This is a genomic window from Mesorhizobium sp. M0618 (assembly GCF_040320765.1).
Lineage (GTDB): Bacteria > Pseudomonadota > Alphaproteobacteria > Rhizobiales > Rhizobiaceae > Mesorhizobium.
In genome coordinates this window covers 1-112563 of the sequence record NZ_JAMYQH010000018.1, presented here as the reverse complement: position 1 = coordinate 112563, position 112563 = coordinate 1, and the positions used below count along the sequence as shown (strand labels likewise).

Sequence of the window (112563 nt, the reverse complement as noted above, 5' to 3'; positions counted from 1 at the left end):
CACTTACTTTCTGCTTTTTTTCATGTTCAGGAATCGGACGGCAGCGGTTTTCGGCGCCATGGTATTCGCATTTTGCGGTTTCAACATCGCCTGGGCACATTGGCCGCATCTGACAACAAGCGCTCTTATTCCATGGGTTCTCGCCACTCAACTTCGATATTGGCAAACAGGCCGTTTGGGTTGGGCTCTGGGATTCTCGCTTAGCGTAGCCCTGATGGCATTGGCCGGCTTTCCGTTTGTGGCACTGCTTGGAACCATCTCGTCACTGATACTGGGGGTCGTAGTTCTCTTTGCCGACTTCAGGAGCATCGGCATCAGTCAGCTCCCGGTCAGGCGAATTATCGGACTAGGTTGCGCAGGCACGGCAGGTGCGTTCCTCGCCCTTCCCGGCCTTTTGCAAACTAAAGACATTCTCGATTCAACTGATTTGTCGAGCCGAACGGGCGGAACGGGATTCTCCCCCTACGACATCATCTATATGTTTGGCTCAGACTTCGTGGATCATCTAGGCGTTGAGCGCACTTTTTCGGCCGGAATACCGGCCGCCCTTCTTACCATTTTTGCAATATATATCATTTTTAAGGCACGCAATCGATTTGCCGTCTTCGGACTAATCATTGCGATATTCACAATGGCAACTGCATTTGGCGCAGCCCCTGCCGCACTCGTTAAACTAATACCTGGATTTGACCTAAACATTTGGAGTAGGGCATCTATATTATTTGGATTATCATTAGCCATACTCTCTTCCTATTCGATCCATTACATATCTCCCACATCATCAAAATACGAGCCCTACTACAAATCACATATCGTTCTGTTCATATGCCTACTTCAGGCAATTAATCTCGGCTACTGGTTCAGGCAAACCAATGCGAGACCCGACATCGAGACATTCTTCCCAGAAACTCCGTCAATATCGTATGTCTTGTCTAAAATTCTTCCTGGTCAAAGCATTGTTTCCGATGACAGCTTTCTTGGGTCTGGTTCTTTGTCGAACTATCGGTTGCCAGAGTTATTTGCTCATGGCTTTCGCACCGACGCTCAAAAGAAGATAGCTCAGGACATCGCGCCTTCTTATCAGACAACATATACCGCCTCCGTCATTCAATGCTCCGACATTAATTTCTCCAGCCGAGGAATTACCTATGCTGCTGTCCGCTTCTTCCTCGTCAGAAGTGGATGCGCCACCGAATTGGCATATGAAACGTCTGGCATTGGCCAGAGACCCACTCTCCCCCTTAACAACGGTGCCCTCAAAGGTAACTTGGTAATTGACAAGCCCATGAGTGCGACGAGCGTGCAGGTGTTATTGGCAACATATAATGAGGGCTACGCCCCCTCTGCATTGATATTTGACCTTTACAAAGATGAACTTCTCGTGGCTCACGCTGAATTACCGCCGGAGGCGATACGTGACAACCAATTCGCCACCTTCGGTTTCAACAAGGACGTTCCTCTTTTGGCCGGAACGTATCGGTATGTCATTTCAATGACCAAACCCGACAGCCAAAAGATGCTCAGTGCATGGGCCTTCGAAACCGCCGGCGGGGCAACCTATCAGGTTGGATCGAGTGTATTTCCCGGCATCCCAAAAATTAAAGTTATTGAAAAAACCCACCTTCCCCAAAATTTTTCGATCACGCCGGTAGAGATGGGCATTGACGTCGTCGAGAACCACGCGGTTCTAGGCTCCGGCTACTATGTGCGCGAACTAGACGGGCAACCGGAAGCAGATTTTGGCTCCGTGCGCCTTGCAACGTATCGACCGGATGACGTGACAGTGGAATATTCAGGCGCAACACATGGATGGGTCGTTTTCCCCATCCGTACCAATAAATATTGGCGAGCCACATTGGATGGGAAGCCCGTAGAGCTAAAAAAGTTTTTAGATTTTTTTCCTGCCGTCGAGGTGAGCGGGCGGAGCAAAATTCAATTCTATTACGATAGCAGTCACCTGCTGAAAACCCTGGAGCTTTGCATTGCGGGCTTTGCAGCCTCGGTCCTTCTCCTAATCACGTTGAATGGCAGGACCTCCAGGTCCCAACCAGGCACATGAATGTGCTTATCCCTTACCTCCGTTTTGCCGCCTCCCACTATGGTCGCAACTGCGCATCGTTGAAATGGACGCGTAACAAGTGTCGGAGCGCAGATTCTGGATTGCATTGGATGAAACAACACAACTTCAGAAGAACCTCGTATCATAGCTCCCGGGACATCAGCTTAGCGAGAAATCTTCGCGCCCTCTGGTCAAGTTCGGCGAATAGAAGGGATCACGCTCGATGATCTCTTTCCATCGTCTTTGCATATACGCAATTTCTCTGCTGAAACGTTCCATTTTCTCCGGGGCGGCATCAATGCCGCGCGAGACGCTTTCGAGATGGTAAAGCTCGGCATAGGGCGTCCAGACGTTTGAATAGCCGGCTTCCCCGACTTTCAGACAAAGGTCTACATCGTTGAAGGCTACCGTCAGGTCCACCTCGTTGAGACCACCAACTTCTTCAAACACGCTTTTGCGGATCAGGAGACAAGCTGCCGTAACAGCGGAGAGATTCTGCAGAGCCTTCAACCTGTAAAAATATCCCGGATGATCGCGCGGGAAATCCTTGTGCGAATGGCAAGCGACGCCGCCCAATCCGACAATCACACCGCCATGCTGAATCGTATCATTGGCATAGTAGAGCTTGGCGCCGACGCAACCCACATCCGGCTGAACGGCCCAGGAGACCATTTCCGTCAACCAGTCCGGTGAGATTACCTCGATGTCGTTGTTGACGAGGCCGATGATCGAGCCCTTCGCTTTTCCCACGGCGAAATTGTTGATCGCGGAATAATTGAACGGCTTGTCGTAACGGAGCACACGAACATTCTTCGCATTCTTCAGCTCGCTGAAATAAGCAAGCGTTTCCTCCTCCACCGAGCCATTGTCGACCACCAGAATCTCGTAATTCCCGTAGGTGGTCTTTTCGCGGATGGACTCCACACAGTTGCGAAGAAGCTCGACCTTGTCGCGCGTTGGCACGATCAGACTTACAAACGGCTGCGGTTCGGGGACGAAAAAATGAAGGCGGTAACAGGGTGTGCCAGGACCTTCCTCAGCTTTCGCCGGAATATCCATGCGTTCGACATGTTCTTCCAGCGCACGCAACCCAGCCACATAGGCGTAGCTCTTTTGCGAGCCATCGAGCGCCGTCGAGCCTTCCACCGCACGCCAGTGGTAGAGCACTTTCGGAATGTGCCGAATTCTCTCAGGGGCTATGCGCTCGAAGACGCGCAGATTTAGGTCATAGTCCTGGCTGCCCTCGAAGCCGGGGCGCCAGCCGCCGACGGCGCGGATATTTTCCGCCCGGTGCACGGTGAGGTGATTCAGATAGTTCTGTGAGCGGAAAAGCTCCCGCGAGAAATCCGGCTTGAAACAGGGGTCATAGCGCCTGCCTTCCGCATCGATCTTGTCTTCGTCGCTGTAGAGCAGTTCTGCATCAGGATGATGATCGACTTCCAGCACGATTTCGGCCAGCGCATGCGGACGCAGAAGATCGTCATGGTCGAGCAATGCGACCCACTCACCGGTGACCAGTTCCAACGCAGAATTGGATGCATGCGAGATATGGCCATTCGTGTCGCGAAAAACGATTTTGATGCGCGGATCGTGGTTCGCATATTCGTTCAAAACGCGCCGCATATACGGTTTCGTCGAGCAATCGTCCGCTATGCACAACTCCCAGTTCTCATAGACCTGGGCGCGGACGCTGTCGATCGCTTCCCGCAAGAGCTTCTCCGGGGTGTTGTAGACCGGCATCAGCACTGAAATAAGCGGCTTGTTTTCCAACTGGGCCAATCGTTGCCTCAAATCCGCAACGTCGTGTTCCGTTGGCGTATCGTTGAGCGCGATCCACTTCTCGTACGTAACGCTGCCCGGTGGACCTAGCGCTTCCTTCGACCGGAGCATGGCCGCAAATCCCCGAAGGCCGCTTTGCCTCCAGATCTTTATGCCACGAGCCGCAGACCGCACGAGCGTGCCAGGGTTTTTCACCTGGCGGGCGACGACTCTCCCAATGAGGGACGCATAATATTCAATCCGGCCGAGCCGACGCAGCCGCACACGGCCAATAGCAATCTTGACAGAGCCTTCACCCGGATCGACACGCAGTTTTTGAGCACCGGCCTCAAGCGAAAACACGGCCACGGCCGGGCTCTTCCCGTTCGAACGAAAACTCAGATCGATCCGCTCAATCTCGTTGTAGCCCTTGCCACTGTCGACATAAAGGTACGCGTCAGTCAACGCGTTCGAGCCGGCCGGAACACGTGCGCTGATTTGGTAGTGCCCAGGAACCAGGGGGCCAAAGCCCGGCCACAGGAGCTCAAACTGCGGATCCTCACCCGCTATTGTCCACTCCGTGGCACCCTTGCCCGATGGCACAGCCTCCAAATGGTGAACTGGATGCAACACGACAGTCCGTCCGGCATAGAAAATTGCCTTGTTCGGAAGTGACAGAAGTCTCCGCAGGATCGATCGGTAACGCCAGGTTCGGCTGCTGTGAATCAGCTCGATTTCGTGCTTCAACACGGCCATCTGCTGATTGCTTTCCCCCACCCTATGCTCAAGCACCGCGATATCCTCGTCCTTTGCCGCGAGATTCGTGTTGGCCAGTTCCAGAGCTTGCGTGACCGCACGGAGTTGCTCGCGGTCGATCGTCAGCGCGGCGATCTCGTTTTCGCGCTGTTCGACCTGTCGCCGCCACTGCGCTTCCGCCTGTCCCACCGCATCGGCCGTATTGCCGCGCTGGGCAACCGCCTGGCCAAGATGGGCGAAGGCGGTTCGTACAGCCTCCCGGCAATGATCTTGTTCACCGGCGGCGAAAAGTCCCTCGACCGCTTTCGGGTAGCTGTCGCCAATCCCCAAGACGCCCAGGCCATGCCCATGCAGGAACTCGAAATGCGGCCGACCCGCCGAGACCTCACCCCAAAGTCGATAGACTCCGAAGTCGCGTTCATGCACGTTCGTGTCGTGAAAGAGCACTATGGCATTCCGCGTAAGTTTCGGCCGCCAGTTTTCGAAGTCATGGCGAACGGCGTCGTAGGTGTGCAGTCCGTCAATGTGCAACAGGTCGATGCTTTCATCCTCGAAATGGTCAACAGCCGCGTCGAAAGTCGACCGCACGAGACTCGAGAAGGCCGCATACTTTGGAGCGTGGTAGGTGGCCAGATCGGTATAGACCCGCTCATCGTAAAAGCCGGCATGCTCGTCACCCTTCCAGGTGTCGATCGCATAGCAACTGCAGGGGAGACGCAGCAGCTCGATGGCTTGGCAGGCGGCACAATAGGAGACACCGGTGTGCGTGCCAAGCTCGACGAACCGATGCGGCCGGAACGCATCGACAAGCCAGAACATGAATGGAACGTGCTCGATCCATGCGGACGGAGCATCGAGGTCAGGGAATCGGAATGCCGTCGAAGTGAAAGGAATCATCGCGGTCTTTCAAGTCCAGGCAAGCGCGTTGTTCCCGAAGGGCAAGGGCATCGTCAAGCACACCGAAGAAGCCGGCGCACCACCGCTTCCGTCGATTGCCGCCAGTCCGGTGCATTCCAGCCGAACGCCGCCGCGAATTTCGCGCTCGACAGCCGGGAATTGGCGGGGCGGCGCGCCTTGGTTGGGTAGTCCATCGTAGCAATGTCCCGTACCCGCGCCCAGGGACCACCCAACACGCGGCTTGTGTCGAGGATATGGCGGGCAAAGCCGCTCCAGTTGGCCTCGCCGGTTCCGGCCAGATGATAGATGCCGGATGTGGCGGCGCCCTCGTGCAACTGTGCCGCCGCATGCAGGATTGCGTCGGCGATATCAAGTGCCGATGTTGGATTTCCCCATTGATCGGCCACCACCGCGATCTCGTCACGGTCGGCGGCCAGCCGCAGCATGGTTTTCACGAAATTCTTGCCGAACGGGCTGTAGACCCATGCCGTGCGCAGGATCAGATGGCGCGGATTGGCTGCTGCAACCGCCTGCTCGCCGGCAAGCTTGGAGGCGCCATAGACGCCGGCTGATGCGGTCGCGTCGGTCTCGACATAGGCCGCGTCCTTGGTGCCGTCGAAGACATAGTCGGTCGAAAGATGGATGACGGGAACGCCCAGGCGGGCCGCGGCTTGCGCCACCTTGCCGGCGCCGACGGCGTTCACCGCGAATGCCAGATCGGGCTCGTCCTCGGCCTGATCCACCGCCGTGTAGGCGGCAGCCGATACGACGATATCAGGCTTCGCGGCCGCGATGGCTTCGATCACCGTGTCGGGTCTTGCAAGGTCGAGTTGCGGACGGCCAATGGCGATGACCTCAACGCCGGCACGCCCCTGGCCGGCCTCCAGAAGGCTTGCCGCGACCTGGCCGTCGCGTCCGGTGACAACGAGCCTCACGCCGCCCCCTTGCGTGCTTCGCCCAGCCGTTCACCGGCATAGCGCTGCTCGCGGATCGGTCCCCACCACCATGTGTTGTCGAGAAACCAGTCGACGGTCTTGGCGAGGCCGCTGTCGAAATTCTCATTGGGCGCCCAGCCCAGGTCCCGGCCTATCTTCGAGGCGTCGATGGCATAGCGGCGATCGTGACCGGGGCGGTCGGTGACAAAGGAAATCAGGTCGCGATAGCTCTTGCCCCCTGCCCGCGGCCGCCTGCTGTCGAGCAGATCGCAAATCGTCTCGACGACGCCAAGGTTCGTCCGCTCGGAATTGCCGCCGACATTGTAGCTTTCGCCCGGCAGTCCCCTGGTCGCGACAAGTTCCAGCGCGCGCGCGTGATCCTCGACGAACAGCCAGTCGCGCACATTGGTGCCGGCGCCATAGACCGGCAGCGGCTTTTCATCGAGCGCATTGAGGATGACCAGCGGGATCAGCTTTTCGGGAAAGTGATAGGGCCCGTAATTGTTCGAGCAATTGGAAAGCACGACCGGCAGGCCATAGGTTTCGTGCCAGGCCCGTACCAGATGGTCCGAGGCCGCTTTCGAGGCGGAATAGGGCGAGGATGGCGCGTAGGGCGTTTCCTCGACGAACATGCCGCCGTCGAAGGGAAGATCGCCGAACACCTCATCGGTCGAGACATGATGGAAGCGGAAATGGCTCTTCCTGTCTTCGGGCAGGCCGCGCCAGTATTCCAGCGCGGCATTGAGCATCTTGTAGGTGCCGACGATGTTGGTCTCGATAAAGGTGCCCGGCCCATCGATCGAGCGGTCGACATGGCTCTCGGCGGCAAGGTTCATGACGATGTCGATATCGTCGCGCCGGAGGATGTCGAGCACGGCCCTTTCGTCGCAGATGTCGGCCTGCGCGAAGCGATAATTGTGTGCATTCTCGATCGGCCGCAGCGAGGCCAGGTTTCCCGCATAGGTAAGCTTGTCGAGATTGGTCACCCGATAGGCCGGGTTGGCGCATAGATGCCGGCACACCGCGGAACCGATAAAGCCCGCACCGCCCGTCACCAGAAAATTCATGCCGCTGTCCTCACGTAATCCATCAGGCGAACACCTCGGCGGCAGCCAGTAGCGGCGCCTTGAGGTCCTTGTCCGAGAGTTGGAACCCGCCGGTCAATGACGGCCATTCGATGCCGATGTCGGGATCGTCGAAACGGATCGACCGGTCATGCGCCTGCGAATAGGTGTCGGTCACCTTATACAGGACCTCGGTGTCGGGCACGAGCGTCACGAAGCCATGCGCGAAGCCTTTCGGCACCAGAATCTGGTTGCCCTTTTCGGCCGACACTTCGAGAGCGACCCATTTTCCGAATGTTTTCGAACCGCGGCGAATGTCGACGGCCACATCGAGAATGCTGCCCCGGATGACGCGCAGCAGCTTGTCCTGCGCGCGCGGCGCAAGCTGATAATGAAGCCCTCGCAAGACGCCCGCCGCGGCGGAATAGGAATGATTGTCCTGCACGAAAGCCAGGTCTATGCCGGCCTGCGAAAAGCGCTCGGCATTGTAGGTTTCCACGAAGAAGCCGCGCGCGTCGCCATGTCGCTTCGGAACGATTTCCAGCACGCCATCGATGCCAAGGGGCCTGACCTCCAACGCCTAGCCCTCCGACAGGTCGACGACACGCCGGCGCAGATAGGCGGCATATTCATTCTTGCCCAGGTGGTCGGCGCGACGCAGAACCTGGTCCACTGTCAGCCAACCCTGTTCAAAGGCGATCTCTTCGGGACAGGCGACCTTGATGCCCTGGCGGTGCTCGATGGTGCGCACGAATGACGAGGCCTCATGCAGGCTGTCATGCGTGCCGGTGTCGAGCCAGGCAAAGCCGCGCCCCAACCGATGCACATGCAACTGGCCGCGCTCGAGGTAGACGTTGTTGACTGCCGTGATCTCGAGCTCGCCGCGCGCCGAGGGACGGATGGCAGGGGCGATGTCGACGACGTCGTTGTCATAGAAGTAGAGACCGGTGACCGCCCAGTTGGATTTCGGCACCTGCGGCTTTTCCTCGATCGTCAGCGCCGTTCCCGTGGCCTTGTCGAAGGAAACCACGCCATAACGCTGGGGATCCTCGACATGATAGGCGAACACCGAAGCGCCCTTTTCGCGCGAGGCAGCGTCGCGGCAAAGCTGCGACAGCCCATCGCCGAAATAGATGTTGTCGCCGAGGATCATCGACACGTTGTCCTTGCCGATGAAATTGCGGCCGATGATGAAGGCCTCCGCCAGCCCGTTGGGCTGCGGTTGCTCGGCATAGGACAGGTCGAGGCCGAACTCCGATCCATCGCCAAGCAGATCGCGAAAAACCGGCAGGTCACGCGGCGTCGAAATGATCAGAATTTCCCGGATACCCGCGAGCATCAGAACGCTCAGCGGATAATAGATCATCGGCTTGTCGTATATCGGCAGAATTTGCTTAGAGACTGCTAATGTTAGTGGATAAAGACGCGTTCCACTGCCTCCAGCAAGGATAATTCCTTTCAAGAAGCTCTCCTTGACATGCCTGAACCCCCCGGCCCCAGCCGCCCGTGCTTAGGTTCCATGCAATGGCTTGTCAATCTCGGCGTTCGGCAAACGACCGGGTCACGGTCCAGCGCCAATCCATGGCCAATTCCAGGCGACGCATTGCTATCGTCTTGCCAAGGCCGGCCTGACGGGAACAAGCAGATTGTCATCATGGGCCTCGGTCGACTCGCCTCTCTGGCTTAACCGCCCAGCGAATCCCTTGTGAAAGATGATGCCATTCATATAGGCGAAAGTCATCGCAAGCGCCGCCGTTCGCATGGGATAATCGACCAGGGAATGAACGAGCAGAAACGATACTGAGAGAAATGCCATTTTCTGCAGCGGATCTCGCCGTGCCGCAAGGGAAAACGCAAAAAGCAATACCGAGTAGGCCGCGACCAGAAAGACAACAGGCGCGCCACCTTCAAGTGCCAATTCCAGATAATCATTGTGGGCGTGATTGACGTAGGGCTTGAAGATCATCTCTCCCTTTTCGTAAATCTGGTAGACCTTCGGAAAACTGCCAAAGCCGACGCCCGTCGCCCAGTTCTCTTCAATTCCCGCGATCGTCGTGCGGGCAAATTCGGCCCGTCCAAAGGCCGGGTCAACCACTTCCGCATCGATCTTCGTCCACGCCCCGATGGTGTAAAGCGAAAGCCCGATGAAGACAGCGGGTATTCCATACCCGCCCAGCCTCGAGCGCGCGGACAGAAAGACGACAGATACTATGGTGATCGCCAGCCCTATCAGAATACCGGCGCGCGAACCGGCGGCCAGAAGCAGCAGCAGCAGCGTTATCAAGCCGAGCGACCCGGACAGAAGGTGCCCGCGAAACAGGCCATAGTAGACAACGAAGGGGATGGAGACGAAGAGCAAAGCTGAAAAATGGTTCTGGTTGGCAAACAGTCCCGCATTGATCGTGAACGGCAGCAAACCCTGTATGGCAACCGTGTCGGAGAGCGAATACTGGATCGCCGCAGCCAATCCGTTACAGATGACACCCATCAAAAAGAAGGGCAGAAGACCGTAGACCTGATCTGGGCGCAGGCGGGTGACGCTCAGAAAGAATGCAGCCATCGCCACGAAGTACAACAGACACTCGATCGTACGTCCCACGCCGACACTGACGAAACGCAGCCCCGTTTCACCGCTCAGCCATGGATTTGTGCCGCAGACTTAGAGCCTTTACCGCTTATTTCGGCCGTACCAAGTTCCCTTGCCGGTTCCATGTTGAGCCAGATGGTTCGCTTCCACCAGAGCGGCTAGGTGTTTTTTGACGGTGTTTCGGTTTGCGCCTGTCAGGTTGACGATCTCGCTGATGGTTATGCGCCCGCGGTCCTTGATGGCTTCAACAATCTGAAAAGAGAGTTCGGGCAAAGTGCCGAGCACAAGGCGTTCCCGCTCGAATTTTTTCTCAAGCCGCCGCTTTTGCTGTTGAAGAGCGCGCAGGAAATACACAGCCCATGGCTGCCAATTGGGGTTCGGGCTGCGGATCGTCCTCTGAGTCTGGCGTAGCGCCAGATAGTAGCCTCCCTTGCTGTTCTCAATCACGCTTTCGAGGGAAGAGTAAGGCACATACGCATATCCGTTGCGCATCAGCAGGAGCGTCGTCAGAACGCGCGACAGCCGTCCGTTCCCGTCCTGGAATGGGTGTATCTCCAGAAACACCACCGTGAAGATTGCAACGACGAGCAGAGGGTGCAGGCTTTGCTCGCTGAGTGTGTTGCGAGTCCACTCGACAAGCTCCTTCATCCGCTTGGGTGTATCGAAGCGCGTCGCCGTTTCGAAGATGACGCCAATCTCTTTCCCCTCGGCATCGAACGCACTGACATTGTTGGCGAGTGTCTTATATGCGCCGCGATGGCGCTCGTCCTTGTTGCTGAACGCCAGCAGGTCACGGTGTAGTTGTGTCAGGTGGTTTTCGGTCAGATCAATCGCATCGAAATGCGCGAAGATCATTTCTATGACCTGTGCATATCCGGCGACTTCCTGCTCGTCTCGGGATTCAAAGAATTTGATGTCGAGGTTGGCGAGCAGCCGCTCTACTTCGCCGTCAGTGAGCCTGCTTCCTTCGATACGGGTAGAAGAGCCAATGCTCTCGATGGTCGCAACGCGGCGCAGAGCCGATAGGCGCTGTGGCGCGAGCGCTCCCAGCGCTCGCCAAGCCCCTTTGAATTCTTCGATCTCCGAGACCAAGGCAAGGATTTCGGGGGTAATTTGCAAGGAACCTACCTTCAGAGCCATACCCAAAAAGATACCCAAAAATACCCAAAACTCAATCGCCCCCAGGCCCGCCGCTCCCGAAAGGTGGCGGGGTTTCTTGTTGTCCCGGAACCGAAAACGATGGGGCTAGTTAGAATGCGGCCCATATCGCGTCACGCTGAATTCGGCCCGGCAAACTGGTGCAGCATGCCGTCGACCTCGATACGCAAGTTCGACTATGAGCCGAACACCAGGATTCTCTCGGTCTGGTTTGTAGCCAGCGGGAAGCACTATGAGTTTTTGGACGTACCGGTTGAGACCTTCACCGCGTTCAAAGCTGCCTTTGCCAAGGGCCGATATTTCAACGACCACGTCCGCAATCGCTACCCATTCCGGCTCGTGACATAGAGCTCCAGTTCCAACGGCTCATGTTGGGGCTGATCGTGCCAAGCGACCTGGCGGAAGTCACGCATGTCGAGCCGCTGGCCGCATACCGGGCAAATCATGAAATTCTCTTGATCGTCGGCAGGCTCGCCGTCGTGCTGCTTGCCGGGAATCGGCGGGCCAAGGTCGGATAGTTTCGTCACAGCTATCAAACATTCAATTCGTCTAAAATGTTCCGGAACCATTTTAGCGCGCGCTAATTGAATCGCACTATGCGAGTCAGCGCATGCCTCTGAAGTTCATCAAGCCAATGGAGCCCGAGCTGGTCGACAGGCCACCGCAAGGCGACGAATGGCTTCATGAGATCAAATTCGACGGGTATCGGACCCAGATTATCAAGGATGAAAACGGGATCCGGCTGTTCACCAAGAACGGATACGATTGGACCGGCCGCTATATCGAACTTGCCGGAGAGGCGGAGGCGATCGAGGCGGAAAGTTTCATCATCGACGGCGAGGCAATCACCGTCAACGAGGCCGGCCTGTCCGACTTCCACGCCCTGCAATCAGCCGTCACCCGCCGTAAGCCGTCGCGCGACTTGTATTTGGTGGCGTTCGATCTCCTGCACCTGAACGGACATGATTTGCGCAACATGCCGGTGGAAGACCGCCGCGAAATCCTGCAGGCACTGATTCCAGCCGTCGGCCGCATTCAGGTCAGCAAAGCCATGCCCGGCACCGGCGACGCGGTTTATCACCTGGTCGACAAGGCGGGGCTCGAGGGCATGGTCTCGAAGCGCAAGGACAGCATCTACCGTAGCGGGCCGACGATGAACTGGCGCAAGATCAAGTGCTATGCCGAAAAGGAAATGGACATCATTGGCGTGCAGCGCGAGGCCGGAAAGCCCGCAATGGTGCTCATGGCCGACAAGGGCCAATATGCCGGCGGCGCGTTCGTTGCCTTTAAAGCCGACAAGCGTCGGCAACTATGGGATCGTGTTCAAGGGAAGGTCGGGGGACCAGTTCCGATGGGTCTAAAGAAGGAAAAGGCCGAATGGCTGAAGCCTGGTCTCGTCGGCCGCGTCAGGTTCCTGAAGGGCGAGGAAAGGCTACGCCATGCGAAGCTGCTCGATTACCGAGAGGAGGAATGACTAACGCTGGCGACGAGGGCTCCCCCTGCGGAACAGAACCGTGTGCCTGGCGTTGTGCGGAACATCGGCACGTCTAGGAGAAACGGCATGGTGGCGCCACGCGCGGTCTGGAAGGGCTTTCTGAGGGTCGGTTCCGTGTCATGCGGGGTGAAGATAGTGGGTGCCACAAGCGAGGCATCCAAGATCCACTTCAAGATTTTGAACCGCAAGGACGGTTTACCCGTCAAAAGCGCCTATGTCGATGAAGAGACTGGCGACGTTGTCGAAGCCGAGGATCAGATCAAAGGGTATGAGGCGGACAAGGATGATTTCATCCACGTCGAGCCGGACGAGTTAAAGAAACTGAAGCTTACGTCGCAGCATACACTTGACGTCGATTCCTTCGTTCCGGTTGCCGAGATCGACACACGTTATCTGGAAAAACCATACTACTTGATCCCGGCAGATGGCGCCTCCCTGGAGGCCTTTGCCGTCCTGCGCGATGCGATGGCGAAGAAGCGCGTCGCGGCACGCTCCTGCGTCGTACTCTATCAGCGCGGGCGGGAAGTGTTGATACAGCCGTTTGAAAAAGGGATGCTGCTGACCGAGTTGCGCACCCACAATGAGATGACGTCGGAAGACACCGTCTTCGACGATGTGAAGAGCCCGAAATACGATGCGGATTTGCTCGAAATCGCGGGGCTCCTTATCGACAAGAAGGTGACGAAGTTCGATCCTTCGAAATTCGAGGACACCTACGAGGATGCGTTGATTGCCATGATCGACGCCAAGCGCAAGGGCAAAAAGCCCCCTAAACCGGCGCCGAAACCTAAGGAGAACGTGGTCGATCTGGCCTCGGTTCTTCGAAAGAGCCTCGCCAACGAAGGCATCAACCAAGACCGGCCAAAGGCGAAGGGCCGCAAATCAGCATAGTTAGAGAGGATTGATAGGCCCGACCAAGGAGGGATGGTCATTGGGCTGCTTGTTGATTAGCGTCGAGTTGACGTCGCGACCGACGCGATTGAACTGCAGTTGACCGTCGATGTCGTGGCTGAGAATGTCTTTCAAGTCGTCCTTGGGCGTCGCCGGATCCAGCCACGCGTCATAGTAGGCTTGGTCGAGGATGACCGGCTGCCGATCGTGCAAGTTCTTCATCGGCTCGCCGGCCGGCTCGGTGATGATGGTGCAACTGGTGATTTCGAGGTTGGAATTGTAGGCCCACAGGCCGGCAAACGAGAACGGCGCGTGATCGGGCAAGTAGATGTGCCAAGGGTCTTTTTTGCCATCTGCTGGAGAGATGGTCCATTCGTAGAAGCCGTCGGCGGGGATCAGACAGCGCTTCGACTTGAAGGCATCGCGGAAGGCCGGCGCAGTGTCTATGCCTTCGATCCTGGCGTTGAACATCGCCGCCTTGGGCATCTCCTTCGCCCAGAAAGGAACTAGCCACCAGCGACCCTCGCGGAGCTTGTGGTTGCCGTTCTCGCCGGCGGTGACGAATGGGACTTCCTCAGTCGGGGCGATGTTGTAGCGAGGGGCATCATTGCGACCGGTTTCTGCGGGCGCCGTCAGTCGATATAGCCGGTGGATTTCCGACCAGGTCAGATATCTCGTGTAGCGTCCGCACATGCTCACTCTACCAATTCAAGGAAGAGAAAGTTCTCAGGCACCGCATCGGCAGGCCAATTGGCGCAGCACGCCGCGACGGCAGCCTTGTTGGCATCCATCCAGATTGATGCTGCTGCATCCTCGTCTTCCGTCGGTGCTTCATCGTCCTGAAAGTTGGCATCGTCCCAGCCCTCTAGCGCGAACATTCCATCGGCTGCCTGCTCGGCTGATATTCCCGCAGCGGCAAAGACCGCCCGCGCAGCTTCAATGCCGCGTTGCTGCTCATCGGGCGAAGCGCCCGTTATCTCCAAGCGAAGCTTCATAGCCCGCCTCCTGTGACTTTCCTGCCTGTCAGTGAACAAAATAGGAACAAGAGAGTCAAGAGCCCCTTGACCAAAGAGGAATATGTTCCTCTTTTAGGGCTATGGCGCATGATCCGATCGACACGCTGGGCAAAGCGACCCGGCACAATATGCTTGTGAAAGCAGAGTGCAGTTGCGGCAATGTTCGCTACTGCCGATCGGTCGATTTGATGATGGTCTACGGGGGCGGCGTCGATCCGCTCTCGCTGAAATTCGATTGCAGCCGATGCAAGCCACAGATCAAGATCACTCTTCTAGAGGTGCATCCTGAGCATTTGCCAAAGCGCCTAGTGGTTCACAAGCCGATAAAGGTCGGGGGGAAGATCACCTGGTACACAGAGCGGTTTAGGGGGTAGCAATGGCTAGGTCAAAGCCGTCAAAGCAATTATCGAAGGCTGAAATCGAGCGCTTTCTGATGGCAGCAGAAGCGCTGCACCTAAGCATCGTCAAGCCGTTCATATCTCCGCATTGCGATCACTACAGGCAGACGCGCGTCTTGCATGAGGTACTGTTAAAGGCGGTGCGGGAAGTCACCGGGAAGGAAGTCGAGTTCATCCGGTGGAACACTACTGGGCCAGTGCTGCCGCCTACGGCTGGGTAGGTTGGCGACGGCTTTGCCCCATAGCGGGTCAAAAAAGTTGGCATCTAAATTGCATTGACTGGTATGGGGTGGGCGAGAGCCCGTCGCTTCGAAAATGGAGCGGCGGGTTTACTCTACCAGCTTGGGAGGAGTGGCCGGCGCCTCAGCTTGATGTCGAAGCTTTATCCCCGCCCGAAATACGCCTGGTACCACTCGACGAACCGCCCCACCCCTTCGGTCACTGTCGTCGTCGGGCGGTAGCCGACCGCCTGCTCCAGCGCCGAGGTGTCGGCGAAGGTATCGGGCACGTCGCCGGGCTGCAGCGGCAAGAGTTCGACGATGGCTTTGCGGCCCAGCGCGTTTTCCAGCGCCTCGACATAGGCGGTCAGCTTCACCGGGTTGTTGTTGCCGATGTTGAAGATGCGCCAGGGGGCGCTGCTTGTGGCCGGATCGGGACGGCTGGAGTCCCAGGCGGCATTGCCCGTGGCCGGGCTGTCGCTGGCGCGGATCACGCCTTCGGCGATGTCATCGACATAGGTGAAGTCGCGCGTGTGATTGCCGTTGTTGAACAGCTTGATCGGCGCACCGGCCAGGATGTTCCTGGTGAACAGGAACAGCGCCATGTCCGGGCGCCCCCAAGGGCCATACACGGTGAAGAAGCGAAGCCCGGTTGTCGGCAGCCCGAACAAATGGCTGTAGCTGTGCGCCATCAGCTCGTTGGCGCGCTTGGTCGCGGCGTAGAACTGCAGCGGGTGGTCGGCTGGCCGGTGCTCGGAAAACGGCATGTCGGTGTTGGCGCCATAGACGCTCGAGGTGCTGGCATAGGTCAGGTGCGCAACGGAGTTGTTGCGGCAGGCCTCCAGCATGTTGGTGTAGGCGATGATGTTGCTTTCGACATAGGCGTGCGGGTTTTCCAGGCTGTAGCGAACCCCGGCCTGGGCGGCGAGATGGATCACCCGGTCGAATGCGTGGTCGGCAAAGCAGGCATCGACCACGCTTCTGTCGGCGAGATTGCCGCGGATGAACTGATAGCCCGCATTGGTCTTGCGGCTCGCCTCGTCCAGCAGCCGCAGCCTCGCCTCCTTGATCTGCGGATCGTAGTAGTCGTTGACGTTGTCGATGCCGACGACCTCGTCGCCGCGCTCCAGCAGCCGCTTCGACACGTGATAGCCTATGAAGCCGGCGGCGCCGGTGACCAGAACCCTCATCAGAAGCGCCCATCCGTAACATGCCTGGGGAACAGACCCTTGATGTCGTAGATGACGCTCGGGGTCTTGCAAAGCGCCTGCAGGCCGTCGACGCCCAGCGCGCGGAACTGCCTGTGGCCGACGGCCACGATAACGCCGTCATAGCGCTGATCGGGAATGTCCTTCATGCTGGCTATGCCGAAGGCACGCGCGCATTCCTGCGCGTTGACCCAGGGGTCCCATATGTCGATGCCGGCATTGTATTCCTTCAGTTGGGCAACGATATCGGCGACCTTGGAATTCCTCAGGTCCGGACAATTTTCCTTGAAGGCCGCGCCCATCACCAGAATCCGGCTGCCAACGACAGGTATTCCCTTGCGCATCATCAGGCGGGCCGTCTGATCCGCCGCGTGCTGACCCATGCCGTCATTGATACGGCGGCCGGCAAGAATCACCTCCGGATGATAGCCGAGTTCCTGGGCCTTGTGGGTGAGATAGTAGGGATCGACGCCGATGCAGTGGCCGCCGACGAGACCAGGCGTGAAGCGCAGGAAATTCCATTTGGTGCCGGCGGCTTCCAGCACTTCGGACGTGTCGATGCCGAGCTTGCCGAAGATAAGCGACAGCTCGTTCATCAGCGCGATGTTGAGGTCGCGCTGAGTGTTCTCGATGACCTTGGCCGCTTCGGCGACCGCAATGCTCGAGGTACGGTGTGTGCCTGCCGGCACGATCGAGGCATAGAGCGCATCGATACCTTCGGCCGCTTCCGGCGTCGAGCCGCTGGTGACCTTGACGATCGTTTGCAACCGATGCTCGCGGTCGCCCGGATTGATGCGCTCGGGACTGTAGCCGAGGAAGAACCCCTCATTGTAGCGCAGCCCCGAATGTTTCTCGATCAGCGGAGCGCACACCTCTTCCGTGCAGCCGGGGTAGACCGTCGATTCGAAGATCACCACCGCGCCTGGCGATATGACCTCACCGACCAAAGTCGATGCCATGATCAACGGTTTCAGATCCGGACGATTGGCCCTGTCGATCGGCGTCGGAACCGTGACGATGAAAATCCCGCAATCGCGCAGATCGGCCTTGTCGGTGGTGAATGTCAGCCGCGACGCAGCACTGATCTCCTCGCTGCTGGCTTCCAGCGTATGGTCGTCGCCACGCCTCAGCGCGTCCACCCTCGACTGGTCGATGTCGAAACCGACGACATCCCTGCCGGCACCGAAGGCGACCGCCAGCGGCAGGCCGACATAGCCAAGCCCGATGATCGCTATTTTCCTGGAGGCGAGATCCATCTGCTTCCTGCGCTTGCTATTCCAGAGCCATGCTTCGCATTGGTTATCTCGCACCAAAGCCGGTAAGCATCGTTTTCATTGCCTTGAGGGTTATCAAAACGTCCAACCAAGGCGAAAAGTTTTTTATGTAATAGAAATCATAGTGCAATTTTTCCATAACGTCATCGACGGCAGCCACATGCCCCTGATTTACTTGTGCCCACCCACTTATGCCTGGCCTGACGATATGCCTGTAGCGATAGAATGGCAGCTCAGCCTCGTACCACTGTGACAGCACGACAGCTTCCGGTCGCGGTCCGATCCAACTCATTTCGCCACGCAGGATGTTGATGACCTGCGGCAGTTCGTCGATCCTGGATTTTCGCAGGAAACGCCCGACTCGGGTGATGCGATCATCGTCGTGCCTGGTGATCGCCCTCTCCTTGTCGCTGCCGGCGCCAGCATGCTGCCTCATCGAGCGAAACTTGTAGACCGTGCAGATCTTGCCCCGGTAGCCCATGCGCTGCTGGCGAAACAGCGCAGGACCATCGGAATCCAGCCGGATCAGCAGTGCTATCAACGCCAGAACCGGGGAAAAAACGATAATCAAGACAAGTGCCGAGACCCAGTCGACCGCCTGCTTGATCTTGAGATAGGCTTGGTTCGGATTGAGCGAACCAAGCGTGTTTTCCGACAGGTGCTCGATCTCGACCCGACCGGTCAGCGACTCGCTGACCTGCTTGACGTGGTATACGGGCGTTCCCGAAAGGGCCCGATCCGCGATGTATCGTTCCCATTCCGCGCCAAGATCGGCACGCAGATCAACAACCACGCCGCTGGCTCTTTCGATTATCGTACTGGTCGACTTGATCCAAAACCATTGCACACCCGGTAACGTCTTGAGGCGCTCGACATCTCCGCCGGGGATCACCACGAGCCGGTACGGATCGAGACGCCGCGTCAACAGGCTCAGGCCGAAGTACCAGAGCGTGGACTGCGTGAAACTGGCGGCGGCCTGAAACCGGCTGTACTCGAACCGAAAAAAGAAGATGGTCAGGAAAACAGCCCCGTAGGACAGGGCAAATGTCGGCAAGATGTAACTTGCCGCGGCCACGCCCGGGAAATTTCCGATGCGGCGATAGGACAAAAAGCCCACAAGGTGCGCGATGACCGCAGCGGCCACCGTGACCTGAAGATTGGCCGAATAGATAAATTCAGGATTGAAGACAATCCGGATGATCGCCGGCGCAAAAATCGCGAATGTCAGTCCGCCAAGCAGTTGAAACCGAATCCTGAACAGGAAGTGCCGGCTTCCGACAATAGTCGACGCTGCGACATTCAACGTCTTCCCCCCTTCCCCGAAGCTGCCGTGTCGGCGACAGACCAGCGCGATAGTGCATCTGACCTGATCGCTCACAACAACGAATCGGACGTCTCGCCCCCCGGCGATTCGATACAGTCGAAGACCAAGAGCTACGACAGCGCGGCTGCGCCAGCAAGCATCTATTTCTTAGGTCAACAGTTCGGGAATTGAAAAGCCTGGGCTAATAAAGCGGCTTGATGATCATTACTGAAGATGTCGCAGCGTCTAGGGCGATATAACCGACAATCTATCGAGGTTGGCGGACACCAGACCGGAATCGGCCAGTCACGCCGCTCCGGCCAGTGGCTTGATTGCCCCTGGCCGTTTCTTCGATCGCGCGCTTCAGCCGCGCTTGAGCAGCGTCCAGACGGCCGGCACCAGGCTTGCCGCCAGAGCCACCTTGATCAGGTCGCCGACGATGAACGGCACGACGCCGAACTGCCACGACTTTTCCGGACCGATGAGCAGCGCCAGCCAGGCAAAGCCCATTGCCATCATGACGAATTCGGCAACCAGCATGGCGTTGAAAAGCTTGATCGGATGGCGGTCCCAACCGCGATCCGCCGCCCAGCCGACAATGGCCGCCATGACCACGAAGCCGGCGAGATAACCGCCGGTCGAGCCGAGCATGTAGGCAATGCCGATGCCCTTTTCAGGCGTGCTCTGGAAGACGGGGAAGCCCATGGCGCCCTCGGCCATGTAGAGCAGCAGGGTGGCGACGCCGAGACGCATGCCGAAGGCGGCGGCGATCAGCAGCACGGCCAGCGTCTGCATCGAAATGTCGACCGGCCCGAGCATAACCTTGGTCTTGGCCGACAGGGTCAGCACAAGCGTTCCGGCGATGGCCAGGAAAAGCTGCGTTGCCAGCCGCGCCGCGCCATTTTGCGGCAGAGCCAGAGAAACAAGCGGACGCATCGTAGTTGCAATTGCCATGGTATTTCCCCAATCCGATTGCCGCACACCGATGTTCGCGGCCTCACATCCTCCTATATTGGCTTGCGTGTTATGCGGCAATCGGTTTTGCCGTTTCCCGAAACAAGGCACCGATGCATGGCACTGAAATTCGATACCGGCTTCGACCCCTTCTATGGCCAGGGGGTGAACGTCGCGCCCGATGTCCAGCGCATCACGGCCCGCAATCCAAGCCCTTTCACCTTTCACGGCACCAACAGCTACATAATTGGCCGCGATACGCTGGCGGTGATCGATCCGGGGCCGGATGACGAGGCGCATCTGCGGACCCTGCTCGGCGTGATCGCAGACCGGCCGGTCAGCCATATCTTCGTCAGCCATACGCATCGCGACCACTCCCCGCTGGCGGCCCGGCTGAAAGAGCGCACCGGCGCCCTCGTGCTGGCAGAGGGGCCGCACCGGCCGGCAAGAGCCCTGCATATCGGCGAGACCAATGCGCTCGACGCCAGTGCCGACACGGCTTTCGTCCCTGATGTCGCCCTGCCCGACGGCGAGGTGGTCGACGGCGACGGCTGGTCGATCAGGACGGTTCTGACCCCGGGCCACACCGCCAATCATGCGGCATTCGCGCTGGAAAGAATTGGCGCGCTGGAGGGAACCGGCATCCTGTTTTCGGCCGATCATGTCATGGCCTGGGCAACCTCCATCGTCGCCCCGCCGGATGGAGCGATGGCCGACTACATGGCCTCGCTGGATCGCTTGATCGAACGCGGGGACCGCTTGCTGTTGCCCGGACATGGCGGGCCGGTGACAGCACCGCGCGCTTTCATGCGCGGGTTGAAGACGCATCGCAAGATGCGCGAGCGCGCCATACTGGAGCGGGTCAGAGAAGGCGACCGGACGATCGTGGACATGGTCAAGGCGATCTACAGGGACACCGACCCGCGGCTGCATGGTGCCGCCGGATTGTCGGTGCTTGCCCATCTCGAGGATCTGACGGCGCGCGGCCTGGTTGTGACCGATGCCGCACCGGCCATCGACGGCATTTTCACGCCGGCCGGATAGGCTATCGGCGCCATTCGCTCTAGAACCGGCTGGAGCGCTCTGCTGGCTGAGGCGACTTCAAGCCCTGGCAAGAGCATTCGGGATCCGTTGGAAGACGTGCCGCGGTCTCCAGCGCAACCCGCGAGGCTGTCATAGAGAGGCTCGGCAGCACGTGCTCCTGCAGCAATTTCTGGCGCTCGCGGTCCATATAGTCGTTGAAACCGGCCGTGACGAACGCCAGGGGCACGAAACAGGCGCCGATCTCGCGCGATAAGGTGGCCTCAGGGGCGATCGAGTGGTTGAGCACGTCCGCTCCCATGTTTCGATATGCCAGAGCTTCGGCGGGAGTTGTCAGTCGCGGCCCGTAGCAGTGGGCAGCCACCAACTGCTGCTCGATGCCATGGACGCGGCATTCGGCTGGCCAATGGCGCCGGGCGGTCTCGGCCAACAATGCCGCACATCTTGGACATACGATCTGCTTGCCCGAGCAGTCGAAGCTCTGGCGGCCGGGAAGCAGTGAAAACGGGGTCTGCGTCAGTTCGAGGATATCGGCGTTCACCACCATGTCGCCGGGCTTGATAGCCTTGTTGACGGCGCCAATGGTCGAGCAGGAGAGAATCTGCTTTACACCCGCACTCATCAACACCCAGAACGCGCGGCGATGACAGGAATGGTCGATATGGTCTCGGGGATTGCCGTGCGAATACATGCACAGGGCACGTTTCGTTTTGCCCTCGACGGTAATAGATGCATCGAATTCGAGCAGCTTCCAATTGTCGCTGGGACCGAAAGGCGTTTGGAAACTCATGTCTCGCTGCAAGGTGCGGACGCCATCAACTTCGACATCTTCCGGAAAGGCGAGACCCCAATTCGCCGATCCGGTGATGATCGCCAACCCCACTTGGGGTATGTCCGTTGAATGATCGGCCAGATCGTCGGCTGCATGATGATTGTTGGGCATGTTTTCAGTCTCGCTCAGGATTTTTGGCGAAGGGTCACGACCAGGACAACGACCACGACGATGACGGTCCACAAGGTCGAAATCGCCGCGATGGTCGGGTCGATCTGATCGCGCAGCGACAGGAACATGAGCTTCGGCAGCGTGCTGTTTTGACCACTCGCGACGAAGATCGAAATGACGGATTCGTCTAGCGAGGTCAGGAAGGCCATCAGTGTGGCCAACAACAGACTGATCTGAAGTTGGGGGACAATTATTCCGCCAATGGCTCTCGCCCAGTTTGCGCCCAGGCTGCGCGCCGCCTGAACCTGGTTCCAGTCAAAGCGGGCCAAGGCGGGCAACAACACAATGCACGCGACCGGAATGGCTAGTACCACATGTCCGACCAGGACACCGAACAGCGTTCCGACAAGACGTTGCGCCGCCAGAACAAAGAAGAGACCGATCGCGAGCAGGATCCCCGGCACAATGGACGGGGTGAGCAGAACGCCCTGAATGGTTACGGCGGCCTTTCCGCCGAGCCGGTTGATCGAGATGCCGGCCAGAAGCCCCAGCGGCACTGTGATCATCGCTGTCAATGTGCCGAGGATCAGGCTCGTCCTGAGTGCGGCCATCCATGTCGCCGAACCGAAGAAAGTCTCGTACCAGCGCAACGAGTATGCGCGCGGTGGGAACTCGAGAAGATTGGACGCCGAAAAGGAGAGCGGGACGACGACGAGCGTCGGCAGCATCAGGAACGCCATAACGAGCGCACAAAAGCTCCACAGGAGGATGCGGGCCAGCCTGCTGTCTGGATAGGCTTCAAGCATGGGCTGTGCCGATGCTGCGTCCGGCAATGAGCCGCCGCGCAGCCAGGAACATCACCCCCACCAACGCCATAAGAACGAGGAGCAGAATGCCCAGGACGCTCGCCGAGCCCCAATCCTGGAAGGTCGATAGCGTGCGCTCGATCCGGGTGGAAAGCGGATTTACCTTGCCGCCGCCAAGCACCGCGGGCGTGATGAAGAACCCTATGGTGTAAATGAAGACGATGATCGAACCCGAGAAGATGCCGCCGGCCGAAAGCGGCAGGATGACCGTGCGGATCGTTTGCCCGAGAGTGGCGCCCATGCTCGCCGACGCGCGGACGAGGTTTGCATCGATATCGCGCATCGCCGCATAAACGGGCAGCAGAAAAAGCGGCAGCATGTAGTGAACCATGCCGATCAGCGTTCCCGTGAAATTGTAGACCAGCGGCAATGGCTCAGCTGTCAGGCCTGAACCCGTCAAAGTTGCGTTGATCAGGCCATCGCGCCGCAACAGCACGAGCCAGCCATAGGTGCGCACCAGAATGGAGGTCCACAACGGCAGCATGACGAAGGCCATCAGCAAATTGGCCACCCTTGGTCTGGCGCTGGCCAGGGCGAGCGCCAGGGGAGTACCGAGAAGAATGCAGATCGCCAGCGTGCCCAGGGACAGTTCAAGGGTTGTGACCAGTGCCGACCATGTCAGCCCGCTCGAAAGCACCTTCTCGTAGTTGCCGACGGTGTACTCGCCCCCCGTGGTCAGGAAGGATTGCCGGATGATCCATAGGATAGGCATTATCGCCGCCAGTCCGACGATGAACAGCGCAGGCAGTGAAAGCGAGAGGAAGAACCGCCGCTCGCGTCGCGCGTCTGCCGCGAGCGCAGGATCGGCAAGGACGGTCACGCTACCACTCCCGGTATCGCGTGAACTTTCGCTGCTGGTGCATAGGCGGTCACCCGCTGACCGGCGGCAAGTTCGGCGCAGCCGCTGGCCAGCGCCGCCGGAATGCAGACAAGTATCTCTTGCCCGCCGTCAAGCGCCAGCGTCAAAAGCCAGTTCTCGCCACGAAACGCCTTGGCGCGCAGCGTTCCCTCAAGGGCCACCCCGTCTGGCCCGACGAGCTTCGCATCAAGATGGAAGCATTCCGCGCGGATCATCAGAGCTTCGCGTGACGCATCGGCGCCGTCTATTCTGCGCGCCGAGCCCGGGGCCACAATGTTGGCCTCGCCCATGAACTCCGCGACGAAGCGGGTCGATGGACGATCATAGATCCGCTGTGGCGTATCGATCTGCTGGATGCGGCCGGAATTCATCACCGCGATCCTGTCGGACATGATTAGCGCTTCGCGCTGGTCATGCGTCACATAGATGGTGGTGATCCCCAGATCATCGTGCAGACGCCGGATCTCGTACTGCATGGTTTCGCGCAGGTTCTTGTCGAGCGCCGACAACGGCTCGTCCATCAGCATCACGCGTGGCTCAAAGACGATCGCCCGCGCCAACGCCACCCGCTGGCGCTGGCCGCCGGACAATGCGGCAATGTTGCGCTCCGCCAAACCTTCAAGCTTCACGCGGGCCAAAGTGTCGAGTGCCCTCTGGCGGGCCTCGGCTTTCGGCGTCTTGCGCAGCACCAACGGATACTCGACATTTGCCAGAACGTTCATGTGGGGAAACAGGGCGTAGTTCTGGAAGACTATGCCGATGTCGCGCTTGTTGGGGGCCAGGCGGGTAATGTCCCGATCGTCCAACAAAAGTTTACCGGAATCGGGCCGGACAAATCCGGCCAAAGCCATGAGCAGCGTGGTCTTGCCCGATCCGGACGGCCCCAAGAGCGTGAGAAATTCGCCAGCCTGAATGTCGAGCGAGACATCGTCCAGCGCGACGTAAGATCCGTAGGTCTTGCGCACGCTGTCGATGGTGATCGGGAGCGACTTCATCATGTGCTTCAGCCTTAAAGCTGAGACTCAGCGGGCCATCATCTCATCGAAGGTTTTTTGAGCAGCTTCGCCATTCTTGACCCACCAGTCCGCATTCGAAAACACCGAAGTGCCGGCATTTTCAGGCGCGGTCGCAAGGGTCTTCAGACGGTCCTCGGGAATAAGGCCACCCTCATAGCCAGCAGGATTGACCGGGCCATAAGCGATGAAATCGGTCAGCTTCGCCACGCGCGCGGGCTGTGTCATCGCCGCGATGAGTTTCATGGCCGCTTCCTTGTTCGGCGCCCCCTTCGGTACCCCGAGGCAATCCGTACCGATGACGGAACCCTTGAACGTGTAATCGACCGCGCCGCCATCCGCTTTCACGGTTTGGGCCCGCCCGTTCCAGGTAACGACCAAATCCGCCTCGCCATCTTTCAGCAACTGCGCAGACTGAGCTCCCGAAGTCCACCACACCGCGACATTTGGTTTGATCGCTTCAAGCCGCTTGATCGCGCGATCCAGGCCCTCCGGCGTGCTGAGCACGGAATACACGTCGGCCGGTGCTACGCCGTCCGAGAGCAGCGCGATCTCGATCGAGTCCTGTGCATTGGCGCGGAGGGCGCGACGGCCCGGAAATTTGGCAACATCCCAGAACTCCGCCCATGTCTTTGGCGGGTTCTCGCCATAGGTCTTGGTGTTCCAGGACATGACGGTGCCATAGGAGTCGAACGGATAGCAGTAGTCGGACTTTGCGCCATCCGGCACGGCCTTTGGATCGATGATCTTGTAGTCGAGCGGCTCCAGCAGCGACTGTGCGGCGGCCTGCGCGCCCTCCGGTGAGCCCAGGTGAATGACGTCGGTTGTGACCGCGCCCGAGGTGACCTGCATCTTCAGGGCGGCCAAGCCGTCGCTGAGGGTCTCCTCGCGGACATCATAGCCAAGCTCTTTTGCAGCGGGGGCCCACATGGCTTCCTTCATGGCGTTGCCATAATCGCCGCCCGCGGTCGTGATGGTGACTGATTGGGCATAGACCGGCACGGCGGCCGAGAATGCTAATGCCGTCAAGGAAATGCGTAACCAAGACATAGGTTCTCCTCCCTAGAATTTGTTGAGACGCGCTCAAAATGGCCAATTCTTGACAATCGTAACGTTACGATTGCATCCAATTGCAGGAGAGTCAAGCTGCTTTAGCGAGAGCTTGGATTGACCGTGAGGTGGAATTCGGTCACGTAGTGGAAGTCAGCAAATCAGCCGGCGCTTTCGCAAATGAGGTCGGGCGACATGACCAACCTGAAACAGATCGCGGCGGAACTTTCCCTTTCGGTCACCACGGTATCCCGCGCGCTGAAGGATGGGCCGGAGGTTCATCCCGCCACCATCGCTCGCGTCAAGGAAGTGGCGCAGCGGGTCGGCTATGTGCCAAATCATCATGGCTTCGCGCTCAAAACTGGCCGCACGCTGACGATGACAGCAATATACCCGATGGAAACAAAAGATCATCTGTCCGATCTGTTGAAGCTTCCGTTAATCGAAGGCATGACGCTGGCGGCGCGGCAAGCGGGTTATAGCCTATCCATCTACTCCACCACGCCCGATGATGATCCCATCGAGAGTGTGCAGCGACAGCTTCAGGCGGGCAGCACAGACGGACTGATTATCACACGCATGGTCTCGGGTGATCCGCGCGTTAAGCTATTGCTGGATAGAGGCATGCCATTCGTCGCGTTTGGAAGAACTGACCTGGATACAGCATATCCTTATGTCGACATCGACAATGAACAGATTGCCTACGAGGCGACCCGGCGGCTCATGGACAAGGGCTGCCGACGCATTGCGCTGCAACTTCTCGTTCCGGGCGACCAGGCGAGTGCCATGCGTCTTTCCGGGTATGGAAGGGCAATGGCCGAGGCTGGTATTCCGATCGACCAGTCGCTGATCGGTCATGGAATGTTCACCATGGAATCGAGCGCAGCCTGGTTCGATCGCATGCTGGCCTGGTCAGATCCGCCGACGGGCTTGGCATGCGCCAACGAACTGGGCCTTCTGGGGGCATTACACGCTCTCGGCAGAAGAGGTCTCGCGCCAGGGAGTGACATCCACATTGTCACTCGGGACAGCACGCGGCTATCGCGCTTCCTGCCTGCGAAGATCGGCGTTCATTTCGTGGACATAGCGGGTGTCGGACGCAAACTTGTCGAAGTCCTGGAGAGCCGGATCGCCAATCCGATTGGACCGGTCGCGACAGTCTTGTTCAAAGGAGAGTTCCACCCTGGCGAATAGCCTCCCCTGGGTCTCATTCGACCGGAGCGGCGCCAACCTGACCGGCGACTTCCTGGTCGAGTTCCGCGAGAAATTCGGTGATGCGCGCCGCATTGTCGCCGAGGTCGTAGCGGCCGTAGCGGGATGCCGACCGCATGTCGACGATGACCGTGTCGCCATCGTCCGTCACGCGGATCGCCACGTCGGCGGGAAGGCCGATCACGAAGCCCTTGGCGACGGCGGTGATGGTCACCTCGCTTTGCCCGGCGAGATCGGGATAGGGTTCCGACAGCTCCCAGTCGCGCCGGTCGAGCACGGTTTCGACGGCATTGACGACGGTCTCGAACGGCAGGTCGTAGCTGCGTGCGCTGACCAGCGGATAGCTATCGGTCTGCAGCCGCTGTTCCCCAGGCGTCGACGGCGCAAGCACGTTCATATCCTTCCTCCGGTCGCTCACGTCGAGCGCCGGCGGTTCGTCGAAATCCGTCGAGATATCCCTGAGCGGCGGATAGATCGTCGCCCAGTAGGCGGCGACGCCATAGGGTGCGAGCACCAGCAGTGCCAGCAGCGCGCCGACCGTCAGGTCGCGACCGCCGCGGTCGCCGAAATTCCAGAGCCGCGAAAAGGCAAACCCGGCAAACAACAGCGCCATCGCCGCCAGCAGCGCGACAATGCCCAGCACCCACAGAAAGACAGGTGTTTCGACGAGATCGAAGCGATGGCCGACGAAGACCGTCAGCAGCAGCACCAACGAAAAAGCGGCCGTGCGCCGCGACCAGCCGGCCGCCTTCGACGTTTGCCGTTCAGGAATGCTAACCATCGTTTTCCGTGCTGCCCCAACCCGAACGGAGACTTAGTGCCTTTTTGCGATGGCATGAAGCCGAAACATGCACCATCGCGTCAATCCGTCGGCAGGCGATAGTCCTTGAATTGCTGGCGCAAGGTGATCTTCTGGATCTTGCCGGTGGCGGTGTGCGGAATTTCACCGACGAAAGCGACATCGTCCGGCATCCACCATTTGGCCACCTTGCCGTCCATGAAGTCGAGAATGTCAGCCTTGGTCGGTTCCTTGCCCGGTTTGCGGACGACGACCAGCAGCGGCCGTTCGCCCCATTTCGAATGCTGAACGCCGATGGCTGCCGCCTCGGCGACATCGGGATGGCCAACAGCCAGATTCTCGAGGTCGATGGTCGAAATCCATTCGCCGCCGGACTTGATGACGTCCTTGGCGCGATCGGTGATCTGCATGTAGCCGCCGGCGTCGATGTGGGCGACGTCGCCAGTGTCGAACCAGCCATCCTCATCGAACTGCTCCACGCCGGCGCCGCCATAATAGGCACGGGCAACGGCCGGCCCACGCACTTTCAGGCGGCCAAAAGTCTTGCCGTCCCAAGGCTGCTCGTTGTTGTCGTCGTCGGTCACCTTCATTTCGACGCCGAAGGGCGGATAGCCCTGTTTCTGCTGGACATCGAGCCGGGCTTCGCCCTCAAGACCGGCATGGTCCGGCTTCAGGGTGCACAGCGTGCCGAGCGGCGACATTTCGGTCATACCCCACGCATGGATGACCTGGACATCGTAGTTCTGCTGGAACTTGGTCATGATCGCGCGCGGGCACGACGAGCCGCCGATGACAACCTTGTTCAGATAGGGAAGCTTCTTGCCGGTCTCCTCCAGATGCTGCAGCAGCATCATCCAGACGGTCGGCACGGCGGCGCTGAAGGTCACCTTCTCGGTGTCGAGCAATTCATAGATCGAGGCGCCATCCATCTTGCAGCCGGGCATGACCAGCTTGGCACCGATCATCGGCCCGCTCTGGCCAAGGCCCCAGGCATTGGCGTGAAACATCGGCACGACAGGCAGGATCGTATCGCGCGACGACAGTCCCATGGCGTCGGGCATGGCAGCGATCATGGCGTGCAGCACGTTCGAACGATGGCTGTAGACGACGCCCTTGGGATCGCCCGTGGTCCCGGACGTGTAGCACATGCCGGCGGCGGTGCTTTCGTCGAAGGTCTTCCAGGCGAAGTCGCCATCCGCCTCGTCAAGCCAGTCTTCATAGGCGACCGCGTTGGGCAATGTCGTCGGCGGCATATGCGCCCTGTCGGTCAGCACGATCACCTGTTTCAGCGATTTTACGGCGCCGGCGATTTTCTCGAGCAGCGGCACGAAGGTCAGGTCGACGAAGACTGCCTTGTCCTCGGCATGGTTCATGATCCAGACGATCTGCTCGGGAAACAGCCGCGGATTGAGCGTGTGGTAGATGGCGCCGATGCCCATGATGCCGTACCAGGCCTCGATATGGCGTGCGGTGTTCCAGGCCAGCGTCGCGATGCGGTCGCCCAGCCCATAGCCGTCGCGCTCCAGCCGCTGGGCGACCTTCAGGGCACGACGATGGATGTCGGCGTAAGTGGTACGCACGATCGGCCCCTCGATCGAGCGCGTCACGATCTTACGCACGCCATGCTGCCGCTCGGCATTGTCGATGAGCTTATGGCAAAGCAGCGGCCATTCCTGCATCAGTCCCAGCATTCGGTCCTCCCTCACGCTTTTGCGTTGTGCTTTTCGGGCTATTGTGGAGCGAACCGGCCGATTGTCCAGCCGCCAGCACCACCCAGCGCCGCATTGGTGGAAAACCGCCACAATCCGGCCATCGTCCGCGTTAAGTTTCGTTAACGGGCAAAGGGGTGCGATTGGCGACTGAAAGAGGTTCGCATGGACGCGCAGCTCGACGACAAGGCTCTCGAGAGTACGCTTGCCGAAAGTCTGGCCGATGTGGTGCCGGACACAAAGACTGTTTCCGAAGATGAATTTGTTGAAGTTGTCGGCGGCGCGCTGGAAGCGGTCGGCGGCACGCTGCTGTTCAAGATGTGCGTCCAGAATCAGGGCGAGGACCAGCACGTCGCAGCCGCGTCAGTCGGCGATGGCGGAAACCGCCAGTTCCTGCTGCTCACCTTGCCTACCGGCGGCGGTTCCTTGAAGGTCGAGACCGTATCGAGAAGCAGCAACCCGGTCGCCGGGATCGCTGCCGCCTATGCCGGTCTCATGGACGTGTTCAAGGCCGCTGCCTGACAGCTGACGACAAGTATCTCGAGGGTTCCAAGGCGCGATCCATCGGCGTCGGCCCGGCAAGTTTTGCGTACTGGATGGCGATAGCGGCTTGCACAATGCGCTTGCGCGACACACCTTAAAGTCGACGCAAGGAGAGCCCCCGCATGGATCAGATCGCCAACCCCGCACCCGGTTTCCAACGCAACCCGGACAAAATCATCACCATCGAGTCCTATGCCGGCACCGTTACCGTGCGTGCCGGAGACGTGGTCATCGCTTCAACAGCGAAGGCCAAGGTGCTGACCGAGGCCCCCTATCCGGCGGCGTTCTACATTCCGTTCGCCGACATCGATTTCGGCAAGCTCGGCCGCACCGACCACTCGACCCATTGCCCCTACAAGGGCGATGCAAGCTATTGGAGCGTGCTGCCTGCCGGGGAAACCGGCCAGAACGCCATGTGGGCCTATGAGCGGCCTTTCGACGAGATGGCTGAGATCCGCAACCACGGCGCATTCTATGCCAGCAAGGTCACGATCGAAGCCAAACCGGACTGAGCCGACGCCGAAGGCATCGAGCTCCGCTCGGCTGGCCACTCACTCCGTCGTGCCGTTGTTGCCGATGCCTTCGGCATCGTCGAGCCGCACGAAGGTCAAGCCCTTGGCCTTGAGCGCCAGCAGCCCCTGCACCACGCCTTCGCCGGCCGCATGGGTCGGCTGGTTGATGTGCGAGATGATGACGTCGCCGTCCTTGGCCGCCGCGATGCGCCGGGCGGTTTCCTTGGCGCCGAGCAAAGAGCCACCGTCGCCGTTTATCGAGAAACCCGCGACCTTGAAGCCAAGCTTGCGGATCATGGCGATTGCCGACGGGCTGTATTCGGCGGTTGCGCCACGGAACCATTTCGGTGCCGGCTCGCCGGTCCCGGCAAGAGCGGCGGCTCCCGATTCGACCTCGGCCAGCACCGCGTCCGGGCTGCCGGCACTGCGGATGCCATAGATTTTCCGCGGCGTGTCGACCGCCGGAATGTGGTGGCCGCCGTGATTTTCCAGTTCGAACAGATCGGGATGCGCCCGCATGATCTCGACGGCGGCGGCATTTCGCTTCAGCCAGATGCCGGTGACGAAAATGGTGGCGGGGATCTTATTGTCCACCAATGCCGAAAGGATCCGGTTGTCGGTCTGTCCACCGCACGCGTCGAGCGTAAGCGCCACACGGCCGGCTCCGCTCGCCTGCGACTTGATGTGCAGCGTCGGCTCGACGAGCGGCGCGGCATGGCTGGCGGATGCCATCGCCCACGACATGGCGATCATACAGAGATTTTTTTGCAGCAGGCGCATCAAACCGATTCCCGGACCCGTCATTTCAAGCAGGCATCCCAACGACCCGCATGAAGGCGGAAATCGGGATGATGCATAGCTGAAAAGCGCTCCGCGACAATGTGACCGTTCCTGTGGGCGACAGGTCATTCCACCGCGTCGAGAGCGGTCGTGCATGCGGCGCATGATCTCAGATGGCGCGTTCCAGCTTCATTTCGGTGCGCGAAAGAACCTCGCGCACCGCATCGACCACAGGCTTGACCTCTAGGCCCCAGACGCAGCATGCTTTGCTCGGATCCGGCGCGCGGCAGAGGTTTTCGGCCATGCAGGCGCAAGGCATCGGCGGCTGGAGCGAGATGCTGGGCACGCCGACGGGCCCCCAGCGCGACGGCTCCGTCAGACCGAACAATCCGACAACCGGGGTTCCGGTGGCTGCGGCCATGTGCATCGGGCCGCTCTCATTGCCGAGAAACAGCCGAGCCTGTTTCAGCAACGCCAGCAGGCTTTCAAGCGACAGGTCACCGACGAGATTGACGACCGAGGGCGCGGTTCTGGCGACGATACGTTCGGCGATCTCGCGCTCGTCCGGGCCGCCCACCAAGACGACATCCAGGCTGGTCTCGCCGGCAATCTCGACGATCACTGCTGCAAACCGCTCCGGCTGCCAACGTCGGCCCTCGAAGCTTGCACCCGCATGCACGGCGATGAATGCGTTTGGCCGCAGATGGTGCTTACCCAGCAGCGCCAATGCTTTCGCCGTCTCCGATGGCAGCGGCTGAAGGTTCGGAATCACCGTGCGAAGTTCGATGCCGAGCGCTTCGAGCGGCGAGAGGTAGCGGTACAGGAAATGCTGACCATCAAAGCCGTAGGGCTTGGCAAAGACATTGGCGGGTTGCCGCTCCAACATACGCAAGGGTCTTTCGGAAGGATTGTAACCGACACGGGTCTTGGCGTTGACGAGCCCGGTGACCATGCGCGACGTCTTCGAATCGGTCAGGTCGATGGTCAGGTCGAAACGGAAGCGGCGTAACGCCCGCACCATGGCGTAGAGCTCCTTCCCGCGCTCCAAGGGCGTTCCGCGCATGCGGTCGCGCCTGAATGCGACCACCTCGGAAGCGATACCATGGGCCATGACGAAGCTCTCGAAGCGGGCCTCGCACAGAAAGACGATGCTGGCGCCGGGGAATTCGAGCCGCAGGTTTTTGGCGAGCGCCGAGGCGAGGACGAGATCGCCTATGAACTTAGTTTGGATGACCAGGATCGAGTGGAACGGCGCGGGAGAAATCTGCAGCATCTGTTTCCGGGAGCAATTTGCGGATGGCCGCAAATTGGGCAGGAACAATGTCGAGATTACGCGACGCCGCCAGCACGTTCGCGTGAATTGCCTTACAAAACGGTAAGCTGGATGGATCCTATCGGCGGCCTGCCTTCGCAACCAGCACCGCTGCCTGCGCGGCCGCCAGCCTGGCGATCGGCACGCGATAGGGCGAACAGGACACGTAGTCGAGGCCGACCTCTTCGCAAAAGCGGATCGAGGACGGATCGCCGCCATGTTCGCCGCAGATGCCGAGCTTGATGTCTGGCCGCGTCGCCTTGCCCTTTTGCGCGGCCATGCGCACCAGTTCGCCGACGCCGTCGATGTCGAGCGAGACGAACGGGTCCTGATCGATAATGCCCTTCTGGCGGTAGGTTTCCAGGAACGAGGCCGCATCGTCGCGCGAGATGCCGAAGGTCGTCTGGGTCAGGTCATTGGTGCCGAAGGAGAAGAATTCGGCCGACTCTGCAATGACATGGGCACGGATCGCGGCGCGGGGGAGCTCAATCATGGTTCCCGTGAGGTAATCGATCTTGACGCCGGTTTCCTCCATGACGCTCTTGGCAACCGCATCGATGCGCGCCTTGACGTAATCGAGTTCCTTCACCAGGCCGACCAACGGCACCATGATCTCGGGGACCACCAGGGCGCCGGCCTTCCTGCCGGCCTCCACCGCCGCCTCGAAAATGGCGCGTGCCTGCATCTCGGCGATCTCGGGATAGGAGACAGCCAGGCGGCAGCCGCGATGGCCGAGCATGGGGTTGAACTCGTGCAGCGCCTCGGTGCGCTGCCTGAGCTTGTCCGGCGACACCTTCATGGCGGCGGCGACCTCGGCCACCTCCTCCTCGGTCTTCGGCAGGAATTCGTGCAACGGCGGATCGAGCAGGCGGATCGTCACCGGCAGGCCGGCCATGATCTCGAACAGTTCGAGGAAGTCCGAGCGCTGCATGGGCAGAAGCTTAGCGAGTGCGATGCGCCGGTCCTTTTCGGTGTCGGCCAGGATCATCTCGCGCATGGCGACGATGCGCTCGCCGTCGAAGAACATGTGCTCGGTGCGGCAAAGGCCGATGCCTTCAGCGCCGAAGGAACGCGCCATGCGCGCGTCGAGCGGCGTTTCCGCATTGGTTCGTACTTTCATGCGGCGCACCGCGTCCGCCCATTCCATGATGGCGGCGAAATCGCCGGAAAGTTCCGGCTGCAGCATCGATACGGCGCCCTTCAATATCTGGCCATTGCTGCCATCGATGGTGACGATGTCGCCCTTGCGGAAGGTCGAGCCCATCGCCATCAGCGTGCCGGCCTTGTAGTCGACACGCAGCGAGCCGGCCCCGGAGACGCAAGGCTTGCCCATGCCGCGTGCCACCACCGCGGCGTGGCTGGTCATGCCGCCGCGCGTGGTCAGGATGCCTTCCGCCGCATGCATGCCGTGGATGTCTTCGGGGCTGGTTTCGATGCGCACCAGGATCGCCTTGCGGCCTTGCGTCTTCAATTCCTCGGCGTCACCGGAGGAAAAGACGATCTCGCCGGTGGCGGCACCGGGCGACGCCGGCAGGCCAATGCCAATGACATCGCGCGCGGCTTTGGGGTCGATGGTCGGATGCAGCAACTGGTCGAGCGAGGCCGGGTCGATACGGGCGACGGCTTCCTCTTTCGTGATCAGCCTGTCCTGCGCCATCTCGACGGCAATTTTCAGCGCCGCCTTGGCGGTGCGCTTGCCGGAGCGGGTCTGCAGCATCCACAATTTGCCGCGCTCGATGGTGAATTCGAGATCCTGCATGTCGCGGTAGTGCTTCTCCAGATTGTCGGAGATGGTGACAAAGGACTGGAACGCGTCAGGCATCAGCTTCTGCAGCGACGGCTTGTCCGAGCCGGCTGCGATACGCGCCGCTTCGGTGATGTTCTGCGGCGTGCGGATGCCGGCGACGACGTCCTCGCCCTGCGCGTTCACCAGGAACTCGCCATAGAGCATCTTTTCGCCGGTCGAAGGGTTGCGCGTGAAGGCAACGCCGGTGGCCGAGGTTTCGCCCATATTGCCGAACACCATGGCCTGGACGTTGACCGCCGTGCCCCAGCTTTCGGGAATATCGTGCAGGCGGCGATAGGTGATGGCGCGGTTGTTCATCCAACTCGAGAACACGGCTGATATCGCGCCCCAGAGCTGCTCGTGCGGATCCTGCGGAAAAGGCCTGCCGAGCTCTTCCTCGACCTTGGCCTTGTAGAGCGCGATGACGCCTTGCCATTCGAGCGCCGTCAGTTCGGTGTCGAGCTCGTGCCCGAGCCCGCCCTTCTGATCCTCCAGGATTTCCTCGAACACCTCATGGTCGAGGCCCATGACGACATCGGAATACATCTGGATGAAGCGGCGGTAGCTGTCATAGGCAAAGCGCGCATCGCCGGAATCGGCGGCCAGCGCCTCGACCGTCTCGTCGTTCAGGCCCAGATTGAGCACGGTGTCCATCATGCCGGGCATCGAGGCGCGAGCGCCCGAACGCACCGACACCAGCAGCAGTTTCGACGGGTCGCCGAACCGACGGCCGGTCAGCCGGCCGATGTGATCGAGCGCGACCGCGACATCGGCTTCCAACCCGGCCGGATAAATACGGCCGTTGGCGTAGTAGGCGTTGCAGACCTCCGTGGTGATGGTGAAGCCCGGCGGCACCGGCAGCCCCAGGCTGCACATCTCGGCTAGGTTGGCGCCCTTGCCGCCCAGGAGATTCTTGTCGCTGGCACGGCCTTCCGCCGCACCATCGCCAAAGGTGAAAACCCATTTGGTCATGCATCGCTCTCCGGTTGCAGGAGATTGGAAAGATTGGCGAAACGGAAAGTTCCGCCGGTCCGTCCTTGGAGCGATATGATGCTGCAGTGCGAAAGGCAAGCGCCGGCAAAGCGGTCGGCCTTCTACAATCGATTAAGCAAAAGCCGCGTCCGAAGATGCGGCAAAATGACTTGCCATTCCGAGGTTTTTGATGTAGAACATAAAGGGAACAAACAGGTGCGCCATGAAACTGCCCGGAAAACTCGACTATCTGGAAATGCCCGCGACCGGTGGAACGCTGGACCGGCTGAAGGCTTTCTACAGTACTGCCTTTGCCTGGTCGTTCACCGATTATGGGCCGACCTATTCGGCCTTTGCCGAAGGCCTGGACGGAGGCTTCCAGGCAGATGCCGCGGAAGCGCCATCAAAGCCGCTGCCCATGCTCTACAGCAGGGATCTGGAGCAAACCCTCGACGCTGTCGAAAGCGCCGGCGGCACGCTCGTCAAACCGATCTTCCCGTTCCCCGGCGGCCGGCGCTTCCACTTCGTCGATCCAGCCGGAAACGAGATGGCGGTGTGGTCCGAATAGCCCGCTGCATATCATTTGGCAGTGCTGCGTTGCCTGCCCAATTCGAGCGTTCCAACCGTCACTCATAAGGATTGTGCTTTTTGGCTGCTCTGCTAATAACGCGCCGCACAAGCGACTCTGACGGCAATTGGGGCGTCGCCAAGTGGTAAGGCATCGGTTTTTGGTACCGACATTCCCAGGTTCGAATCCTGGCGCCCCAGCCAAACACCTTTCTAGTGATGGCGGAGCGGCCGCCCATAGCACAGGCATGCCGGTGTCGTTGCAGACCAGCCTGGCGCCGTTCTCCTCTGACAGGAGATCGTGCTCGACAAACAGTCCGTTCCAACCCGCGCCGCTTTCTGCTTGAATACCCTCGACGTCCCGCAATGGAGCATCGCCCTATCTCAAACGATCCCTTCGCTTCCTTGCAGCAACGTTTCCTTGCCCGGTGTGCGGATCGGCTCGTGGAGTTGAAGGCCGCCCGTGAGAGGAGGGCTGTGCCCGGCAGCAGTTCCGACGATACGCTGATCGGGATCGCCCACTCGCTGGCGGGTGGGGCCGGAACGTTCGGCTTTCCGGGTATCAGCGTGCGAGCGTCCGAGCTTGAGACGCTGCTGATCGAGCGATCGGATGTCGCACATACTGCGCTCGATGCGCTTATTGCGGAGATCGAGCGGACGCTGAAGTGACTCAACCGAAGAGGCTCACTTCTTCGGTCCAGTCAGGCCGGTCCTGGTCATCTCGCCCCAGCTCTGGTCGGCGCGCAGATATTGCCACCAGCCCTTCACGCGCCAGAAATTGTTGAGCTGGCGGTAGCCGAAATTCTCGATCACCGCCACGGCCGTGAGCACGGCAAGGTCCCGCGCGCGCGGAAAACGCTGAAGCTCGGCTTCTTCGAGAACCAGCGAACACACGCTCACGCAAACGCCGTAGGTGAAAACCAGCGACGTGAATGCCAAGAGATATTCGGTCGAGAGGATGCCGAGTAGCCAAAAGGCTGGGATCAGCACATAGCCCAGCACCTCCGATATCGGCCCAAGCACATCGACAATCAGTATGTGGCCAAAGCCGAGGAAGCCGACCCGCCCATAGCGGGGATTGAAGAGCATGGAGCGGTAGCGGAAGAAGCACTCAAGCGCACCGCGCTGCCAGCGCGTGCGTTGCCTGGCTAGAACGCGCAGTGACTCTGGCGCTTCTGTCCAGCACACCGGCTCCGGAATGAACTGGATGCGGTATTTGCGTTTGGTGTCCATCATGTGGCGATGCAGCTTGATCACAAGGTCCATGTCCTCGCCCATCGACCCCTTGGTGAAGCCGCCAACCGCCACCACTTCGGCGCGGCGGAACACGCCGAAGGCGCCGGACACCAGCATCAACGTGTTGATGCGGCTCCAGGCCAGCCGTGCCATAAGGAAGGCCCGCAGATATTCGACCACTTGGAACAGTGCCAGCAACCGGCTGGGCAGGCGGATCTCGCGCACCCTGCCCGCTTCGATCCTCGATCCATTGGCGATGCGGATCGTGCCGCCGACGGCGATGGTGCGCTCGGGATCGTCGATGAAGGGCTGGGCCGCGCGCATCAGTGCATCGGGCTCGAGGATGGAGTCGCCGTCGATCACACAAAAGAGAGGCGCGCGGCAGACATTGACGCCGGCATTCTGGGCATCGGCCTTGCCGCCATTTTCCTTGTCGACCACAAACAGCCGTTCTGTCATCGGCGAGGAATAGAGGCCGCGGATCGGCTTGTGTGTCAGGGCCTCCTCATAGGGCCGGTGGAATTTCACCAGCTTGAAGCCTTCGATAAGGCGCTGCAGAGTCTGATCCTTCGAGCCGTCGTTGATGACGATGACCTCGAAATTCGGATATTCGAGCGCCAGCATCGAGTGCACGCTCTCGACCACGTTCACTTCCTCATTGTAGGCGGGCACCAGCAGCGCGATCGGCGGCGCTACGTCGCCATAGCGGTGCCACAGCAGAGCCGAACGCGCGACCGGCGGGCGCTTGGACAGGGCGTAGGCGGCGATGATGAGCTGCAGCAGGTAGATCGCCGTCTGCGCCAGCCCCGCCCCGATGATGAACCAGGACAGGATGGAGGCCCCCAGAACGATCTCTTGGCTCCAGTCGAACATCAGGTGGCTGGCCCCTCGGCAAGGATCAGCGAGGCTGTGCGCTGCCTGCGCGAGACGTCGCTGGCGGCGATCTCGCGCAGCACCTGCTCTCCCTTCTGGCCAAACGAGCGGAGCGCGTTGGCAGCGGCATAGCGCACAGTCCATGCCTCGTCGTCCATAAGCTGCGCGAGGGGCGGGGCGAGTTCAGACAGGCCGAGGCGGCCCGCCGCATCGGCAGCGTCGGCGCGTACATCCCAGCCGCCATTTTCCATCGCCTTGATCAGGATGGCCGGCGCATTGGCATGTCCGGTCAGGCCGAGTGCCCGCAATGCGGCTGCGGCAACCTCCGATGACGGATCGCCGGCCGCGCGAGCAAAGAACTCACCAAACCGGAACCCGCCGTTGCGGGCAAGCGCATCGATTGCGGCCGCCCTGATGAAAGGCACCGCGTCCTGACGTCCGGCGTAATCCCTGAGTTCGTCGAACCGCTTTGGCGGAAAGCGCCTGAAAAGCTCGATCAGGCGTCGCGAGCGCTGTCCCGCCACGCCGATCTTGCGCAGCGTTATGACGAGCGGCGGCAAAGCGCCGAGATCGCAGAGCGCGATCGCGACGGCGATCCTGACCTCACGTGATCCGTCGCGGTCGAGTGCCGAAAGCAGGCTTGCCACCGCGTTTTCCGAACGCAGGGCCGCCAGCATCTCGGCCGCGTGGATGCGTTCGGCGCCGTTGCCTTTTTCCAGTTGGGTGCCGACAAGCGCCGGCAGGCCACATTCGTTGAAGGCTGAGAGGAGCTCGTCGTGCTCCTCGCCGCGCAACAGCGAAATAAACTCGAAGCCGGCATCGACCGCCACCCTCGCCGGCACCGCCAGCAGCGCCGTCTTCAATGCCTCGCGATCCCGATTTTCGGTGAAGGCGATCAGCGCCGTCAGAAGAAGGCGCCGCTGATCGGCGCTCGCCGTCCCCCGGCGCTCGTGCAGCACTCGGCGCGTGATCAGCAGAAGCATGATCGCCAGGGAAAGGGCACTGAGCAGGATGGATAGGTGCCAGATGTACAACATGATCAGAACCGCGTGGTTAGGCCGAGCCCGAATATGGTTCGGTCGAATGTCGGGCGCTGCTCATGGGCGAGGCTGCCGCGCAGCGTCAGCGGATCGGTGACGTCCCAGGAGATTCCGGTAAAGACGGTACGCGTCGGCACCAGCGTGCCGTCGGAGATCTCGGGGGCATCCGCATAGCCACCGAACACATTGACTCTCGGGGTAACTGCAAGATCGGCCCGCAGCACATAACCATCGGCGCGCGTGCCGATATCGTCGGCTGCGTGGACCCAACGTGCCGAAAGCCCCAGCCGGCCGTCCAGGACATAGACTTGCACCCAGGGCGAGATTGTGGAGACCTCGGCGGTGGCGAAATTGTCATAGCGAGCATCGATGTTGAGCGAGAACGGGCCGAGCGCTTTCGCGGGCGCCATGATCCGCCACGAAGCGCCGGCCCCGACCGAATATCGTGCCAGGAAGTCGGCATCCGGCGTCGCCGCTGCCAGCACATAGGCCGAAACCGTGGGCGAAAAGGCCTGGTCGATACGGCCATCAATCTGAACATCGGTGCGACCGTAGCGAGTCGCCATCCGGGTGCGGCCCGAAATGGTCGTCTGCGGGGTGAGCCGATAGGCAAGGCCGGTCGAACTGTCTGTCCAATCACCAAGTCCATCGGTGAGGTCGCTCACTTCGCTACCGATATCGAGCCGCCATTTGCGCGGCGGTGACGCAGCTAGTCTCTGCTCGATGTCGCGCGAGCCGGGTTCGAGGGCAAGCGCCTGCCGGTAGGCATCGCGCGCGGCGTCGTCGTCGCCACGGGCGCGGCGCACATCGCCGATTCCCACCAGCGCTTCGGCATTGCGAGGATCGATCGCCAGAACCCGCTGAAACGATTGCTCGGCCCGCGTGTAATCCTGCTCGATCAGGGAAATCCGCGCGTCGAGGCCGAGCGCCTCGGCATTGTCAGGCACAGTGCCAAGCACGTCATCAACCGTTGCGCGGGCGCGCGGCACGTTGCCCTGCCAGATCGCCAGGCGGACCTTGCCGAGGCGGGCGTCGAGAAGGCCGGGCCTGATTGCCAGCGCCTGGTCGAAGAAATGCCCGGCCTCGTCGAATTTCTGTTGGGAGCCCGCCACGAGACCCATGGCGACCAGGATGTCGGTGTTTTTAGGCGCCAGCCGCAGCGCGCGGCGATAGGCGTTCTCCGCCTCGGGCAATTGTCCCGCCGCCCGCAATCTCTGGCCCTTCTCCATCAGGCCGGCGACAGGATCCGGCCGCGGCGGGCGCAGCTTCTTCCTCGCGGTCGCAGGCTTCTGCTTGCTGCTGTCGGCCTGCTGGGCCTTGCGGATGTTGGCGACAAGCATCGCCGCGTCGGCATTGCCCCGCTCGGCACGCGACACCTCTTCTGCCAGTTGCAGCGCGGCGTCCAGATTGCCTGAGCGGAACTCGACCTGAGCGATGCCGAAGCTGGCATCCAGATAGGTCGGCGCAAGCGCAAGCGCCCTGGAAAAGGCTTCACGCGCCGCCGGCAGATTGTTGCGGCCAAGCTCGGCGAAGCCAAGTTGCACCAGGGCGTCGGCATTGTCGGGCTTGAGCGCCAGCGCACGCCGCAACAGCTCCGCCGCCTCGTCGAAATGCTGGGCTTGCCTGGCCTTGACGCCGGAAGCGTACAGTTCATCGACCGCCTGGGCCAGCGCGGCGGCAGGCGCCGATTCAACCGCCAGGAAAACGCATGCCGCAAGGACAGCGCGACGGCCACGCCACATCAGCGTTTGCCGCTCTTGCGCGCCAGCAGGCGCGCAAGCCGGGCCAGGAGCTCCTCGGGAATGAAGGGTTTCACAAGGTAGTCGTCGGCTCCCTTCTCAAGGGCCGAGACGATGTCCCTTTCGCCCTTGCGGGCGGTCAGCATGACAACCGGGATTTCCGACAAAGCCGGGTCGCTCTTGATGCGGGCAAGAACCTCCAGGCCGTCGGCCTTGGGCATCATCGCATCGAGCACGATGATGTCCGGCGCCTCATGCTCCGCCTTCAAGAGCGCTTCCGCCCCGTCTATGGCCTTGATGACCTCGTATCCCTTTGCCCTGAGCCTGAATTCCATCAGTTCGAGCAAGAGGGGATCGTCATCGCAAATCAGAACTCTTGCCTTCGCTCCGTTCACCAGCCTTGCTCCGGTTCGCGCCTCGTTTTGCCGCTTGCCCCCCGGAGTGATTGATCCATGAACCGACGTCCGCCAACGCGGTTCATGCAGACAGACACATTCTTCTCAATCTCTCGCCTAGCTCCGCCGATGCCGCGCGATTATAGACAACCTGATTCGCTACGCCTGCACCTCGGCACAATCAGTAGATGAATAAGGCGACATGGTATAGGAGCCGTGAACGGCGTCGCACAGTCTGCAGCCAGACTGCGCTCGGTGCCCACGCCAAACGTCGGCTCAGGCGCGCGATAGAAGCAATCTTTTGACTTCACCGGCAAGCGCAAGCGGGTCGAACGGCTTGGCGATCACCCCTACCGCCCCCATCGCCAGATAGCGTTCGACTTCATGCGTCTGGGTGCGCGCGGTGATGAACACCACAGGTATCGAAGCCGTCGGCCCGGACTCGGCCAGGCGCCTCAGCGTCTCCGGCCCATCCATGTCCGGCATCATTACGTCGAGCAGAATGAGGTCGGGCCGCCATTCGGCGGCATCGACCAGCGCCTGCATGCCGGACGGGCAGGACCGCACCTCGAATTCCGGCTCGAGCTCCAGCGACATCTGGGCGATTTCGCGGATATCGTCCTCGTCATCCACATAGAGAATCCTTGCGGGCATGAGCGTCACTCCTTGGCGTGCGCGGCAGGTTGAGTGCGGGGCGAAACCAACATGCTCCTGACCAGCTTTGCCACATCGATTTCCGACGCCCTGGTCTTGGTCATGATGGCCTGCACGCGATCACCTAGTTTCTGATCGAGCTCCGCCGCCGAAAACACTATGACCCCGGTCTCGAGCGGCAGATCGGCCAGCAGGTCCAACCCCGAGCCGTCGGGGAGTGCAATATCCAGGATAACCAGGTCGAAGAGATGCCGCGCGATCGCCTCCCGGGCGTCCTTGAGCGTCTTCGCCGAAGTAATCGAGACACCCGAACCCAACCCCTCCGACATCACCGCAAGCACGCCCTCATCGTCCTCGACATGGAGAATCTTCGGCCTCTGCTCGGTCCTGCCAGCAAGGATCTTGGCAAGGGCGGCGTGAAGCCGCTTTGAATCCACCGGCTTCTCCAGCCAGTCGACGATACCGACGGCGCTGCCGTTGAGCGAACGCCTGGCCTCATCGGCAACGGCGGAGATGACGATGACCGAAATGTCGGAATTCACCGGCGATGCCCTAATGTCATGGAAGAGTTTGATGCCGGATTCCCCCGCCAGCTTGATATCGAGGGTCAAGGCCACGTATTCGCGGGACCGCAGAAGCGCCTTTGCGGTGGCGATATCGGGTGCGACGTCGCTGGAAAAGCCTTCCGCATCCAAGAGTGCCGCAATCACTGCGGCGACGTCGGTCTCGTCTTCACAGATCAGAACCCGTAGGCGGCCATCGGGCTTCCGTGTCAGGTGCGGTGGCGGATACGGCCTTGGGTGGTGCCTGCGTACTTCTGCAAGGTCCACGTGGAACGAGGTTCCCTTGCCTTCCTCGGTTTCGAAGGAAACGGCTCCGCCCAGTTTTTCGGTAATGGCCTTGACGATGCTCAAGCCCAGGCCGGTGCCGCCTATCTTACGGGTGCTGGAGGCGTCGGCCTGCTCGAATTTTCCGAATATACGGCCGCGGAAAGCCTCCGGGATGCCAGCGCCCTGGTCCATCACGGAAATCCGCAGCATGTCGTGGTCATGACGCTGGAATTTCACTGTGACAGTACCGTCGGCATGCGAGAACTTGATCGCATTCGACAGGAGGTTCGCCATCACCTGATGCAGGCGATCCGGATCGATGTTGGCCTCGGCGCGCGGGGCATCGTCGATCAGAACGATCCTGATCCGGCTGTCAGCCATGTAGTTGGAGCTGGCGGCAATGGCCTGCTCCAGGACCTGACGGACAGGCATCTGCTTGATCTTGAAGGTGATCACGCCCGATTCGATCTTCTCCATATCCAGAATGTCGTTGATGAGAAGAACCAGCCTTTCGCTGTTGGTGTGCGCGATGTTGACGAGATTGGCGGCCTTGGGCGGCAGTTCGCCGGCCACACCGGCCGCGATCAGGCCAAGCGAGCCGCGGATGGAGGTCAGCGGGGTCCGCAATTCGTGGCTGACCGTGGAAATGAAATCGTTCTTGAGCTGGGCGGTGCGCTTCTGCTCGGTGATGTCGCGATTGTAGGTGATGACGCCGACGATCTTGCCGGCCTCGTCGCGAAAAGGGGCCTTGAGCGTGTAGAGCCAACCTTGCCGCCCATCGGGGAAAAGCGCGGGCTGGTCGATCCGCAACGTCTGCCCGGCCTCCAGCGCGCCCATCTCATCCTGCCGGAAGCGTTCGGCCACCTCCCTGGGGTAGAAATCGAAATCCGTCTTGCCGATCAGATCGTCGACCGAAGCGGCGCGAACCATTTCGGCGGTGGCGGGGTTGGCGGCGATGAAGCGGCCGTCGACATCTTTTATGTTCAGGCAATCCGGCAGTTCGCGAACCATGGCCCGGTAGGTCATGTTGGACATCAAGAGCTCCCGCCGGCGCTGCTGCCGGTCGAGCAGGACGCCGATGATGATTGTGCTGAGAAAGCGGAATACGAGGGAGGGGAACGTGCTCTGCTGCACAAGGCCCGTGACGGCTTGCGCCGGGATGACCAGGAGCGTGATCAGCCCGGCGAGAGCGACCGTTACGCCCAGACCGAATATGTCGTACATGGTGCGCGATCGGGCCGCGACGATGTGGTGCCACGCAATGCCTACGATTGCGGTAATGAGGATACCCATGACACCAGCACCCGCACCCTGCCCGCCGAGATGGACGCGATAAACAATGGAGCCGACCGTGGCGATGAGCATTGCCGGCCATCCGCCAAAGAACGCGGCAGCAGCAATGAAGGCGGCGCGCAGATCGACGACGAAGCCGGAGACGGACAGGGCAGTCGCCATGGAAATGATCGCGCCCACGCACATGACCATGCCGAGAAGCAGCGACTGCATCCGCCGCGAGAGACGCCCGGTGAAGTCCGCCACAAGGTCCCAGGCGACCACGAGGATGGAGACCAGGGCAAGGTTGGCGAGGAGTGAGTGCCAGATGTCGGTCATGACTTCGGCTCCTTTTTTCCGATAAATACCGACAAAACCTATCCGAGGTCTAAAGAACCTGCCCGGCCATGCCGTTCTATTCCCTTTGGGGCACATGGGACCCGAGAGTACCTTCCATGAAGCCGATCAGCTAATATTCGACTGCGTCATAAAATCAGATGAGCCAACGCCATGCGGCAAATTCGGGTCAGCATTTGCACATGATCTGGACAGTGTCGCCTTGAACATCTCCTTCTTTCCATACATAGGTCGGCCAGGTGGGTGGCGGCTCAACATGGAACTTCAATGAACCTTCCTATCTTCGCCATCAACCTCGATCGCGAGACCCAGCGCTGGAGCGAATTGCTCGCCAGCGCCGAAGCGGCAGGACTGACCTTGCAGCGCATTGCCGCCGTCGACGGTCGGGCGCTTGCTGAAAAAGACTGGACGGAGATCGATCTGCCAGCCGCGCGCAAGCTGAGCGGGCGCGACATCCTTTCGGGCGAATATGCCTGTTACCGCAGCCATATCCAGGCGCTGGAGGCATTCCTCGCGGGTGGCGGCGCCTATGGCCTGATTGTCGAGGACGACGTCCTCTTCAGCGAAAACACCATACGGCGCATCGAGGCCATCATCGCGGCGGTGCCGGATTTCGACGTCATCAAGCTGACCAACCATCGCATGAGCTTCTTCATGCGCGCCGTCGAGACGACGGAAGGCGACGAGATCGGTCGTGCGCTGCATGGCCCGCAAGGCTCGGCCGCCGCCTATCTGGTGACGCGGGAGGGCGCGCAGGGTCTGTTGTCGGCGCTCGCCGTTATGAAAATGCCATGGGACGTTGCACTCGAGCGCTTTTGGGATACCGGCCTGAAAGTCTATTCGGTCCGCCAAAACGTGCTTGGCTTCGCCGCCAGCAGTGGGATCTCGGGCATAGCCGGCCCCTCGGGAAGCTACAAATCCGCAAGGCTGGGCGGGCCGAGCCGGCTACGTGCCGGGGTGTTGCGGGCCAGCGACGAGCTGCGCCGCCTGCATCACGTCCTGCTGCCGCCCCCTCTGCCGCGAGATGCCCTGGATGATGCCAAGGACAACGCGCCGCGCCACACCTTGCTTCTGTTGCTTGCGGCACTCGCTATTCTCGCTTTGGTCTCCGCGGTGTGGCGCGAGGCCGACACCTACCGCTATGCGGGCCTGGCGCTGGCCCTGTTCGCGGTCATCCGCTGGTTCAGAGTGGATTTGTGGACCTACAGCAAACCGCTGATCGGTTGGGTCGGCTTTCTGTGTCTGGGCTGGTCGCTCTATGTCTTCATCCGACTGGCGATCGTCTATTTCGGCACCCACCAGTTGGGTGGCGCCGAAGGCATTTACATGTTTCCGCTGTTCTACGCGACGACCGGCTTCGCGTTTCTGCTGTTTGTCAGGCAACCCGCACGGCTCGTGCTCTGGTTCATGATCCTCAGTCTCGTCTTCCTGGCTGCGGACACCTTCTATTCGGACATGTTTCAAGGCATCCAACCGGCCCCGTGGCTTTTCAACAATCCCATCCACGCGTCGGTAGCGGCCGGTTTCATCTTCCTCTGCACGCTGCAATTCATGGCCTACTCGGCCCAGAGAACGGACCTCGGGAAAGCAACCAAGAACCTGCATTGGGTCCTGTCGACAGCCGTCCTGCTGCTTGCCCTCGTCAATATCATCGAGATGCGGTCAAAGGGAGTGTGGCTTGCGCTTGCGCTCGCTCTGCTCTTGTTGGCGGTCATGACCCTGGCGAGAGGCCATCGTCGCGAACTGTTGGTTTCGGGTGGCGTGCTGGTGATCGTGGCGGCCGGCATTGTCGCAGCACACAACATCTTCTCGTCCACCGCCGACGATACCATGGCCTTCGTCAAAACCTTGGTTCCGGATGTGTTCAGGCATGGCATCCTCCCCGCCTTCGATCGCGCCATCGCGAGCGATGCGGTGCCACTTGCAGCCAAGGAAAGGCTGATGCTGTGGGCGGATGCGATCAATATCTGGAAACGCCACCCGATCTTCGGAGCCAGTTCCAGTTGGCTGACCGAGTGGGAGAACAGAACCTATCATCCCATGATCTTCAACGTCTTCCACAATGGTTATCTGGAGATTGCCGTGCGCTATGGTGTGGTCGGACTGGCGTTCTTTGCCTTTCTCTACACCTGGTCGGCCAGGCAGGTTCTACTGGCCATGCGAGCCAAGCTTGTCGCTCCGGCCGCATGGTCCTGCTACATCTCCACACTGGTCTTCTTCGCCCTAACCATCCTTACCAATTCCAACAACCGGCTGGCCATGGGTGAGGCCTTCATGTGGTTTGCCGCGGCGTTCGGCTTCTACTGTTTTTATGTTCGCCAGCAGAAGAACCTTGTCGCGCCGCGGACCTATTTTTAGGGCCTGCCGGCGCAGCACGTATCTGACCAGCCGATTGCGACCAATGCACCTTTGACGCCCCGCTCAATTTCCCGATAATCGGGAAAGTCGATGCCAAAATCCATGGCTTATCGCCGGCAACCCCTTCGTTACGATCGACACAGATCACAGACGGGGGTTGTCACGGACATGCTGACGGACAGGCAGGCACGCGAGGCGGTGGAGCAGTACCGCGAGGAAGGATACGCGGTCGTTCGACAATTCGTCGACGGCGACGAGATGATCCGGCTGAAGAAGGAAACCGATGCGGTCTATGCCGAAGGCCTCAAGCATCACGCCACCTTCCGGAACGGCAACCTGAATTTCCAGATCCTGCCTGAATCGGACTTTGGCCAACGCTATGTGCTGCAGGCTTACTGGTTTTCCTGGATCAATTCCTATTTCGAAGCATTCCGCCGCAATCCCGACTATCTGAAGCTGCTCGAGGGCCTGATCGGCCGTGACATAAGGCAGATCGCCCAACAGCTGCACTGGAAGCCGCCCGGCGCCAATGTCACGGGTTATCGCTTCCACCAGGATCTGCGCTTCCGTAACCAGGCCGCCTTCGACAATGTCGCCGACGCCACCGTGACAACAGGCCTCGCGGTCGATCGGGCGACGCTGGACAATGGCTGCCTCCAGGTCGTGCCCGGCAGCCACAAGCTCGGCTATCTCGGCCTGTCGGACGAGGGAACCGGCGAACTGATGAAGGGCCTGACCGCCGAAGAAGAGTTGCGCAAGGTCGGCATCGACCCGGCGACCATCGTTCCGCTGGTGCTGGAGCCGGGCGACCTTGCTTTATGGGGGCTGCTTACCGTGCACGGCTCCTCGCCCAACAAATCGCAGCACGACCGGGCCTTTGCGCTGTCCAGCTATGTGCGGGCCGATACGACGCAACGTGGCGAATGGGCGTTCAGGGACGGTGTTTCGGTGCCGCTCGGCAAGACGCCGGCACTGTGCAAATACGAAAAGCTCTTCGAGGAGCCGGGGCCGATGTACGACACCACCGCCTGGTGGAAATGACGCCGCGTCGGGCGACGGGGGCAGAGGGGGCCTGGCGTTCGCGCCAGGCCCCTGACGGCGTTGGCCATGGGCAATCGCGCAGCATTTCAGGCGGTGAAGTCGGCCGACAGTTCGCGGATCAGGAAGTCGACGAACGCGCGCACCTTGGCCGCAATATAGGTGCGGTGCGGATAGAGCGCGTAGATCGGGCTGGAGCCAGGGCGAAACTCATCCAGTTGCACTTCCAGCCGGCCGTCCCTGATCGCAGCGTCGACCAGCAGGCTGGGCAGGTTGCCGATGCCGAAACCGGCGGTGGTCATCTGGTAGGCAGCCTCGACGCTGTTGGTCGAGATTCGCCCGCCGACAGCCGCATCGAAAGGGCCGTCGGGTCCGATAAATGGCCACGTGCCAAGGCGCTTGGCGAAATTGCTCAGCACGCAGGAATGGCTTGCCAGCTCATCCGGGTGGACCGGACGGCCGTTTGCATCCCAATAATCGGGCGTGGCGCAGACATAGTTGCGGACTTCACCAAGCCGGCGGGCAATCAGGGCGGAATCCGCCTGACCGCCGAAGCGGATGGCGACATCGTAGCCTTCCTCGACAATGCCGACGACATAACGCGCGGTGAGGTCGAACTCGATCGTGGTGAGCGGGTTTTCTTCGAGGAATTTCGGCACCAGCTTGGTTATGCGCGTGTGGCCCAGAACATTGGAGCAGGAAACCCGGATCAGGCCCCGCGTCTCCTTGTGCAGGCCGCGCGTCGAATCCTGCAGTTCGGAAATGTCGTCGAGCAGGCTGCGCGCACGCGGAGCATAGTCGCGGCCCGCCTCGGTGAGGCTAAGACGCCTTGTGGTGCGATTGATGAGCCGGACGCCGAGGTCGTCTTCCAGTTCCTTGATGGTGCGGCTGACCGCCGTCGTCGACATGTTGAGATCGCGCGCCGCCGCCGACAGGCTGCCCAGCAGGCAGACCCGATCGAACACCCGCATCGCCGTCAGAAGATTCATCTTGCCTTTCCCTCGCCGTCGCGGCCCCGCCGCCATCGGCTGCGTCCTGTAGAAAACAGCGACCAGCAACGACGCGGCAAGGGCATTCCACCGAATTTGGGCGTAAAATCAACAATGGGAGAACCGATATGACATCCAGACCTCTTCATCCCGCGATCGGCACATTTGCGAAAGGCGCGAAGAGCGGCGCGCTTGGCCGCCGCGAGTTCCTGGCGCTGGCCAGCGCCTTCGGCGCCAGCACGGCGATTGCCTATGGGCTCATCGGTCAGCCGGTCCCGGCGCTGGCCGAGGAAGCCGCCCAACCCAGGAAGGGCGGCGTGCTGCGTGTTGCCATGCAGGTGATGGAGCTGGAAGACCCGCGCAAGTTCAAGGTTTCGCAGATGGGCAACATCGCCATGCAGTTTCTCGAGCCGCTGGTGCGCTGGAAGCCGGATTTCACCTTCGAGCCGGTGCTGCTGCAGAGCTGGGAGATCAATGCGGACGCGACGGAATATGTGCTCAAGGTGCGTCCAGGCGTGAAATGGTCGAACGGCGACGATTTCAACGCCACGGATGTCGCCTTCAACATCACGCGCTGGTGCGAGAAGGATGCCGCCGGCAACTCGATGGCCGGGCGCATGACCGCGCTGATCGATCCCGATACCAAGGTGGCGCGCACTGGTGCCATCGAGGTTCGCGACGGCCACACCGTGGTCCTGAAACTGTCTCAGCCCGACATCACCATCATCCCCGCGATGACCGACTACCCGGCATTGATCGTCCACCACACCTTCAATCCGAAGGCTGCGCCCCTGTCGGCCAACCCCGTTTCCACGGGCCCGTTCGAACTTAAAAGACTCGATGTCGGCGTTGCTGCCTCGGTGCGCAAGCGGCCGGACGGGTCGTGGTGGGGCGGCGAGGTGTTCCTCGACGGCATCGACTGGACCGATTACGGCACCGACTCGGCCGCCACCGTCTCCGCCTTCGAATCCGGTGAGATCGACCTGAATGGGCAGACGCAGTCCTATGACGTCGCCATGCTCGACAGGCTGGGCCTGAAGAAAAGCGAGATCGTCACTGCCGCCACCCTGGTCTCGCGCTGCAACGTCAACGCCAAACCTTATGACGACAAGCGCGTGCGCAACGCCATACAGCTTGCGGTCGACAACGAAGCGGTGCTGCAACTGGGCGCCGACGGCATGGGTATCGTCGCGCAGAACGATCATGTCGGACCGATGCATCCCGAACACGCCGACTTGCCGCCGATCAAACGTGATCCGGTCCGGGCCAGGGCATTGCTCGAGGAAGCCGGCCAGCTCGATTTCGAGTTTGATCTGATCTCGGTCGAAGCCGATTACCGCAAGGAAAGCTCCGATGCCGTTGCCCAGCAGATGCGCGAAGCCGGCTTCAAGGTGAAACGCACCGTCATCCCGGAATCGGCATTCTGGAACGACTGGACGAAGTATCCCTTCGCGACCACCAATTGGAACGCCCGACCGCTCGGCATCCAGACCTATGCGCTTGCCTACCAGACCGGTTCGGCATGGAACGAGACAGGGTTCGCCGATCCCGACTTCGATGCCAAGGTCCACAAGGCCAACGCCATCGCCGATCCGGAGCAGCGCCGTGCGGTGATGAAGGAACTGCAGGTCATGCTGCAGGATTCCGGCATCATCGTTCAGCCCTACTGGCGAAAGCTGTTCTGCCACATGAAACCTGCCTTGATGGGTTACCAGATGCATCAGGCCTATGAGCAGGATTTCACCCGGGCCTGGCTCGCCGCCTGATCGCGGGCAATCCCTCCGACAGGGTGGCGCATTTTCGGCGCCGCCCTTCGCCTGCTCACCGGGAAAGTTGCGCCGAAGCGTCGGCATCAAGGGCATCCGAGGAGCAGTGCGGGCTTCGCATCGGGCATGATGCGCAGGTGCGGCCACACGCGCCATGCCTTGGCAGGTCGGCCGGGATTCCGGGCCACCGCACCGGACCGGTTGGCACATCAAGCGGGTGAAACTTTTTGGTTTCCGCCTCTGTCATCATCAAGCTCCGGTTCATGGCTGGAGCTTACTTTTGACTGATGGAAGTGAAACCCGCTTTCCCGGGCAACGACCTTCCCGAAAACCGGGAGAATTGCGCTCTTGGTGCCGACGGGGAGCCGAGGCAGCAAGACGACCCGCATGAGCGGTTTGCCGCCGCCTGATGTTATGCCGGATCTCAACAGGTCTCTGCCGCTCAGTTGGAGTAAATTCGCCTGCCTATTGTGCGGAACTCCAGCCTGTCTCGAACGTTAGAACCGACATCTGCGAGATATTTCCTGCTGACGCGATAGGCAGTATTATGAAGCGGGTGGGACGCCCCCAAGCCACACCGCCTGTCGGATATGAAGCAATTTTGCGTTGAGATCGCGGAACATGCAGCGTTATTTCCATCCAATCTGGAGATCTTAAATTGCCAGCTCGAATATGCTGCGTCTTTGGCAGCTGGCAATTGCTCAGCCTGGTTGCCTCACTTCGCCAATCAACAATGGATGGAAGCTCCCCGGCGGATGAGGAGCATGAGGATTACCTTCTGCTCTATGAAACGGCCGGCGTTTCCGAGCATTTCAAGACCGGTCTTGCTGAACTTGCGTCTGCAGTATGGACCTGGAGACGGATCATATGGGCGTACGACCTTCTGACGTCCGAGCGTAAATATGGGCAACTGCAAATTTTCCGGGTCCATCGTCTGATCCGAGACACAATTGGTCTCGACGCGAGTACCGCAGCTGAAATCTGGGCCTGCTTCGTTAACCGGCCATCGGAAAAAATACTGCTGGACTCATACCCGGAAGCCAAGATCATTTTGTATGAGGATGGCTTGACGTCATACCTTCCATTCGAAATGTCAACCATGTCACGGCCGCCAGGCACCAGGTTTAGACGGCGCATCACCGGAGCCTTGATTGCAGGAATCTCTACAATTTCACCGGCGTTCCGACTGAGGAAAGCGGCCGACAAGATAGAAAGACACCATCTGAGGCGGGTGACAAAGTTTTATTCTTTGCTTCACGAAATCCCCATTCACGATGCTCTGGAGAACGTACCAAGATTTCAGGTCGGCGCTTCGCTGATGCGCGACGTAATAGATGAAGCCTGCAGGGATGCGCTTTCCGGCGGCAAACATTGCCGTGCGTCAGCCAACCCACGGATCCTGCTGCTCGGCCAAGCATTGTCGCGAAACGGCATAATGTCGTACGCGCAAGAGGCGGCGATCTATAGACGAATTGCGGAGCAGATCGTCGAGAGGGGATACGACGTCGTCTGGAAGGAACATCCAAGAATAAGCACGCCCTTCTTCCCCGAATTGCTGGATACGGTCGGCAATGTGACGGCCGACGCCAGCACCAGGATCATGGAGGCGAGCCTCCCACACATATATCCGATAGAGCTTGTCGTATCCCGGATGAACATTGTTGGGTGCGTCTCCGGCACGTCAGCTGCCCTTCTCTACCTGAAGTGGCTTTACGGCATCAAAACATACACATTCGCGGAAACCTTGATCCCCCTGATGACCGGCGCGGATATTCTAATGAGCGAAATGGTGAAAGCCCATGCGGAGCCCTTTTCAGGGCTCCAATCTTTGAACGCAACCAAGGATCCGTTGAAAGGCGGCAGCCCGAACAGGTTGAACACGATCCTCTGAATCCAACTCAGGCAAACTCGATCTGGGACACCATCGATGTCAAAGCCGCTTTCAGTCCTTCAACGTGCCACCAGGGCCGACGTTCGATCGGAGCCGTTTCCACACATCATCCTGCGCGACGCCCTTCCCCTCGATCTCTACCAGGAGTTGGCCGACACGTTTCCCGCTCCGGAAGCGCTCGAAATCGATACGCGCCGCAACAACACCAGATGGGACTATGAGGCCCACCGCATTCGGTCGAACGAAGCTGTGCCGCAAATATGGCGCGATTTTATCGCCTACCATGTATCTCAAGCATTTTTCGCCGAGATCGCCGAACTGTTCTACGACGATATTCACAAGCTTTACCCTGATTATTACCCCAATTATGAACGCCTCAAGAATATGAAAGCGGGCATCAGGTTTAGTGACACCTATGCAACGCGCGACATACTGATGGATGCGATGCTCAGCGGGAACACGCCGGTAACCGATGCCGGATCGGTGCGGACAAGCCACATCGACAATGGCGACAAGCTATTTTCTGGCCTGTTTTATATGAGGCCGGAAGATTATGATGCCGTTGGCGGGGACCTGACAATTAGTCGTTTCAAGTCCAAATACGCCACACTGAAAGCCAAAGCGACACTCTTCAATGATGCCTATGTCGACGACACCCATTTGGAATGCGTCGAAACAGTTAAATACGACAAGAACATTCTTGTATTGTTCATCAATTCGATTGAATCGGTCCACGGCGTCACAGTCCGCCAACCCACCAACAAATCCCGGCTTTTCGTCAACCTGGTTGGAGAAGTCGAAAAGCCATTCTACATCAAAGGAAAAAAGATACGGCCGCGCTACGTCCCGGCGCATCAAAACCAGGATGAGGCGGAACAGACCTGGCTGAAAAGGCTCAAGCAAAAATTGCGGCTTTGAAAGACAACGCCGTCGATCTGAGTTTCAGCCTGAACCGCCAATACCGAGCCGGATTCGACCTTCGCGGCGGCCAGCACAGATTGGAACAGAATGAGATTTTATCCAGCCGCCGAACGGATCGCTTTTTCGGCACGCTTATCGCTGTTCTTGCCCTTGCATTGCTGCCTATACCCCGACTCGAGGAGTATGGGATCGATATCGGTTTCCGGTCCGACAAGCTGAACCACGTCAGCGCCTTTGCCGTCATGACTTTCCTTGGAGGGCTCGGCTGGCCCGATCGCAAGACAAGGCTGATCGTCTTCCTCGCCATGGTTGGAGCGGCGATCGAGGTCCTTCAGGGCACGGCGCTGATACGACGTGATCTGGATGTGTTCGACTGGGTTGCCGATTGCGCCGGCATCGCATGTGGCCTCGTGGCCGTGATCTGTGTGAACTGGATCTTGCGGCGCAGAGGTTGACCCTGTTCTCAAGCCTTATGTGCACGGGCGCCGATAGCCACAGGAGTTCGCCCTCGGCTCCATTGACTCGGCGAAATCGGATTGCAACGATCCGATCCGAGAGTGGGCGATTTTTCTACCTTGGCCGGACAGATGAATCTTCGGGCGCGGCACCCAGGAAGCGCGCCATCAGCATTGAGGGACGATGACGATCAAGATCAGGCTTCCGGGCGGTGTGTTGAAGGTCAAGCAACGCCATGAGTTGCGGCGGCGGGAGCACAAGGGCGAAGTCCCGGTCTGGCAGTTTGGCAAATATTTCGTCATCTGGTGGCCGAGTACAATTCCTGATCGACCCTCCAAGAGCTCGAATACTGACAAGGAGCTTGAAATGACGCTTCCATCGACTGGAGAAGGCACGTAAGCTCTATGCATCATGGCTTTTCGAATCAGATTGCCGGGAGGCACACTGAAGGTGAAGACCTACCGCGAACTGCGTGATCGCGAGCGGGATCGCAGGGTGCCTGTGCTGAAATTGGGACCACTCTATTTCGTCTGGGCTTCGGCCAAACAGCATTCGCACAAACACAATCCGACGCTCTGACCATTTGTCTTTGAGCAATTCCGCGCGAAAAGCCCTTAGAGATTTTCTTGGAATCGCTCCAGAGCGACCCATTCGCTGGCAGCGCCAACGGGATCAGCTTGCCTCGCGCATCGCTTCGGCCGCCTGCAGGTCGACCGACACCAGCTGGCTGACCCCCTGCTCGGCCATGGTCACGCCGAACAGCCGGTTCATGCGCGCCATGGTGATGGGATTGTGGGTGATGATGACGAAACGCGTCTCGGTGGTGGCCGCCATCTCGTCCATGAGATTGCAGAAGCGTTCGACATTGTGATCGTCGAGCGGCGCGTCGACTTCGTCGAGCACGCAGATCGGCGCCGGATTGGTCAGGAACACCGCGAAGATCAGCGACATCGCCGTCAACGCCTGCTCGCCGCCGGACAGCAGCGTCATGGTCTGCGGCTTCTTGCCGGGCGGGCGGGCAAGAATTTCGAGGCCAGCCTCGAGCGGATCGTCGGATTCGATCAGCTGCAATTCCGCCGTGCCGCCGCCGAACAGATGCGAGAACAGCCGCTGGAAATGGCCGTTGACGACCTCGAAGGCGGCCAGCAACCGCTCACGGCCCTCGCGGTTGAGGCTCTGGATCGCCTGCCGCAACTTGCGGATCGCCTCGATGATGTCCTCGCGCTCCGACACGATCGCTTCCAGCCGGTCGGATAGCTCCTTCTGCTCTTCCTCGGCGCGCAGGTTGACGGCGCCGAGCCGTTCGCGCTCGATCTTCAGCCGGTCCAGCTGACGCTCGATCTCGGCCATCTCAGGGATCGGGCTGTCAGCCTCAAGACCGGTATGGCGAATAACCAGATGCGGTGGTGTGTTCAGCGTCTCCTGGATGCGCGCCTCGACCTCCAGCCGGCGTTCGTCGGCCGCGGTCAGCCGCTCTTCGGCGCGAACGCGAGTCTCGCGCGCCTCGGCCAGGAACTGGATGGCGCCGGTGGCGGCCTTGTCCAGTTCGGATTGCCGGTTCTCCGCTTCCTGCAAACGGTCGGCCGCCGCCTTGCGCAAGCTCTCGGCCTCGGTGAGCTGCGACAGCAAGGCACGCCGCTTGGCGTCGATTTCATCGGGAGCATCGGCCAGCCGCTCGCGTTCGGCCTCGGCCTCGGCCTTGCGTTCGCCGAGCGATGCGATCTGCGTCGAGGCGTTTTCGGCCCGCTCCAGCCAGTTGCTGCGCTCGGCGCCAATGGCATCGAGCCGGCGCGCGCGCGCCTCGGCTTCGCGCCGCAGCCCCTCATGCACCGCACGCGCATCGGCAAGCGCGGCGCGGTCGCGGGCGACATTGGTCGAGGACTGTTCGAGCTGCAATTGCAGATCGCCAAGATCGGGCGCGTCCTGCAGCAGCATTTCGGCCTCGGCGAAGGCGGCCGAAATCTCCTCATGGCTGTCGACGATGCGGGCGCGCGCTTCATCGAGCGCGGCGCGCCGGCTCTGCAATTCGCCGCCGGCTCTCTCGGCCTCGGCCAACGCATTGCGGGCAGCGTCCAGCCGATGCTGGGCGTCACGACCGGCCTGGCGCGTGTTGCGCTCGGCCTCGCTTGCCAGGCGGAGCGCCTGTTCAGCCTCTCCCAGCGCCTCCTCGGCCTGGCGCAGGACTAGCGTCGCCTGTATCGCCTCGGCATCGAGCTCAGCCAGCCGGTTCTTCTGCGCCAGCCGTTGTGCTGCGGCGGTCGGCGCATCGGCGCTGGCGGTAAAGCCATCCCAACGCCAGAGCGCGCCTTCACGGCTGACCAGCCGCTGGCCGGGAGCAAGCAGCGGCTGCAACCGGCGGCCGTCGCTAGATTCGACGATACCGACCTGCGCCAGGCGGCGGGCGAGCTGTGCCGGCGCGTGGACCACGCTGGCCAGGCTTCTGACGCCTTCCGGCAGAGCCGCGTCGCCGGGCTGGATCGCGCTTTCGCCCCAATGCACCGGCGCGCTGCGGTCAAGCGGCACGTCGAGATCTTCGCCAAGGGCCGCACCCAGCGCCGTTTCGAAACCGCGATCGACGCTGATCTGCTCCAGCACGGCTGGGAAGAGATCGCCGCTGGCTGCATTCAGGATTTTGGCCAGCGTGCGCGCTTCGGTTTCGATCCGTGCCAGCTCGGCCCTGGCATCCTGAAGCGGTGGCCGGGCGGCGCTTTCGGCAGCGCGGGCATCGATGACCGACTGCTCGGTCTCGGACACGGCAGCCTCGGCCTCCTCCAGCAGCGCCATGGCCTGTTCGACCAGCACGCGCTTCTCGGCCGGATCGGGCAGGCCAGCGACTTTGGAGAGTATCTCAGACAATTCCCGGTCGACATCGGCAAGCTGGCGCGCGAAGCGGTCGCGGCGTTCGGCGGTATCGCGCAGCGTCCGTTCGATCTGGTTGCGCGAGGCGGCAGCCTCGGCCCGTTCGGCGGTCAGCGCGGCGAGTTTGGCTTCGCTTTGTGAAAGCGTCGATGCGGCCTGCTCGAACGCGGCGCGGGTGCTGGCCTCGCGCTCGGCGGCACCGGCATTTTCGGAATTCAGCGTGGCTTCTTCGGTGCGCAGGCGCTCAAGGATGTCCGCATTGTCGCGGACCATGCGCTCTTCACGCGCGATATCGCCGTCGAGTTGCTGCAGCCGGCGCTCGAGTTCGCTCTGACGGGCGCGGATGCGGCCGGCTTCCTCCTCGATCTGCGACCTGGCGATCGACAGGCGCTGGAAAGCGGCCGCCGCGGCGGCTTCCGCATCGCGCAGGTCCGGCAGGCGATGAGCGCCGATGCCTTGCTCCCTGGCGGCGGCCATCTGTGCGGCGGCGCGGTCGCCGACCAGTGCTGTCGCGACCGCCAGCGCCGAGCGCGCCTCGCCTTCCTGCGTCTTGGCCAGCGTCCAGCGCAAATGCAAAAGCGTCGCTTCGGCCTTGCGGATATCGGCGGACAGGTTCTTGAAGCGGGAGGCCTGGCGCGCCTGACGCTTCAGGCTTTCGATCTGGCTTTCCAGCTCGCCGACGACGTCGTCCAGTCGTTCGAGGTTCTGCTCGGCCGCCTTCAGCCGCAGTTCTGCCTCGTGGCGGCGGGTGTGCAGGCCGGAAATGCCTGCCGCCTCTTCGAGCAGCGCGCGGCGTGCCTGCGGCTTCGCCTGGATCAGTTCGCCGATGCGGCCCTGACCGACCATCGACGGCGAACGCGCGCCGGTCGACTGGTCGGCAAACAGAAGCTGCACGTCCTTGGCGCGGGCTTCCTTGCCGTTGATACGGTAAAGCGAGCCTGCCTCGCGCTCGATGCGGCGCGACACCTGCAGTTCGTCGGCATCGTTGAAGGCAGCGGGCGCCGAGCGGTCGCTGTTGTCGAGGAAGAGCGTCACTTCGGCGGTGTTGCGCGCCGGACGCGTGCCCGAGCCGGAGAAGATGACGTCGTCCATGCCGGACGCGCGCATATTCTTGTACGAGCTTTCGCCCATCACCCAGCGCAACGCCTCGACAAGGTTCGACTTGCCGCAGCCATTCGGCCCGACAATGCCGGTCAGGCCGCGTTCGATGACGAACTCGCCGGGCTCGACGAAGGACTTGAAACCGAGGAGGCGAAGGCGCGAAAACTTCATTCGCCCCGCCCACTAAGCGGATTTCCGTGATTTTGCGAAAGGAATTCGCGGCACGACAGGAAGCCGCGCACGCCGAAGCGCCGCCGCCTCAGGGCTGACTGGATGTCAGAGCAGAGGGTCGATGATGGCCGACATTTCCTCAATCGACATCGCCCCTTTGTAGGTCTTACCGTTGATGAAGAAGGTCGGTGTCGAGTCGACCTTGAATTCATTGGCGCCGCGCTTCTGGACCGATCTCACATCGTCCAGAAGTTTCTGGTCCGTCAAGCAGGCCTCGAAGGACTCCTGTGTAAAACCGGCGAGCTTCGAGATTTGCAGCAGCGCATCCTTGGTATTCTGAACGCCAACCCAGTTCGCCTGCTGCCTGAACAGGACGTCGACCATGGGGTAATAGTTATCCTTGGCGCAGCGCGCCAGCATAAAACCGGCTTCGGCGCTCGGATCGAACGGGAATTCGCGCAGGATGTAGCGGACCTTGCCGGTGTCGATGTACTTGGTCTTCAGGTCCGGAAAGGTGGTCTCGGCGAAATGCGCGCAGTGCGGGCAGGTCATCGAGGCGTATTCGACGATGGTGACCTTGGCGTCATCCTTGCCAAGCTGCTTGTCGGGCAGCGCACCCGGCTTCATCAGCTCCGTCATGTCCACGGTGCCCTGGGCTTCCGGCGCGGTGGCGGCGGCCGGCGTGGCCGGCTTCGCGGGGGCGGCCGGGGCCGCAGGCTTCACATCCGCGGCCTTCGCCTCCTCGCCAGAGTCGCTGCAGGCGGCGAGCAGGGCCACCGCCGGAATGGCGGCCAGCGAAGACAGGAGGTTTCTGCGAGACAAGCTTTGGCCGAACGGGGGACGGTTCATACGAATCACCTGACAAGGGTTGGATTTTGCAATGCAAAGGCACGAAAAGGCGAGAGTTGGCGCGAATTAAGGCATCTCGATCCCCAATCCAATCGCGAAACCTGACAAGAGCGATCACGAATGCGAGATATTGACGACGAATCCATGACTTTCTTCGAGACGCCTATGATTTTCTCTCCCCAATAATGGTCGCGCCAAGTTTCTCCAGCGAGGCGCGCAGTTCATCATTATCGACCAGGCCGACAGTTCCCGACAATTTCGTCTTCTCAGCCGCCGTCAGCGGCCTCAGGGCCGGTTTGCGCTTTCCTTTGTCGGCTGTCACCGGCTTCTGCAGGATCCTGATGCGATTGATGGCGGTGAAGCCGAGGAAGGCGTTGACCCGGTTGATGATCTCGCCCGTCTCGTGCTGCAGATGAAGTGCCGCCATGCCTTCGCAGGCAATGACCAGCACGGCCGGCTCGAACGGATCGTCCTCATGCATACGGCGCGGCCACTGGATTTTTTCGGGGCGCGAATGGCTGGCCAGCCGCGGGCCGGCGATCTCGTCCCATGACTGGACGAGGCCGATCGAAATGCCGGCCCGCTTGCGCAGCACCGGATCGAGGATCCTGGTCGCGAGATCGCTGACCGGGACGGGATTGCCGTAGGGCGTTCTCCCTGCCATGTACGTCCTCCAGCGACGACCCAGCAGATACCGGCCAGGCCAATACAAGATCAATGGCACCAGCAGACCAGACCCGCAAGACCGCATCCTGGGATAGTGGCAAAGCCACATCCGGAGATAGCAGCACAGCTGCATCCGGTGTCAGCGACGATATCGCATCCCGCCTGCTCAGCTGGTACGATGTGCATCACCGTGAATTGCCGTGGCGCATCACACCAATTGAGCATGCGCGCGGCGTGCGGCCTGATCCCTACCGCATCTGGCTCTCCGAGGTCATGCTGCAGCAGACCACCGTCGAAGCGGTGAAGGCTTATTTCAAGGTATTCGTCGAGAAATGGCCCGATGTCGAAGCGCTGGCCGCGGCGCCCACCGAGGACGTGATGAAGGCCTGGGCCGGGCTCGGCTACTACTCCCGCGCCCGCAATCTCAAGGCCTGTGCCGATCTTGTGGCCGCGCGTGGCGGCCGGTTTCCCGACACGGAGACGGGTTTGAGAGAACTGCCCGGCATCGGCGCCTATACGTCGGCGGCCATCACGGCGATTGCCTTCGATCGCCCCGCCGCCGTTGTCGACGGCAATGTCGAACGTGTCATCTCCCGGCTGTTTTCGATCACAACCCCGCTCAGCGAAGCCAAGCCCGAGATCCGTGCCCATGTCGAGCGCATGGTGCCCGGGACAAGGCCTGGCGACTTCGCCCAAGCGATGATGGATCTCGGCGCCACCATCTGCACGCCACGCCGGCCGCGCTGCATGCTGTGCCCGCTGCGCGAAGACTGCAGCGCGGTCGTTTCAGGCGATCCCGAGCACTTCCCGGTGCGCCTGCCCAAGGCCGACAAGCCGCAGCGGCACGGCGCGGCCTTTGTCGCCGTGCGGGCCGACGGCGCCATCCTTCTGCGCAAACGGGCAGAGAAGGGTTTGCTCGGCGGCATGACCGAGGTGCCGACGACGGGCTGGACCGCGCGGATCGATGGGGCAACCACGGAAGCGGCCGCGCCCTTTCCCGCCGACTGGCGGCATGCGGGCCGCATTGCGCATGTCTTCACGCATTTCGCTCTCGAACTCGAAGTCTTTCACGCTCACATCAAAGGTGATGCGCCAGACGGGCATTTCTGGTCGCTCGCTCACGAGATTTCCGGCGAGGCGCTGCCGACTGTCATGAAAAAGGCAATCGAGGCTGCGATACCCGGCGCGACGAAAAAGCCGTCGCCACACAGTGCAAAGAGGCCCCATGACTGAAATACGCCACATCGTTTTCGACATCGGCAGAGTGCTGATCCACTACGATCCCAACATTCCGTTCAGCCGCCTCATTCCGGATGCCGAAGAGAGAAAGTGGTTTTTCGACAATGTCTGCACGCATGATTGGAACATCGAGCAGGATCGCGGCCGCACCTGGGAAGAGGCCGAGGCGCTGCTGATCGCGGACCATCCCGATCACGCGGAAAACATCCGCGGTTTCCGCCGCCATTGGCACGAGATGGTGCCGCATGCTTATGACGACAGCGTCGCCATCATGGTCGGCCTGATCGAGAGCGGCCACGACGTGACCATGCTGACCAACTTCGCCAGCGACACGCTGGCCGAAGCCCGCGAGCGCTTCGATTTTCTCAATCGTCCGCGCGGCGTCACCATCTCCGGCGAGATCGGCATGATCAAGCCCGATCGCGGCATTTACGATCATCACATCGCCGCCTTCGGCCTCGAACCGGCCGCGACGCTGTTCATCGACGACAGCCAGAAGAATGTCGACGGCGCCAAGGCGGCCGGCTGGCAGTCGGTGCTGTTCACCGATGCAAAGGCGCTTCAAGCAGACCTTGAGCGGCATGGCATCGCGACCTGATCGAGACCGGCAATGGGCAAGCTCGTTCTGACCTTCAACCCGGAATGGTCAATACTTGACGCCAGTGTCGAGCATGGCCACTTTCGAGGACGTGGCGATGCCTATTTCCCGACCGACGAGGTAAGCGAATTTATTGTGTCATTGCAGGCCTATCCGCTTAAACGCGCGGATCTGGTCCTGAGATCGCCCGGCCTGATAAGCATCTCGGTTTTCCCGGCGGATGGCGTCGGTCACCTGTTCGTCCGGATCGAGGTCGCGGAGGAGATCGAAGCCCGTGACTTCGCGCGTGTGCGACTCCGGACGGACTATTCGCGTCTGTCGCGTTTTGCCAGTCAGCTCTCACTGATGGCGAAAGGCGAGGTCAGCGAAATCATCCTGGAGGAAGACAAGGCCTGAGCTGCCGATCAGGCCCCTGCCCGCTCCATGCCGAGCCGCGCGATGCGGCGAAGCTCGTCGATCGGGGTCAGGCCACCGCTGCGCTCATAATGCCAGAAGGTCCAGCCGTTGCAGGCGTCCAGCCCCTGCACTTCGGCACCGATCTTGTGGATCGAGCCGGCGCTGTCGCCGATCGCCACCGTGCCGTCGGCGCGCACCTTGGCCGCCCAGCGCTTCTTGGCATCGTAGAGCGTCGCGCCCGGCATCATCAGGCCGGTGTCGATCAGGCTGACAAAGGCGACGCGCGGCTCGGCGCGCTTGCCCGTGAGAACGGTCAAGTCGGCCTCTTCCAGCGGCCGCACCGCGTCGATGCGCTCGTTGGCGGCGTCGATATAGGCCTGCTCGCGTTCGATGCCGACGAAATGGCGGCCGAGACGCTTGGCCACCGCGCCCGTGGTGCCTGAGCCGAAGAAGGGATCGAGCACGATGTCGCCCGGTTTGGTCGAGGCCATCATGATGCGGGCAAGCAGCGCTTCCGGTTTCTGCGTCGGATGCAGCTTGTCGCCATTGTCGTTCTTCAGCCGCTCGCCGCCGGTGCAGATCGGAAACAGCCAGTCGGAGCGCATCTGGATGTCGTCGTTGGACGCCTTCATCGCTTCGTAGTTGAAGGTATAGCCCTTGCCCTTCTGATCGCGCGTAGCCCAGATCATCGTCTCATGAGCGTTCTGGAAGCGGCGGCCACGGAAATTTGGCATCGGGTTGGTCTTGCGCCAGACGACGTCGTTAAGGATCCAGAAGCCGAGATCCTGCATCTTGGCGCCGACCCGGAAGATGTTGTGATAGGAGCCGATGACCCAGATGGTGCCGTTGGGCTTCAGCACCCGGCGCGCCGCCAGCAGCCAGGCACGCGTGAAAGCGTCATAGGCCTCGAAACTCTCGAACTGGTCCCAGTCGTCGTCGACGGCGTCGACCTTGGACTGATCGGGGCGGTGCAGGTCGCCGTCGAGCTGCAGATTGTAGGGCGGATCGGCGAAGATGACGTCGATCGATTTTTCGGGCAACCGGTCGAGCGCGGCGACGCAGTCGCCCTTGAGGATCGTGTCCAGCCATTCGGATTGCTGGGGAGCGTGGGATAGCTCGTCGAGAAGACGCACGGCAGACATTCTGACACCCAAGGCACGCGTTACTGTTTACTCTCCGTTATGGTTACCGATCAGCGTAAATATTCCGTGAAGGCCAAGGGACGGGTGTGGCGAATTTGCGAAGGCGGCCCTGTTGGTGTATGCCGCGCCGCCTGAGCCTTCCGAGGCCACTTCGCCCTCCTATTGTCCGGATCACCATGCCCCAGCCAGACCTTGTCATCTTCGATTGCGACGGCGTGCTCGTCGATTCCGAGATCATCGCCGCCCGCGTCGACGCCGAGCTTTTGACCTTGGCAGGATACGAGATATCGGCTGAGGAGATTTCGGAGAGCTATGCCGGCCTGACCTTCAAGGACATCATGCTGCGGGTCGAGGAAAAGTCCCGCATCCCCTTCCAGGCCTCTCTGATCGACAGGGAGGAACAATTGGTCGACCGCAAACTGCGCAGCGACGTCCGCGCCATCGATGGCGTGCGCGAGGCCGTTGCCGCGGTAAGCGTGCCGCGCTGCGTCTGCTCGAATTCACGCTCCGAGCGGATCGAATTCATGCTGGAAAAGGTGCATCTTCTGCCGTTTTTCACCGACCGGATTTTTTCGGCGATGGAAACACCGACCGGGAAAACGAAACCGGCGCCGGACGTGTTCCTGTTCGCGGCGGAGAAACTCAGCGCCAACCCGGCGAACACTTTCGTTATCGAGGATTCCGTGCACGGCGTTCACGGCGCAAGGACGGCGGGCATGCGGGTGATCGGCTTCACCGGAGCCGCCCACAGCTATCCCGGCCATGCCGACGCGCTCACCGAGGCCGGCGCCGAAACGGTGATCCGCCGCTGGGCAGAGTTGAAAAGCGTGATCGCGGCGCTGTCGGAGTGGTCGGACGCCTGAGGGCGATTGAATTTCGCCCTCGTGGCGGGACTTTTCTCGCCCGGTCATTTCAAAACCCTGATGGCTATGCGATGATTGCGTCATGACGATTGAGCTTGAAATCACGCCAGAGTTACAGGCCCGCATCGATGCTATCGCGGCGCGGTCCAGCCTGTCCGCGTCGGAAGTCGTTGCGGACGCGCTTGAGAACGGCCACTCCCTTGAGTGGCAGGAGCGGTTTTTAGACAAGGTGAACGCAGGAATTGAAGCGGCCGACCGTGGTGAATTTGCCAGCCGTGCCGATATCGAGCGGGTGTTGAACAAGTACCGCCCCACCTGATGCAGGTTTCATGGACGAGCGCCGCTCTCGACGACCTCGACCAGATTCAGGATTTTATCGCGCAGGACAGTCCCGTTGCGGCGTATCGGCTAACAGCGGATCTGATTGGTCGCACCGACGAACTCTTGGCGTCAAATCCCATGGTCGGACGCAAGGGACGAGCGGGCGGAACCCGCGAGCTTGTGATAGCGCGGACATCCTATATCGTTGTTTATCGGGTGCGCGGCAGTGACGTTGAAATCATCGCCGTTGTCCATGGGGCCAGAGAATGGCCGGAGAGCCTCACATAGCCCGCCCATGTCTTGTGTTCGCCGCTTAGTTCGTCGCGGCGGCTCTCTTCCTCTGCTTCTTCTTCGGCTTGTCGGCCGTTGCCTGATGCGCGGTTTCGTCATAGCCGGCAAAGGCCTGATAGTCCTGCGCCGTCGGCTCGGGCACGACAATATTGGAATCGGTGAAGACGAACTGCGTGGCGACCGAAGGATCGGTGACCTGGACCTGATACTGGTGGATCTGCGAATAGAGGACCTCGGTGCCATGCATCACAGCCGTGCGGATGGGCATGGTGATGGTGCCTGGAGAAAATTTCGGTCCGGGGACAATCTTGCCGGCGACCGCGATCTTCATCGTCAACTGGCCGTTGGCACGGCTGCAGTCGCGTGTCACGTCGCTGACCGATGCCTGGTAGATGATGTTGGCCGATTCGTCGGGCGGAGTTGCAGCAGCGGCGTCAGCCTCGGCCTGGGCCGCGGCATCCTGCGCGGCGTCGCCGGTCTTCTTGATCCTGGGCTTGGGCTTCTGAGCTTCCTTGGAATAGGTGTTGAAGAAAGCCGTGCCGTCCCGCACCGTCACCCTGGGACAATAGGCCTGCAACTGGCTGGCCAGTATCTTGGGATCCTGGGGCGGCGGTGGCGCCGTCGGGTCCTCCTTCTTGCCTATGCCGAGGTTCAGGATGCCATTGTCGCCCGATTGGCAGCCGGCGGCGGCAAGCATAAAGCCGGTGAGCGCAAGACCCGCCAAAAAGCGACCACTGAATGTACGAAACGCCATGAAACTGCACTTCCCTCTCGCAAAGCTGGTGACGTATATCAACCGCGCGGCAAAAATGCGACTGAGCCAGCGCAGAAATTAACCACCTTGCGGTGGATGGAAAAGCCAAGCAGTAACGGAATTGTGACATGCATTATGTGAGTACCCGCGGGGAAGCCCCCGTTCTTGGATTTTCCGACGCCGTGCTGGCCGGGCTGGCGCGCGACGGCGGGCTCTACGTGCCGCGCGAGTGGCCACAGTTTTCCGCCGCCGAGATCCGCGCCATGCGCGGCCTTGCCTATCCCGAACTTGCCATCCGCGTGCTGTCGCCGTTCCTTGGCGACGAGATCCCGGCCTCCGTTTTCGAGCGGCTGGTGCGCGAAGCCTATGCCACCTTCCGCCACGAGGCCGTCTGCCCGCTGGTGCAGACCGGCCCCAACACCTTCATCCTGGAACTCTTCCACGGGCCGACGCTCGCCTTCAAGGACGTGGCGATGCAGCTTCTGGCCCGGCTGATGGACCATGTGCTTGCCGAACGCGACCAGCACGCCACCATCGTCGGCGCCACCTCGGGCGATACCGGCGGGGCGGCCATCGATGCCTTTGCCGGTCGCAGCCGGACCGACATCTTCATCCTTTTCCCGCACGGCCGCGTCTCGCCGGTGCAGCAGCGGCAGATGACGACGTCGACGGCTGCAAACGTCCATGCGCTGGCGATCGAAGGCAATTTCGACGATTGCCAGGGCCTGCTCAAGGAGATGTTCAACGATCACGGATTTCGCGACCGGGTGGCGCTTTCGGGCGTCAACTCGATCAACTGGGCCCGGATCATGGCCCAGATCGTCTATTATTTCTCCTCGGCGCTGTCGCTTGGCGCGCCGGACAGGCCGGTCTCCTTCACCGTGCCGACCGGCAATTTCGGCGATATCTTCGCCGGCTACGCGGCCAAGAAGATGGGCTTGCCGATCGAGCGGCTGGTCATCGCCACCAACGACAATGACATCCTGGCGCGGACCTTCGCGACAGGGGAATATCGCACCAAGGGTGTCTTTGCGACCACGTCGCCGTCGATGGATATCCAGGTGTCGTCCAATTTCGAACGCCTGCTGTTCGAGGCCTCCGGCCGTGACGCGGCGACCGTGCGGCGCTACATGGACGGTCTGAAGCAGTCCGGCGCTTTCACCATCGAACCCCAGCAAATCGCCGGGATGCGGTCGGAATTCGACGCCGGCCGGGCTGATATGGACGAGGTCGCCGCCACCATCCGCTCGACGCTCGCGGCCAGCAACTATCTGCTCGATCCGCACACCGCGGCAGCTGTGCATGTCGCTGCGGGCAAGGCGTCAGGCGCCGTGCCGATGGTGGTGCTGGGTACCGCACACCCGGCAAAATTCCCGGCCGCCGTCGAAGCCGCCAGCGGCGTGTCGCCCGCACTGCCCGCATGGCTAGGTGGGTTGATGACATCGGAGGAAAAATACACGGTACTTCCCTCCGACCTGAAAATGGTGGAAGATTATGTCGGCCGCCGCGCGCGGGCGGCGCGTTAAGGAGTACTAGCCATATGGGTGTTGAGGTAAGCCGTCTGTCGAACGGCCTGACAGTCGCCACCGAAACCCTTCAAAGCATCGAATCGGTTGCCCTTGGTGCCTGGGTCAAGTCGGGTGCCCGCAATGAACGTGAGGACGAGCATGGCATGGCCCATCTGCTCGAGCACATGGCGTTCAAGGGCACGAAAAGGCGGAGCGCCTTCGAAATCGCCTCGGAGATCGAAGACGTCGGCGGCGAAATCAACGCCGCCACCAGCGTCGAAACCACTTCCTACTATGCCAGGGTGCTCTCCGACGACGTGCCGCTGGCCGTCGACATTCTTGCCGACATCCTGCAAGAATCCGAATTCGACCCGCAGGAACTCGAACGCGAACAGCATGTGATCCTGCAGGAGATCGGCGCCGCGCACGACACCCCCGACGACATCGTCTTCGACCGTTTCACGGAAACCGCCTATCGCCATCAGACCATCGGCCGCTCCATTCTCGGCACACCCGAAACGGTCAAATCCTTCACCTCCAAGCAACTCCACGACTTCATCGAGCGGCAATATGGCGCCGAGCGCATGGTGATTGTCGCCGCCGGCGACATCAAGCATGACAATTTCGTGCGCGAGGTCGAAAAGCAACTCGGCGGCTTCCGCAGCAAGGCCGACAGCACCATCCCGCAATATGCGCAATATGTCGGCGGCGACTTCCGTGAGGACCGCGACCTGATGGACGCGCAGATCGTGCTGGGGTTCGAAGGCCGGGCCTATCATGTGCGCGACTTCTATGCCTCGCAGGTGCTGTCGATGATCCTCGGCGGTGGCATGTCGTCGCGCCTGTTCCAGGAGGTCCGCGAGAAGCGCGGCCTGTGTTATTCGGTCTATGCTTTCCATTGGGGCTTTTCCGACACCGGCGTCTTCGGCGTCCATGCCGCGACCGGCCAGAGCGACATCGCCGAACTGGTGCCTGTCATCATCGACGAGCTGCAGAAGGCCGGCGAGAAAATCCTGCAGGAAGAACTCGACCGGGCGCGCGCCCAATATCGCGCCGGACTGATCATGTCAGCCGAAAGCCCGGCCAGCCGCGCTTCGCAGATCGCACGGCAGCTGCTTCTGTTCGGCCGGCCGATCGCCAAGGAGGAACTGATGGAACGGCTGTCGGCGCTGACGGTCGAGCGGCTGACCGATCTATCGTCGCGTTTGTTCTCGACCAAGCCGACGCTTACCGCTGTCGGGCCTGTGGGCACACTGGCGCCATACGAGGCGATCCTCGAATCGCTCGCAGGCACGCAGACCACGGCCCGTAAGCTCGCCGTCTAAGCCCCTCGAAGCGTCGTGTTCGCGCTCCCTTTCTTCCGCCGCGACCTGCCGGCGCTGAAAGGCGACCGCGTCACGCTGCGCGTGCCGTTCACCAACGACTTCCGCGAGTGGGCGGCGGTGCGTGGCGAAAGCCGCGCCTTCCTCGAACCCTGGGAGCCACGCTGGACTCCCGATGAACTCGACCGCAACGCATGGCGGCTGCGCATCAGCCGCTACCGCGAGGATTATGCGCAAGGAACCGCTATCGCCTTCTTCATCTTCGAGAGGAGCAGTGGCAAGCTGGCCGGCGGCATCACGCTCGGCAACATACGCCATGGCGTCTCGCAGAGCGGCCATGTCGGCTACTGGATCGGCGAGCGCTTCGGCGGCCGCGGCCTGATGACCGACGCGGTCAAGGTGGTGGCCCGCTTCGCCTTCGATACGCTGAGGTTGCACCGGATCGAAGCGGCCTGTATTCCCGACAATATCCGGTCGATCCGCGTGCTTGAAAAAGCCGGATTTCGGCGCGAAGGACTGCTGCGATCCTATCTCAGGATCAACGGCATCTGGCAGGACCACTACCTCTACGCCCGGATCGCGGACGATCCGCCGGGCGTTGGAACGAAGGACTGATTTTTGACGAATTTCCTGCGCAACGGGTCGCTGTTCGCCTTTGTCCTCGCGACACTCCTGACGCTGTGCGCGGCATCGTCGGCCTTTGCCGTCGAACCGATCAAGATTGCCCGCGACGACGTCGCGCTCGACCTTTCCGGCGCCGTCGAGATCTACCGCAACCAGGGCGAGAATTTCCAGGTGTCGACCGCGCCGGGTCCGGACGGTATCGTGCGGCGCATCGAGGTCGAGGCCAATGATGCCCGTTCCACCGGCGACTGGGCTGTTTTCGCGCTCGCCAACACCACCGACCAGCAACTCGACCGGCTGATCGTCGCACCGCATTTCCGCCTGGTGAATTCCGGCATCTTCTGGCCGGATCTCGGCTCGACCCGCATCGCCGCCATCACTCCCAGCGAAGGCTTCGCGCTCGATCGCCAGACCAGCCCCGACGCCGACGTTTTCCGGGTGACGCTGAACCCCGGCACGGTGATTACCTTCATCGCCGAACTGGCCTCGCCGAAGCTGCCGCAGGTCTACCTCTGGGATCCGGAATCCTACAAGGACTCGGTCAATTCCTACACGCTGTTTCGCGGCATCGTCATCGGCATTGCAGGCCTGCTGGCGCTGTTCCTGACCATCCTTTTCGTGGTCAAGGGAACCTCGATGTTCCCGGCAACCGCGGCACTTGCCTGGGCGGTGCTGGCCTATATCTGCGTCGATTTCGGCTTCCTCAACAAGATCATCGAGATATCGCCCGGCAACGAGCAGATGTGGCGAGCGGGAACGGAGGTGGCGCTGGCGGGAACCTTCGTGGTGTTCCTGTTCGCCTATCTCAACCTCAACCGATGGCACGGCCATTTCAGTTATGGCGCGCTGGTCTGGATCCTCGGACTGGTGCTGATCGCCGGCGTCGCCATCGTCGATCCGGCGGTCGCCGCCGGCATTGCCAGGCTGTCCTTCGCCGCCACCGCACTGACCGGGCTTGGCCTGATCATCTTCCTCGGCATACGCGGCTACGACCGTGCCATCATGCTGGTGCCCAGTTGGGTCATGGTGCTGTTGTGGCTATGCGGATCGTGGATGGCGATCACCGGCATGCTCGACAACGACATTGCCCAGCCGGCCCTGGGCGGCGGGCTGATCCTGATCATCCTTCTGATCGGCTTCACCGTCATGCAGCATGCTTTTGCCGGCGGCGCGCTGCATCAGGGCCTGTTCTCCGACCTCGAGCGGCAGGCGCTGGCGGTCGCCGGTTCGGGCGACACGGTATGGGATTGGGACGTGCTGCGCGACCGCGTCGTCACCAAGCCCGATGTCAGCATCCAGCTCGGACTGGCGCCGAACAGCCTTGGCGGCGCGGCCCGCAACTGGCTCCCGGTGCTGCATGCCGACGACCGCGACACGTTCCGCACCACGCTCGACGTCGTGCTCGAACACCGGCGCGGCCGGGTATCGCAGAATTTTCGCCTGCGCGGCGCCGACGGCCACTATCACTGGTTTTCGCTGCGCGCGCGCCCGGTCATCGGATCCGACGGCGAGGTTATCCGCTGCGTCGGTACCATGGTCGACGTGACCGAGCAGAAAAAGTCCGAGGAAAGGCTGCTGCACGACGCCGTTCACGACAATCTGACCGGTCTGCCGAACCGCGAACTTTTGATGAATCGGCTGGAAGCGATCATCTCGATCGCGCGCACCGAAGAAAAGGTGCGGCCAACCGTCTTCGTCATCGACATCGACCGTTTCAAGCAGGTCAATGACGGCCTCGGCATCTCGGCCGGCGACACCATCCTCTTGACCATCGCGCGTCGCCTGCACCGGCTGCTCAAGCCGAAGGATTCGCTGTCGCGCTTTGCCGGCGATCAGTTCGCGCTGATGCTATTGTCCGAACAGGACCCGGCCCGCATCGCCGCCGTGGCGGATGCCATCAAGCATGCCATCAACAACCCGATCACCTTTGCCAAGCGCGAGATCGTGCTGACCGCGTCGATCGGACTGATCACCTGGAATTCGCCGCAGATGTCGGCCGAGGACATGGTCAAGGATGCCGAGCTTGCCATGCACCAGGCCAAGCGCTTCGGCGGCGACAGGATCGAGCCGTTCCGTCCGGCCTTCCGCACTGTCGGCACCGACAGGCTGCAGTTCGAATCCGACCTGCGCCGCGCCATCGAGCGGCGGGAATTCACGCTTGCCTACCAGCCGATCGTGCGGCTTGAGGACGGCAGTGTCGCCGGCTTCGAGGCGCTGCTGCGCTGGGACCACCCGCGCCGCGGCATGATCCCGCCGGCGGATTTCATCCCGGTCGCCGAAAGCTGCGGGCTTATCGTGCAGCTCGGCCTGTTTGCCATGCAGCAGGCGGCGGAAGATCTCGCCAGCTGGCAAAAACAGATCGGTGACGCGCCGCTGTCGGTCTCGGTCAATTTGTCCAGCCGCCAGCTGATCCGCCGTGACCTGGTCAGCGACGTCCGCTCGGTCATCGCTCGGGCCAATCTGAAGCCGCGCTGCTTCCGGCTGGAGCTCACCGAATCGCTTGTCATGGACAATCCCGAGCAGACCGCCCATGTGCTGACCAAGCTGAAGCAACTCGGCATCGGCCTGTCGCTGGACGATTTCGGCACCGGTTATTCCTCATTGGCCTATCTGACGCGTTTTCCCTTCGACACCATCAAGATCGACAAGAGCTTCGTTGACGACAACACGCCCAAGCGCGCGGTGCTGCTGAAATCGATGGTCAACATGGCGCATGAACTCGGCCTGTCCGTCGTCGCCGAGGGCATTTCGGACGAGAGCGACGCGCTGGAACTGCGCCAGATGGGCTGCGAATATGTCCAGAGCTTCATGTTCGGCGCACCAATGCCGGGCGACCAGGTGCTGAAGACGCTAAAGGAGCAGTATCCGCTGACGCAAGCGTGATGGGATTCAGGCGCGCGTCGCCCAGGCGCGGACCTCTGCGATTGGCCGAGACGCCTATCGCTTCGTCATCCTAGGGCGAAGCAAGGAGCGCAGCGACGCGGCGCAGACCCTAGGAGCCATGCCGTGAGGTTAAAGCGTTGAAAACGGTTCAGATTTCTTCGCCGCTGCATCCTTCGACATAGGTCACGGAATGGATCCCAGGGTCTCCGCGACGGAGCTTCGCTCCTGCTTCGCCCTAGGATGACGAAGGTGTAGGCGGCTTCGGCTAGCCGCGAATGTTGCGCATGACTGTTCGCGATTACGCGTGTCCGGCCGCCAAGCTGAGATGCGCAAGCTCGATACCGATCGAGGCGAGGATCCGGTCGTATTTGCGCTCGATGTCGGTGTCGAACAGAAGCTCGGCATTGGCCGGACAGGTCAGCCAGCCATTTTCGGCGATCTCGGTCTCCAATTGGCCGGCGCCCCAGCCGGAATAGCCGAGCGCCATCAGCGCATGACGAGGCCCGCGGCCGGACGATATTGCGCGCAATATGTCGACGGTCGCCGTCAGGCAGATGTCGTCGGAAACGGTCAGCGACGATTCCACCCGATAGTCTCCCGAATGCAGGACGAAGCCCCGGCTGCGGTCCACGGGGCCGCCATTGCGCACGACGAAATCGCGGGCCTGAGCCGGCAAGCGGATCGCCTCCTGCTCGTTCATGATGCCCAGTTGCACGAGCAGGTCCGGAAACAGCATCTGCTGCGTCTGGTTGATGATCAGGCCCATGGCGCCTTCATCGGAGTGTGCGCAGACATAGATGACCGAGCGCGTGAAACGGTCGTCCTTCATGCCGGGCATGGCAATCAGGAACTGATCGTCGAGAAAGCCGCGACTGGCGACCGTCTTCTTGTGGCGCAACAAGTCCATGAAGGGAGCGTAACGCGTTTCCAAAGCGCCGAAAAGATGCGCCGTGCTGGATTCGACCAAAGCCTGTTGCGGCGGCTCGAACATTCTTCTCCCTCGAAGTCACGCAAATATGATACCGGCAAGGCCATGAAATCATTGCGCGGCCACGAACGGACGATCAAATCACCGCCATGCGAAGCTTGAAAATCCTGCTGCTCGGCGCCGCCATCGGATCGGCAACCGCTCTTCCCGCCGCCGCCTCTTCGTCGGCGTGGTACAACAGTGAAGGCGGCAAGGTTCGGCTGGTGACATCAGGCAAAGCCGACGATGCCGGCCGTATCCAAGGCGTTCTCGATATTGCGCTCAAGCCTGGCTGGAAGACATATTGGCGCGATCCGGGCGACGCGGGCGTGCCGCCGCAACTCGACATTTCAGCCAGCACCAACATCGCCGACGCCACTCTGTCGTTTCCGGCGCCGCAGCGCCATGACGACGGCTATGGCAAATGGGCAGGCTACAACTATCCGGTTTCTCTGCCGGTGACATTCACGCTGGCGACGCCGAACCAGCCGGCGGTGATCGATGCCGACATCTTTCTCGGCATCTGCGAAACGATCTGCATTCCGGTGCAGACGCGGCTGACCGTCGACCCCGCCTCCGATCCGGACAATGCCGAGGACGCGGCGCTGGTGAAGGCGAGTTTTACGGCACTGCCTGGGCCCGCGAGGTCCGATTTCGGCATCAATGTGCTGCCGGGCGACCACGAGACGCTGATTGTCGAGGCGAGCTTTCCCGGCGATCCGGCGGCGGCGGATTTCTTCGTTGCCGGCGAGCGGGACTACATGTTCGGCACCCCGGCCCGCAGCGAAAAGGACGGCAAGCTGATTTTCACCGTGCCGATCCTCGATCGCCCCTCGACGACGCCGACCGATGGCGGGCTTCACTATACGCTGACGAGTGCGGCAGGTGCGGTCGAAGGGGTTCTGCCTTTCCCTTGATCCAGCCTGTCCCAACGATTGCAGGAAGCCGTTGAGTTCGCTAGCAAAGACACGTCCTTCCCATTTTCCCAAGCGAGGAATCCATGACCATTTCCGTTGGCGACAAGCTGCCTGACGTGACCTTCAAGACGATGACCGCCGATGGCGCCAAGCCGATCACCGGGGCCGAGATTTTCTCGGGCAAGAAGGTCGTGCTGTTTGGGGTTCCCGGCGCCTTCACACCTACCTGCAGCAACAACCATTTGCCGGGTTATCTCGAGAACCACGATGCCATCCTGGCGCGCGGCGTCGACACCATCGCCGTCGTTTCGGTCAATGACGTCCATGTCATGGGCGCCTGGGCGCACTTCACCGGCGGCGAGGGCAAGATCCTGTTCCTCGCCGACGGCAGTGGCGATTTCGCCAAGGCGGTGGGCCTCGATTACATCAGCAACGATATGGGCCTGCGCTCGAGGCGCTTCTCAATGATCATCGACGACGGCAAGGTCACCGCGCTCAATGTCGAGACCAAGCCCGGTGTCGACGAGTCCGGTGCGGCTCATATTCTGGGGCAGCTCTGAACTTCAGCGACAACGTCGGGCTGGACCGCAACGGTTGCCGCCGCCCGACGATCGCCCTTGTATTCCAGGGATTGCCTTTGGGGGGACCTCGATGTTTGACATGTTCTGGCGTGCTATCGCGATCGGCATCGGCGCTACGGTGGCGATGGATCTCTGGGCCATCTTCCTGTACAAGGCGTTCGGGCAGCCACGGCCGAACTGGGGGCCGGTCGGTCGCTGGGTCTGGCATCTCCGCGACAAGGTCTTTCACGATGATATCGGCGGTGCAGCGCCCTACGCGCATGAAAAGGCGCTGGGCTGGGCCTTTCACTATTTTGTCGGCATCGTCTACGGCATCATCCTGGTGGTGTTGGCCGGAGCGGGCTGGCTTGCCGCGCCGACATTCCTGCCGGCCTTCATCCTCGGCATCGTCACCGTCGGCGCCGGCTGGTTCCTGCTGGCACCCGGCATGGGCGCCGGCTGGGCCGCCTCGAAGCGGCCCAACCCGATGCTGATCCGCGCGCTGAACCTGGTGTCGCATACGGTGTTCGCGCTCGGGCTTTGGGGCACAGCGCTGCTGATCCGATAAACAGCTCGCTAGAATAAACGGTTCAGATCCCGCCGGCCGTCCACCACACGGACGATTTCAACCCACTCAACAGGGCCATCATCCGTGTCCGGAATCGTTTCGTAGAGCAGTACAAACGGCGCCTCCACCCAGCATCCGTACGGAAGACCTGATATCGGGTGCCTAACACCCATGCGCGGATGGTCTGCCAGCTGCAAGGCCCGCGCTTCTAGTTGATCATAATAGCGATCGGCCGCTCGTATGTTTTCGCTGCCTATCATCACGTAGACGTCGATGAGGTCCGCCTTGGCCGCGGGTGACCAGACCAGCCTAACGGTCATTCCGCGAGGCTTCCGCCAGCCTTCGCCGAGCTTCCTTTCGCAACGCGTCGAAATCCACAGGCTCCGGCCTCCCACTTGCCTTGCCTTCATCCCACAGGTGCCTTAGCCGGCGGATATCGTCGTGCCGAAGTTCACGCTTGGCCAGCCAATCCCGCACCGCTTCACGCACAATCTCGCTTGCGGTGGCATACTCGCCCGCCTCGACAGCCTCACGCATCACGCATCACAGCTGCTTGTTGCGGGGTCACAGCCACGCTCATTTTTTCTACGTTTGCCACGCCCGTTTCCTTATCGCATTTTGCTCTATGGTAGGAAATATTACTCCCTCCGTATTCTGGAGCAACTGCGACGCCACCAAAGGCCTTACGTCCGCTGGACGCTGGTCAAGGCAGCCTGTCGTCGGCCGTCAACCGTTGATAACGCGATGCGCGCCTAGCCGCGCCGCTCCGGAAATTCAATAGCTCTGGGTCGAGCGCCGCACTTTCGCGATTGCCGGTTGTTTGGCCGGCGCGGCAGGCTTTGGCGCTGCTGCAGGCCTCAACGGGCCTTTCTTGAACGGCGCCATCCCTTCGCGCGCGAGTTCGTCGGCGCGCTCGTTCTCGACATGGCCGTCATGGCCCTTGACCCAGTTCCAGGTGACCTTGTGGCGCTTGTTGGCCTCGTCGAGCGCCTGCCAGAGTTCACCGTTCTTCACAGGCTTCTTGTCGGCGGTTTTCCAGCCGTTCTTCTTCCAGCCGTGGATCCACTTGGAAATACCGTCCATGACATATTTGCTGTCGGTGTGAAGGTCGACAACGCAAGGTTCCTTCAGTGCATTCAGCGCCGAGATTGCGGCGAGAAGTTCCATGCGGTTGTTGGTCGTCTCGGCCTCACCGCCGGAAAGCTCCTTGGTGGTGCCGTTGAAGCGCAGGATCGCGCCCCAGCCGCCGGGGCCGGGATTGCCCGAACAGGCGCCGTCAGTGAAGATCTCAACCTGTTTGCTCATGATACCCATATCAGGCCAATCCATATTCCGAAGACGATTTAATCGCCCGGTGGAACCGCATCCTTCTGATGTATTCGGTCGGATCGCGTTTCATCACCAGCCCGCCATCGGGAACGGTCAACCAGTCGTACAGCCGGGTCAGCATGAAGCGCAACGCCGAACCGCGCGCCAGCATCGGCAGCGCAGCCTTTTCCTGGTCGCTCAGAAGCCGGAGGCTCTGGTAGCCGGCGAGCAGCGCCTTGCCCTTGGTGAGATTGAAGGAAAAATCCTTCTCGAAGCACCAGGCGTTGAGACAGGTGGCGACATCGTAGGCGTAGAGGTCGTCGCAGGCGAAATAGAAATCGATCAGGCCGGACAGTTTTTCGCCGAGGAAGAAAACGTTGTCGGGGAATAGATCGGCATGGATGATGCCTTGCGGCAGGTCTTTGGGCCAGTTGCGCTCGAAATCGGCGAAGTCGGCATCGACCTCGGCGGCCAGACCCGGCTCGACCTCGTCTGCGCGATCGCGCGCTGCATCCCAGAGCTTGCGCCAGCCGTCGATGGCCAGGGCATTCGGACGCGTCATCGAAAAATCGGCGCCGGCCAGATGCAACTGCGCCAACGCCTTGCCGACCTCGGCACAATGCGTTGCTGTGGGCCGCCGCAACGAAAGCCCTTCCAGGAAGGTGATGATGACCGCCGGCCGGCCGGCGAGCGTGCCGATGACGCTGCCGTCATGCGCGGTCACCGGCAGCGGGCAGGACACGCCCTTGTTGGCGAGATGGCCCATCAGACCGAGGAAAAACGGCAGATCCGCCTTCTCGACCCGCTTTTCATAGAGCGTCAGGATGTAGGAACCGCTGGAGGTGTGCAGCAGAAAGTTCGAGTTCTCGGTACCTTCGGCGATGCCCTTGTAGGACAGGAGATCGCCGACCGGATAGTTTTTCAGGAATGCGCCGAGTTCGCCTTCCGCAACGTCGGTGTAGACCGCCATGTGGCTTACGCGGCTCCATTGACGAAGGCCATGTCGGCCCGCGTCAGTTCGACATCGCGCAATACCCGCATGACCGGAAAATCCTCCGTTTCCGTGGCCGTGATGGCCAGATCGATCGTGACATCGAAGCGCTGCCGGAACGCGTCGATGATCTCGTCGACAATGATTTCGGGCGCCGACGCGCCGGCCGACAGGCCGAGCGTCGAGATGTTGCCGATGTCATTCCACGGAATCTCGGCGGCGCGCTGCACGAGAAGCGACATGGTGGCGCCTGCACGCTCCGCGACTTCGACAAGTCGTCGCGAATTGGAGGAATTCGGCGCGCCGACGATCAGATAGAGATCGGCGCCCGGCGCGGTGTCCTTGACGGCTTCCTGGCGGTTGGTGGTGGCATAGCAGATCGATTCCGCCGCCGGTGCCTGCAGCGCCGGAAAGCGATCCTGCAAGGCGCGGATGATGCCGGCGGTGTCCTCGACCGACAATGTGGTCTGGGTAACGAAGCCGAGCGCCTGCGGATCGGCGGGCGAGAGCTTTGCGGCATCGGCTTCGGTTTCGATCAGCGTCACCGCTCCGTCCGGCAGCTGGCCCATGGTGCCGATCACCTCGGGATGGCCGGCGTGACCAATCAACAGCACATGACGGCCGAGCCGCTGATGGCGCATCGCTTGCTTGTGGACCTTCGACACCAGCGGGCAGGTGGCATCGAGATAGAAGAGATTGCGCGCCTTCGCATCCGCCGGCACCGATTTCGGCACGCCATGCGCCGAGAACACGACGGGCGACTGCCGATGTTCGGCCGGTATCTCGGAGAGTTCCTCGATGAAGACGGCGCCAAGGCTTTGCAGCCCCTCGACGACGTAGCGGTTGTGCACGATCTCATGGCGGACATAGACCGGCGCGCCATATTTCTTCAGCGCCAGCACGACGATCTGGATGGCACGGTCGACACCGGCGCAGAAACCGCGCGGCTGGCAGAGCCGGATCGTCAGAGGTGGTTTGGTGGTTGTCTGAAGCATTAAATCCGGGCCGGTTGATCAAAGCCGAAATGAGGTGCGCACCCCTGCCCTGTCAAGGGCATCAGCCGCGTTCATTCGTCTTTCGCGGGACGGCGAAGCCGCAGGATGAGCACGGCTGCGAGCGCCGCGGCAAGCCCGTACCAAGTCATCGCATATTGCAGATGGCTGTTCGGGAGGTCGATGATGGTGACGCCGCCAACCGGCAAGCCGCCTGGGTTTGGCGTCTTGTCTGCGTCGATGAAGATCGGCACCAGCGCGGCGCCCGCCGGCAGACCGGCGCTCGCAGCCATCACGTCGCGGTCCTTCCAGTAGAAGATGTTCTTCGCCACGTCGTTGTCGGGCAGCATCATCGACGGCTTCGCCGGCAGCGGGTTGCGGGCCAGCCCGGTCACGGTCACTCTGCCAGTCACCTGTCCCTTGGCGCGCTTGGCGGCGTCCTTCAGATCGTAAGGCACGAAGCCGCGATTGATCAGGACGAAGCGGCCGTCGTCGAGCGCCAGCGGCGTGTAGACATTGAAGCCGGCGTCACCTTCCCAGGTTGCGTAGAAATGGCGTTCGCCTTGATGCAGGAACGTGCCGGTGACGGTAACCGGCGTATAATCGACATCCCCGGTGGCGGCGAACTCTTTCTCGACCGCAACCAACGGCAAGGGCGCTGAATGGGTGCGCCGGTCGATGGTCTGAAGAAGACCTTCCTTCCAGTACAGGCGCTGGACCTGCCAGGTACCAAGCGCCAGCAGGATCAGTAACAGCACAAGGCCAAGGCCAAGCAGCAATGCCGTCCTAGGCCGCGATCGGCCGTCGGCTTTAACGGATGCCTCGCTCATTCGCCGCGATCCAACCGGCCTTCGGCCGCCTTGTTGCGGTATTGCAGCGTCAGCAGCACGCCTTTGATCAGCCTCAGCGCCGCCAGGCACAGCACGATAGCCAGCGGAATCCAGACCAGCAGATGCAGCCAGAGCGGCGGGCTGAGCGTGACTTCAACCCAGAGCGCCAGGCCGACAATGAGGAAGCCTATGATCAAGATGACGAAGACCGCCGGCCCGTCGCCGGCATCGGCGTAGGAATAATCGAGGCCGCAATTGCCGCAGCGCTTGCCGACAGTGAGGAAACCGGCAAACAACCGCCCCTCGCCGCAGCGCGGGCAGCGGCCATGCAGGCCGGCCGAGATCGGATCGATCGGCGGCCAGATCGCCCTGTCTTCACTCATGGGAGCGTCGTCGCTCATTGCCTACCGCTCGATCTCGATCGGTGTGCCATCGGCCACCATCGCCCAGATTTCGTCCATATCGGAGTCCGTAACCGCAATGCAGCCGTCGGTCCAGTCGACCAATTGAAGCAGCCAGCCCCACCAGCCATAACCGTTTGGCTGGCCGTGGATCATGATCATGCCGCCCGCGTCGACATTGCGCGCCTTGGCGGCCGCCAGATCGTCGGTGTTGGGGTACGAAATATGGATCGATCTGTGCGCGATGCTGTTCGGGTTGCGCCAGTCGAGGACATAGTTCCCCTCGGGCGTGCGTTGATCGCCCTCCTGGTGCTTATGCCCGACAGGATCGCCGCCGAGTGCGATGCCGTAGCTGCGCAGGATCTTGCCGTCGCCGATCAGTTCCAGCCGGCGTTCGGCTTTGTGGACACGCACCAGATCCACCTTCTCGCCGGCAAAGGCCGGGAGTGCCGCGATCATCAATGCGCAAATGGCCCGGAAAATTGTCAGCCGCATTGGCTATCGATCAGCGATCATTGCGCCAAAAAGAAGAAGGCGGCCACGTTGCCGCGGCCGCCTTCTCGAAACGGAAATTCCTCAGGCCAGGATCAGTGGCCCTCGATCACCGCGCCGACCGATCCCCAGACGTAGATCGAGGCGAACAGGAAAAGCCAGACCACGTCGACGAAGTGCCAGTACCAGGCGGCCGCCTCGAAGCCGAAATGCTGCTTGGGGGTGAAATCACCCTTCATCGCCCGGATCAGGCAGACCAACAGGAAGATGGTGCCGATGATGACGTGGAAACCGTGGAAGCCGGTCGCCATGAAGAAGGTGGCGCCATAGATGGAATCCTTGAAGGCGAACGGAGCATGCATGTACTCGTAGGCCTGCACCATGGTGAACAGCATGCCGAGGCCGACAGTCAGCACCAGGCCGTTGATCAGGCCTTTGCGATCGCCATGGATGAGCGAATGGTGCGCCCAGGTCACCGTGGTGCCGGACAGCAGCAGGATGACGGTATTGTAGAGCGGCAAATGGAAAGGATCGAGAACTTCCATGCCCTTCGGCGGCCAGACACCGCCGGTAAACGCGGTGCGGGCATATTGCTGGGCTTCGCTCGGAAACAGGCTGGCATCGAAATAGGCCCAGAACCAGGCAACGAAGAACATCACCTCAGAGGCGATGAACATGATCATGCCGTAGCGCAGATGCAGCGACACGACACGCGTGTGATGGCCCTCATGCGCTTCCTTAATGGTGTCCGACCACCAGGCGAACATGGTGTAGAGGATGATCACGAGGCCGATGAAGAACAGCCATGGATTGGCGATGTTGAAGCCGAAGATCGGAAACGAGCCGCCCTTCAGGTACTCCATCAGGCAGACGCCGCCAAAGGCGGTGACAAGTGCGCCTACCGATCCCAGGAAAGGCCACGGGCTCGGGTCGACGAGATGATAATCATGCTGTGGTTTTGCGTGCGCGTCTGCCATATCAACCCCCGAGATTTGCTTCGGTATTCGAAATTGTCTTGCTATTGCCCTCGGCCGGCTCCGAGGAGGCGACCGGCTTGGTCTTCTCGACCGGGAACATCGTGTAGGACAGCGTGATCGTCTTCACGTCCTTGAGCTCCGGCACATTGACGATGTCGGGGTCCACGTAGAACAGCACCGGCATGTCCAGCGTCTCCCCGGGCTTCAGCGTCGTGTCGGTGAAGCAGAAGCACTCGACCTTGTTGAAATAGGGACCTGCCAGTTCAGGCTGCACGTTGAAGGTAGCGCGGCCGGTCACGGGACGATCGAACTTGTTGGTCGCCTGATAGTGCGCCTGCACGGTCTCGCCGATCTTCATCGTCATCGAGCGCTGGACCGGCTGGAACTCCCACGGCACGCCAGCGATGTTGGCATCGAAGCGGACAGTGATCTCGCGGTCGAGCACGCGGCCGGCATACTGCTTCTCGGCACGTTGCGTCGTGCCGCCATAGCCGGTGGCCTGGCAAAACATTTTGTAAAGCGGCACCGCGGCATAGGCCATGCCGATCATGCCGGTGAAAAAGGCGAGGCAGACAGCCGCGACGATGACGTTGCCGTTCTTGCCAGCCGTTTTTTTTGAGGTCTCGACGCTCATCACATCGTGCCCAGATTGTGGCCGAACTTCACGATCGTCGCGATGTAGAAAATGACCACCAGCAGCGCCAGCGCCACACCGATGGCGATAGAACGGCTGCGCTGCGCCTTCTTCTGACGCTCGGTCAACGTGACGGTCTCGAGCTTTTCCTCGATCATGGTCATGCTCCACCCATGGCAAGCGCGCGTTCGACAACGCTGTCGGCCAGATAGGCAGCGAAGATGGCGAAGAGGTAAAGCAGCGAATAGGCGAACAGGGCCTTGGCCGGTTTCATGACGCCGTCATCGTCGGCCATGCCAAGCACTTTCCACGCGTACCAGACAAAACCGACTCCCAGAAGCAGGGCGGCCACGCCATAGAACGGCGTGGTGTAGCCAAGCAGCCACGGCAGCACGCCGACCGGGGCCAGCACCAGCGCATAGGCGAAGATCTGGCGGCGGGTCGAAGCGTGGCCGGCGACGTTGGGCATCATCGGAATGCCGGCCTTGGCATAGTCCTCGGACTTGAACAGCGCCAGCGCCCAGAAATGCGGCGGCGTCCACAGGAAGATGATCAGGAACAGGACAATGCTTTCGAGGCTGACTGTCCCGGTCACCGCGGCCCAGCCGATCACAGGCGGAATGGCGCCGGCGGCGCCGCCGATGACGATGTTCTGCGGCGTCCAGCGCTTCAGCCACATCGTGTAGACGACGGCGTAGAAAAAGATGGTGAAGGCAAGCAGCGTCGCCGCCAGCCAGTTGACCAGTACGCCGAGCGTCATCACCGACAGCACCGACAGCACCAGCCCGAAGGTCAGCGCTTCGTGCGGCTGGATGCGACCGGCCGGGACCGGGCGGGTGGCGGTCCTGGTCATCACGGCATCGATGTCGGCATCGTACCACATGTTGAGCGCGCCGGAGGCACCAGCACCTATTGCAATAGCCAGGATGGCGATCACCGCCAGCAGAGGGTTGATGGTCACGGGTGCGGCGACAAGGCCGACAAAGGCGGTGAACACCACCAGCGACATGACGCGCGGCTTCAGCAGCGCGAAGAAATCGCCCGCCGTCGCTTCCGACATGCGAAAGCCCGCTTCGTCAATCAATGGGTCGTCGACAAGGGCCATGCGTACTTAAGTCCATCATCCGTTGGCCAAAACCGCCGGCGGACCGGCGGTTTCGTATTCGAGCGGGCAGCCGCCTTACTTGATTTTCGGCAGCTGTTCCCACTGGTGGAAGGGCGGCGGCGAAGGCAGCTGCCATTCGAGCGTCGTTGCGCCCTCGCCCCATGGGTTGGCGCCGGCGATCCGCTTCTTCTGGAAGGCCTCGAACACGCCATAGAGGAAGATCAGGACGCCGATGGCCGAGATATACGAGCCGATGGACGACACATAATTCCAGCCGGCAAACGCATCGGGGTAGTCGATGGTGCGGCGCGGCATGCCGGCGAGACCGAGGAAGTGCTGCGGGAAGAAGATCAGGTTCACGCCGACGAAGGTGACCCAGAAGTGGGTGTTGGCGATGACGGGCGAATACATGTAGCCGGTCATCTTCGGGAACCAGTAGTACCAGCCGGCGAAGATGGCGAACACCGCGCCCAGTGACAGCACGTAGTGGAAGTGGGCAATGACGAAATAGGTGTCATGCAGCGAGCGGTCGAGGCCGGCATTGGCCAGCTGGACGCCGGTGACGCCGCCGATGGTGAACAGGAAGATGAAGCCCAGCGCCCACAGCATCGGCGTCTTGAACGAAATCGACCCGCCCCACATCGTCGCGATCCAGGAGAAAATCTTCACGCCTGTCGGCACCGCGATGACCATGGTGGCGAAGACGAAATAGCGCTGCGTGTCGAGCGACAGGCCGGTCGTGTACATGTGGTGCGCCCACACGATGAAGCCGACGGCGCCGATCGCCACCATGGCATAGGCCATGCCGAGATAGCCGAACACCGGCTTCCTCGAGAAGGTCGAGATGACGTGACTGATGATGCCGAAGCCCGGCAGGATCAGGATGTACACTTCAGGGTGACCGAAGAACCAGAACAGGTGCTGGAAGAGGATCGGGTCGCCGCCGCCGTCGGGCGCAAAGAAGGTGGTGCCGAAATTGCGGTCGGTAAGCAGCATGGTGATGCCACCGGCCAGAACCGGCAACGACAGCAGGAGCAGGAAGGCGGTGATCAGCACCGACCAGGCAAACAGCGGCATCTTGTGCAGCGTCATGCCAGGCGCGCGCATGTTGAAGATGGTGGTGATGAAGTTGATGGCGCCGAGGATCGACGACGCACCGGCAATGTGGATCGACAGGATCGCCAGATCCATGGCCGGCCCGGGCTGGCCCGAGGTCGAAAGCGGCGGATAGAGCGTCCAGCCGCCACCGACGCCAAAGGCGCCCGGCGCGCTCGGCACGAACATCGAGGTGAGAAGCAGGATGAAGGCCGGCGGCAACAGCCAGAAGGAGATGTTGTTCATGCGCGGGAACGCCATGTCGGGCGCGCCGATCATGATCGGAACCATCCAGTTGGCGAAACCGCCGATCAGCGCCGGCATGACCATGAAGAAGATCATGATCAGGGCGTGCGCGGTGGCGAAGGCATTGTACATGCTCTTGCCGCCGTCGATCGCGGCGTCACCGTTCATGCCATAGACCATCTGCGCCAGGCCGCTGAAGATTTGGATGCCAGGCTCCTGCAGCTCCATGCGGATGGCGACCGACAAGGCACCGCCGATGATGCCGGCCATGATCGCGAAGATCAGGTAGAGCGTGCCGATGTCCTTGTGATTGGTCGAATAAACCCAGCGGACCCAGCCGTGATAAGGCTTGTGGTCATGCCCGTCGTGAGCTGCAGCGTCTGCCATGTTCCGCTCCGTTCCCTAAATCTTGCTAACCCGCGGCATCAGTTGCCGGCGGCCGCTACCTTGTTCTGGCCGTCGACCTCGGCCATCAGCGTCTTGTTGGCGCCGGGCAGATCGGTCTTGGCTGCCGCCAGCCAGGTCTTGAACTGCGCATCGGAGACGACGCGGATGGCGATCGGCATGAAGGCATGATCCTTGCCGCAGAGCTGCGAGCACTGGCCGTAAAAAATACCTTCCTTCTCCGCCTTGAACCAAGTCTCGTTGGTGCGGCCCGGAATGGCATCGATCTTGATACCGAACGACGGCATGGCAAAGGAGTGGATCACGTCGGTCGCGGTGACGAGCACGCGGGTCATGGTGTTGACCGGCACCACCAGTTCGTTGTCGACGGCCAGCAGGCGCGGATAGACCTTGCGGTCCTCCTTGCCGGCGCCGGCCCGATCACCGTCCTGGAGGATCGCGGAGTTGAAGGAGAGCGTGTTTTCGGTCTGGTACTCGTAGTCCCAGTTCCACTGGTTGCCGGTCGCCTTGACGGTCAGCTTTGCTTCTTCCGGCGGCGTATATTGCGCGGTCAGCAGCTGGAACGAGGGAATGGCGATGAGCAGCAGGATGACGACTGGCCCGATCGTCCAGATCAACTCGATCCACGTGTTGTGGCTGGTCTTGGACGGAACCGGGTTGGCGCTCGCGCGGAATCTGACGATGCAGTAGGCGAGCAGAAGCAGCACCAGGATGGTGATCGGGACGATGAACCACATTGTGTAGTTTCCGAACCACTCGATCTGCCGCATCATGTCGGTCGCCGGCGCCTGGAAGGTTGTCTCCCAGTTCTTGGGCTGGTCGGCATGGGCGGATGCGCCGGCGAAAAACGTGATAGCGGCACAAGCACTTAGAAACTTGGCACTTGCTGGAACCTTGGCGTTTGCCAGGAAATTTCTCATCGCCCTCATCGTCTCCCAGTTCCTCGCTGCGGTACTCACGAGAATAACGAACAATGCCGGGACGGGAATCCCGACAGTTTCAAGCTGGTTCAAACCATACTCTTTTTCCCTCCGCAAGAAAGGAGCGGACGAAACCGTGCGGCATTTTTGCGCGCAAGCCCGGATGTGCCTTTGGCGGCAGCCGCGGCAGCACCGAATCGCCTACAGTGAGCCCGCAGCAGCATTCCCGCGGGCCGCACGTGCCGAACGTCGCAATTCGGGCGAAATTGGCAGGGAAAAGCGCCCTATTGGCTTTTTCGGGGCAGACCTGGTGCGGTCTCGTCCTTTACTTGGCTTTGGCGCGGCTTAAAGTGCCGTGATTCGCAATGGAGCCGTCATGAATTACTGGCTTTCGAGAAACTCTCGGTTTTCGAGAAACTGGGCGAAGGTCATCTTTCTCGCCGCCCTGTCTGGCATCGGCTTGTCCGCGATCGTGTCCGGCACGGCCAACGCCGCGCAGCCGAGCGGCACCGTGCGCTCGACGCATGGTGCATGGTCGATCATCTGCGACACACCGGCCGGCGCCACCTCGGAACAATGCGTGATGATGCAGAACGTCGTCGCCGAGGACCGTCCCGAGATGGGATTGTCGGTCGTGGTGCTGCGCACCGCTGACAACAAGGCGGAGATCCTGCGCGTGCTGGCGCCGCTCGGCGTGCTTTTGCCCAACGGGCTCGGCCTCAATGTCGACGGCAAGGATATCGGCCGCGCCTATTTCGTGCGCTGCTTCCAGGACGGCTGCTATGCCGAGGTCATTCTCGAAAAGCCGCTTCTCGACACGCTGAAGACCGGCACGTCGGCCACCTTCATCGTCTTCCAGACCCCGGAAGAAGGCATCGGCATCCCGGTCGACCTCAAGGGTTTTGCCGACGGCTTCGCCGCGCTCCCCTGACAGCCCGGCGACATCACCGACTTCATCAACCAGAAGTGACATCGGCGGGCTGCTGGCAAACCGCTTTTGTCTTCACAATGCGGCAGAACGATTGTCTCGGCGCACCTTCGCGCCTACATCGTGGCAAAGACCCATTCCTCCTGTGAACGGACGCGCCATGAACAGCCTGATCGGCCAATTCGACATTTCAGACGATCGCATCAAGCAGATCGTCGCTGAGACCATCAACGGCGCCGATGACGGCGAGCTGTTCCTCGAATATAGCGAGAGCGAAGCGCTGATGTTCGACAACGGCCGGCTGAAGACCGCCAACTTCAACACCGACCAGGGTTTTGGCCTGCGTGCGGTTGCCGGCGAAGCCAGCGGCTATGCCCATTCCAGCGACCTCTCCGAAGCTTCGCTGCTGCGCGCGGCCGATGCCGTTTCAACCGTCAAGGGCGGTTATTCCGGGACGCTTGCCGCCGCACCCGCCCGCACCAACCGCCATCTCTATGGCGAAGAGAACCCGATCCCCTCGCCTTCCTTCGAGGCCAAGGCAAAGCTCTTGCAGGAAATCGATGCCTGGCTGCGCGCCGAGGATCCGCGCGTGCGGCAGGTTTCGGCATCGCTCGCCGCATCCTGGCAGCATGTCGAGATCGTGCGCGCTGATGGCCAAATGGTGCGCGACATCCGCCCGCTGGTCCGCATCAACGTCTCCGTCGTGGTCGGCGATGGTGACCGCCAGGAGAGCGGCTCCTACGGCATGGGTGGCCGCAAGGCGTTTGGCGAATTCCTGGTCGAGGACAGCTGGAAGCACGCCGCCAAGGAGGCGCTCAGGCAAGCTCTGGTCAATCTCGAGGCCATACCGGCCCCGGCCGGCACTTTCGACATCGTCTTGTCCAGCGGCTGGCCGGGCGTCATGCTGCACGAGGCCGTCGGCCATGGGCTGGAAGGCGATTTCAACCGCAAGAAGACCTCGGCCTTCGCCGGCCTGCTAGGCCAGCAGGTCGCCGCCAAGGGGGTGACCGTCGTCGACGACGGCACGATGCCCGAGCGGCGCGGCTCGCTGACCGTCGACGACGAAGGCACGCCTTCGGCCCGCAATGTGCTGATCGAAGACGGCAAGCTGGTCGGCTACATGCAGGATCGCCAGAACGCCCGGCTGATGGGCATGAAGGCAACCGGCAACGGCCGTCGCGAAGGCTACGCCCACCAGCCGATGCCGCGCATGACCAACACCTACATGACATCAGGCGACATGGAGCCGGACGAAATCATCGCCTCGGTCAAGAACGGCATTTATGCTGTCTCCTTCGGTGGCGGCCAGGTCGACATCACCTCTGGCAAATTCGTGTTCGGCTGCACCGAGGCCTACATGATCGAGAACGGCAAGGTGACGCAGCCGATCAAGGGCGCGATGCTGATAGGCAACGGCCCGGACGCCATGCACCGCGTGTCGATGATCGGCAACGACATGAAGCTCGACACCGGCATCGGCATGTGCGGCAAGGCCGGACAGGGCGTGCCCGTCGGCGTCGGCCAGCCGCATCTGCGCATGAATCAGATGACGGTCGGCGGCACGCGGGTCTGATGCGATGGCCACTGGAGAAAAATCCGTTGCCTCCAGTTCAACCGCCGATCAGCTCACACGGCCTGCTCCGGTCTTTCCCCCAACGCGACCCGAGGATGTGTTCGGGTCGCTGCCCAACAGAGGCAAGTCGAAAACATTGAGAGAAATAGAAACGGGCGTGCTCGCGGAAGCACGGCGTCGCCAAACCAGCGAATGATCTACCGCCTCTTCTTCGGCTTCTCCAGCAGCGCCACTGCCTCGACATGCGGCGACCACAGGAACTGGTCGATCGGGGTGACGCTTTTCAAGGTGTAGCCACCGTCGAGCAGGATGCGCAAATCCCGCGCGAGCGTCACCGGATTGCAGGACACCGCCGCAACGTAGGGAACATCCGAGCGGGCGATCTGCTTTGACTGGTCCTCGGCGCCGGCGCGTGGCGGATCGAACACCAGACCGTCGAACGCATTCAACTCCTTGAACGTCAGCGGCCGGCGGAACAGGTCGCGGCGTTCGCCCGTCACCCGCTTCAGGCCAGTGGCGAAGCGTGATCCCCGGTCGAGCGCCGAAAGGGCTGCCGCATCACCCTCCACCGCATGGACTTCTGACTTCGCGGCCAGGCGCAGAGCAAAACTGCCGCAACCGGCGAAAAGATCCGCCACCTTCTTGGCACGCTTCAGATGCCCGCCGACGATATCGGCCATCGCCTGTTCGGCGGCCTCGGTTGCCTGCAGGAACGCGCCCGGGGGCAAGGCGACAGCGACGCTGCCGAACATGACGACCGGCTTCCTCGGCTCGATGATGATTTCGTCATCGATGGATAGCCTGGCAAAGTCCTGCGCCATGACGAAATTGGCCGCGATACGGCGCTGGTGCTCGCCGAGCTTGCCGGATTCGTGAACCGCGACATCGAGCCCCGAACCGGTCACGGTGACCGCCAGCCGGAACGATTTGGTGGTTGCGCAGACCAATTCGGCGAGCGCCTTCAACCGATCGAGCGAAGCGACGATCTCCGGCAGCGAGATCGGGCATTCCGATATGGCGATGATCTCTGGCGACAGATGGCGATGGAAGCCGAGCAGCATGCCTGTATCGGTGCGGCGGGCGGCAAGCACGACACGGCGGCGCGTCTGCGGCGCGCAGGCGACCAGGTCACCGATCTCGCAATCGATGCCTTTGCCCTTCAGGATGTGCGCCACCTTTTCGCGTTTCCACTGGCGATAGGCTTCGGCTTCGAAATGCTGGAGCGCGCAACCGCCGCATTCGGTGAAATGGCGGCAGGCGGGATCGATGCGCAGCGGCGATGATTCCAGCACCGCCATCAGCATGGCGCGATCCCTTGCGCGCGCGGCGGTAACCGTTTCACCGGGCAGTGTGAAAGGAATGAACAGATCCCCTGTCTCGGTCTCGGCGACACCGTCGCCCTGAGCGCCAAGTTTCCTGATGCTGAAGCGCGCGCTCATCGGTCCTTGATCCCACCGAGCAGGAATTCGCGATTGCCGTCGCCGCCCTCGATCGGCGACAAATGCAGCCCCAGCGAGCGCCAACCGGGAACGGAGTCCAGCCAATCCTGCAGCAGGCCGGCGACACGAGAGGCGTCGTAGGGATCTTTCAACAGACCACCCTTGCCGATCGCATCACGGCCCGCCTCGAATTGCGGCTTGACCAGAAACATGGCCTTGGCGCCAGCCTTCGCCAGACCAAGCGCCGGCGGCAGCGCCAGTTTCAGCGAGATGAAGCTGACGTCGGACACGATGAAATCCGGAATACGCCCGCTGAGATCGGCGAGGGCGAGGTCGCGGGCGTTCAGTCCTTCGATCACCGTCACACGCGGGTCGCCGCCGATATCAGGATGCATCTGGCCATGACCGACATCGACCGCGGTGACATGGGCCACGCCGCGCTCGAGCAACACCTGGGTGAAGCCGCCGGTCGAGGCGCCGATGTCGAGCGCTTCACAGCCGGCAGGGTCGAGGCCGAAATGATCGAGCCCACCGATCAGCTTGAGTGCCGCGCGCGACACATAGCCTTGCGCCGGATCATCGATGGTAACAAGGCATTGCGGCAAAACGCTCTGGCCGGGCTTGCGCGCAATGACGCCGTCGACGGTCACCGTGCCACGCTCGACCGCGTCGCGGGCACGTGAGCGGCTGGCAAACAGCCCGCGCTGGACGAGCAGGTCGTCGAGCCGCTGGCGTGCGCTGGCTGGCAAAGGCGAATTCATCGGCCTTCATGGCGAAAGCCGACGACGATGGCAAGAGCGCCAGATGGAAGCATTTCGTCTCCCGTTCCATCGTCACACCCAGCATCTTGCACCGTGACGATGGTGAGGCGTTCCGTCCCGCCGACCATCCTTATGAATATCCATGCGTTACGCCCGTTGAGACGGATGACCGCCGAAGCATGGGGTCTCGCCGCCTGCGGATAAATACCAAACACCTAGAAAGCCTCATGATTTCTTAACCAATTTTCATCGCATTTGCTTGAGGACTTCAATGTTATGACCGCGACGACCGGAAAACCCGGATGGAGAGGCGGCAACCTTGGAAATGGCCAGCGATATCGTCTACAAGGTTCTTGACCGGATTTCCGGCGCCGGCCTGCTGGCGACCGGACTTCTGTTGCTGACTGCTTTGGTCAGCGCCCTGGTCGCCTACTGGCGCACGGTCGAGAAAAAGAGCTGGAAAGAGTTCTTCGAGTTCGCAGTCCCGCATGAGGTCATCACGCATCCCTCGGCGAAAGCCGACCTTTTGTTCTGGGTGACGCGGAAGGCGCTGATGCCATTCCTCATGCTGCCCGCCGGCGTCGTCTTCGTCAGCGCCGTCGGCTATGCGACGAACTGGTTGCTCTCCACGCTGCTGGCAATCCAGCCGCCCCTGATCGAAGGACCGGCAGGGCCGGTGACGGTGACGATCTTCACCATCACCATGCTGCTTGCCTACGACATTTCGTACTATCTCTATCACGTCGCCCAGCACCGCTACCCGGTGCTCTGGGAACTGCACAAGGTGCACCATTCGGCCGAGGTGATGGTCGGCATCACCAAGGATCGCGTCCACCCGCTCGACGAATTGATGAACCGGGCCTGGGACGGCGTCATTCCCGGCATCTGCTTCGGGATCTGGTCGCTGGTGTCGCTGAACCTCGTCGAGCTGACGGTCTTCGGCGTCAACGTCTACATCATACGCAACATCCTGATGATGGATTTCGTCAGGCACACGCATTTCAAGATCTCGTTTGGACCATTGAACAATCTGATCCTGTGTCCGCACTGGCATCAATTGCACCACAGCACCGACCCGCGCCACTACGACAAGAACTTCGGGCTGCTCTTCTCGTTCTGGGATCGGCTCTTCGGAACGCTATGCGTTCCCAGACCCGACGAGGACTTCAAGTTCGGTTTGATCGAACGCAACGTGCGCGACTACCAGTCGCTCGCAGGCCTCTATGTTCTGCCGCTGAAGCGGATGTGGCGGCAGATCGCCAGACATTTCCGCACCGACAAGCCCGAGCCACAGCAATCGCCGCAAGGGGGCAAGCCATGAACGGACCCGCCGTGTTCCGGATGCCGCGAACGCACCGGATCGAAATTGCGACCTCGTCAGCGCGACTGGCAGAAATCGCGCCCGCCTGGGCAGCGCTCTGGCAACGCGCCGGCGGCCTCGTTTTCCAGCATCCCGACTGGATCTCGGCCTGGTGGCACACCACACCGCATCAGGACCGCCGCGGTCTCAGGATCGGCATGGTCTGGAGCGGCGAGCGCCTCGAGGCCGTCATTGCGCTCGCGACCTTCTGGCGCTCGGGCATCCGTATGCTGGAGTGGGCGGCGAAAGATCACTGCGACTATGGCGATGTCCTGCTTGCTCCCGATGCCGAGCCACAGATCCTGCCGCAACTCTGGCAACATATCCTCGACGATGGCGGCTTCGATCTTGCCTACCTCAATCGTCTGTTGCCCGATGCCCGATTCCGGACCCTGCTCGGTCCCGCCGCCCCAGGCCAAGACAATATCTTGCAGCCAAGCCACCGCAGCGAGGTCAGCTATCGAGTTTCCGGCGCCGGGCAACGCGGCGCACAATGGTTTGAAAGCCAGTCGAAAAAAACCCGGCAAAACTATCGCCGTGGCTACAAATTCATGGAGGAAGGCGGCGCGCTGCGTTTCCGCCTGATGGACGCGCACGAAGCCCGCGAGCCGGTGCTGGAGCGCGTCGCGGCACTGAAGCGGGTATGGCTTGCAAAACACGGCCGCGTTTCGGACCTCTTCGACGAAGGTTCCCCCGCGCTGGCGGCACTCATATCCGTTCTGGCCAAGCTTGGATTGCTGCGCATCTTCGTGCTCGAACGCGAAGACGAGATCATCGCCATATCGATCAATTTCGAGCAGCATGGAACGATGATGGCTTTCGTCACCACCTATGATCCGGCCTTCGAACGGGCCTCGCCAGGCCTGGTCTTGATGATGGATTACATCCAGTGGTCGTTTGACCGGGGCTTGACCACGATCGATTTTCTCTGCGGCGGCGAGGATTTCAAGCGCCGCTTTGCGACGCATTCGGTGACCTTGTCGTCGGTGGTGGGTGGACGAAACCTGCGCGGACGCCTAGCCGCCCTGGCAGACCGCGCCCGCCACGCGGCGCAATCCTGGCGCCCCGAGAAACCGGCGCAGCAAGCGGAGTTGGTTGCGGCGGAGTAGCATTGCCGACGCTTTTTTAGATCGCCCGCACAGCGGCAAGCGCGATTAAACGATCGGGCAGTCCCTATCAAGGCTTGCTGCTCTCCAGCTCAGAATACGCTTCGCGGAACCGGACGCTCGACGGCTGGAGACAACCCATCCTCACGCCCTCCTGAAGCTTGCTCGCGTGCAGGCTCGATGGCAACCGCAGGCGCGGAAACAGGGGCCGGCAGAACCACCAGTTGCGGCACCTGCTTGAATGAAAAGCCGCCGCGGATGTCGCCCATCTTGCCAGCGACGATGCCCATCGCCGCCTTTTCGAGGCTGCGATCATAGCGCGTTTCGGCTGTGGCCGGCGCGACGATGACGGCGCAAAGCGCTGCACCGCACAGAAGCGTTTTCATTGTTGTTGTCTCCCTGCCTGATCACGATCTAGCAGGGCGCCATTGAAAAACGGCCAACAGACACGGTAAGCAAAGCGCCAAACGTCAGCGTAAACAACGCGTTAAGATCGTTGGCCGGCAAACCGATTCAAGTCATTGAGACTTTGATTCAGGCGCGCTGGGCGTGGACTGTGTGCCCGAGTGCCACGAACACGGTGCGCACGATGCCGGCAGCATCGAGCCCGGCATCCGCATACATCTTTTCCGGCTTGGCGTGGTCGGTGAACGCGTCGGGCAGTACCAGCGGGCGCACCTTCAGGCCGCTTTCCAGTAGGCCTTCATGGGCGAGGAACTGCAGCACGTGGCTGGCGAAGCCGCCGACTGCGCCCTCCTCCACCGTCACCAGCACCTCATGCGAGCGGGCCAGCCGCCGGATCAGATCCTCGTCGAGCGGCTTGGCGAAACGGGCGTCGGCGACCGTCGTGGACAGCCCGGCAGCACCTAGCTCCTCCGCGGCGATCAGGCAATCCTGCAGCCGCGTGCCGAAGGACAGCAATGCAACCTTGGTGCCCTCCTTGACGACGCGGCCCTTGCCGATTTCGAGAACCGAGCCGCGCTCCGGCATGTCGACGCCGACGCCGTTGCCACGCGGATAGCGGAAGGCGATCGGACCCTCATCATAGCTCGCCGCAGTGCGTACCATGTGACGCAGCTCCGCCTCGTCGGCGGCCGCCATGACGACGAAACCCGGCAGTGTCGCCAGGAAGGTGGTGTCGAAGGCGCCGCAATGGGTGGCGCCATCGGCGCCGACGAAGCCGGCCCGGTCAATGGGAAAGCGCACCGGCAATTTCTGGATGGCGACGTCGTGGACGACCTGGTCGTAGGCGCGCTGCAGGAAGGTGGAATAGATGGCCGCGAACGGCTTGTAGCCTTCGGTGGCAAGGCCCGCCGCGAAGGTCACCGCATGCTGTTCGGCGATGCCGACATCGAAGGTGCGCGACGGGAACGCTTCACCGAACAAATCGAGGCCGGTACCGCTCGGCATGGCTGCGGTGACGGCGACGATACGGTCGTCCTCGCGGCCCTCCTGGACCAGGCTTTCGGCGAACACCTTGGTGTAGGCCGGTGCGTTGGCTGGCGCCTTGGCCTGCGCGCCGGTGATGACGTCGAACTTGTTGACGCCGTGATATTTGTCGGCAGCGGCTTCGGCCGGCGCATAGCCCTTGCCCTTCTGGGTGACGACATGGATGAGCACCGGGCCTTCGCCATTGTCGCGGACGTTTTTCAGGACCGGGATCAGATGCTCCAGATTGTGGCCGTCTATCGGGCCGATGTGATAGAAGCCGAGTTCCTCGAACAGCGTGCCGCCGGTGACGTAGCCGCGTGCATGCTCGACTGCCCTTGTGATCGCACGATCCGCGCGCTTGCCGAGATAGGACGTCAGTTTCTTGCCGAAATCGCGCAGGCCGATATAGGCCTTGCCGGAGGCCAGCCGCGCCAGATAGGCGCTCATCGCGCCGGTCGGCGGCGCGATCGACATGTCGTTGTCGTTGAGAATGACGATCAGCCGTGCATCGAGCGCGCCGGCATTGTTCATCGCCTCATAGGCCATGCCGGCAGACATGGCGCCGTCGCCGATGACGGCAATGACGTTGTTGCGGCCGCCGGAGAGATCGCGGGCGGCGGCCATGCCGAGGCCGGCCGATATCGACGTCGAGGAGTGGGCGGCGCCAAAGGGATCGTACTCGCTCTCGGCGCGGCGGGTGAAGCCGGACAGACCGCTTTCCTGGCGCAGCGTGCGGATACGGTCGCGGCGGCCGGTCAGGATCTTGTGCGGATAGGCCTGGTGGCCGACATCCCAGATCAGCCGGTCGTCGGGGGTGTTGAAGACATAGTGCAGCGCCACTGTCAGCTCGACCACGCCAAGCCCTGCGCCCAGATGACCACCCGTGCGGGACACGGCGTCGACCAGCTCGGCGCGAAGCTCGGACGCCAATTGCGGCAGTTCACTTTCGGCAAGCGTGCGCAGGTCGGCCGGGATGCGGACCTTGTCGAGAAGCGGCGTATGCGGCGTTGCGTTCACGGTGCTCGGGCTTTCGGTTGATGGGCGAATAGGCCGCCGGCCGGCGAAAGTAAATGTGTGTCAGTGACGCGGATCAGGCCCTAGTCTTTTGTCTATGCATTTCGTTCTGCCACTTTTGGGTGACAGGGCATCAGCTTTCCGGCAGCGGAATAAACTCTTCCTCGTCTCCGGGAACGATGTCGAAGCGGCCCGTCTTCCATTCCTCTTTCGCCTGTTCGATGCGCTCCTTGGACGACGAGACGAAATTCCACCAGATGTAACGCTTCGAACCAAGAGAGGCGCCGCCGAACAGCATGAAATGCGCCCCGGTCTGCGACGACACGACGATCTCGTCACCGGGACGGAACACCAGCAGCCGTTCGGCTGGGAATACATCACCCGAAATTGAGACCTCGCCTTCCAGCGTATAGATGGCGCGTTCTTCCGCATCAGCAGGGATTTTCACGCTGGCGCCGGGCGCCAGGCGCAGGTCGGCGTAGAGCGTCTCCGTGTCGGCCCTGACCGGGGACCGCAGTCCCTGGAAATCGCCGATGATGAGGCGCCCGTTGACGCCTTCGGCTTCGATCTCGGGAAGCCGAAGCGCTGCGGTATTCTCGAAAACCGGAGCCACCTCTTCCTTGTCGTCCGGCAGAGCCAGCCATGTCTGCAGGCCGGATACCGACATCGACGCGCCACGCAGTTCCTCCGGCGTACGCTCCGAATGGACGATGCCGCGGCCGGCGGTCATCAAATTCACGTCGCCGGGCTGAATGACCATTTCGGTGCCGAGTGAATCGCGGTGCCGGATCTTGCCGTCGAACAGATAGGTGACCGTCGACAGGCCGATATGCGGATGCGGACGGACATCCAGTGCCTGACCGGCGCGCAGGATCGCGGGACCCATGCGGTCGAAGAAGATGAACGGCCCCACCAGCCGCCTTTTTGCCGTCGGCAGGGCACGGCGCACCTGAAAACCACCGATGTCCTTGGCGTTCGGGATGACCATCAATTCGATCTGATCGCTGGCGAAGGCATCGCCTGCCTCAGGGTCTTTCCCGGGGAAGAAGCTCATGGACTCTCCTTGTCGGTGGTCGAAGGCCGCCTGGCCGCATCAGGCAAAGCGGATCGCCGCCTTTGCCCGCAGCTTGGCCGCCACCTCTTCGCGATTGCGCGGATGCTGGTGGGTTTCGAGCGATTCGAGCAGCTCGTGCGCCGAGGCGGCGATGGCTTCGACGGCATGGTCGAAGGCGTGCTGGTTCTGCTTCGAGGGTCGCGTGGTTCCGCTCAGCTTGCGGACGAACTGAAGAGCCGCGTCGCGCACCTCGTCATGGGTTGCCGGCGGATCAAAATTGAACAGGGTCTTGATGTTTCTGCACATCGCTTCCGGATCTCCTCTTGTCCTTGAGCTGTTTCAAGCGGAACGAGTTATATCCTCGATCATGATCATGTCCAAAAACCGGTGAGGCGAGGCCATCGTTCGGACCGGGCCTCAATCCGCGTCGAGTGGCTCCGTTCCGACCGGCTTGCCGTCGCGCGACAGCCTGATCTTCTCGACCTTGTCCTCGGCGGCCTTCAGCAGCCGGTCGCAATGCGCCTTCAGCGCCTCGCCACGTTCATAGATCCTGATCGACTGGTCGAGCGGCACGTCGCCACGCTCCAGATCATCGACGATCTTCTCCAGCGCATCGAGTGCCTGCTCGAAGCTCATCGCCTTGACGTCTTCGTTGGTCTCATCGGCCATCATTCATCCTTTCATCAGTCGCCCGACATGGGCGGCGACCGAAAATGCCAATCCCTGCAGATCGTAGCCGCCCTCGAGCAGGCTGACGAGCCGGTTGCCGCTGTGGCGTGCCGCGCGCTGCATCAGCTGGCCGGTCGCCCAGTCGAAATCATCCTCGGTCAGATTGATCTCGGCCAGCGGATCGCGGTGGTGCGCGTCGAACCCCGCCGAAATGATAATCAGGTCGGGCGCGAAATTGTCGAGCGCGGGCAGGACGCGCGACAGGAAGGCATCGCGAAACACTTCGCTGCCGGTCTGCGGCGCCAGCGGTGCGTTGACGATGTTGCCGGCGCCCGTTTCGGTCTTCGCTCCGGTGCCGGGATAAAGCGGCATCTGGTGTGTCGAGCAATAGAGCACCGACGGATCGTCCCAGAAAATATCCTGCGTGCCATTGCCGTGATGCACGTCCCAGTCGACGACGGCAACGCGCTCGACACCGTGTTTCTTCTGCGCATAACGCGCCGCGATCGCCGCCGTGTTGAACAGGCAAAAGCCCATCGCCGTGGTCTTTTCGGCATGATGGCCGGGCGGCCGGGCGGCGACGAAGACGTTGTCGGCGCGGCCCGAAAAGACATCATCGACGGCGGCGTTGGCGGCGCCGATCGCGGTGATCGCCGCTTGCCAGCTCTTCGGGCTGGCAGTGGTGTCGGCATCGATGCGGGCAATCCCCTCGTCGGGGATGGCGGCGCGCACGCGGGCGACGAAATCGGCGGGATGCGCGTAGAGGATGGTGGCCTCGTCGCCTTCCGGCGCCTGAATACGATCGAGCCCGGCAAAGGCTTCGTCGTCGAGCACGCGCTCGATGGCGCGTAAGCGGTCGGGCCGCTCGGGATGTCCGGGCGGCGTGAGATGCTCGAGGAAGATCGGATGGGTGTAGAGACGGGTGGTCATTGTCCTAATCTAGTGACCCGGATCGACAAAGGCCATGCACGGGCGGCCGATGACTGGGGAAAATCGCGACTGCGTCCATTCGCGTCGCCGCAGGCATTGGCCCCGCGGGCGCTTCGGCGTAAGGTCCCTGGTACTGCCTGGTGCCCGCCGCAAGCGGGAGAATCGGGAACACGGTTGAATTCCGTGGCGTGCCCAACGCTGTGAGGGGGACCGCGCCGGTAAATGCCACTGTCGATGACGGGAAGGCACCGGACGCGGGTTGATCCCGAGCCAGAAGACCGGCCTGGCAGGCATTGTCATCCGCGTGGTCAGGCGGATGGCATCAGAGCGACGTGCGTCTACTTGGACGCACAAAGTACGCTCTGTCAGTTTTGAATCTGCAATCGCAAGGGGACAAGCGATGCCGGAACACATGACCGCTGCCATTGACGATGGATTTGACCAGAATGCGCGCGATGCGGTCTACCGCGCCATGTTCACGCGGCGTGACGTGCGCAGCCATTTCCTGCCCACCGCGATCGATGACGACGTGCTGGCACGGCTGCTGCTTGCCGCCCATCACGCGCCATCGGTCGGCTTCATGCAGCCATGGAATTTCATTGTCATTCGCGATGTCAAACGACGGGCGGAGGTGCGCGACCTGTTCCTGGCCGCGCGAGAACAGGAACTGCCGGCGATCGAGGCGGAAAAACAGGCGCTGTACCGCAAGCTCAAGCTGGAAGGCATCTGCGAGAGCGCGCTCAACATCTGCATCACCTGCGACCGGCAGCGCTCGAAGGGTTCGCCGCTGGGACGCTGGCACAATCCGGAGATGGATCTCTACAGCACCGTCTGCGCGGTGCAGAATTTCTGGCTGGCCGCGCGTGCCGAGGGCGTTGGCGTCGGCTGGGTGAGCATCATCGAGGCTGAGGCGCTGAAGCGGCTGTTGGCCATTCCGGATCACGTAACGCCGGTCGCCTATCTCTGCGTCGGCCGTGTTTCCGAGTTCGCTCCCAAACCGGACCTTGAAACGCATGGCTGGGGACGGCGGCTGCCGCTGCCGGAGCTGATCATGAGCGAGACCTTTTCCGGGCAAGGCGAGACACAGCTCAAATCCACCGTGGCGCGCCTCAACACCGTTCCTGCCTCACCAGACACCATCCGCCCAGCCGATCAGGGTGTGGCGCCGGCCGTAGCCCAGCGCGAACCGCCGAAGGAGGCCAGCGCCTTGTCCTTGAGCTCCCTGAACTTCGACGATGCCTCGGCCAGCCGGGCGTCCCAGGCCGGATCGGGCACCTGGCCCGCGATGGTCTTGAAATAGACCTGCATCAGGCAGGCGATGGCGAAAGGCTCGATGAACGCCGCCTTGAATGCCCAGGCGAAGACGATGGCGAGCACAAAAGCCCAGCCGGCGAGCTGGCCAGGCATCAGGAACAGAATCGCACCGGCAGGTGCCAGCATCATCAGAAAGATGATGAACGACATGCCCCACATGATGACCGCCAGCCAGACGGCGTTCTTGACCATGACCTTGCCGTTCTGAGCATAGAGCACTACGCCTTGGCGCGCCGTCTCGAAGGGCGAGGCTGAATTGATGCGGATGTTGTAGCCGAGGATGATCTCGTCGACATAGGTCAGCGACAGGCGGATCACCGTGTTGATGAAGGAGACCAGGCCGCTCAGGCCTGGTATCGGCAGGAAGGCGGCGATACCGCCGAGCAGGCCGGTGATGGCACGGATGGCACCCTTGACGAGTCGGTCGACGACGAAAAGGATGTTGGCTTCGGCAAAACGCTGGGTGACGACATCCCTGGCGTAGGCGATCTGGTCCTGACCGCCGGGAATGTCGCGGCCGTCGATCAGATGAACCATGACGGCGATGTGGCCGGCCTTGACGACATAGAGGATGTATTCGCGGATCCAGTAGACGGCGATCGAGACGACGCCGAAACCGACCACGCCGCCCCACAGGGCAAACGACAGCGGCCCGTCGGGATCGGTGGAGATATGGCCAACGCCATAGCCGACGGAGGCGCCGGTGCCGGTTGCCATAATATAGGCCAGCGTGATGCCGAAATAGACGATCATGCGAAAGACGATGAACGGCCAGGTCCGCATCATGATGGACACCGACCGGCCGATCTCGAAATCCCACATGTGTCCCGAATCTCCGCCTCAGAGATGGTGGAAGAGGATGGACTCAACCCGGCGATTGTCAATTGCGGCCCTGACGCCAAAGGGCGACGAATTCGGGGTAACGGGTTCGGAGCCCGCCAGCGCGTTGGCTGACGGAGCATCAAACGAAAAACCCGCCTGTGCGGCCGGTCACTGGCGCAAATCAGCACCATGGACGAATATATACCTTAGCTGAGGGCATGGTGTCAAGAAAAAATTCCTATCGTGAACAGCTGCCGGCACGAAAGCTCCGGTGAGAACTTCAATTCGACTGCGGATCCGGCTTCTTCAGCAGGCCTTCAAGCAGTTGCTTGAACGCCGTCACCACCTTCTTCGACGTCGTTTCGGGGTCATTCGAATTGGCGATCCGTTGCGCTGCCTGGCTGCTCGCTCCGATGATCAGTCGCGAGGCGGTCTCGGGGTCGAGGCTGGAGACAACGACCCCCTCCTCCTGCAGCGCGGTCAGATGGTCGGTCATTGAAGCGATGCACGCACTGGCATTCGGCCATTGCGCTGGATCCCCCAGCACGGCCGGGCCATCGCGGAACATGATGCGCTGGATTTCCGGCTCCAGCGCCATCTCGATATAGGTCGAGCACTCGTCGACGAAATGTTGCCAGCGGGTCGGTGCTCTCGACGCGACCTCATTGATGCGCGCCGCCATCTCGCCGTCAATCTGGGCTATGACCGCCTGCAACAGCCCCTTCTTGTCGCCGAAATGATGATAGAGCGCACCGCGCGTCAGCCCGGCCGAAGCGGTGAAATCATCCATCGAGGCTTCCGCATAGCCTGTTGTGCCGAAGGCATGACGGGCCGCCGCAATAAGCTTTGCGCGCGTCTCGGCGATCATCTCCTTGCGGGGTTTGTGCATGTGTCCTGGACCTATTCACATACGCTTCGTATGCTAATTGACATACGCGGCGTATGCTCTATCTAATAATCATACGCTCCGTATGTAATTGTCCAATCGTCCTTTGTCGAGGAACCAACCGATGCAAAATCCCTATGCGGAAATCTTTCGTGCCCCCGGCGCCAAGGGCTTTGCGGCCGCCGGCTTCCTAGCGCGCCTGCCGATCGCCATGGCGCCCATCGGCATCGTGGCGATGCTGTCGCAGGCGCGCGGCGAATACTGGCTGGCTGGAGCCGTCTCGGCGACATACGCGCTGGCCAACGCCTTCGTCGCGCCGCAAATATCGAGACTGGTGGACCGCCTGGGCCAGACACGAATCGTCGTGCCCACCACTATCATCGCGGTGCTGGCTTTCGCCGTCCTCATAGCGGCGGCCAACCAGGACTGGCCGGTGTGGACGCTGTTCGTGTCGGCACTCCTGGCCGCCGCCATGCCAAGCATACCTGCGATGGTGCGGGCGCGCTGGACAGAGATTTTCCGAGGACGACCGCAGATGAACACCGCATTCGCCTTCGAGTCCGTGGCCGATGAACTGGTCTATATCGCCGGGGCATCGTTATCGGTCGGCCTGAGTGCCGCCCTATTCCCGGAAGCCGGCGTTCTGGTGAGCACATTATTTCTCGCATTCGGATCAGCGGCCTTCATCCTGCAACGCTCGACCGAGCCCCAGGTGCGGCCGGTCGACCATAACTCAAGCGGCTCGGCGATCCGCCTGCGGCCGGTTCAGATCATCACGCTTGCCCTGATCTTCGTCGGCGCAACCTTCGCGACGACGGAAGTGACCACCGTGGCGATCACCAAGGAGCTTGGCCAACCCGGCGCCGCCAGCCTTGTCATCGGCGTTTATGCGCTGGGATCGTTCGTGCTCGGCATCATCGTCGGCGCGCTCAGCCTGAAGGCGCCGCTGCAACGCCAGCTCGCCATCGCAGTCGCCCTCGTCGCGCTCGGCACGCTGTTGCCGCTCGCCGCCGACACCGTGCCGCTGCTGGCGCTGACCGTGTTCATCAGCGGTGTGGCGATCTCGCCGACCTTCATCACGGCCTTCGGCCTGATCGAGCGGCATGTGCCGGAAGCGATGCTGACCGAAGGCATCACCTGGGTCATGACCGGCATCGGCATCGGCATGGCGCTGGGCTCGTTCGCGGCCGGCGCGGTGGTGGATGCGTTCGGTGCACCGAACGGGTTCTGGGTGTCGGTGGCTTCAGGCACGATCGCGCTGGCCACGGTGCTGCTTGGCCAACGCAGCCTTGCCACGACTGAGTGCGAGATGGACGGATGTGAAGCGGCCGCGATTGCCGCGGAAATAATCAGATAGCGCCCGGTTTCGAGCCGGGCGCTAGCTGCCTAGAGGATCTCGGTCTTGGCGATGTGGATGCCAAAACCTTCGAGGCCGACATAGTGGCGTTCGCGCGAGGCGATCAGGTTGATCGAGGAGATGCCGAGATCCTTGAGGATCTGCGCGCCGAGCCCGATCTCGCGCCACTCGTTTTCGCGGCGGCGAGCCTCTTCGTGATCCTCGCGGTCGCCGCTGGCCGGCCGTTTGCGTTCCTGATGCGCAACGCCGACGGAGCCTTCTCTGAGATAGACGATGACGCCGCGCCTGCGCTCACCCATCGCCTTCATGATGGCGTCGAGCCGGTGGCTGGTGCCGAAGACATCGGTCACCACATCCTCGGAATGCAGACGCACCGGGACCTCCTCGCCGTCGCGGATGTCGCCGAAGACTATCGCGACGTGATGCATGGAGTCCCACGGCAGCGTGTAAGTGAAGACCTGTGCCTTGCCGCCGAGCGTGTCGATTTCCGAGCACGCGACGCGTTCGACCAGAGTTTCCTTGCGCTGCCGGTAGGCGATGAGGTCGGCGACCGAAACCTGCTTCAGCCCATGCTCCTCGGCGAAGGCCTGCACCTGCGGGCCGCGCTTGACGGTGCCGTCATCATTGACCAGCTCGGAAATGACGCCGACCGGCGGCAGGCCGGCGAGCTTGCACAGGTCGACCGCGGCTTCGGTATGGCCGGAGCGCATCAGCACGCCGCCTTCGCGCGCAATCAAAGGGAAGATGTGGCCGGGCCGGACGAAATCCGAGCCACCGACATTGCCGTTGGCAAGATTGCGAACGGTCAAAGTGCGATCTTCGGCCGAGATGCCCGTGGTGGTGCCATGCTTGAAATCGACGCTGACGGTGAAAGCCGTGGTGTGGGCGGAATCGTTGTCGGCGACCATCGGCGCAAGGTTAAGCCGCTTGGCTTCTTCGCGCGGCATCGGCGTGCAGACGATGCCGGACGTGTGGCGAACGATGAACGCCATTTTTTCGGGCGTGCAGTGGACGGCGGCGACGATCAGGTCGCCCTCGTTCTCGCGCCCGTCATCATCCATGACGACGACGATCTCGCCGCGTTCGAAAGCACGCAGGGCTTCGACGATTTTTTTCTGGTCGTAAGGCATGGGTACTCGCTTCGCTCGCAGGGGAATAAGGGAGTAGGGCAGTACGGGAGTAGGGAAAAGCAAAAAGATTTGGCCGGCCGGACTAAGAGCGCAACATATTGCCCTATTCCCCTATTCCCCTATTCCCCTCCCCGTCTGTCCCCGATGCCGCAGATAGTGGTCGGCGATCGCACAGGCAACCATTGCTTCGCCGATCGGCACGGCGCGGATGCCGACGCATGGATCGTGGCGGCCCTTGGTCATGATCTCGACGTCCTTGCCGTCCTTGTCGATCGACTTTCGCGGCGTCAGGATCGACGAGGTCGGCTTGACGGCGAAACGGGCGACGATCGCCTGGCCGGTCGAGATGCCGCCAAGGATGCCGCCGGCATTGTTGGACAGGAACACCGGCTTGCCGTCATTGCCGATGCGCATCTCGTCGGCATTCTGTTCACCGGTGATGCGGGCGGCCTCGAAGCCGTTGCCGATCTCAACGCCCTTGACCGCGTTGATCGACATCAAGCCGGAGGCGATGTCCTGATCGAGCTTGGCATAGATCGGCGCGCCGAGGCCAGGCGGAACGCCGTCGGCGACGATTTCGATCACCGCCCCGACCGAGGAGCCCGCCTTGCGGATGCCGTCGAGATATCTGGTGAAGACCGGAACGGAGGCCGGATCTGGGGTGAAGAACGGATTTTCGGCATCGCCGATGAAATTCCAGTTCCAGTTGGCGCGATCGATGGATTTTTCGCCCATCGACACCAGTGCGCCGCGCACCACCACGCCCGGAACCACCTTGCGCGCCAAGGCACCGGCCGCCACCCTGGCTGCCGTCTCGCGGGCCGAGGAGCGGCCGCCGCCACGATAATCGCGCACCCCGTATTTCACGTCATAGGTGTAGTCGGCATGGCCCGGCCGGTATTGGCGGGCGATCTCGCCATAATCCTTTGAACGCTGGTCGACATTCTCGATCAGCATCGACACCGGCGTGCCGGTGGTGATCATCGTCTCGCCGTCCTCGTCGAAGATGAAGCCAGACAGCACCTTCACTTCATCTGGTTCGCGACGCTGCGTCACGAAACGTGATTGCCCCGGCCGGCGCTTGTCGAGTTCGACCTGGATATCGTCGCGCGTAAAGCGGATGCCAGGCGGACAGCCGTCGACCACGCAGCCGAGGGCGGCGCCATGGCTTTCCCCCCAGGTGGTGACGCGGAAAAGGTGGCCGAACGTGTTGTGAGACATGGAAAGTGCCCTGCCCGGCAGCGGAGCCGGCTGAAGCCTGCCTTCTATTGGCGTTTTTCGTAGTGGTCAAACTGTCATCCCAGCCGTTTAAGTTTTGACACATTCGGCTGGTTTCTGCTTTCTTCGATCCGCCGTTGAGTATCCGCCGCCGCCATGCCGGTGCAATGATAAAGAGGAACGATTATGCGTACCCTGATTGGCGCCATTGCCGCCACGCTGCTGCTTTCCACCGCCGCTTTCGCCGGCCAGACAGAAGGCCTGATCAAGAAGGTCGACAAGGACGCGCTGACGCTGACTCTGGATGACGGCAAGTCCTACAAGCTGAATGCAGAGACCGATCTCGACGCGCTGAAGCCGGGCATGGACATCGTCATTGCCTACGATGTGACCAATGGCGAAAACGTCATCACCGACATGGAACTGCCGGACAGCTCTGCCAACTAGAGCTTCCAGTAAAAATCGGGCGGTGGCTCGCCCTCAGAGGTGGGCTTACAGCCATTCCAGGCTCTTGCCTTCAAGCTTGAGCAGACGATCCTGCGGTATCTCCAGGTTCGCCGCCTCGGCCTCGGCAATGCCCAGCACAAAGCGAAACAGGGTCCGCATGACGCCGCCATGAGTCACGCAGATCGACTGGCGGTCGATCGCGTCGAAGCATGGCCTCACCCGTTCGAGCAGCATCTGATAGCTCTCGGCGCCTTCGCCGGGGGGCTGAAAGTTCCACTTGTCCAGAGCCCGCGTCATGCTCGCTCCGGGATACCGTGTCTCGAGTTCGGGAAAGGTAAATCCCTGCCAGTCGCCGAAATTGACCTCGACGAGGCGCGGATCGGTTCGATAGGCACCCGGATCGAGCTTCATCGCAGCGCGAATACGCTGCATCGTTTCGCGCGTCCGTTTCATCGGACTGGCGAGGAAATCGAATTCCCAGGGATTTGGGACCAACGCGGCTAACCGAAGCCCGTTTCCGGTCGCCTGCTCGCGGCCAAGAGCGTTGAGATCGGTGTCGGCCTGCCCCTGAAGCCGCATTTCGGCGTTCCACGCGGTCTGGCCGTGGCGCGCGATATAAACCAGCGGGTACATCAGGTCTTCCGGTGCGGGATCGGGACGGACGACGGTTGGCCGGGTGTTAGTCCTTGACCGTCGAAATATCAGGCGCGTCGACCGCCTTCATGCCGACGACGTGGTAGCCCGAATCGACGTGATGCACTTCACCGGTGACGCCGCGCGACAGATCGGACAGGAAATAGACGCCGGAATCGCCGACTTCCTCCTGCGTGACCGTCTGCTTCAGCGGCGAATTGTACTCGTTCCACTTCAGGATGTAGCGGAAATCGCCGATGCCGGAGGCGGCCAACGTCTTGATCGGACCGGCCGAAATGGCGTTGACGCGGATCTTCTTGGCGCCGAGGTCGACCGCCAAATAGCGCACGCTGGCCTCGAGCGCCGCCTTGGCGACACCCATGACGTTGTAGTGCGGCATCACCTTTTCGGCGCCGTAGTAGGTCAGCGTCAACAGCGAGCCGCCATTGGTCATCAGCGCCTCGGCGCGCTTGGCAATGGTGGTGAAGGAATAGACCGAAATGTCCATGGTGCGCAGGAAATTGTCGCGCGTCGTCTCGACATAGCGGCCGGTCAGCTCGTCCTTGTCGGAGAAGGCAATGGCGTGGACGAGGAAATCAAGCTTGCCCCAATGTTTGGCGACATTGGCGAAAACCTCGTCCAGGCTCGCCGGATCGGTGACGTCGCAATGGCCGGCGACAAAGGCGCCCAGTTCCGCCGCCAGCGGCTCGACGCGCTTCTTGAACGCCTCGCCCTGATAGGTCAGCGCGATCTCGGCGCCATGGTCGACGCACGACTTGGCGATGCCATAGGCGATCGACCTATTGTTGGCGACGCCAAGAATGAGGCCGCGCTTGCCGGCCATTAGGCCCTGTCCACCCGCCATGTCAGCGCTCTCCGCAAGATTCAGCTTTGTGGGTTGCCCTATCGCACAGGCACAGAGCCCCTTCAAGCGCTCAAACCGGACAGTTCAGGGGACAAAAGCCGCCGATCAGCCTTTTTGGCTGCGCAACAGCGCTTCGAGCGCGCTATCACCGTCTTCCGGCAGCATGATGCGCACATGAGCGTAGAGATCGCCGTGGCCGCCGGCCTTTTCCGGCAGGCCCCTGCCCTTCAGCCGCAGGACCTTGTCGGAGCTCGACCAGGCTGGAATGTTGACCGCGAGCCTGCCGGTCGGCGTCTCGACCGGCACCTTGGCGCCGAGCACCGCATCCGCCAGCGCCACCGGCAGATCGGCGTGCAGGTCGCGGCCCTCGATGCGGTAGCGTGGATGTCGGCGCAGATGGATCTTGACCAGCGCGTCGCCCGGCTGGCCCGGCCCCTGCTCGCCTTGGCCCTTGAGGCGGATGGTCTGACCATCCTCGACATAGGCCGGCAGCTTGACCGCCACCTTGCGGCCGTCGGGGAACATCGCCGTCACCTTTTCGGCGGTCGCCGCTTCCTCGATGGTGATGTCGAGCGTCACGTTCAGATCGGCTGCTGTCGCCTGCTGACGGCGATCGCCCGTGCCGGGACCGCGCGCGCCCGAAAAAGTGTCGCCAAAAATCTGGCTGAAGATGTCGCTGTTGCCGTCGAACGGATCGCCACCCGGTCGGCCGGAGCGGAATTCGAACCGCGAACCGCCCGGACCTTGCTGCCGGCGGAACCCGCCGAAGGGATCGCCGCCACCGGCAGCGCCCTCAAAGCCCTGGAATCGCGGCTTTCCGTCGGCGTCGATCTCGCCGCGATCGAAAGCGGCGCGATTCTTTTCGTCGCCGACGATCTCGTAGGCCTGGTTGGCCGCGGCAAAACGGTCCTTCGCCTTGGGATCATTCGGATTCTGGTCCGGATGATGCTTCTTGGCGAGTTTCCGATACGCCGACTTTATGTCCTTGGCCGATGCGTTCCTGGCAACGCCCAGCACCTCATAGGGGTCGCGCATGCTTACTGCCCTGGAGTAGAGTTGAGTCTCTGGTTGCCTCCTATATGCGCTCGCATAGGAAGAAATTCCAGTGCTGGAGCAGCATATCAGACGCGGAAAATCAGAGTGCCTTGAAGTCCTGCATGCGCCAGCCACCGGCGCTGGCCAGGCACAGTTCGCCTTCGAACATGGCAACGCCGTCAAAGCTTTCGCGCGAGGCCTTGAAGCGGCGGCAGGTCTGGCCGTTGTCCTTCAATTCCGCCAGATCGGTGATGGAACCGCGCGAGCCGGTGCCGGCATTGGCCCATGGGACGGCCTGCCCGCCGAGCTGCTCGATATCGGCCGAGGAAACCGCATTGCCGATCGTCGTCTGGTCGGAGTCGCGATCCGAATTGGCCGGCGCGGCCGAGGCCGACGTGCTGCTGGTCAGAATCGAGCGGTCGACTTCGGCTTTTTCCAGGCTGAAGCCGCCGGCGCCACACGCGGCAAGCGGCAAGGCGACCGCCACGATCGCGGCTTTCGCGCTGGCCGAAGCGATAACGCTCCATTGCCTGCTGTCAAAAGCTTGCGCGATACGCGACAATCGGCAGCCTCCCCCTTGCTTCGTTAAGAATCTTGGTTTTGTAAGAATCTTGGCTTCGTGACAATTTGAGAAAAACTATGAGTGACACTGAGTTAACAAGCGGTGACTTTACCGAGGCTGCCGAGCCGTTTCGCCTCTTTGCCGCATGGCTGGACGACGCAACGAAAAGCGAGCCGAACGACCCCAACGGCGTGGCTCTGGCGACCGTCGATGCCGACGGCATGCCGGATGTGCGTATGGTGTTGCTCAAGGGATTCGATGAAGGCGGGTTTGTCTTCTACACGAATTTCGAGAGCGCCAAGGGCCAGGAGATTCTTGGCAGCATGAAGGCGGCGATGTGTTTCCATTGGAAGTCGCTGCGCCGCCAGGTGCGCATTCGCGGACCGGTGGAGATCGTCAGCGACGCCGAAGCCGACGCCTATTACGCGACGCGGCCACGCGGCAGCCGCATCGGCGCCTGGGCCTCGAAACAGTCGCGACCACTGGAAAGCCGCTTTGCGCTGGAAAAGGCGGTGGCAGAATACACGGCACGCTATCCGATCGGCGAGATCCCCCGGCCAAAGCACTGGTCCGGCTTCCGAATCGTGCCGAGCACCATCGAGTTCTGGCACGACAGGCCGTTCCGCCTGCACGACCGGCTCGTCTTCAGCCGCGACGCGAAAGGCGCCTGGGATAAGACGAGGCTTTATCCCTGAAGGAGAGGCTCAGGCCTTCTTTCTGGTCATGAACGCGGTGAGCGCGGCGCGCGCCTCATCGGACTTCAGCCGCTCGCGAAAATGCTCGCTTTCCTCGCCGATGCGGGCGACGAGGTCGTCTCGCGAGCCACGCATCAGGTCGCGCGCGATCTTCAGCGCCTGCGGCGGCTTGGCCGCGATCTGCCCGGCCGCCGCCAGCACCGAGGCCTCCAGCGCTGCTTCCTCGACCACCTCGTAGATCAGGCCGGCGGCCTTCGCCCGTTCAGCCGAAAAGCCTTCGCCGAGGCCGAGCAGCGCGAAGGCACCCTGCTGCCCGAGGATGCGCGGTGCCAGCAGGCTCGATCCCGCCTCAGGCACCAGGCCAAGGTCGACGAAAGGCGTCCTGAACACGGTGCGTGGCGTGGCGAAGGTCAGGTCGCAATGCAAATTGAGCGTGGTGCCGATGCCGACCGCGATGCCATCGACGCCGGAGACCATGGGTTTTTCGACCTTGGCCAGGGCCATCAGGAAATCCCAGACTTCGGTGCCGCCGTCGCCGCCGGTGGCGACGACCATGAAGTCGGCAAGGTCGTTGCCGGAGGAGAAAGCGCCGGGCACGCCGAGAAAGACGTGGGCGCGGATCGCCGGGTCGGCGTCGCCTTCGGCCAGGGTTTTTGACATTTTCGCATACATGGCGCGCGTCAGCGCATTCTTTTTGTCCGGCCGGTTCATGCGGATAATCTGGATGGCGCCCTGGCGCTCGACGAGGATATGGTCTGTCACGGTGTTTTCCTTGTGAAACGTCAGGCCGAGACGAGCGTCTTGCCGGCAGCGGCGAGGCTTTCGGCGCCATCGATGACGCGCGCCCTCAAGGCGCTGACCTCGCCGAGCAGGTTTTCGGCAAAGAAACGGCAAAGCGCTATGCGGTTGTGATCGGCAAGAGCACCGCGCGCCAGATAGGCGCCGCCGGCGGCAAGCGAGATCAGCCTGAGATAGGGCGTGGCGCCTGCCAGCGCCTCTTCCGACCGGCCATCGGCCGTCAGTTTTTGCAGGAAGCGGGTCGCTTCGCTGAGATCGCCAAGTGCCGCGTCGAGAGCGTCGGCGGTGCGGCCGAAACCCTGCATGTTCGAGGTCCGCACCGCTGCGGCCATACCAGCCAGTTCGGCGATGTAACCATGCACATGGTCGCCACCGCCGAGCGGCAGCTTGCGCATCACCAGATCGATCGCCTGGATACCGTTGGTGCCCTCGTAGATCGGCGCGATGCGCGCGTCACGATAGAAGGCGGCCGCTCCCGTCTCCTCGATGAAACCCATGCCGCCATGAACCTGGAGGCCGAGTGAGGCAACTTCGACGCCGATATCGGTCGAGAACGCCTTTGCCAGCGGCGTCAGCAGATTGGCACGGTCGCGCCAGTGTGCCGCCTCGTCACCGGCGGAGACTCGGGTCATGTCGATGGCGTGGGCACAGGAATAGCTGATGGCGCGTGCGGTTTGGGTCAGCGCCTTCATGGTCAGCAGGTTACGCTGGACATCGGGGTGATGGACGATAGGCGCCATACCCGTGCCAGTGTAGCTCGCGGCCTTGCCCTGCCGGCGCTCATTGGCATAGGCGATCGCCTTCTGCGTTGCGGCTTCCGCGACCGCTACCCCCTGCATGCCGACACAAAGCCGCGCATTGTTCATCATGGTGAACATGCAGGCTAGCCCCTTGTTCTCCTCGCCGATCAGCCAGCCGACGGCGCCGGGTTCGGCACCTTCGAAGCCGTCGCCATAGATCATGGTGCAGGTCGGTGAGGCATGGATGCCGAGTTTATGCTCAAGTCCGTAACAGAAGACGTCGTTGCGCGCGCCAAGCGCGCCATCGTCGCCGACCAGGAATTTCGGCACCAGGAACAACGATATGCCGCGCGTGCCGGCCGGCGCGTCGGGCAGCCGCGCCAGCACCAGATGGATGATGTTGTCGGTGAAATCGTGCTCGCCATAGGTGATGAAGATTTTTTGGCCGAAGATGCGGTAGCTGCCGTCACCCGCCGGCTCGGCGCGGGCGCGCAAGGCGGCGAGGTCCGAACCGGCTTGCGGCTCGGTCAGGTTCATCGTGCCCATCCAGTCGCCGGAGACGAGCTTTTCGAGATATTTGGCCTTGAGGTCGTCGGAGGCGTGTTTGTCGAGCGCCTCGACCGCGCCCATGGTCAGCGTCGGGCCGATGCCGAAGGCCATGGCGGCGGAGTTCCACATTTCGAGCGCGGCCACGCCGAGCATGGTCGGCAGCGCCTGGCCGCCATATTCCGCAGGCCCGGAGAGCGCGTTCCAGCCGCCATCGATCCAGCGGCGATAGAGTTCCTTCCAGCCGGGCGGCGTGGTGACGGCGGCGCCCTTCAGCACCGCACCCTGCCGATCGCCGATCGTGTAGAGCGGTGCGACCTCTTCGGTGGCGAAACGGCCGGCCTCACCCAGAACGGCATCGACCAGATCCTCGCCGAGATCGCCGAAGGTGCCGGCATCGAGCGCCGATTTCATGCCGGCCACGTGCTTGAGCGTGAAGGCGATATCCTCGACCGGTGCCCTATACATGCCGCTCACTCCTCCTGATGCATCGGCCCGCCCAACCCTAGAGCCGGTGCCGCTGCAAAACCACCCGCCGTATCAGCGGTCTCCCACCTTTCCTCAAAAACGGCAACTAAGGCCCGCGATGCCGGGACTACCAAAACATCGCCGCCCTCGCTAATGGCTCGCCCCTACACTTTCCCCACAGCGCGTCAGCTCGAGCCTGGCGAATGATCGGCGCCTGCCTGATCTCCCCGCGCTACGTCACACAGCGTCAGCACATGGGATCGAGTCGATAGTCGCGACACGAGATCGCTCCAAGGACAAACACGCGCCCATCGCGCTATTGTTCGGCGTTCGCGATGCCCATGCCCGAATGCTTCCTGACGTCGGGCGTGTGGCTCGATCCGACGGCGCCGTTGGCGGGCCGTGCCGCCGTTTCGTGGCGCGAGATCGGTGGCCATGGCGGAGCATCCGCGCCGTACTTGGAGGCGATGCGCCATGATCTGCATCACTGCCTTTATCAATGAGCCGAACGTCCAAGCCATGCGATGAACACAGCGAGAACATGGCTCGCGATCAGGGGGGACTACTTGTGGGTGATCCAATCCAACAAAACTTCGATCTGCTCGCACCGACATGCATTGAAAGCGCCAGAACCTATAAGACTAGCCCTATTTACGATAGCAATTGCTGGTTTCGATCAATGTTGCTTCGCGCACCGCAAAACCTTAAAGACCGATGCGGCAAGGGCTTGTATCGGTTCCTATGATTCGAAAGGGAGTACGGCTCTTATTCCATGGCGCCGTTATCTCGGCGGATAGGTGAGATCGTGACAAAGTCAAAATGGACTGCAACGCGATCATGAGCCCAAAATCTGGCAATGAAATTCGCTCGATATGCATTGTCCAAACAAAATTCCTGGGTGATGTCACGCTGACATCTGCTTTGGTCCGCAATCTACGCCTCGCCTATCCCGACGCTTCGATAACAATGATATGCGCGCCTGGCCTTAAGCAATTCATTGTCGCGCAACAGATTGCCGACGTGGCGGTTGGCTTTGAAACCGGGGGCAGAGGAAGGACTCCGCTTAAGCGATTGACCGACTATTATGCCCTTATTTCTGCTCTGCGGCGTCAAAAATTCGATCTCAGCATCGATCTTACCGATACAAAAACCTCACGGATCATGCACCGTTTGGCCGGTGCCCCACTTCGGGTTGGCTTCGATCCTCCCGAGCGTCCGTTTAAGTTCTGGGAAATTCAGATGGCAAACGTCCTCGCGCCGCCGTTCGGCCATGGTGGCTCCCATTATCTCTACAGATACCTGTCTCCGTTGGGCGCCCTCGGGTTAGCGATTCAAAACCCAACCCTCGGCTGCAGCCCACCAAGATTGCCCAAGAGGAGTGTGCCAGGCTTCTTTTCGAAAACGCCTTGGCGAAGAAATCATACGTGGCTGTGCATGCGGGCGCGAGGTCCGAGGGGCGTCGTTGGCCGCCGCAACATTTTGCCGCCGTCATTGATGAGATCTACGCCAAAACCGGGCTGCGGTCTCTGATCATCGGTGGGCCTGACGAAAGGCCCGTTGCGCAAAGCATAATTGAAGCGGCAACATCGCCGGTGGCCACTGTCGTCGGAAAGGCCTCGCTTGAAGTCCTTGTCGCGTTGTTGACAGAAGCGGCAATTTTCCTTGGCAATGACAGCGGCCCGATGCACGTTGCAGCCTCTGTTGAAACTCCGGCGGTGGGATTGTTCGGTCTGCAGTCTCCTGATCTATGGGGCCCGTTTGGTATCCCCAACAAAACGCTCCGGCCGCCCATGCCTTGTCCATGTATCGCTCCAGGTGTTTGTAAAGAATACAACCCCGGTGGGGTCTATTGTGTTCAGCGGCTTCAGGTTGCTGAAATCGCAGAAGCGACACTCGATTTCATTGAGACAAGCGGCTCTCGACCGACCCAAACTACGATGCGCGTAATTACCTAGGTCGTGAACTCATAAATGCTGGATGATTGAGACGCTGGAAAGCAATCACCCGTCGGCCTACAATCTGACTATGCCGTTCGCC

109 protein-coding genes, 1 tRNA gene, 1 pseudogene and 1 riboswitch (1 of these 112 only partly in view) are annotated in these 112563 nt (G+C 61.4%); of the genes and pseudogenes, 43 read left to right on the top strand and 68 right to left on the bottom strand.

Annotation, left to right across the window (positions count from 1 at the left end):
* A protein-coding gene (locus tag NKJ04_RS19945) for a hypothetical protein (protein ID WP_352677146.1) crosses the window boundary here: on the top strand, positions 1-2059 show its 3' portion. 449 nt of this gene lie to the left of the window's left edge; 2059 of the gene's 2508 nt are visible here — the last part of the coding sequence; its start codon lies off the left edge, out of view; the stop codon is at positions 2057-2059.
* A 159-nt stretch (positions 2060-2218) separates the two neighbouring features.
* Here the strand turns inward: NKJ04_RS19945 and NKJ04_RS19940 are convergent, their stop codons facing one another.
* From NKJ04_RS19940 to NKJ04_RS19910, 7 genes are all read right to left on the bottom strand, one after another.
* Complete coding sequence (locus tag NKJ04_RS19940) at positions 2219-5392, bottom strand: glycosyltransferase (RefSeq protein ID WP_352677145.1); 3174 nt, start codon at positions 5390-5392, stop codon at positions 2219-2221.
* Positions 5393-5523: 131 nt separating this feature from the next.
* Positions 5524-6405 (bottom strand): dTDP-4-dehydrorhamnose reductase, encoded by an 882-nt coding sequence (gene rfbD / locus NKJ04_RS19935; RefSeq protein ID WP_352677144.1) that lies wholly within the window; start codon positions 6403-6405, stop codon positions 5524-5526.
* On the bottom strand, positions 6402-7472 hold the full coding sequence (rfbB, locus tag NKJ04_RS19930) for a dTDP-glucose 4,6-dehydratase (RefSeq protein WP_352677143.1): 1071 nt from the start codon (positions 7470-7472) through the stop codon (positions 6402-6404). The genes rfbD and rfbB overlap by 4 nt, the downstream gene beginning before the upstream one ends.
* Before the next feature lie 22 nt (positions 7473-7494).
* The gene (gene rfbC, locus NKJ04_RS19925) at positions 7495-8046 is read right to left on the bottom strand and encodes a dTDP-4-dehydrorhamnose 3,5-epimerase (protein ID WP_023808534.1); all 552 of its coding nucleotides are present in this window, start codon (positions 8044-8046) and stop codon (positions 7495-7497) included.
* Between the two features lie 3 nt (positions 8047-8049).
* A complete protein-coding gene (rfbA, locus tag NKJ04_RS19920) occupies positions 8050-8931 on the bottom strand; it encodes a glucose-1-phosphate thymidylyltransferase RfbA (protein WP_224696618.1) in 882 nt (293 codons plus the stop codon).
* Between the two features lie 144 nt (positions 8932-9075).
* Complete coding sequence (locus NKJ04_RS19915; protein ID WP_352677168.1) at positions 9076-10035, bottom strand: O-antigen ligase family protein; 960 nt, start codon at positions 10033-10035, stop codon at positions 9076-9078.
* Positions 10036-10137: 102 nt separating this feature from the next.
* A complete protein-coding gene (locus tag NKJ04_RS19910) occupies positions 10138-11196 on the bottom strand; it encodes a Fic family protein (protein WP_352677142.1) in 1059 nt (352 codons plus the stop codon).
* Positions 11197-11295: 99 nt separating this feature from the next.
* On the opposite strand from NKJ04_RS19910, the gene NKJ04_RS19905 reads away from it, so the two are divergent.
* The 4 genes from NKJ04_RS19905 (at position 11296) to ku (ending at position 13600) form a co-directional block, all read left to right on the top strand.
* Entirely contained in the window at positions 11296-11562 is a 267-nt protein-coding gene (locus NKJ04_RS19905; protein ID WP_352677167.1) for a KTSC domain-containing protein, read from the top strand.
* 35 nt (positions 11563-11597) lie between these two features.
* Positions 11598-11732 carry a hypothetical protein gene (locus NKJ04_RS19900; RefSeq protein ID WP_352550755.1) on the top strand — a complete coding sequence of 45 codons (135 nt, stop codon included), beginning with the start codon at positions 11598-11600 and terminating at the stop codon, positions 11730-11732.
* A 92-nt stretch (positions 11733-11824) separates the two neighbouring features.
* Complete coding sequence (locus tag NKJ04_RS19895; protein WP_352550757.1) at positions 11825-12688, top strand: ATP-dependent DNA ligase; 864 nt, start codon at positions 11825-11827, stop codon at positions 12686-12688.
* An 87-nt stretch (positions 12689-12775) separates the two neighbouring features.
* Positions 12776-13600 (top strand): non-homologous end joining protein Ku, encoded by an 825-nt coding sequence (gene ku, locus NKJ04_RS19890; RefSeq protein WP_352550759.1) that lies wholly within the window; start codon positions 12776-12778, stop codon positions 13598-13600.
* Here ku and NKJ04_RS19885 read toward each other — a convergent pair whose 3' ends face one another.
* On the bottom strand, positions 13601-14293 hold the full coding sequence (locus tag NKJ04_RS19885; RefSeq protein ID WP_128305897.1) for an SOS response-associated peptidase: 693 nt from the start codon (positions 14291-14293) through the stop codon (positions 13601-13603). It abuts the gene before it with no gap.
* A 2-nt stretch (positions 14294-14295) separates the two neighbouring features.
* Entirely contained in the window at positions 14296-14595 is a 300-nt protein-coding gene (locus NKJ04_RS19880; protein WP_128305896.1) for a hypothetical protein, read from the bottom strand.
* A 397-nt stretch (positions 14596-14992) separates the two neighbouring features.
* On the opposite strand from NKJ04_RS19880, the gene NKJ04_RS19875 reads away from it, so the two are divergent.
* Positions 14993-15235 carry a hypothetical protein gene (locus tag NKJ04_RS19875; protein WP_352550762.1) on the top strand — a complete coding sequence of 81 codons (243 nt, stop codon included), beginning with the start codon at positions 14993-14995 and terminating at the stop codon, positions 15233-15235.
* A 161-nt stretch (positions 15236-15396) separates the two neighbouring features.
* On the opposite strand, the gene NKJ04_RS19870 is transcribed toward NKJ04_RS19875, so the two are convergent.
* The 4 genes from NKJ04_RS19870 to NKJ04_RS19855 form a co-directional block, all read right to left on the bottom strand.
* Complete coding sequence (locus NKJ04_RS19870; protein WP_352677141.1) at positions 15397-16422, bottom strand: NAD-dependent epimerase; 1026 nt, start codon at positions 16420-16422, stop codon at positions 15397-15399.
* The gene (locus NKJ04_RS19865) at positions 16422-17696 is read right to left on the bottom strand and encodes a nucleotide sugar dehydrogenase (RefSeq protein ID WP_352677140.1); all 1275 of its coding nucleotides are present in this window, start codon (positions 17694-17696) and stop codon (positions 16422-16424) included. Before NKJ04_RS19865 ends, NKJ04_RS19870 begins: the two co-directional genes overlap by 1 nt.
* Positions 17697-17739: 43 nt before the next feature.
* Positions 17740-19017, bottom strand: a complete 1278-nt coding sequence (locus NKJ04_RS19860; RefSeq protein WP_352677139.1) for a sugar transferase — start codon at positions 19015-19017, stop codon at positions 17740-17742.
* Positions 19018-19380: 363 nt separating this feature from the next.
* Positions 19381-19971 carry a biotin transporter BioY gene (locus NKJ04_RS19855; RefSeq protein WP_352442759.1) on the bottom strand — a complete coding sequence of 197 codons (591 nt, stop codon included), beginning with the start codon at positions 19969-19971 and terminating at the stop codon, positions 19381-19383.
* Positions 19972-20088: 117 nt separating this feature from the next.
* Between NKJ04_RS19855 and NKJ04_RS19850 the strand changes: the two genes are divergently transcribed.
* Positions 20089-21015, top strand: a complete 927-nt coding sequence (locus NKJ04_RS19850) for an MBL fold metallo-hydrolase (RefSeq protein WP_128302518.1) — start codon at positions 20089-20091, stop codon at positions 21013-21015.
* A gap of 19 nt (positions 21016-21034) precedes the next feature.
* Here NKJ04_RS19850 and NKJ04_RS19845 read toward each other — a convergent pair whose 3' ends face one another.
* From NKJ04_RS19845 to NKJ04_RS19825, 5 genes are read right to left on the bottom strand one after another with little or no spacing between them, the layout of a single operon-like run.
* The gene (locus tag NKJ04_RS19845; protein ID WP_128302517.1) at positions 21035-21955 is read right to left on the bottom strand and encodes a phosphorylase family protein; all 921 of its coding nucleotides are present in this window, start codon (positions 21953-21955) and stop codon (positions 21035-21037) included.
* Between the two features lie 14 nt (positions 21956-21969).
* The gene (locus NKJ04_RS19840; RefSeq protein WP_352677138.1) at positions 21970-22761 is read right to left on the bottom strand and encodes an ABC transporter permease; all 792 of its coding nucleotides are present in this window, start codon (positions 22759-22761) and stop codon (positions 21970-21972) included.
* Positions 22754-23641 carry an ABC transporter permease gene (locus NKJ04_RS19835; RefSeq protein ID WP_352442760.1) on the bottom strand — a complete coding sequence of 296 codons (888 nt, stop codon included), beginning with the start codon at positions 23639-23641 and terminating at the stop codon, positions 22754-22756. Before NKJ04_RS19835 ends, NKJ04_RS19840 begins: the two co-directional genes overlap by 8 nt.
* Positions 23638-24675 carry an ABC transporter ATP-binding protein gene (locus NKJ04_RS19830; protein ID WP_128302533.1) on the bottom strand — a complete coding sequence of 346 codons (1038 nt, stop codon included), beginning with the start codon at positions 24673-24675 and terminating at the stop codon, positions 23638-23640. Before NKJ04_RS19830 ends, NKJ04_RS19835 begins: the two co-directional genes overlap by 4 nt.
* A gap of 27 nt (positions 24676-24702) precedes the next feature.
* Complete coding sequence (locus tag NKJ04_RS19825; RefSeq protein WP_023808560.1) at positions 24703-25743, bottom strand: ABC transporter substrate-binding protein; 1041 nt, start codon at positions 25741-25743, stop codon at positions 24703-24705.
* Between the two features lie 195 nt (positions 25744-25938).
* Here NKJ04_RS19825 and NKJ04_RS19820 point away from each other — a divergent pair, with 195 nt between their 5' ends.
* On the top strand, positions 25939-26937 hold the full coding sequence (locus NKJ04_RS19820) for a LacI family DNA-binding transcriptional regulator (protein ID WP_352550777.1): 999 nt from the start codon (positions 25939-25941) through the stop codon (positions 26935-26937).
* A 13-nt stretch (positions 26938-26950) separates the two neighbouring features.
* On the opposite strand, the gene NKJ04_RS19815 is transcribed toward NKJ04_RS19820, so the two are convergent.
* Both NKJ04_RS19815 and NKJ04_RS19810 read right to left on the bottom strand, forming a co-directional pair.
* Positions 26951-27736, bottom strand: coding sequence for a DUF1499 domain-containing protein (locus NKJ04_RS19815; protein WP_023808562.1), 786 nt, complete (start codon positions 27734-27736; stop codon positions 26951-26953).
* An 80-nt stretch (positions 27737-27816) separates the two neighbouring features.
* Positions 27817-29445: a fatty-acid--CoA ligase gene (locus NKJ04_RS19810; protein ID WP_352550778.1), complete on the bottom strand. Its 1629-nt coding sequence runs from the start codon at positions 29443-29445 to the stop codon at positions 27817-27819.
* Positions 29446-29628: 183 nt separating this feature from the next.
* Between NKJ04_RS19810 and NKJ04_RS19805 the strand changes: the two genes are divergently transcribed.
* Positions 29629-29985: a hypothetical protein gene (locus tag NKJ04_RS19805; RefSeq protein ID WP_023808564.1), complete on the top strand. Its 357-nt coding sequence runs from the start codon at positions 29629-29631 to the stop codon at positions 29983-29985.
* A gap of 143 nt (positions 29986-30128) precedes the next feature.
* A complete protein-coding gene (locus NKJ04_RS19800) occupies positions 30129-30518 on the top strand; it encodes a DUF427 domain-containing protein (RefSeq protein WP_352550780.1) in 390 nt (129 codons plus the stop codon).
* Between the two features lie 39 nt (positions 30519-30557).
* On the opposite strand, the gene NKJ04_RS19795 is transcribed toward NKJ04_RS19800, so the two are convergent.
* From NKJ04_RS19795 to ppdK, 3 genes are all read right to left on the bottom strand, one after another.
* Positions 30558-31298 (bottom strand): polysaccharide deacetylase family protein, encoded by a 741-nt coding sequence (locus NKJ04_RS19795; protein ID WP_352677137.1) that lies wholly within the window; start codon positions 31296-31298, stop codon positions 30558-30560.
* Between the two features lie 169 nt (positions 31299-31467).
* Positions 31468-32571 (bottom strand): glycosyltransferase family 9 protein, encoded by a 1104-nt coding sequence (locus NKJ04_RS19790; RefSeq protein WP_352677136.1) that lies wholly within the window; start codon positions 32569-32571, stop codon positions 31468-31470.
* 118 nt (positions 32572-32689) lie between these two features.
* Positions 32690-35368: a pyruvate, phosphate dikinase gene (ppdK, locus tag NKJ04_RS19785; protein ID WP_352677135.1), complete on the bottom strand. Its 2679-nt coding sequence runs from the start codon at positions 35366-35368 to the stop codon at positions 32690-32692.
* A 223-nt stretch (positions 35369-35591) separates the two neighbouring features.
* Between ppdK and NKJ04_RS19780 the strand changes: the two genes are divergently transcribed.
* From NKJ04_RS19780 to NKJ04_RS19770, 3 genes are all read left to right on the top strand, one after another.
* Entirely contained in the window at positions 35592-35936 is a 345-nt protein-coding gene (locus NKJ04_RS19780) for a VOC family protein (RefSeq protein WP_352677134.1), read from the top strand.
* Positions 35937-36064: 128 nt separating this feature from the next.
* Positions 36065-36139: transfer RNA gene (locus NKJ04_RS19775), tRNA-Gln, on the top strand.
* A 240-nt stretch (positions 36140-36379) separates the two neighbouring features.
* Positions 36380-36604 (top strand): Hpt domain-containing protein, encoded by a 225-nt coding sequence (locus tag NKJ04_RS19770; RefSeq protein WP_352550787.1) that lies wholly within the window; start codon positions 36380-36382, stop codon positions 36602-36604.
* A 15-nt stretch (positions 36605-36619) separates the two neighbouring features.
* Here NKJ04_RS19770 and NKJ04_RS19765 read toward each other — a convergent pair whose 3' ends face one another.
* The 6 genes from NKJ04_RS19765 to NKJ04_RS19740 form a co-directional block, all read right to left on the bottom strand.
* Positions 36620-38044, bottom strand: a complete 1425-nt coding sequence (locus NKJ04_RS19765; RefSeq protein ID WP_127269369.1) for a glycosyltransferase family 2 protein — start codon at positions 38042-38044, stop codon at positions 36620-36622.
* Positions 38044-39081, bottom strand: a complete 1038-nt coding sequence (locus tag NKJ04_RS19760) for a HEAT repeat domain-containing protein (protein WP_352677133.1) — start codon at positions 39079-39081, stop codon at positions 38044-38046. Before NKJ04_RS19760 ends, NKJ04_RS19765 begins: the two co-directional genes overlap by 1 nt.
* Positions 39082-39083: 2 nt before the next feature.
* Positions 39084-40826, bottom strand: a complete 1743-nt coding sequence (locus tag NKJ04_RS19755) for a YaiO family outer membrane beta-barrel protein (protein WP_352677132.1) — start codon at positions 40824-40826, stop codon at positions 39084-39086.
* Entirely contained in the window at positions 40826-41218 is a 393-nt protein-coding gene (locus tag NKJ04_RS19750; protein ID WP_127270163.1) for a response regulator transcription factor, read from the bottom strand. The genes NKJ04_RS19755 and NKJ04_RS19750 overlap by 1 nt, the downstream gene beginning before the upstream one ends.
* 276 nt (positions 41219-41494) lie before the next feature.
* Positions 41495-41872, bottom strand: coding sequence for a response regulator (locus tag NKJ04_RS19745; RefSeq protein ID WP_292566459.1), 378 nt, complete (start codon positions 41870-41872; stop codon positions 41495-41497).
* A gap of 5 nt (positions 41873-41877) precedes the next feature.
* Positions 41878-44313 (bottom strand): hybrid sensor histidine kinase/response regulator, encoded by a 2436-nt coding sequence (locus tag NKJ04_RS19740; RefSeq protein WP_352550795.1) that lies wholly within the window; start codon positions 44311-44313, stop codon positions 41878-41880.
* 285 nt (positions 44314-44598) lie between these two features.
* Between NKJ04_RS19740 and NKJ04_RS19735 the strand changes: the two genes are divergently transcribed.
* Together NKJ04_RS19735 and NKJ04_RS19730 are read left to right on the top strand one after the other, a co-directional pair.
* Entirely contained in the window at positions 44599-46689 is a 2091-nt protein-coding gene (locus tag NKJ04_RS19735) for an O-antigen ligase family protein (protein WP_352628665.1), read from the top strand.
* Between the two features lie 168 nt (positions 46690-46857).
* Complete coding sequence (locus tag NKJ04_RS19730) at positions 46858-47730, top strand: phytanoyl-CoA dioxygenase family protein (protein ID WP_352550799.1); 873 nt, start codon at positions 46858-46860, stop codon at positions 47728-47730.
* Between the two features lie 86 nt (positions 47731-47816).
* Here the strand turns inward: NKJ04_RS19730 and NKJ04_RS19725 are convergent, their stop codons facing one another.
* On the bottom strand, positions 47817-48716 hold the full coding sequence (locus NKJ04_RS19725) for a LysR family transcriptional regulator (RefSeq protein ID WP_127290810.1): 900 nt from the start codon (positions 48714-48716) through the stop codon (positions 47817-47819).
* A 128-nt stretch (positions 48717-48844) separates the two neighbouring features.
* Between NKJ04_RS19725 and NKJ04_RS19720 the strand changes: the two genes are divergently transcribed.
* The 5 genes from NKJ04_RS19720 to NKJ04_RS19700 all read left to right on the top strand — a co-directional run bounded on the left by NKJ04_RS19720 (position 48845) and on the right by NKJ04_RS19700 (position 54149).
* Positions 48845-50482: an ABC transporter substrate-binding protein gene (locus NKJ04_RS19720; protein ID WP_352677131.1), complete on the top strand. Its 1638-nt coding sequence runs from the start codon at positions 48845-48847 to the stop codon at positions 50480-50482.
* 658 nt (positions 50483-51140) lie between these two features.
* The gene (locus NKJ04_RS19715) at positions 51141-52373 is read left to right on the top strand and encodes a polysialyltransferase family glycosyltransferase (protein WP_352613234.1); all 1233 of its coding nucleotides are present in this window, start codon (positions 51141-51143) and stop codon (positions 52371-52373) included.
* Positions 52374-52409: 36 nt separating this feature from the next.
* Positions 52410-53291, top strand: coding sequence for a hypothetical protein (locus tag NKJ04_RS19710; protein ID WP_352613233.1), 882 nt, complete (start codon positions 52410-52412; stop codon positions 53289-53291).
* Entirely contained in the window at positions 53288-53749 is a 462-nt protein-coding gene (locus NKJ04_RS19705; RefSeq protein WP_352677129.1) for a VanZ family protein, read from the top strand. Before NKJ04_RS19710 ends, NKJ04_RS19705 begins: the two co-directional genes overlap by 4 nt.
* 184 nt (positions 53750-53933) lie before the next feature.
* Entirely contained in the window at positions 53934-54149 is a 216-nt protein-coding gene (locus NKJ04_RS19700; protein WP_352613229.1) for a hypothetical protein, read from the top strand.
* A 273-nt stretch (positions 54150-54422) separates the two neighbouring features.
* Here NKJ04_RS19700 and smc read toward each other — a convergent pair whose 3' ends face one another.
* From smc to NKJ04_RS19685, 3 genes are all read right to left on the bottom strand, one after another.
* Positions 54423-57881, bottom strand: coding sequence for a chromosome segregation protein SMC (smc, locus tag NKJ04_RS19695; RefSeq protein WP_352677128.1), 3459 nt, complete (start codon positions 57879-57881; stop codon positions 54423-54425).
* Between the two features lie 105 nt (positions 57882-57986).
* A complete protein-coding gene (locus tag NKJ04_RS19690) occupies positions 57987-58730 on the bottom strand; it encodes a DsbA family protein (RefSeq protein ID WP_128302501.1) in 744 nt (247 codons plus the stop codon).
* 163 nt (positions 58731-58893) lie between these two features.
* Positions 58894-59394 carry a DUF721 domain-containing protein gene (locus NKJ04_RS19685; protein ID WP_127290824.1) on the bottom strand — a complete coding sequence of 167 codons (501 nt, stop codon included), beginning with the start codon at positions 59392-59394 and terminating at the stop codon, positions 58894-58896.
* A 53-nt stretch (positions 59395-59447) separates the two neighbouring features.
* On the opposite strand from NKJ04_RS19685, the gene mutY reads away from it, so the two are divergent.
* From mutY to NKJ04_RS19670, 3 genes are read left to right on the top strand one after another with little or no spacing between them, the layout of a single operon-like run.
* Positions 59448-60629 carry an A/G-specific adenine glycosylase gene (mutY, locus tag NKJ04_RS19680; RefSeq protein ID WP_352628650.1) on the top strand — a complete coding sequence of 394 codons (1182 nt, stop codon included), beginning with the start codon at positions 59448-59450 and terminating at the stop codon, positions 60627-60629.
* On the top strand, positions 60622-61233 hold the full coding sequence (locus NKJ04_RS19675) for an HAD family hydrolase (protein WP_023808583.1): 612 nt from the start codon (positions 60622-60624) through the stop codon (positions 61231-61233). The genes mutY and NKJ04_RS19675 overlap by 8 nt, the downstream gene beginning before the upstream one ends.
* Positions 61234-61245: 12 nt before the next feature.
* Positions 61246-61629 (top strand): WapI family immunity protein, encoded by a 384-nt coding sequence (locus tag NKJ04_RS19670; RefSeq protein WP_023808584.1) that lies wholly within the window; start codon positions 61246-61248, stop codon positions 61627-61629.
* 8 nt (positions 61630-61637) lie between these two features.
* Here the strand turns inward: NKJ04_RS19670 and NKJ04_RS19665 are convergent, their stop codons facing one another.
* Positions 61638-62771, bottom strand: a complete 1134-nt coding sequence (locus tag NKJ04_RS19665) for a site-specific DNA-methyltransferase (RefSeq protein WP_023808585.1) — start codon at positions 62769-62771, stop codon at positions 61638-61640.
* Between the two features lie 176 nt (positions 62772-62947).
* On the opposite strand from NKJ04_RS19665, the gene NKJ04_RS19660 reads away from it, so the two are divergent.
* The 3 genes from NKJ04_RS19660 (at position 62948) to NKJ04_RS19650 (ending at position 64243) form a co-directional block, all read left to right on the top strand.
* Positions 62948-63634, top strand: a complete 687-nt coding sequence (locus NKJ04_RS19660) for an HAD family hydrolase (RefSeq protein ID WP_023808586.1) — start codon at positions 62948-62950, stop codon at positions 63632-63634.
* A gap of 82 nt (positions 63635-63716) precedes the next feature.
* Positions 63717-63953 (top strand): transcriptional regulator, encoded by a 237-nt coding sequence (locus tag NKJ04_RS19655; protein WP_023808587.1) that lies wholly within the window; start codon positions 63717-63719, stop codon positions 63951-63953.
* Positions 63953-64243, top strand: coding sequence for a type II toxin-antitoxin system RelE/ParE family toxin (locus NKJ04_RS19650; protein ID WP_023808588.1), 291 nt, complete (start codon positions 63953-63955; stop codon positions 64241-64243). The genes NKJ04_RS19655 and NKJ04_RS19650 overlap by 1 nt, the downstream gene beginning before the upstream one ends.
* A 25-nt stretch (positions 64244-64268) precedes the next feature.
* Here the strand turns inward: NKJ04_RS19650 and NKJ04_RS19645 are convergent, their stop codons facing one another.
* Entirely contained in the window at positions 64269-65000 is a 732-nt protein-coding gene (locus NKJ04_RS19645) for a hypothetical protein (RefSeq protein ID WP_023808589.1), read from the bottom strand.
* A 128-nt stretch (positions 65001-65128) separates the two neighbouring features.
* Here NKJ04_RS19645 and thrC point away from each other — a divergent pair, with 128 nt between their 5' ends.
* Genes thrC through NKJ04_RS19625 form a run of 4 tightly spaced genes read left to right on the top strand, consistent with a single transcriptional unit; the run spans position 65129 to position 71337 of the window.
* On the top strand, positions 65129-66526 hold the full coding sequence (thrC, locus tag NKJ04_RS19640) for a threonine synthase (RefSeq protein WP_352677127.1): 1398 nt from the start codon (positions 65129-65131) through the stop codon (positions 66524-66526).
* Between the two features lie 14 nt (positions 66527-66540).
* Positions 66541-67833 (top strand): M16 family metallopeptidase, encoded by a 1293-nt coding sequence (locus tag NKJ04_RS19635; RefSeq protein ID WP_127290840.1) that lies wholly within the window; start codon positions 66541-66543, stop codon positions 67831-67833.
* Positions 67834-67848: 15 nt separating this feature from the next.
* Positions 67849-68445, top strand: coding sequence for a GNAT family N-acetyltransferase (locus NKJ04_RS19630; RefSeq protein WP_128302500.1), 597 nt, complete (start codon positions 67849-67851; stop codon positions 68443-68445).
* Between the two features lie 3 nt (positions 68446-68448).
* Positions 68449-71337, top strand: a complete 2889-nt coding sequence (locus NKJ04_RS19625; RefSeq protein WP_128302499.1) for an EAL domain-containing protein — start codon at positions 68449-68451, stop codon at positions 71335-71337.
* A 298-nt stretch (positions 71338-71635) separates the two neighbouring features.
* Here NKJ04_RS19625 and NKJ04_RS19620 read toward each other — a convergent pair whose 3' ends face one another.
* Entirely contained in the window at positions 71636-72244 is a 609-nt protein-coding gene (locus tag NKJ04_RS19620; protein ID WP_352677166.1) for a YqgE/AlgH family protein, read from the bottom strand.
* A 170-nt stretch (positions 72245-72414) separates the two neighbouring features.
* Between NKJ04_RS19620 and NKJ04_RS19615 the strand changes: the two genes are divergently transcribed.
* The 3 genes from NKJ04_RS19615 (at position 72415) to NKJ04_RS19605 (ending at position 74349) form a co-directional block, all read left to right on the top strand.
* Positions 72415-73221, top strand: a complete 807-nt coding sequence (locus NKJ04_RS19615) for a protein-disulfide reductase DsbD domain-containing protein (protein ID WP_023808595.1) — start codon at positions 72415-72417, stop codon at positions 73219-73221.
* An 83-nt stretch (positions 73222-73304) separates the two neighbouring features.
* Positions 73305-73781 (top strand): peroxiredoxin, encoded by a 477-nt coding sequence (locus NKJ04_RS19610; RefSeq protein ID WP_023808596.1) that lies wholly within the window; start codon positions 73305-73307, stop codon positions 73779-73781.
* Positions 73782-73872: 91 nt separating this feature from the next.
* On the top strand, positions 73873-74349 hold the full coding sequence (locus tag NKJ04_RS19605) for a DUF2938 domain-containing protein (RefSeq protein ID WP_352677126.1): 477 nt from the start codon (positions 73873-73875) through the stop codon (positions 74347-74349).
* 8 nt (positions 74350-74357) lie between these two features.
* Here NKJ04_RS19605 and NKJ04_RS19600 read toward each other — a convergent pair whose 3' ends face one another.
* The 14 genes from NKJ04_RS19600 to coxB form a co-directional block, all read right to left on the bottom strand.
* A complete protein-coding gene (locus NKJ04_RS19600) occupies positions 74358-74669 on the bottom strand; it encodes a type II toxin-antitoxin system RelE/ParE family toxin (RefSeq protein WP_352677125.1) in 312 nt (103 codons plus the stop codon).
* Complete coding sequence (locus tag NKJ04_RS19595; protein ID WP_352677124.1) at positions 74659-74886, bottom strand: ribbon-helix-helix domain-containing protein; 228 nt, start codon at positions 74884-74886, stop codon at positions 74659-74661. The genes NKJ04_RS19600 and NKJ04_RS19595 overlap by 11 nt, the downstream gene beginning before the upstream one ends.
* Positions 74887-75123: 237 nt before the next feature.
* Positions 75124-75654 carry a ribonuclease HI gene (gene rnhA / locus NKJ04_RS19590; protein ID WP_352550830.1) on the bottom strand — a complete coding sequence of 177 codons (531 nt, stop codon included), beginning with the start codon at positions 75652-75654 and terminating at the stop codon, positions 75124-75126.
* 10 nt (positions 75655-75664) lie between these two features.
* Positions 75665-76627 carry a homoserine kinase gene (locus tag NKJ04_RS19585; protein WP_352550832.1) on the bottom strand — a complete coding sequence of 321 codons (963 nt, stop codon included), beginning with the start codon at positions 76625-76627 and terminating at the stop codon, positions 75665-75667.
* A gap of 5 nt (positions 76628-76632) precedes the next feature.
* Positions 76633-77643: a 4-hydroxy-3-methylbut-2-enyl diphosphate reductase gene (ispH, locus tag NKJ04_RS19580; protein WP_023808604.1), complete on the bottom strand. Its 1011-nt coding sequence runs from the start codon at positions 77641-77643 to the stop codon at positions 76633-76635.
* Between the two features lie 71 nt (positions 77644-77714).
* The gene (locus tag NKJ04_RS19575) at positions 77715-78470 is read right to left on the bottom strand and encodes an SURF1 family protein (RefSeq protein ID WP_352677123.1); all 756 of its coding nucleotides are present in this window, start codon (positions 78468-78470) and stop codon (positions 77715-77717) included.
* Complete coding sequence (locus NKJ04_RS19570) at positions 78467-78853, bottom strand: DUF983 domain-containing protein (protein WP_352677122.1); 387 nt, start codon at positions 78851-78853, stop codon at positions 78467-78469. Before NKJ04_RS19570 ends, NKJ04_RS19575 begins: the two co-directional genes overlap by 4 nt.
* A 21-nt stretch (positions 78854-78874) precedes the next feature.
* Positions 78875-79366, bottom strand: a complete 492-nt coding sequence (locus tag NKJ04_RS19565) for a L,D-transpeptidase family protein (protein WP_352609450.1) — start codon at positions 79364-79366, stop codon at positions 78875-78877.
* 92 nt (positions 79367-79458) lie between these two features.
* Positions 79459-80340 (bottom strand): cytochrome c oxidase subunit 3, encoded by an 882-nt coding sequence (locus NKJ04_RS19560; RefSeq protein WP_023808608.1) that lies wholly within the window; start codon positions 80338-80340, stop codon positions 79459-79461.
* 1 nt (position 80341) lies between these two features.
* Positions 80342-80974, bottom strand: a complete 633-nt coding sequence (locus NKJ04_RS19555) for a cytochrome c oxidase assembly protein (RefSeq protein ID WP_023808609.1) — start codon at positions 80972-80974, stop codon at positions 80342-80344.
* Positions 80974-81138 (bottom strand): cytochrome c oxidase system small membrane protein, encoded by a 165-nt coding sequence (locus NKJ04_RS19550; RefSeq protein ID WP_024503613.1) that lies wholly within the window; start codon positions 81136-81138, stop codon positions 80974-80976. Before NKJ04_RS19550 ends, NKJ04_RS19555 begins: the two co-directional genes overlap by 1 nt.
* Positions 81135-82079 carry a heme o synthase gene (locus NKJ04_RS19545; protein ID WP_023808610.1) on the bottom strand — a complete coding sequence of 315 codons (945 nt, stop codon included), beginning with the start codon at positions 82077-82079 and terminating at the stop codon, positions 81135-81137. Before NKJ04_RS19545 ends, NKJ04_RS19550 begins: the two co-directional genes overlap by 4 nt.
* A gap of 75 nt (positions 82080-82154) precedes the next feature.
* Positions 82155-83807, bottom strand: a complete 1653-nt coding sequence (gene ctaD, locus NKJ04_RS19540) for a cytochrome c oxidase subunit I (RefSeq protein WP_023808611.1) — start codon at positions 83805-83807, stop codon at positions 82155-82157.
* 38 nt (positions 83808-83845) lie between these two features.
* Positions 83846-84745 (bottom strand): cytochrome c oxidase subunit II, encoded by a 900-nt coding sequence (gene coxB, locus NKJ04_RS19535; protein WP_031212224.1) that lies wholly within the window; start codon positions 84743-84745, stop codon positions 83846-83848.
* Between the two features lie 376 nt (positions 84746-85121).
* Here coxB and NKJ04_RS19530 point away from each other — a divergent pair, with 376 nt between their 5' ends.
* Entirely contained in the window at positions 85122-85676 is a 555-nt protein-coding gene (locus NKJ04_RS19530; RefSeq protein ID WP_023808613.1) for an invasion associated locus B family protein, read from the top strand.
* Positions 85677-85833: 157 nt separating this feature from the next.
* Entirely contained in the window at positions 85834-87246 is a 1413-nt protein-coding gene (tldD, locus tag NKJ04_RS19525) for a metalloprotease TldD (protein ID WP_127811002.1), read from the top strand.
* Between the two features lie 197 nt (positions 87247-87443).
* Here the strand turns inward: tldD and NKJ04_RS19520 are convergent, their stop codons facing one another.
* Positions 87444-88685 carry a class I SAM-dependent RNA methyltransferase gene (locus NKJ04_RS19520; RefSeq protein ID WP_352550840.1) on the bottom strand — a complete coding sequence of 414 codons (1242 nt, stop codon included), beginning with the start codon at positions 88683-88685 and terminating at the stop codon, positions 87444-87446.
* The gene (locus NKJ04_RS19515; RefSeq protein ID WP_352439982.1) at positions 88682-89446 is read right to left on the bottom strand and encodes a TlyA family RNA methyltransferase; all 765 of its coding nucleotides are present in this window, start codon (positions 89444-89446) and stop codon (positions 88682-88684) included. Before NKJ04_RS19515 ends, NKJ04_RS19520 begins: the two co-directional genes overlap by 4 nt.
* A 325-nt stretch (positions 89447-89771) precedes the next feature.
* On the opposite strand from NKJ04_RS19515, the gene NKJ04_RS19510 reads away from it, so the two are divergent.
* Entirely contained in the window at positions 89772-90767 is a 996-nt protein-coding gene (locus NKJ04_RS19510) for a sterol desaturase family protein (protein WP_352440113.1), read from the top strand.
* Positions 90764-91915, top strand: coding sequence for a GNAT family N-acetyltransferase (locus NKJ04_RS19505; RefSeq protein WP_352677165.1), 1152 nt, complete (start codon positions 90764-90766; stop codon positions 91913-91915). The genes NKJ04_RS19510 and NKJ04_RS19505 overlap by 4 nt, the downstream gene beginning before the upstream one ends.
* An 89-nt stretch (positions 91916-92004) precedes the next feature.
* On the opposite strand, the gene NKJ04_RS19500 is transcribed toward NKJ04_RS19505, so the two are convergent.
* The 6 genes from NKJ04_RS19500 to NKJ04_RS19475 form a co-directional block, all read right to left on the bottom strand.
* Positions 92005-92298, bottom strand: coding sequence for a hypothetical protein (locus tag NKJ04_RS19500; protein ID WP_352677121.1), 294 nt, complete (start codon positions 92296-92298; stop codon positions 92005-92007).
* Positions 92299-92446: 148 nt separating this feature from the next.
* Positions 92447-94360, bottom strand: coding sequence for a 1-deoxy-D-xylulose-5-phosphate synthase (gene dxs, locus NKJ04_RS19495; RefSeq protein WP_352677120.1), 1914 nt, complete (start codon positions 94358-94360; stop codon positions 92447-92449).
* Positions 94361-94490: 130 nt separating this feature from the next.
* Entirely contained in the window at positions 94491-95411 is a 921-nt protein-coding gene (locus NKJ04_RS19490; RefSeq protein ID WP_352677119.1) for a pirin family protein, read from the bottom strand.
* 39 nt (positions 95412-95450) lie between these two features.
* Positions 95451-95717, bottom strand: a complete 267-nt coding sequence (locus tag NKJ04_RS19485; RefSeq protein ID WP_352677118.1) for a DUF2277 domain-containing protein — start codon at positions 95715-95717, stop codon at positions 95451-95453.
* Positions 95718-95828: 111 nt separating this feature from the next.
* Entirely contained in the window at positions 95829-96080 is a 252-nt protein-coding gene (locus NKJ04_RS19480; RefSeq protein ID WP_023808624.1) for an exodeoxyribonuclease VII small subunit, read from the bottom strand.
* A gap of 3 nt (positions 96081-96083) precedes the next feature.
* Positions 96084-97010, bottom strand: coding sequence for a histone deacetylase family protein (locus NKJ04_RS19475; protein ID WP_127290880.1), 927 nt, complete (start codon positions 97008-97010; stop codon positions 96084-96086).
* Positions 97011-97131: 121 nt separating this feature from the next.
* A riboswitch (cobalamin riboswitch) is annotated at positions 97132-97311 on the top strand.
* Positions 97312-97326: 15 nt separating this feature from the next.
* Between NKJ04_RS19475 and bluB the strand changes: the two are divergent.
* A pseudogene (bluB, locus tag NKJ04_RS19470) lies at positions 97327-98040 on the top strand (5,6-dimethylbenzimidazole synthase); the annotation flags it as partial.
* Positions 98041-98162: 122 nt separating this feature from the next.
* On the opposite strand, the gene NKJ04_RS19465 reads toward bluB, so the two are convergent.
* Positions 98163-99146 carry a hypothetical protein gene (locus NKJ04_RS19465; RefSeq protein ID WP_352628637.1) on the bottom strand — a complete coding sequence of 328 codons (984 nt, stop codon included), beginning with the start codon at positions 99144-99146 and terminating at the stop codon, positions 98163-98165.
* 280 nt (positions 99147-99426) lie between these two features.
* Complete coding sequence (locus NKJ04_RS19460; RefSeq protein WP_352628635.1) at positions 99427-100035, bottom strand: TetR/AcrR family transcriptional regulator; 609 nt, start codon at positions 100033-100035, stop codon at positions 99427-99429.
* Positions 100036-100156: 121 nt separating this feature from the next.
* On the opposite strand from NKJ04_RS19460, the gene NKJ04_RS19455 reads away from it, so the two are divergent.
* Positions 100157-101389: an MFS transporter gene (locus NKJ04_RS19455; RefSeq protein WP_352677117.1), complete on the top strand. Its 1233-nt coding sequence runs from the start codon at positions 100157-100159 to the stop codon at positions 101387-101389.
* Positions 101390-101418: 29 nt separating this feature from the next.
* Here the strand turns inward: NKJ04_RS19455 and ribB are convergent, their stop codons facing one another.
* Entirely contained in the window at positions 101419-102519 is a 1101-nt protein-coding gene (gene ribB, locus NKJ04_RS19450; RefSeq protein ID WP_127268178.1) for a 3,4-dihydroxy-2-butanone-4-phosphate synthase, read from the bottom strand.
* Positions 102520-102630: 111 nt separating this feature from the next.
* Complete coding sequence (aroC, locus tag NKJ04_RS19445) at positions 102631-103740, bottom strand: chorismate synthase (RefSeq protein ID WP_023808631.1); 1110 nt, start codon at positions 103738-103740, stop codon at positions 102631-102633.
* Between the two features lie 183 nt (positions 103741-103923).
* Here aroC and NKJ04_RS19440 point away from each other — a divergent pair, with 183 nt between their 5' ends.
* Positions 103924-104184, top strand: a complete 261-nt coding sequence (locus tag NKJ04_RS19440; protein WP_352677116.1) for a DUF1344 domain-containing protein — start codon at positions 103924-103926, stop codon at positions 104182-104184.
* A 45-nt stretch (positions 104185-104229) separates the two neighbouring features.
* Here the strand turns inward: NKJ04_RS19440 and NKJ04_RS19435 are convergent, their stop codons facing one another.
* From NKJ04_RS19435 to NKJ04_RS19420, 4 genes are all read right to left on the bottom strand, one after another.
* Complete coding sequence (locus NKJ04_RS19435) at positions 104230-104817, bottom strand: histidine phosphatase family protein (RefSeq protein ID WP_023808633.1); 588 nt, start codon at positions 104815-104817, stop codon at positions 104230-104232.
* 46 nt (positions 104818-104863) lie between these two features.
* Positions 104864-105682 carry an enoyl-ACP reductase FabI gene (fabI, locus tag NKJ04_RS19430; protein ID WP_023808634.1) on the bottom strand — a complete coding sequence of 273 codons (819 nt, stop codon included), beginning with the start codon at positions 105680-105682 and terminating at the stop codon, positions 104864-104866.
* A 105-nt stretch (positions 105683-105787) separates the two neighbouring features.
* Positions 105788-106717 carry a DnaJ C-terminal domain-containing protein gene (locus tag NKJ04_RS19425; RefSeq protein ID WP_352677115.1) on the bottom strand — a complete coding sequence of 310 codons (930 nt, stop codon included), beginning with the start codon at positions 106715-106717 and terminating at the stop codon, positions 105788-105790.
* Positions 106718-106817: 100 nt separating this feature from the next.
* Positions 106818-107279: an RT0821/Lpp0805 family surface protein gene (locus NKJ04_RS19420; RefSeq protein ID WP_352677114.1), complete on the bottom strand. Its 462-nt coding sequence runs from the start codon at positions 107277-107279 to the stop codon at positions 106818-106820.
* Between the two features lie 77 nt (positions 107280-107356).
* Between NKJ04_RS19420 and pdxH the strand changes: the two genes are divergently transcribed.
* Complete coding sequence (gene pdxH / locus NKJ04_RS19415) at positions 107357-107974, top strand: pyridoxamine 5'-phosphate oxidase (RefSeq protein ID WP_352439989.1); 618 nt, start codon at positions 107357-107359, stop codon at positions 107972-107974.
* Between the two features lie 9 nt (positions 107975-107983).
* Here pdxH and NKJ04_RS19410 read toward each other — a convergent pair whose 3' ends face one another.
* Positions 107984-108736: a crotonase/enoyl-CoA hydratase family protein gene (locus tag NKJ04_RS19410; RefSeq protein ID WP_023808638.1), complete on the bottom strand. Its 753-nt coding sequence runs from the start codon at positions 108734-108736 to the stop codon at positions 107984-107986.
* Between the two features lie 20 nt (positions 108737-108756).
* Positions 108757-110526 carry an acyl-CoA dehydrogenase family protein gene (locus tag NKJ04_RS19405; protein WP_352677113.1) on the bottom strand — a complete coding sequence of 590 codons (1770 nt, stop codon included), beginning with the start codon at positions 110524-110526 and terminating at the stop codon, positions 108757-108759.
* Positions 110527-110861: 335 nt separating this feature from the next.
* Between NKJ04_RS19405 and NKJ04_RS19400 the strand changes: the two genes are divergently transcribed.
* Together NKJ04_RS19400 and NKJ04_RS19395 are read left to right on the top strand one after the other, a co-directional pair.
* Positions 110862-111029 carry a hypothetical protein gene (locus NKJ04_RS19400; protein ID WP_023808640.1) on the top strand — a complete coding sequence of 56 codons (168 nt, stop codon included), beginning with the start codon at positions 110862-110864 and terminating at the stop codon, positions 111027-111029.
* A gap of 903 nt (positions 111030-111932) precedes the next feature.
* Positions 111933-112481 (top strand): glycosyltransferase family 9 protein, encoded by a 549-nt coding sequence (locus tag NKJ04_RS19395; RefSeq protein WP_352677112.1) that lies wholly within the window; start codon positions 111933-111935, stop codon positions 112479-112481.
* The last annotated feature ends 82 nt before the right edge of the window (positions 112482-112563 follow it).

Excerpts from the sequence above, each read along its gene's own strand:
- NKJ04_RS19940 (WP_352677145.1), bottom strand. The coding sequence starts at position 5,392 with ATGTTCTGGCTTGTCGATGCGTTCCGGCCGCATCGGTTCGTCGAGCTT.
- rfbB (WP_352677143.1), bottom strand. The coding sequence starts at position 7,472 with ATGAATTTTCTGGTGACGGGCGGTGCGGGCTTTATCGGTTCCGCGGTG.
- NKJ04_RS19910 (WP_352677142.1), bottom strand. The coding sequence starts at position 11,196 with ATGGCTCTGAAGGTAGGTTCCTTGCAAATTACCCCCGAAATCCTTGCC.
- NKJ04_RS19905 (WP_352677167.1), top strand. The coding sequence starts at position 11,296 with ATGGGGCTAGTTAGAATGCGGCCCATATCGCGTCACGCTGAATTCGGC.
- NKJ04_RS19895 (WP_352550757.1), top strand. The coding sequence starts at position 11,825 with ATGCCTCTGAAGTTCATCAAGCCAATGGAGCCCGAGCTGGTCGACAGG.
- ku (WP_352550759.1), top strand. The coding sequence starts at position 12,776 with ATGGTGGCGCCACGCGCGGTCTGGAAGGGCTTTCTGAGGGTCGGTTCC.
- NKJ04_RS19885 (WP_128305897.1), bottom strand. The coding sequence starts at position 14,293 with ATGTGCGGACGCTACACGAGATATCTGACCTGGTCGGAAATCCACCGG.
- NKJ04_RS19880 (WP_128305896.1), bottom strand. The coding sequence starts at position 14,595 with ATGAAGCTTCGCTTGGAGATAACGGGCGCTTCGCCCGATGAGCAGCAA.
- NKJ04_RS19875 (WP_352550762.1), top strand. The coding sequence starts at position 14,993 with ATGGCTAGGTCAAAGCCGTCAAAGCAATTATCGAAGGCTGAAATCGAG.
- NKJ04_RS19870 (WP_352677141.1), bottom strand. The coding sequence starts at position 16,422 with ATGAGGGTTCTGGTCACCGGCGCCGCCGGCTTCATAGGCTATCACGTG.
- NKJ04_RS19865 (WP_352677140.1), bottom strand. The coding sequence starts at position 17,696 with ATGGATCTCGCCTCCAGGAAAATAGCGATCATCGGGCTTGGCTATGTC.
- NKJ04_RS19855 (WP_352442759.1), bottom strand. The coding sequence starts at position 19,971 with ATGGCAATTGCAACTACGATGCGTCCGCTTGTTTCTCTGGCTCTGCCG.
- NKJ04_RS19850 (WP_128302518.1), top strand. The coding sequence starts at position 20,089 with ATGGCACTGAAATTCGATACCGGCTTCGACCCCTTCTATGGCCAGGGG.
- NKJ04_RS19845 (WP_128302517.1), bottom strand. The coding sequence starts at position 21,955 with ATGCCCAACAATCATCATGCAGCCGACGATCTGGCCGATCATTCAACG.
- NKJ04_RS19840 (WP_352677138.1), bottom strand. The coding sequence starts at position 22,761 with ATGCTTGAAGCCTATCCAGACAGCAGGCTGGCCCGCATCCTCCTGTGG.
- NKJ04_RS19830 (WP_128302533.1), bottom strand. The coding sequence starts at position 24,675 with ATGAAGTCGCTCCCGATCACCATCGACAGCGTGCGCAAGACCTACGGA.
- NKJ04_RS19825 (WP_023808560.1), bottom strand. The coding sequence starts at position 25,743 with ATGTCTTGGTTACGCATTTCCTTGACGGCATTAGCATTCTCGGCCGCC.
- NKJ04_RS19820 (WP_352550777.1), top strand. The coding sequence starts at position 25,939 with ATGACCAACCTGAAACAGATCGCGGCGGAACTTTCCCTTTCGGTCACC.
- NKJ04_RS19815 (WP_023808562.1), bottom strand. The coding sequence starts at position 27,736 with ATGGTTAGCATTCCTGAACGGCAAACGTCGAAGGCGGCCGGCTGGTCG.
- NKJ04_RS19810 (WP_352550778.1), bottom strand. The coding sequence starts at position 29,445 with ATGCTGGGACTGATGCAGGAATGGCCGCTGCTTTGCCATAAGCTCATC.
- NKJ04_RS19805 (WP_023808564.1), top strand. The coding sequence starts at position 29,629 with ATGGACGCGCAGCTCGACGACAAGGCTCTCGAGAGTACGCTTGCCGAA.
- NKJ04_RS19800 (WP_352550780.1), top strand. The coding sequence starts at position 30,129 with ATGGATCAGATCGCCAACCCCGCACCCGGTTTCCAACGCAACCCGGAC.
- NKJ04_RS19795 (WP_352677137.1), bottom strand. The coding sequence starts at position 31,298 with ATGCGCCTGCTGCAAAAAAATCTCTGTATGATCGCCATGTCGTGGGCG.
- NKJ04_RS19790 (WP_352677136.1), bottom strand. The coding sequence starts at position 32,571 with ATGCTGCAGATTTCTCCCGCGCCGTTCCACTCGATCCTGGTCATCCAA.
- ppdK (WP_352677135.1), bottom strand. The coding sequence starts at position 35,368 with ATGACCAAATGGGTTTTCACCTTTGGCGATGGTGCGGCGGAAGGCCGT.
- NKJ04_RS19780 (WP_352677134.1), top strand. The coding sequence starts at position 35,592 with ATGAAACTGCCCGGAAAACTCGACTATCTGGAAATGCCCGCGACCGGT.
- NKJ04_RS19765 (WP_127269369.1), bottom strand. The coding sequence starts at position 38,044 with ATGTTCGACTGGAGCCAAGAGATCGTTCTGGGGGCCTCCATCCTGTCC.
- NKJ04_RS19760 (WP_352677133.1), bottom strand. The coding sequence starts at position 39,081 with ATGTTGTACATCTGGCACCTATCCATCCTGCTCAGTGCCCTTTCCCTG.
- NKJ04_RS19755 (WP_352677132.1), bottom strand. The coding sequence starts at position 40,826 with ATGTGGCGTGGCCGTCGCGCTGTCCTTGCGGCATGCGTTTTCCTGGCG.
- NKJ04_RS19745 (WP_292566459.1), bottom strand. The coding sequence starts at position 41,872 with ATGCCCGCAAGGATTCTCTATGTGGATGACGAGGACGATATCCGCGAA.
- NKJ04_RS19740 (WP_352550795.1), bottom strand. The coding sequence starts at position 44,313 with ATGACCGACATCTGGCACTCACTCCTCGCCAACCTTGCCCTGGTCTCC.
- NKJ04_RS19735 (WP_352628665.1), top strand. The coding sequence starts at position 44,599 with ATGAACCTTCCTATCTTCGCCATCAACCTCGATCGCGAGACCCAGCGC.
- NKJ04_RS19730 (WP_352550799.1), top strand. The coding sequence starts at position 46,858 with ATGCTGACGGACAGGCAGGCACGCGAGGCGGTGGAGCAGTACCGCGAG.
- NKJ04_RS19725 (WP_127290810.1), bottom strand. The coding sequence starts at position 48,716 with ATGAATCTTCTGACGGCGATGCGGGTGTTCGATCGGGTCTGCCTGCTG.
- NKJ04_RS19720 (WP_352677131.1), top strand. The coding sequence starts at position 48,845 with ATGACATCCAGACCTCTTCATCCCGCGATCGGCACATTTGCGAAAGGC.
- NKJ04_RS19710 (WP_352613233.1), top strand. The coding sequence starts at position 52,410 with ATGTCAAAGCCGCTTTCAGTCCTTCAACGTGCCACCAGGGCCGACGTT.
- NKJ04_RS19700 (WP_352613229.1), top strand. The coding sequence starts at position 53,934 with ATGACGATCAAGATCAGGCTTCCGGGCGGTGTGTTGAAGGTCAAGCAA.
- smc (WP_352677128.1), bottom strand. The coding sequence starts at position 57,881 with ATGAAGTTTTCGCGCCTTCGCCTCCTCGGTTTCAAGTCCTTCGTCGAG.
- NKJ04_RS19690 (WP_128302501.1), bottom strand. The coding sequence starts at position 58,730 with ATGAACCGTCCCCCGTTCGGCCAAAGCTTGTCTCGCAGAAACCTCCTG.
- NKJ04_RS19685 (WP_127290824.1), bottom strand. The coding sequence starts at position 59,394 with ATGGCAGGGAGAACGCCCTACGGCAATCCCGTCCCGGTCAGCGATCTC.
- mutY (WP_352628650.1), top strand. The coding sequence starts at position 59,448 with ATGGCACCAGCAGACCAGACCCGCAAGACCGCATCCTGGGATAGTGGC.
- NKJ04_RS19675 (WP_023808583.1), top strand. The coding sequence starts at position 60,622 with ATGACTGAAATACGCCACATCGTTTTCGACATCGGCAGAGTGCTGATC.
- NKJ04_RS19670 (WP_023808584.1), top strand. The coding sequence starts at position 61,246 with ATGGGCAAGCTCGTTCTGACCTTCAACCCGGAATGGTCAATACTTGAC.
- NKJ04_RS19665 (WP_023808585.1), bottom strand. The coding sequence starts at position 62,771 with ATGTCTGCCGTGCGTCTTCTCGACGAGCTATCCCACGCTCCCCAGCAA.
- NKJ04_RS19660 (WP_023808586.1), top strand. The coding sequence starts at position 62,948 with ATGCCCCAGCCAGACCTTGTCATCTTCGATTGCGACGGCGTGCTCGTC.
- NKJ04_RS19655 (WP_023808587.1), top strand. The coding sequence starts at position 63,717 with ATGACGATTGAGCTTGAAATCACGCCAGAGTTACAGGCCCGCATCGAT.
- NKJ04_RS19650 (WP_023808588.1), top strand. The coding sequence starts at position 63,953 with ATGCAGGTTTCATGGACGAGCGCCGCTCTCGACGACCTCGACCAGATT.
- NKJ04_RS19645 (WP_023808589.1), bottom strand. The coding sequence starts at position 65,000 with ATGGCGTTTCGTACATTCAGTGGTCGCTTTTTGGCGGGTCTTGCGCTC.
- thrC (WP_352677127.1), top strand. The coding sequence starts at position 65,129 with ATGCATTATGTGAGTACCCGCGGGGAAGCCCCCGTTCTTGGATTTTCC.
- NKJ04_RS19635 (WP_127290840.1), top strand. The coding sequence starts at position 66,541 with ATGGGTGTTGAGGTAAGCCGTCTGTCGAACGGCCTGACAGTCGCCACC.
- NKJ04_RS19620 (WP_352677166.1), bottom strand. The coding sequence starts at position 72,244 with ATGGACTTGTTGCGCCACAAGAAGACGGTCGCCAGTCGCGGCTTTCTC.
- NKJ04_RS19615 (WP_023808595.1), top strand. The coding sequence starts at position 72,415 with ATGCGAAGCTTGAAAATCCTGCTGCTCGGCGCCGCCATCGGATCGGCA.
- NKJ04_RS19610 (WP_023808596.1), top strand. The coding sequence starts at position 73,305 with ATGACCATTTCCGTTGGCGACAAGCTGCCTGACGTGACCTTCAAGACG.
- NKJ04_RS19605 (WP_352677126.1), top strand. The coding sequence starts at position 73,873 with ATGTTTGACATGTTCTGGCGTGCTATCGCGATCGGCATCGGCGCTACG.
- NKJ04_RS19600 (WP_352677125.1), bottom strand. The coding sequence starts at position 74,669 with ATGACCGTTAGGCTGGTCTGGTCACCCGCGGCCAAGGCGGACCTCATC.
- NKJ04_RS19595 (WP_352677124.1), bottom strand. The coding sequence starts at position 74,886 with ATGCGTGAGGCTGTCGAGGCGGGCGAGTATGCCACCGCAAGCGAGATT.
- rnhA (WP_352550830.1), bottom strand. The coding sequence starts at position 75,654 with ATGAGCAAACAGGTTGAGATCTTCACTGACGGCGCCTGTTCGGGCAAT.
- NKJ04_RS19585 (WP_352550832.1), bottom strand. The coding sequence starts at position 76,627 with ATGGCGGTCTACACCGACGTTGCGGAAGGCGAACTCGGCGCATTCCTG.
- ispH (WP_023808604.1), bottom strand. The coding sequence starts at position 77,643 with ATGCTTCAGACAACCACCAAACCACCTCTGACGATCCGGCTCTGCCAG.
- NKJ04_RS19575 (WP_352677123.1), bottom strand. The coding sequence starts at position 78,470 with ATGAGCGAGGCATCCGTTAAAGCCGACGGCCGATCGCGGCCTAGGACG.
- NKJ04_RS19570 (WP_352677122.1), bottom strand. The coding sequence starts at position 78,853 with ATGAGTGAAGACAGGGCGATCTGGCCGCCGATCGATCCGATCTCGGCC.
- NKJ04_RS19565 (WP_352609450.1), bottom strand. The coding sequence starts at position 79,366 with ATGCGGCTGACAATTTTCCGGGCCATTTGCGCATTGATGATCGCGGCA.
- NKJ04_RS19560 (WP_023808608.1), bottom strand. The coding sequence starts at position 80,340 with ATGGCAGACGCGCACGCAAAACCACAGCATGATTATCATCTCGTCGAC.
- NKJ04_RS19555 (WP_023808609.1), bottom strand. The coding sequence starts at position 80,974 with ATGAGCGTCGAGACCTCAAAAAAAACGGCTGGCAAGAACGGCAACGTC.
- NKJ04_RS19550 (WP_024503613.1), bottom strand. The coding sequence starts at position 81,138 with ATGACCATGATCGAGGAAAAGCTCGAGACCGTCACGTTGACCGAGCGT.
- NKJ04_RS19545 (WP_023808610.1), bottom strand. The coding sequence starts at position 82,079 with ATGGCCCTTGTCGACGACCCATTGATTGACGAAGCGGGCTTTCGCATG.
- ctaD (WP_023808611.1), bottom strand. The coding sequence starts at position 83,807 with ATGGCAGACGCTGCAGCTCACGACGGGCATGACCACAAGCCTTATCAC.
- coxB (WP_031212224.1), bottom strand. The coding sequence starts at position 84,745 with ATGAGAAATTTCCTGGCAAACGCCAAGGTTCCAGCAAGTGCCAAGTTT.
- NKJ04_RS19530 (WP_023808613.1), top strand. The coding sequence starts at position 85,122 with ATGAATTACTGGCTTTCGAGAAACTCTCGGTTTTCGAGAAACTGGGCG.
- tldD (WP_127811002.1), top strand. The coding sequence starts at position 85,834 with ATGAACAGCCTGATCGGCCAATTCGACATTTCAGACGATCGCATCAAG.
- NKJ04_RS19520 (WP_352550840.1), bottom strand. The coding sequence starts at position 88,685 with ATGAGCGCGCGCTTCAGCATCAGGAAACTTGGCGCTCAGGGCGACGGT.
- NKJ04_RS19515 (WP_352439982.1), bottom strand. The coding sequence starts at position 89,446 with ATGAATTCGCCTTTGCCAGCCAGCGCACGCCAGCGGCTCGACGACCTG.
- NKJ04_RS19510 (WP_352440113.1), top strand. The coding sequence starts at position 89,772 with ATGGCCAGCGATATCGTCTACAAGGTTCTTGACCGGATTTCCGGCGCC.
- NKJ04_RS19505 (WP_352677165.1), top strand. The coding sequence starts at position 90,764 with ATGAACGGACCCGCCGTGTTCCGGATGCCGCGAACGCACCGGATCGAA.
- NKJ04_RS19500 (WP_352677121.1), bottom strand. The coding sequence starts at position 92,298 with ATGAAAACGCTTCTGTGCGGTGCAGCGCTTTGCGCCGTCATCGTCGCG.
- NKJ04_RS19490 (WP_352677119.1), bottom strand. The coding sequence starts at position 95,411 with ATGAGCTTCTTCCCCGGGAAAGACCCTGAGGCAGGCGATGCCTTCGCC.
- NKJ04_RS19485 (WP_352677118.1), bottom strand. The coding sequence starts at position 95,717 with ATGTGCAGAAACATCAAGACCCTGTTCAATTTTGATCCGCCGGCAACC.
- NKJ04_RS19480 (WP_023808624.1), bottom strand. The coding sequence starts at position 96,080 with ATGGCCGATGAGACCAACGAAGACGTCAAGGCGATGAGCTTCGAGCAG.
- NKJ04_RS19475 (WP_127290880.1), bottom strand. The coding sequence starts at position 97,010 with ATGACCACCCGTCTCTACACCCATCCGATCTTCCTCGAGCATCTCACG.
- NKJ04_RS19465 (WP_352628637.1), bottom strand. The coding sequence starts at position 99,146 with ATGTGGGATTTCGAGATCGGCCGGTCGGTGTCCATCATGATGCGGACC.
- NKJ04_RS19460 (WP_352628635.1), bottom strand. The coding sequence starts at position 100,035 with ATGCACAAACCCCGCAAGGAGATGATCGCCGAGACGCGCGCAAAGCTT.
- NKJ04_RS19455 (WP_352677117.1), top strand. The coding sequence starts at position 100,157 with ATGCAAAATCCCTATGCGGAAATCTTTCGTGCCCCCGGCGCCAAGGGC.
- ribB (WP_127268178.1), bottom strand. The coding sequence starts at position 102,519 with ATGCCTTACGACCAGAAAAAAATCGTCGAAGCCCTGCGTGCTTTCGAA.
- aroC (WP_023808631.1), bottom strand. The coding sequence starts at position 103,740 with ATGTCTCACAACACGTTCGGCCACCTTTTCCGCGTCACCACCTGGGGG.
- NKJ04_RS19440 (WP_352677116.1), top strand. The coding sequence starts at position 103,924 with ATGCGTACCCTGATTGGCGCCATTGCCGCCACGCTGCTGCTTTCCACC.
- NKJ04_RS19435 (WP_023808633.1), bottom strand. The coding sequence starts at position 104,817 with ATGTACCCGCTGGTTTATATCGCGCGCCACGGCCAGACCGCGTGGAAC.
- fabI (WP_023808634.1), bottom strand. The coding sequence starts at position 105,682 with ATGGCGGGTGGACAGGGCCTAATGGCCGGCAAGCGCGGCCTCATTCTT.
- NKJ04_RS19425 (WP_352677115.1), bottom strand. The coding sequence starts at position 106,717 with ATGCGCGACCCCTATGAGGTGCTGGGCGTTGCCAGGAACGCATCGGCC.
- pdxH (WP_352439989.1), top strand. The coding sequence starts at position 107,357 with ATGAGTGACACTGAGTTAACAAGCGGTGACTTTACCGAGGCTGCCGAG.
- NKJ04_RS19405 (WP_352677113.1), bottom strand. The coding sequence starts at position 110,526 with ATGTATAGGGCACCGGTCGAGGATATCGCCTTCACGCTCAAGCACGTG.
- NKJ04_RS19400 (WP_023808640.1), top strand. The coding sequence starts at position 110,862 with ATGCCCATGCCCGAATGCTTCCTGACGTCGGGCGTGTGGCTCGATCCG.